Origin of the sequence: Acinetobacter sp. KB005 (assembly GCF_049949095.1) — a bacterium.
GTDB classification, from domain to species: domain Bacteria; phylum Pseudomonadota; class Gammaproteobacteria; order Pseudomonadales; family Moraxellaceae; genus Acinetobacter; species Acinetobacter calcoaceticus.
This window is the reverse complement of the sequence record NZ_CP188191.1, coordinates 3,112,860-3,228,202: the sequence shown is the minus strand read 5'-3', so window position 1 is coordinate 3,228,202 and position 115,343 is coordinate 3,112,860. Positions and strand designations below refer to the sequence as shown.

Annotated in this window: 103 protein-coding genes, 1 other RNA gene and 1 riboswitch (2 of these 105 cut by a window edge); of the genes, 60 read left to right on the top strand and 44 right to left on the bottom strand. The window is 37.8% G+C overall.

Annotation, left to right across the window (positions count from 1 at the left end):
• The 5 genes from amvA to ACPF64_RS15410 all read left to right on the top strand — a co-directional run.
• A protein-coding gene (gene amvA, locus ACPF64_RS15430; RefSeq protein ID WP_426454342.1) for a multidrug efflux MFS transporter AmvA crosses the window boundary here: on the top strand, nucleotides 1-300 show its 3' portion. The gene continues 1,179 nt to the left of window position 1, outside the view; only the last 300 of its 1,479 coding nucleotides appear in the window; the start codon falls outside the window, past its left edge; its stop codon occupies nucleotides 298-300.
• A gap of 269 nt (nucleotides 301-569) precedes the next feature.
• Nucleotides 570-2,351, top strand: a complete 1,782-nt coding sequence (cpaA, locus tag ACPF64_RS15425) for a metalloendopeptidase CpaA (protein ID WP_426454340.1) — start codon at nucleotides 570-572, stop codon at nucleotides 2,349-2,351.
• Nucleotides 2,352-2,373: 22 nt separating this feature from the next.
• The gene (cpaB, locus tag ACPF64_RS15420) at nucleotides 2,374-3,009 is read left to right on the top strand and encodes a metalloprotease secretion chaperone CpaB (RefSeq protein WP_426454338.1); all 636 of its coding nucleotides are present in this window, start codon (nucleotides 2,374-2,376) and stop codon (nucleotides 3,007-3,009) included.
• A gap of 122 nt (nucleotides 3,010-3,131) precedes the next feature.
• Nucleotides 3,132-5,225: a DNA polymerase III subunit gamma/tau gene (locus tag ACPF64_RS15415; protein ID WP_426454336.1), complete on the top strand. Its 2,094-nt coding sequence runs from the start codon at nucleotides 3,132-3,134 to the stop codon at nucleotides 5,223-5,225.
• A 315-nt stretch (nucleotides 5,226-5,540) separates the two neighbouring features.
• Nucleotides 5,541-7,769, top strand: coding sequence for a phosphocholine-specific phospholipase C (locus ACPF64_RS15410; RefSeq protein WP_426454334.1), 2,229 nt, complete (start codon nucleotides 5,541-5,543; stop codon nucleotides 7,767-7,769).
• Nucleotides 7,770-7,818: 49 nt separating this feature from the next.
• Here the strand turns inward: ACPF64_RS15410 and ACPF64_RS15405 are convergent, their stop codons facing one another.
• Together ACPF64_RS15405 and ACPF64_RS15400 are read right to left on the bottom strand one after the other, a co-directional pair.
• Nucleotides 7,819-8,253 (bottom strand): acyl-CoA thioesterase, encoded by a 435-nt coding sequence (locus ACPF64_RS15405; protein ID WP_426454332.1) that lies wholly within the window; start codon nucleotides 8,251-8,253, stop codon nucleotides 7,819-7,821.
• Complete coding sequence (locus tag ACPF64_RS15400; protein WP_426454329.1) at nucleotides 8,253-9,410, bottom strand: iron-containing alcohol dehydrogenase; 1,158 nt, start codon at nucleotides 9,408-9,410, stop codon at nucleotides 8,253-8,255. Before ACPF64_RS15400 ends, ACPF64_RS15405 begins: the two co-directional genes overlap by 1 nt.
• Before the next feature lie 348 nt (nucleotides 9,411-9,758).
• Here ACPF64_RS15400 and ACPF64_RS15395 point away from each other — a divergent pair, with 348 nt between their 5' ends.
• The 5 genes from ACPF64_RS15395 (at nucleotide 9,759) to ACPF64_RS15375 (ending at nucleotide 14,136) form a co-directional block, all read left to right on the top strand.
• Nucleotides 9,759-10,070 carry a YcgJ family protein gene (locus tag ACPF64_RS15395; RefSeq protein ID WP_426456157.1) on the top strand — a complete coding sequence of 104 codons (312 nt, stop codon included), beginning with the start codon at nucleotides 9,759-9,761 and terminating at the stop codon, nucleotides 10,068-10,070.
• A gap of 354 nt (nucleotides 10,071-10,424) precedes the next feature.
• A complete protein-coding gene (locus tag ACPF64_RS15390; RefSeq protein ID WP_426454327.1) occupies nucleotides 10,425-10,928 on the top strand; it encodes a low molecular weight protein-tyrosine-phosphatase in 504 nt (167 codons plus the stop codon).
• Between the two features lie 19 nt (nucleotides 10,929-10,947).
• On the top strand, nucleotides 10,948-11,982 hold the full coding sequence (murB, locus tag ACPF64_RS15385) for a UDP-N-acetylmuramate dehydrogenase (RefSeq protein ID WP_426454325.1): 1,035 nt from the start codon (nucleotides 10,948-10,950) through the stop codon (nucleotides 11,980-11,982).
• 4 nt (nucleotides 11,983-11,986) lie between these two features.
• Nucleotides 11,987-13,108, top strand: coding sequence for a YdcF family protein (locus tag ACPF64_RS15380; protein WP_426454323.1), 1,122 nt, complete (start codon nucleotides 11,987-11,989; stop codon nucleotides 13,106-13,108).
• A complete protein-coding gene (locus ACPF64_RS15375) occupies nucleotides 13,108-14,136 on the top strand; it encodes an alpha/beta hydrolase (RefSeq protein ID WP_005039886.1) in 1,029 nt (342 codons plus the stop codon). The genes ACPF64_RS15380 and ACPF64_RS15375 overlap by 1 nt, the downstream gene beginning before the upstream one ends.
• A 56-nt stretch (nucleotides 14,137-14,192) precedes the next feature.
• On the opposite strand, the gene ACPF64_RS15370 is transcribed toward ACPF64_RS15375, so the two are convergent.
• From ACPF64_RS15370 to ACPF64_RS15360, 3 genes are all read right to left on the bottom strand, one after another.
• Entirely contained in the window at nucleotides 14,193-14,696 is a 504-nt protein-coding gene (locus ACPF64_RS15370; RefSeq protein WP_347019891.1) for a hypothetical protein, read from the bottom strand.
• Between the two features lie 61 nt (nucleotides 14,697-14,757).
• Nucleotides 14,758-15,813, bottom strand: a complete 1,056-nt coding sequence (locus tag ACPF64_RS15365; RefSeq protein WP_426454320.1) for a linear amide C-N hydrolase — start codon at nucleotides 15,811-15,813, stop codon at nucleotides 14,758-14,760.
• A 210-nt stretch (nucleotides 15,814-16,023) separates the two neighbouring features.
• The gene (locus tag ACPF64_RS15360; RefSeq protein ID WP_003652279.1) at nucleotides 16,024-17,697 is read right to left on the bottom strand and encodes an FMN-binding glutamate synthase family protein; all 1,674 of its coding nucleotides are present in this window, start codon (nucleotides 17,695-17,697) and stop codon (nucleotides 16,024-16,026) included.
• Nucleotides 17,698-18,161: 464 nt separating this feature from the next.
• Here ACPF64_RS15360 and ACPF64_RS15355 point away from each other — a divergent pair, with 464 nt between their 5' ends.
• The 7 genes from ACPF64_RS15355 (at nucleotide 18,162) to ACPF64_RS15325 (ending at nucleotide 26,258) form a co-directional block, all read left to right on the top strand.
• The gene (locus ACPF64_RS15355) at nucleotides 18,162-18,593 is read left to right on the top strand and encodes a hypothetical protein (RefSeq protein WP_426454317.1); all 432 of its coding nucleotides are present in this window, start codon (nucleotides 18,162-18,164) and stop codon (nucleotides 18,591-18,593) included.
• A gap of 524 nt (nucleotides 18,594-19,117) precedes the next feature.
• On the top strand, nucleotides 19,118-19,648 hold the full coding sequence (locus ACPF64_RS15350) for a Csu type fimbrial protein (RefSeq protein ID WP_017392181.1): 531 nt from the start codon (nucleotides 19,118-19,120) through the stop codon (nucleotides 19,646-19,648).
• An 83-nt stretch (nucleotides 19,649-19,731) separates the two neighbouring features.
• Nucleotides 19,732-20,439, top strand: a complete 708-nt coding sequence (locus ACPF64_RS15345) for a fimbrial biogenesis chaperone (RefSeq protein WP_127492266.1) — start codon at nucleotides 19,732-19,734, stop codon at nucleotides 20,437-20,439.
• 40 nt (nucleotides 20,440-20,479) lie between these two features.
• Complete coding sequence (locus ACPF64_RS15340) at nucleotides 20,480-22,888, top strand: fimbria/pilus outer membrane usher protein (RefSeq protein WP_426456156.1); 2,409 nt, start codon at nucleotides 20,480-20,482, stop codon at nucleotides 22,886-22,888.
• Nucleotides 22,879-23,907 (top strand): Csu type fimbrial protein, encoded by a 1,029-nt coding sequence (locus ACPF64_RS15335; protein ID WP_426454314.1) that lies wholly within the window; start codon nucleotides 22,879-22,881, stop codon nucleotides 23,905-23,907. Before ACPF64_RS15340 ends, ACPF64_RS15335 begins: the two co-directional genes overlap by 10 nt.
• Before the next feature lie 525 nt (nucleotides 23,908-24,432).
• Nucleotides 24,433-25,599: an MFS transporter gene (locus ACPF64_RS15330; protein WP_426454312.1), complete on the top strand. Its 1,167-nt coding sequence runs from the start codon at nucleotides 24,433-24,435 to the stop codon at nucleotides 25,597-25,599.
• A gap of 155 nt (nucleotides 25,600-25,754) precedes the next feature.
• On the top strand, nucleotides 25,755-26,258 hold the full coding sequence (locus ACPF64_RS15325) for a hypothetical protein (RefSeq protein ID WP_003652266.1): 504 nt from the start codon (nucleotides 25,755-25,757) through the stop codon (nucleotides 26,256-26,258).
• Between the two features lie 47 nt (nucleotides 26,259-26,305).
• Here the strand turns inward: ACPF64_RS15325 and accC are convergent, their stop codons facing one another.
• The 11 genes from accC to sbnA form a co-directional block, all read right to left on the bottom strand.
• The gene (gene accC, locus ACPF64_RS15320) at nucleotides 26,306-27,676 is read right to left on the bottom strand and encodes an acetyl-CoA carboxylase biotin carboxylase subunit (protein ID WP_003652264.1); all 1,371 of its coding nucleotides are present in this window, start codon (nucleotides 27,674-27,676) and stop codon (nucleotides 26,306-26,308) included.
• A 17-nt stretch (nucleotides 27,677-27,693) separates the two neighbouring features.
• Nucleotides 27,694-28,113, bottom strand: coding sequence for an acetyl-CoA carboxylase biotin carboxyl carrier protein (locus ACPF64_RS15315; protein WP_003652263.1), 420 nt, complete (start codon nucleotides 28,111-28,113; stop codon nucleotides 27,694-27,696).
• Nucleotides 28,114-28,130: 17 nt separating this feature from the next.
• A complete protein-coding gene (gene aroQ, locus ACPF64_RS15310) occupies nucleotides 28,131-28,586 on the bottom strand; it encodes a type II 3-dehydroquinate dehydratase (RefSeq protein ID WP_426454309.1) in 456 nt (151 codons plus the stop codon).
• 235 nt (nucleotides 28,587-28,821) lie between these two features.
• Nucleotides 28,822-30,147, bottom strand: a complete 1,326-nt coding sequence (locus ACPF64_RS15305; protein WP_426454307.1) for a Y-family DNA polymerase — start codon at nucleotides 30,145-30,147, stop codon at nucleotides 28,822-28,824.
• 264 nt (nucleotides 30,148-30,411) lie between these two features.
• The gene (locus tag ACPF64_RS15300) at nucleotides 30,412-32,661 is read right to left on the bottom strand and encodes a TonB-dependent receptor (protein ID WP_426454305.1); all 2,250 of its coding nucleotides are present in this window, start codon (nucleotides 32,659-32,661) and stop codon (nucleotides 30,412-30,414) included.
• Between the two features lie 152 nt (nucleotides 32,662-32,813).
• Nucleotides 32,814-33,587: an HpcH/HpaI aldolase family protein gene (locus tag ACPF64_RS15295; RefSeq protein ID WP_426454303.1), complete on the bottom strand. Its 774-nt coding sequence runs from the start codon at nucleotides 33,585-33,587 to the stop codon at nucleotides 32,814-32,816.
• The gene (locus tag ACPF64_RS15290) at nucleotides 33,580-37,107 is read right to left on the bottom strand and encodes an IucA/IucC family protein (RefSeq protein ID WP_426454301.1); all 3,528 of its coding nucleotides are present in this window, start codon (nucleotides 37,105-37,107) and stop codon (nucleotides 33,580-33,582) included. The genes ACPF64_RS15295 and ACPF64_RS15290 overlap by 8 nt, the downstream gene beginning before the upstream one ends.
• On the bottom strand, nucleotides 37,104-38,309 hold the full coding sequence (locus ACPF64_RS15285; protein ID WP_426454299.1) for an MFS transporter: 1,206 nt from the start codon (nucleotides 38,307-38,309) through the stop codon (nucleotides 37,104-37,106). The genes ACPF64_RS15290 and ACPF64_RS15285 overlap by 4 nt, the downstream gene beginning before the upstream one ends.
• A gap of 3 nt (nucleotides 38,310-38,312) precedes the next feature.
• Entirely contained in the window at nucleotides 38,313-39,953 is a 1,641-nt protein-coding gene (locus ACPF64_RS15280; RefSeq protein ID WP_426456155.1) for an IucA/IucC family protein, read from the bottom strand.
• A 71-nt stretch (nucleotides 39,954-40,024) separates the two neighbouring features.
• Complete coding sequence (gene sbnB, locus ACPF64_RS15275; protein ID WP_426454297.1) at nucleotides 40,025-41,038, bottom strand: 2,3-diaminopropionate biosynthesis protein SbnB; 1,014 nt, start codon at nucleotides 41,036-41,038, stop codon at nucleotides 40,025-40,027.
• Between the two features lie 21 nt (nucleotides 41,039-41,059).
• The gene (gene sbnA, locus ACPF64_RS15270; protein ID WP_426454295.1) at nucleotides 41,060-42,064 is read right to left on the bottom strand and encodes a 2,3-diaminopropionate biosynthesis protein SbnA; all 1,005 of its coding nucleotides are present in this window, start codon (nucleotides 42,062-42,064) and stop codon (nucleotides 41,060-41,062) included.
• A 524-nt stretch (nucleotides 42,065-42,588) separates the two neighbouring features.
• Between sbnA and ACPF64_RS15265 the strand changes: the two genes are divergently transcribed.
• Nucleotides 42,589-42,708 (top strand): hypothetical protein, encoded by a 120-nt coding sequence (locus tag ACPF64_RS15265; protein ID WP_080632082.1) that lies wholly within the window; start codon nucleotides 42,589-42,591, stop codon nucleotides 42,706-42,708.
• Here the strand turns inward: ACPF64_RS15265 and ACPF64_RS15260 are convergent.
• Entirely contained in the window at nucleotides 42,705-43,727 is a 1,023-nt protein-coding gene (locus ACPF64_RS15260) for an ABC transporter substrate-binding protein (protein ID WP_426454293.1), read from the bottom strand. The genes ACPF64_RS15265 and ACPF64_RS15260 overlap by 4 nt on opposite strands.
• Nucleotides 43,728-44,318 (bottom strand): ANTAR domain-containing response regulator, encoded by a 591-nt coding sequence (locus ACPF64_RS15255; protein WP_003652246.1) that lies wholly within the window; start codon nucleotides 44,316-44,318, stop codon nucleotides 43,728-43,730. It lies immediately after the preceding gene.
• Nucleotides 44,319-44,704: 386 nt separating this feature from the next.
• Between ACPF64_RS15255 and ACPF64_RS15250 the strand changes: the two genes are divergently transcribed.
• The 12 genes from ACPF64_RS15250 (at nucleotide 44,705) to ACPF64_RS15195 (ending at nucleotide 59,986) form a co-directional block, all read left to right on the top strand.
• Entirely contained in the window at nucleotides 44,705-45,046 is a 342-nt protein-coding gene (locus tag ACPF64_RS15250) for a hypothetical protein (RefSeq protein ID WP_003652244.1), read from the top strand.
• A gap of 11 nt (nucleotides 45,047-45,057) precedes the next feature.
• Nucleotides 45,058-47,604 (top strand): nitrite reductase large subunit NirB, encoded by a 2,547-nt coding sequence (gene nirB / locus ACPF64_RS15245; protein ID WP_426454290.1) that lies wholly within the window; start codon nucleotides 45,058-45,060, stop codon nucleotides 47,602-47,604.
• A gap of 13 nt (nucleotides 47,605-47,617) precedes the next feature.
• Nucleotides 47,618-49,240, top strand: coding sequence for a nitrite reductase small subunit NirD (gene nirD, locus ACPF64_RS15240; protein ID WP_005039944.1), 1,623 nt, complete (start codon nucleotides 47,618-47,620; stop codon nucleotides 49,238-49,240).
• Nucleotides 49,241-49,258: 18 nt separating this feature from the next.
• A complete protein-coding gene (locus ACPF64_RS15235; RefSeq protein WP_426454288.1) occupies nucleotides 49,259-52,039 on the top strand; it encodes a molybdopterin-dependent oxidoreductase in 2,781 nt (926 codons plus the stop codon).
• Entirely contained in the window at nucleotides 52,036-52,665 is a 630-nt protein-coding gene (mobA, locus tag ACPF64_RS15230) for a molybdenum cofactor guanylyltransferase (RefSeq protein ID WP_017392201.1), read from the top strand. The genes ACPF64_RS15235 and mobA overlap by 4 nt, the downstream gene beginning before the upstream one ends.
• Nucleotides 52,666-52,816: 151 nt before the next feature.
• Entirely contained in the window at nucleotides 52,817-55,090 is a 2,274-nt protein-coding gene (locus ACPF64_RS15225; protein WP_426454285.1) for a molybdopterin-dependent oxidoreductase, read from the top strand.
• 226 nt (nucleotides 55,091-55,316) lie between these two features.
• Entirely contained in the window at nucleotides 55,317-56,357 is a 1,041-nt protein-coding gene (moaA, locus tag ACPF64_RS15220) for a GTP 3',8-cyclase MoaA (RefSeq protein ID WP_426454283.1), read from the top strand.
• Nucleotides 56,358-56,612, top strand: a complete 255-nt coding sequence (locus tag ACPF64_RS15215; protein WP_005039954.1) for a hypothetical protein — start codon at nucleotides 56,358-56,360, stop codon at nucleotides 56,610-56,612.
• A gap of 3 nt (nucleotides 56,613-56,615) precedes the next feature.
• Nucleotides 56,616-57,104 carry a molybdenum cofactor biosynthesis protein MoaE gene (locus ACPF64_RS15210; RefSeq protein ID WP_005039956.1) on the top strand — a complete coding sequence of 163 codons (489 nt, stop codon included), beginning with the start codon at nucleotides 56,616-56,618 and terminating at the stop codon, nucleotides 57,102-57,104.
• 23 nt (nucleotides 57,105-57,127) lie between these two features.
• Nucleotides 57,128-58,051: a bifunctional molybdenum cofactor biosynthesis protein MoaC/MoaB gene (moaCB, locus tag ACPF64_RS15205; RefSeq protein ID WP_426454280.1), complete on the top strand. Its 924-nt coding sequence runs from the start codon at nucleotides 57,128-57,130 to the stop codon at nucleotides 58,049-58,051.
• A complete protein-coding gene (locus ACPF64_RS15200; RefSeq protein WP_426454278.1) occupies nucleotides 58,051-59,286 on the top strand; it encodes a molybdopterin molybdotransferase MoeA in 1,236 nt (411 codons plus the stop codon). The genes moaCB and ACPF64_RS15200 overlap by 1 nt, the downstream gene beginning before the upstream one ends.
• A 217-nt stretch (nucleotides 59,287-59,503) precedes the next feature.
• Nucleotides 59,504-59,986 (top strand): winged helix-turn-helix transcriptional regulator, encoded by a 483-nt coding sequence (locus tag ACPF64_RS15195; RefSeq protein ID WP_004643133.1) that lies wholly within the window; start codon nucleotides 59,504-59,506, stop codon nucleotides 59,984-59,986.
• A 16-nt stretch (nucleotides 59,987-60,002) separates the two neighbouring features.
• On the opposite strand, the gene ACPF64_RS15190 is transcribed toward ACPF64_RS15195, so the two are convergent.
• Nucleotides 60,003-61,394, bottom strand: coding sequence for a PLP-dependent aminotransferase family protein (locus ACPF64_RS15190; protein WP_426454275.1), 1,392 nt, complete (start codon nucleotides 61,392-61,394; stop codon nucleotides 60,003-60,005).
• Nucleotides 61,395-61,517: 123 nt separating this feature from the next.
• Here ACPF64_RS15190 and ACPF64_RS15185 point away from each other — a divergent pair, with 123 nt between their 5' ends.
• Nucleotides 61,518-62,381 carry a DMT family transporter gene (locus tag ACPF64_RS15185; protein ID WP_426454273.1) on the top strand — a complete coding sequence of 288 codons (864 nt, stop codon included), beginning with the start codon at nucleotides 61,518-61,520 and terminating at the stop codon, nucleotides 62,379-62,381.
• Nucleotides 62,382-62,383: 2 nt separating this feature from the next.
• On the opposite strand, the gene ACPF64_RS15180 is transcribed toward ACPF64_RS15185, so the two are convergent.
• Genes ACPF64_RS15180 through tusD form a run of 4 tightly spaced genes read right to left on the bottom strand, consistent with a single transcriptional unit; the run spans nucleotide 62,384 to nucleotide 63,779 of the window.
• Nucleotides 62,384-62,695 (bottom strand): TusE/DsrC/DsvC family sulfur relay protein, encoded by a 312-nt coding sequence (locus tag ACPF64_RS15180; protein ID WP_003652222.1) that lies wholly within the window; start codon nucleotides 62,693-62,695, stop codon nucleotides 62,384-62,386.
• Between the two features lie 18 nt (nucleotides 62,696-62,713).
• Entirely contained in the window at nucleotides 62,714-62,998 is a 285-nt protein-coding gene (locus ACPF64_RS15175) for a DsrH like protein (RefSeq protein WP_416658150.1), read from the bottom strand.
• Nucleotides 62,999-63,015: 17 nt separating this feature from the next.
• The gene (locus tag ACPF64_RS15170; RefSeq protein ID WP_416658149.1) at nucleotides 63,016-63,366 is read right to left on the bottom strand and encodes a hypothetical protein; all 351 of its coding nucleotides are present in this window, start codon (nucleotides 63,364-63,366) and stop codon (nucleotides 63,016-63,018) included.
• 44 nt (nucleotides 63,367-63,410) lie between these two features.
• Nucleotides 63,411-63,779 (bottom strand): sulfurtransferase complex subunit TusD, encoded by a 369-nt coding sequence (tusD, locus tag ACPF64_RS15165; protein WP_003652216.1) that lies wholly within the window; start codon nucleotides 63,777-63,779, stop codon nucleotides 63,411-63,413.
• A 65-nt stretch (nucleotides 63,780-63,844) separates the two neighbouring features.
• On the opposite strand from tusD, the gene ACPF64_RS15160 reads away from it, so the two are divergent.
• From ACPF64_RS15160 to ACPF64_RS15130, 7 genes are all read left to right on the top strand, one after another.
• A complete protein-coding gene (locus ACPF64_RS15160; protein ID WP_426454270.1) occupies nucleotides 63,845-64,852 on the top strand; it encodes an NAD-dependent epimerase/dehydratase family protein in 1,008 nt (335 codons plus the stop codon).
• Between the two features lie 116 nt (nucleotides 64,853-64,968).
• A complete protein-coding gene (gene fumC, locus ACPF64_RS15155; RefSeq protein ID WP_426454268.1) occupies nucleotides 64,969-66,363 on the top strand; it encodes a class II fumarate hydratase in 1,395 nt (464 codons plus the stop codon).
• Between the two features lie 203 nt (nucleotides 66,364-66,566).
• Nucleotides 66,567-66,884: a hypothetical protein gene (locus tag ACPF64_RS15150; RefSeq protein WP_281830793.1), complete on the top strand. Its 318-nt coding sequence runs from the start codon at nucleotides 66,567-66,569 to the stop codon at nucleotides 66,882-66,884.
• A 272-nt stretch (nucleotides 66,885-67,156) separates the two neighbouring features.
• Nucleotides 67,157-67,387 (top strand): hypothetical protein, encoded by a 231-nt coding sequence (locus ACPF64_RS15145; RefSeq protein ID WP_004643124.1) that lies wholly within the window; start codon nucleotides 67,157-67,159, stop codon nucleotides 67,385-67,387.
• 304 nt (nucleotides 67,388-67,691) lie between these two features.
• On the top strand, nucleotides 67,692-68,243 hold the full coding sequence (locus ACPF64_RS15140; RefSeq protein ID WP_426454265.1) for a cysteine hydrolase family protein: 552 nt from the start codon (nucleotides 67,692-67,694) through the stop codon (nucleotides 68,241-68,243).
• 327 nt (nucleotides 68,244-68,570) lie between these two features.
• Nucleotides 68,571-69,062 (top strand): hypothetical protein, encoded by a 492-nt coding sequence (locus ACPF64_RS15135; RefSeq protein ID WP_092707038.1) that lies wholly within the window; start codon nucleotides 68,571-68,573, stop codon nucleotides 69,060-69,062.
• A gap of 150 nt (nucleotides 69,063-69,212) precedes the next feature.
• Nucleotides 69,213-69,300: riboswitch (glycine riboswitch) on the top strand.
• Between the two features lie 175 nt (nucleotides 69,301-69,475).
• Nucleotides 69,476-70,720 carry a D-amino acid dehydrogenase gene (locus ACPF64_RS15130; RefSeq protein ID WP_426454263.1) on the top strand — a complete coding sequence of 415 codons (1,245 nt, stop codon included), beginning with the start codon at nucleotides 69,476-69,478 and terminating at the stop codon, nucleotides 70,718-70,720.
• A gap of 44 nt (nucleotides 70,721-70,764) precedes the next feature.
• On the opposite strand, the gene ACPF64_RS15125 is transcribed toward ACPF64_RS15130, so the two are convergent.
• A complete protein-coding gene (locus tag ACPF64_RS15125; RefSeq protein ID WP_270902205.1) occupies nucleotides 70,765-71,409 on the bottom strand; it encodes an A1S_1983 family putative colistin resistance protein in 645 nt (214 codons plus the stop codon).
• A 99-nt stretch (nucleotides 71,410-71,508) separates the two neighbouring features.
• Here ACPF64_RS15125 and ispF point away from each other — a divergent pair, with 99 nt between their 5' ends.
• On the top strand, nucleotides 71,509-72,000 hold the full coding sequence (ispF, locus tag ACPF64_RS15120) for a 2-C-methyl-D-erythritol 2,4-cyclodiphosphate synthase (RefSeq protein WP_004643119.1): 492 nt from the start codon (nucleotides 71,509-71,511) through the stop codon (nucleotides 71,998-72,000).
• On the opposite strand, the gene ACPF64_RS15115 is transcribed toward ispF, so the two are convergent.
• From ACPF64_RS15115 to glnL, 5 genes are all read right to left on the bottom strand, one after another.
• A complete protein-coding gene (locus ACPF64_RS15115) occupies nucleotides 71,988-72,512 on the bottom strand; it encodes a protein tyrosine phosphatase family protein (RefSeq protein ID WP_004643117.1) in 525 nt (174 codons plus the stop codon). The genes ispF and ACPF64_RS15115 overlap by 13 nt on opposite strands.
• A 199-nt stretch (nucleotides 72,513-72,711) precedes the next feature.
• Entirely contained in the window at nucleotides 72,712-73,626 is a 915-nt protein-coding gene (gene argF, locus ACPF64_RS15110) for an ornithine carbamoyltransferase (protein WP_003652194.1), read from the bottom strand.
• A gap of 112 nt (nucleotides 73,627-73,738) precedes the next feature.
• Nucleotides 73,739-74,392 carry a TetR/AcrR family transcriptional regulator gene (locus ACPF64_RS15105; protein WP_426454259.1) on the bottom strand — a complete coding sequence of 218 codons (654 nt, stop codon included), beginning with the start codon at nucleotides 74,390-74,392 and terminating at the stop codon, nucleotides 73,739-73,741.
• Nucleotides 74,393-74,646: 254 nt separating this feature from the next.
• Entirely contained in the window at nucleotides 74,647-76,140 is a 1,494-nt protein-coding gene (gene glnG / locus ACPF64_RS15100) for a nitrogen regulation protein NR(I) (RefSeq protein WP_005039979.1), read from the bottom strand.
• Entirely contained in the window at nucleotides 76,127-77,236 is a 1,110-nt protein-coding gene (gene glnL, locus ACPF64_RS15095; RefSeq protein WP_003652188.1) for a nitrogen regulation protein NR(II), read from the bottom strand. The genes glnG and glnL overlap by 14 nt, the downstream gene beginning before the upstream one ends.
• Before the next feature lie 341 nt (nucleotides 77,237-77,577).
• Between glnL and rimO the strand changes: the two genes are divergently transcribed.
• The 12 genes from rimO (at nucleotide 77,578) to lpxA (ending at nucleotide 89,931) form a co-directional block, all read left to right on the top strand.
• Entirely contained in the window at nucleotides 77,578-78,921 is a 1,344-nt protein-coding gene (gene rimO, locus ACPF64_RS15090) for a 30S ribosomal protein S12 methylthiotransferase RimO (RefSeq protein WP_080027282.1), read from the top strand.
• Between the two features lie 49 nt (nucleotides 78,922-78,970).
• Entirely contained in the window at nucleotides 78,971-79,699 is a 729-nt protein-coding gene (gene pyrH / locus ACPF64_RS15085; protein ID WP_003652185.1) for a UMP kinase, read from the top strand.
• 85 nt (nucleotides 79,700-79,784) lie between these two features.
• Nucleotides 79,785-80,339, top strand: coding sequence for a ribosome recycling factor (gene frr, locus ACPF64_RS15080; protein WP_004791853.1), 555 nt, complete (start codon nucleotides 79,785-79,787; stop codon nucleotides 80,337-80,339).
• 5 nt (nucleotides 80,340-80,344) lie between these two features.
• Nucleotides 80,345-81,097, top strand: coding sequence for a polyprenyl diphosphate synthase (uppS, locus tag ACPF64_RS15075; RefSeq protein WP_416658143.1), 753 nt, complete (start codon nucleotides 80,345-80,347; stop codon nucleotides 81,095-81,097).
• Nucleotides 81,097-81,921: a phosphatidate cytidylyltransferase gene (locus tag ACPF64_RS15070; RefSeq protein WP_005039985.1), complete on the top strand. Its 825-nt coding sequence runs from the start codon at nucleotides 81,097-81,099 to the stop codon at nucleotides 81,919-81,921. The genes uppS and ACPF64_RS15070 overlap by 1 nt, the downstream gene beginning before the upstream one ends.
• Nucleotides 81,922-83,118: a 1-deoxy-D-xylulose-5-phosphate reductoisomerase gene (gene ispC, locus ACPF64_RS15065; protein ID WP_003652181.1), complete on the top strand. Its 1,197-nt coding sequence runs from the start codon at nucleotides 81,922-81,924 to the stop codon at nucleotides 83,116-83,118.
• Between the two features lies 1 nt (nucleotide 83,119).
• The gene (rseP, locus tag ACPF64_RS15060; RefSeq protein WP_426454254.1) at nucleotides 83,120-84,475 is read left to right on the top strand and encodes an RIP metalloprotease RseP; all 1,356 of its coding nucleotides are present in this window, start codon (nucleotides 83,120-83,122) and stop codon (nucleotides 84,473-84,475) included.
• Between the two features lie 37 nt (nucleotides 84,476-84,512).
• Entirely contained in the window at nucleotides 84,513-87,038 is a 2,526-nt protein-coding gene (gene bamA / locus ACPF64_RS15055; RefSeq protein WP_406935589.1) for an outer membrane protein assembly factor BamA, read from the top strand.
• Between the two features lie 40 nt (nucleotides 87,039-87,078).
• Nucleotides 87,079-87,579, top strand: coding sequence for an OmpH family outer membrane protein (locus tag ACPF64_RS15050; protein WP_336170215.1), 501 nt, complete (start codon nucleotides 87,079-87,081; stop codon nucleotides 87,577-87,579).
• A gap of 4 nt (nucleotides 87,580-87,583) precedes the next feature.
• Complete coding sequence (gene lpxD / locus ACPF64_RS15045) at nucleotides 87,584-88,654, top strand: UDP-3-O-(3-hydroxymyristoyl)glucosamine N-acyltransferase (RefSeq protein WP_426454251.1); 1,071 nt, start codon at nucleotides 87,584-87,586, stop codon at nucleotides 88,652-88,654.
• Between the two features lie 6 nt (nucleotides 88,655-88,660).
• A complete protein-coding gene (gene fabZ / locus ACPF64_RS15040) occupies nucleotides 88,661-89,146 on the top strand; it encodes a 3-hydroxyacyl-ACP dehydratase FabZ (RefSeq protein ID WP_003652176.1) in 486 nt (161 codons plus the stop codon).
• On the top strand, nucleotides 89,143-89,931 hold the full coding sequence (lpxA, locus tag ACPF64_RS15035) for an acyl-ACP--UDP-N-acetylglucosamine O-acyltransferase (RefSeq protein WP_003652175.1): 789 nt from the start codon (nucleotides 89,143-89,145) through the stop codon (nucleotides 89,929-89,931). The genes fabZ and lpxA overlap by 4 nt, the downstream gene beginning before the upstream one ends.
• Before the next feature lie 58 nt (nucleotides 89,932-89,989).
• On the opposite strand, the gene ACPF64_RS15030 is transcribed toward lpxA, so the two are convergent.
• Complete coding sequence (locus ACPF64_RS15030) at nucleotides 89,990-90,856, bottom strand: YbgF trimerization domain-containing protein (RefSeq protein WP_426454248.1); 867 nt, start codon at nucleotides 90,854-90,856, stop codon at nucleotides 89,990-89,992.
• A gap of 313 nt (nucleotides 90,857-91,169) precedes the next feature.
• Between ACPF64_RS15030 and ffs the strand changes: the two genes are divergently transcribed.
• Nucleotides 91,170-91,266: signal recognition particle sRNA small type (gene ffs, locus ACPF64_RS15025), an RNA gene on the top strand.
• Nucleotides 91,267-91,281: 15 nt separating this feature from the next.
• Here the strand turns inward: ffs and ACPF64_RS15020 are convergent.
• The 4 genes from ACPF64_RS15020 to ACPF64_RS15005 form a co-directional block, all read right to left on the bottom strand.
• Entirely contained in the window at nucleotides 91,282-91,764 is a 483-nt protein-coding gene (locus ACPF64_RS15020; RefSeq protein ID WP_426454246.1) for a regulatory protein RecX, read from the bottom strand.
• A 56-nt stretch (nucleotides 91,765-91,820) separates the two neighbouring features.
• Nucleotides 91,821-92,867 carry a recombinase RecA gene (recA, locus tag ACPF64_RS15015; RefSeq protein ID WP_005040004.1) on the bottom strand — a complete coding sequence of 349 codons (1,047 nt, stop codon included), beginning with the start codon at nucleotides 92,865-92,867 and terminating at the stop codon, nucleotides 91,821-91,823.
• Between the two features lie 145 nt (nucleotides 92,868-93,012).
• Nucleotides 93,013-93,441 (bottom strand): RNA-binding S4 domain-containing protein, encoded by a 429-nt coding sequence (locus ACPF64_RS15010; protein ID WP_045431059.1) that lies wholly within the window; start codon nucleotides 93,439-93,441, stop codon nucleotides 93,013-93,015.
• Nucleotides 93,425-94,111 carry an HAD-IA family hydrolase gene (locus ACPF64_RS15005; protein WP_426454243.1) on the bottom strand — a complete coding sequence of 229 codons (687 nt, stop codon included), beginning with the start codon at nucleotides 94,109-94,111 and terminating at the stop codon, nucleotides 93,425-93,427. Before ACPF64_RS15005 ends, ACPF64_RS15010 begins: the two co-directional genes overlap by 17 nt.
• A 397-nt stretch (nucleotides 94,112-94,508) precedes the next feature.
• On the opposite strand from ACPF64_RS15005, the gene ACPF64_RS15000 reads away from it, so the two are divergent.
• Nucleotides 94,509-94,802: a hypothetical protein gene (locus ACPF64_RS15000; RefSeq protein WP_023187860.1), complete on the top strand. Its 294-nt coding sequence runs from the start codon at nucleotides 94,509-94,511 to the stop codon at nucleotides 94,800-94,802.
• Between the two features lie 19 nt (nucleotides 94,803-94,821).
• Here the strand turns inward: ACPF64_RS15000 and ACPF64_RS14995 are convergent, their stop codons facing one another.
• Nucleotides 94,822-95,376, bottom strand: coding sequence for a GNAT family N-acetyltransferase (locus ACPF64_RS14995; RefSeq protein WP_426454240.1), 555 nt, complete (start codon nucleotides 95,374-95,376; stop codon nucleotides 94,822-94,824).
• 29 nt (nucleotides 95,377-95,405) lie between these two features.
• On the bottom strand, nucleotides 95,406-95,855 hold the full coding sequence (gene gigD / locus ACPF64_RS14990; RefSeq protein WP_426454238.1) for an Lrp/AsnC family transcriptional regulator GigD: 450 nt from the start codon (nucleotides 95,853-95,855) through the stop codon (nucleotides 95,406-95,408).
• Between the two features lie 147 nt (nucleotides 95,856-96,002).
• On the opposite strand from gigD, the gene kynU reads away from it, so the two are divergent.
• The 6 genes from kynU (at nucleotide 96,003) to ACPF64_RS14960 (ending at nucleotide 101,966) form a co-directional block, all read left to right on the top strand.
• On the top strand, nucleotides 96,003-97,253 hold the full coding sequence (gene kynU / locus ACPF64_RS14985; protein WP_199977696.1) for a kynureninase: 1,251 nt from the start codon (nucleotides 96,003-96,005) through the stop codon (nucleotides 97,251-97,253).
• 40 nt (nucleotides 97,254-97,293) lie between these two features.
• Complete coding sequence (locus ACPF64_RS14980; RefSeq protein WP_426454235.1) at nucleotides 97,294-98,700, top strand: amino acid permease; 1,407 nt, start codon at nucleotides 97,294-97,296, stop codon at nucleotides 98,698-98,700.
• Nucleotides 98,701-98,707: 7 nt separating this feature from the next.
• The gene (locus tag ACPF64_RS14975) at nucleotides 98,708-99,454 is read left to right on the top strand and encodes an alpha/beta hydrolase (RefSeq protein ID WP_426454233.1); all 747 of its coding nucleotides are present in this window, start codon (nucleotides 98,708-98,710) and stop codon (nucleotides 99,452-99,454) included.
• Nucleotides 99,455-99,984: 530 nt separating this feature from the next.
• Nucleotides 99,985-100,263, top strand: a complete 279-nt coding sequence (locus ACPF64_RS14970) for a DUF6527 family protein (RefSeq protein ID WP_416658054.1) — start codon at nucleotides 99,985-99,987, stop codon at nucleotides 100,261-100,263.
• Nucleotides 100,264-100,425: 162 nt separating this feature from the next.
• Entirely contained in the window at nucleotides 100,426-100,539 is a 114-nt protein-coding gene (locus tag ACPF64_RS14965) for a hypothetical protein (RefSeq protein ID WP_227558840.1), read from the top strand.
• Nucleotides 100,540-100,787: 248 nt separating this feature from the next.
• Nucleotides 100,788-101,966, top strand: a complete 1,179-nt coding sequence (locus ACPF64_RS14960; RefSeq protein ID WP_426454230.1) for a S8 family peptidase — start codon at nucleotides 100,788-100,790, stop codon at nucleotides 101,964-101,966.
• Between the two features lie 47 nt (nucleotides 101,967-102,013).
• Here ACPF64_RS14960 and ACPF64_RS14955 read toward each other — a convergent pair whose 3' ends face one another.
• A complete protein-coding gene (locus tag ACPF64_RS14955) occupies nucleotides 102,014-103,468 on the bottom strand; it encodes a SulP family inorganic anion transporter (protein WP_426454228.1) in 1,455 nt (484 codons plus the stop codon).
• Between the two features lie 612 nt (nucleotides 103,469-104,080).
• Here ACPF64_RS14955 and ACPF64_RS14950 point away from each other — a divergent pair.
• The gene (locus ACPF64_RS14950; protein WP_426454226.1) at nucleotides 104,081-105,523 is read left to right on the top strand and encodes a glucose/sorbosone family PQQ-dependent dehydrogenase; all 1,443 of its coding nucleotides are present in this window, start codon (nucleotides 104,081-104,083) and stop codon (nucleotides 105,521-105,523) included.
• 58 nt (nucleotides 105,524-105,581) lie between these two features.
• Here the strand turns inward: ACPF64_RS14950 and ACPF64_RS14945 are convergent, their stop codons facing one another.
• The 7 genes from ACPF64_RS14945 to ptsP form a co-directional block, all read right to left on the bottom strand.
• Nucleotides 105,582-106,025 carry a universal stress protein gene (locus tag ACPF64_RS14945; protein WP_005046644.1) on the bottom strand — a complete coding sequence of 148 codons (444 nt, stop codon included), beginning with the start codon at nucleotides 106,023-106,025 and terminating at the stop codon, nucleotides 105,582-105,584.
• Nucleotides 106,026-106,165: 140 nt separating this feature from the next.
• Complete coding sequence (locus ACPF64_RS14940) at nucleotides 106,166-108,262, bottom strand: sensor domain-containing protein (protein ID WP_426454224.1); 2,097 nt, start codon at nucleotides 108,260-108,262, stop codon at nucleotides 106,166-106,168.
• A 599-nt stretch (nucleotides 108,263-108,861) separates the two neighbouring features.
• Complete coding sequence (locus ACPF64_RS14935; protein ID WP_003652142.1) at nucleotides 108,862-109,077, bottom strand: hypothetical protein; 216 nt, start codon at nucleotides 109,075-109,077, stop codon at nucleotides 108,862-108,864.
• Nucleotides 109,078-109,273: 196 nt separating this feature from the next.
• On the bottom strand, nucleotides 109,274-109,738 hold the full coding sequence (locus ACPF64_RS14930) for a MarR family winged helix-turn-helix transcriptional regulator (RefSeq protein ID WP_002121027.1): 465 nt from the start codon (nucleotides 109,736-109,738) through the stop codon (nucleotides 109,274-109,276).
• A gap of 837 nt (nucleotides 109,739-110,575) precedes the next feature.
• Complete coding sequence (locus tag ACPF64_RS14925) at nucleotides 110,576-112,294, bottom strand: fructose-specific PTS transporter subunit EIIC (protein ID WP_426454221.1); 1,719 nt, start codon at nucleotides 112,292-112,294, stop codon at nucleotides 110,576-110,578.
• Entirely contained in the window at nucleotides 112,281-113,228 is a 948-nt protein-coding gene (gene pfkB, locus ACPF64_RS14920; RefSeq protein WP_416658049.1) for a 1-phosphofructokinase, read from the bottom strand. Before pfkB ends, ACPF64_RS14925 begins: the two co-directional genes overlap by 14 nt.
• Before the next feature lie 15 nt (nucleotides 113,229-113,243).
• Nucleotides 113,244-115,343, bottom strand: the 3' portion of a protein-coding gene (gene ptsP, locus ACPF64_RS14915; protein ID WP_416658048.1) for a phosphoenolpyruvate--protein phosphotransferase. It continues 756 nt past the right edge of the window; the window shows 2,100 of its 2,856 coding nt (coding positions 757-2,856); the start codon falls outside the window, past its right edge; its stop codon occupies nucleotides 113,244-113,246.

Here is a 115,343-nt window from a genome sequence, read left to right as displayed (position 1 = left end):
TATGAGTTGGGTGCTGGTTTAGGTGTCGCTATTTTTGGTCTAATGTTGTCTTGGTTTTATAGTCGCTCAATTATTTTGCCAGAGGAACTCCCGACGAACTTAATTGAAAAAGCGAGTATTTCGATTGGTGAAACCATGCAGTTGGCTTCTAACCTTGAAAGTCCTTTGGGAGGACAATTAATTGCAGTTGCGCAGCAAGCTTTTAGCTATGCACACAGTTGGGTACTTACAATCTCAGCCATTTGTTTCTTCCTTTTAACTGTATTTGTCTGGTTTAGTTTTCCAAAGAAAGTGAATTAGAGGCCTAAAATAAAGGATAAAAAGAGAGATTTTTCTTTCTTTTTATCCTTAAATATCGTTTTAATATTTTTCTCATATTGAAATCTTTTAGTTATTTAATTCTCATAAAAAAATTATTATTTAATAAGTTTCATATTTTTATTTCAAAATGATTCAGTGATCATGTAATTGAAATTTAATAAAAAATTAATTGATCGAAAATTGACTATAAAAAAATGGTTTGTTAATCTGCTATTCGAAAAATCTAAAAACAAATAAAAGAGGCTGCTGTGAATTTAAAATTAAAAACATCATTCATTATCGGAGCAATTGTTGCATCTTCACTTGTATATGCCGCAACTGTACTTTCACCCAATCAGAATAATAATAGTGGATCAATTCCATCTGGTTATTCAGATTTAGAATTTTCTTTAGCAAATGGGAATTGGGTCAAAAATCTCTCTTTACCAGCAAGTGCTAATAATTTAGACAAAATTACAATTCGCTCTAGTGCGGCTTATAGTAGTTATTTAGATACTTCTAATACGAATATTCCGTTAGAAGTGTTGAAGATAAATAGCGGGGATGTTTACCAATTCATCTTTAATACCGCTCAAAATAAATGGATTGCTCAGTTGGCGACAGTGAGTCCTACGAATGGTGCTAACTATGAGGTTGTACCGTTAACAACTGCATCCATACAAAAAGTACTCATTCAAAATGACAAATGGGCACAAACCATTGCATTACCGAGTGATGTACGTGATGGAACAACTGTACAAGTTGTTTCTACAGCAAGTGCAAGCTCGGATATTGATAAAACAAATTTACTATTCCCGAGCAGTTTCTCATTAAAAAATGGATCTGAATATTGGTTTAAATATTATTCTGCTTTAGGAAAATGGGTGCCAGAATATATTAAACCGCAGAAGTTAAATGTTCAGCAAATTGGAACATCTTTAGCAGTTGTAAATAGTCCACTTACAGAAGTTTCATTTGGAGATGGGAACTGGGTATCCAATTTCACTCTACCAGCGACTGCAAATGATCGGGATAGAATTGTTATTAAATCTACGGCGACTTGGTCTGCAAAAATTAATAATACCAATATTAATAGCCAAGCGACTTTAACGCTAAAAACAGGCGATCAATATGAGTTTATGTATGTCAGTGATAAAGGATATTGGCAGCTGATCTCTTCACCAACGAAGGTGATTGATTCATCGGCAACAATTCCTGCAATTTTACCGAATATGACTCAACCCACTTTAAAGGTAAAACTTTCTACCTCAAATTGGCAGCCAACCTTGCAACTACCAGTTAAAGCTCAAGTCGGGGATAAGGTGGTTATTGCGTCAAATGCATCGGCAGACACCTTTATTAATGCGGCTAATGGTTTGTCTACAGCAATTAAAAATGGTGAAAATCGCCGTTTTATTTACACGGCTCAAGGCTGGTCAGTAGATAGCTACACAATTGATATGTTGTTGGTTTCTAGCCCAGAAGTAAATTCAATTTTAGGAGAGAGCGCTGCAAAACTTAGAATGATTGAAGGCGTAAATTTAACGAATTTAACTGCTGAAAATTCAAATGCTCGTTTTTACTTAAGAGATGTGGGCTATTTAACTTATAAAATACCTGCTGCAACTTTAAAAGAAGCGATTTCTACTGGGCGAGATGACACGACCGTACAAAATGAACGTAAACGTGTATTGGCTGATGGTGTTTATTATCAAGGCAATGAACCAGGCGATGGCGGTTGTGGTTGGGCATGGATTAATGCATCTTCATATAACATGATTGGTGCAAATGATATTGCAGGTTGTTCTTTTGCTGCGATGCGTCATGAGGTGGGACATAATCTTGGCCTATACCATAATGGTTCAACTAATATTGGTTCAGGCTTTGCCCATCCTTTAGGAAGTACTGCGATGGGAGGTAATAATATTAATTTTTATTCGAGCCCGTATCTATATAACCCTAAATATGGTGTCCGTTTGGGTGAAGAAGGAAAAATTGATGCGGTGAGTGTTATTAACCTAAATGCACAGAAAATTTCTCTATATAACTAATCTCTATTTTTAGCCGTAAAAAATGAAAAAAAATAAATTGTTAATAGGAACTGCTATTGCTTGTTTAGCGCTAGCAGTTCTCATCTGGCTCGCATTTTCACAGCAAAGTTCTTCTGCTTTAACGTCATCTGCAGATAGCCTGAAAAGTGAAGTTAGCTTAAAGCGAGTTGAAGGTCAGAATGGTCTTGCTCGTCAAAATACAATGAATCTGAGTCCGTCAGAGAAAGAAAGATTATCTAAGCAACAAATTGTTTTTAATGAGATAGAAAAAGATCAGTTGCCTTCTAATGTTAATTTTCCATTGATTAAAAATGGACAAGGCATGGTGATTAAGTATGATCCAAATGTGATTGAACTCAAAAAAGTGGGCGATACGGTCAAGTTTCAAATGTTGGAATACGGCATTAACCGCACAGGAAAAATTGTAGAGATTGAACCTGTTGATCAAGATATTGTTCGGTGGACTGGGAGATTTGATCAAGGAGATCCCAATCAGAATTTCTTTACCATCACCCAAAGTCAAAAAGACCACTATACGATCATGCAAATTTTTACCGAAAAAGGAAATTATTCGGCTGAAATTAAAGATGGTGTAGGGCTGGTACAGACGATGGATGATGGAGTCACTGATCAAGAGCTACATCATGATCACCCTTAGTCAAATAAATGGTTCAGATGAGAAAAGAGTATAGTTCGCAGTTTATCTGTACGGATATGAGCTTTATGCGTTCACTCTCTTTTAAAAACAAAGTATGCTTATGCCTGTAACAAGGAGCATACATGTATCAAGTACTTGCTAGAAAATACCGTCCACGTAATTTCAATGAGTTAGTGGGGCAAAACCATGTTTCTCGTGCATTAAGCAGTGCATTGGAACGCGGTCGTCTACACCATGCTTATTTATTTACAGGAACGCGTGGTGTGGGGAAGACCACAATTGCACGTATTTTAGCCAAGTGTTTAAACTGTGAAACAGGTGTAACCTCTACACCATGTGAGGTCTGTGCAACTTGTAAAGCGGTAAACGAAGGCCGTTTTATTGACCTGATTGAAATTGATGCTGCTTCAAGAACAAAAGTAGAGGATACGCGTGAACTTTTAGACAACGTTCCATATGCGCCAACACAAGGTCGTTTTAAAGTTTACCTGATTGACGAAGTACATATGTTATCTACGCATTCCTTTAATGCGTTATTAAAAACATTAGAAGAACCACCAGAACACGTTAAATTTTTATTTGCAACGACTGATCCACAAAAGCTACCAATTACGGTGATTTCACGTTGTTTGCAATTTACATTGCGCCCTTTAGCTGTTGATGAAATTACAAAGCATCTTGGCGCAATTCTTGAAAAAGAACAGATTGTTTCTGACCAAGATGCAATTTGGCAAATTGCCGAGTCTGCTCAAGGTTCATTGCGTGATGCATTATCTTTAACCGATCAGGCAATTGCCTATGGTCAGGGTGCTGTACAGCATCAAGATGTTAAAGAAATGCTCGGTCTAATTGACCGCACCATTATTTATGATTTGATTTTAGCGATTCATCAGAACCAACGTGAAAAAGTTAGTCAGCTTTTATTACAATTTAGACATCAAGCACTTGATGTTTCACTTGTACTTGATCAGTTGATTTCGACATTGCATGAATTGGCAATTTTGCAATATCTGCCTGATTTAAGTTTGAAATATAGCGATGAAATCAATCGCAAAATCATGCAACTGTCCAAGCTGATTTCTGCTCAAGATTTACAGCTTTATTACCAAATTGCATGTAAAGGACGATCTGACCTACAACTTGCAGTGACGCAAGAACAAGGTTTTGAAATGTGCGTTTTACGCTTATTAGCGTTCCGTCCTCTAACGCCAAATGAAATTGTAGTGTCAGAGCCTGTTCAACAAAATCAGCAAGTTGTAGTGAATCATCAAGTTCAGCAAACAGCTGAAGATATTGCTCCTGTAAGTGCTGTGCAGCCAGTTGAAGTTATTAGCCAACCCGCTATGGTTGAACCTGAACCTGAACCTGAACCTGAACCTGAACCTGAACCTGAACCTGAACCTGAACCTGAACCTGAACCTGAACCTCAGTCTAATCAGGATTTAATGGTATTTGACCCAAATCATCATGAGTTAATCGGATTTGAGTCAGCATCTGTTCAAGAAACAAGTAATGTTTTGGAAGAAGATTTTATTCCGGTACCAGAACAAAAGTCAGTACAAGTTCAGGCTGAAACCATCGCTAAAAATATTGAACCTGAACCAGCTTTTACTGCTGAGCCTATAGGTTTATTTGAAGCGCCTAGCACTGATTTTTCACTTACCCAAGATACGCCTGTTACTAATGATTTAGCTTTAGAACCTGTTGTCGAGCAACCATTACTGGTGGAAACCCCAGAGGCGATTGAGAAGGTTGAAGTTGTAAAAGAAGTTAGTGCAACTGATAACGGGCAGCTTATGCCTCAAGACATTTTGAAGCTAACTACGCAAACCTTAGAAGGCGAGTGGACACTAGCAAAATGGGAATATTGGTTTAGAACTAGTCAACTCTCTCCAGCCGTTCAAGAGCTTGCTCAGCATGGCGTGATGACAGGTCAAATTGGTGGCAATACAGTTTTCCATATTCCTCAAGAATATGAAAATATGTTGACTCAATTACAACAAGGTCTTATTGATGCATTAAATGAGCAATGGCCTGATACCCAATTTACAGTTGAATATGGTGCTGTAAATACGGCTACACCATATATCATTCAAAGTGCGCGTAAAGAAAAAGCCTTTCAAAGAGCAGCTGAGTTATTACAACAACAGCCAGTCATTAAAAGCCTCATAGAGACCTTTGATGGCGAATTACAAAATATTCAATTAAAGCCTTAACTTTTTAGCCCTGTGATGAGCATGGAAATTATACAATTCCATGCTTTTTCACGGGATTGAAACATTCAGGTCACGTCACTGTCATTGTACTTTTCTATGTTAGCCATTTTAGATTTTAAATGGATTGTACATAGACATGAAAAGGCAATACGCAGGAATAACTTCTTTTAAATATTCATATTTTTTATTGATCAGCGCACTTTTGCTGAGTGGTTGTAACGACTCATCAAATGATAATTCAAATGCACCAGACACAGGTAAAAAACCTGTAATGCGCTGTGCTCCTTAAACTTAAATAATAAAAAGAACCTGATCATGATTACACGTCGTAAATTTTTAAATTACTCTTTAAATATGGGCTTTGGTGCTGCGGCATTGGCGGCTTTCCCATCTAGTATTCAAAAAGCTTTGGCAATTCCTGCAAACAATAAAACAGGCACAATTCAAGACGTCGAACACGTTATTATTTTAATGCAGGAAAACCGATCTTTTGACCATTATTTTGGAACATTAAAAGGCGTTCGAGGTTTTGCTGATCGTTTTACGATTCCTTTACCAAGTGGCCGCCGTGTATGGGAGCAACTCAGAAATAACGGGCAAGTTTTAACGCCATTTCATTTAGATGGTACAGCCAATAATGCACAGCGAGCAGATGGTACGCCTCATACATGGAATGACAGTCAGTTAGCATGGGACAATGGACGTATGGCGAATTGGCCAGCCCATAAAACCGATATATCAATGGGCTATTTTAAAGAAAAAGAAATTCCATATCAGTTTGCGCTTGCAAATGCTTTTACGATTTGTGATGCCTACCATTGCTCTATGCACACTGGAACAGATGCGAACCGATCTTTTCATTTAACTGGGACCAATGGGGCAACACCTACCAAGCGTTCATTTGTAAATAATGAATGGGACTGGATTGATGGTAATCCAGCCACGGCAGATCGAGGTTATACATGGAAGACCTATGCCGAGCGTTTGGAAGAAGCTGGTGTTAACTGGATTTGTTATCAAAATATGCCAGATGAATGGGGCGATAATATGCTTGGTGCATTCCGCTCATTTAGAAAGGCAAATATCGCATCTGGCTATCCGGTTGCAAGTGGTGGTGAACCGAACAAACCCTATGCCGACACGGGACAAAAATTACCGTATAAAGCTTATGAAGCTGCGACTGATAATGCAAAAAATCCATTATATAAGGGCATTGCAAATACTTTACCAGGCAATAAACCTGAAGAATATCTTGATGCTTTTAAACGAGACATTCGTGAAGGAAAATTGCCGCAAGTCTCTTGGATTAATGCACCCTCAATTTATTGTGAACATCCAGACCCTTCAAGCCCAGTTCAAGGGGCGTGGTTTATTCAAGAAATTATTGATGCATTAACTGCTGTGCCAGAGGTTTGGAGTAAAACAGCACTGATTATCAATTTTGATGAAAATGATGGCTATTTTGACCACGTACCATCACCATCTGCGCCATCTCGACTTAAAAATGGTCAATACGCAGGTAAATCAACATTAAGTAGTGCCGATATGCAGGATGAATATTTTGATCATGCTGCACCAGAGGGAAGCCATTCTCAGCCTACACCTGATGGGCGCGTTTATGGGCCAGGGCCTCGTGTTCCGTTATATGTGATTTCTCCATGGAGCCGTGGTGGTTGGGTGAATTCACAAGTATTTGACCATACTTCTGTGCTCATGTTTTTAGAAAAACGTTTCGGTGTAAAAGAGCCAAATATCAGTCCATATCGCCGTGCGGTGTGTGGTGATTTAACTAGTGCATTTAACTTTAAAACACCAAATGCAGATGTTTTACCACAGCTCAATGGAAAACAAACACGTTTACAGGCAGATGAGTTAAGAGAAAATCAAGAAGCTTTACCTGCTGTTCCAGTACCAACAGATAGCAAGTTACCGATTCAGCAAAGTGGTATACGTCTGTCACGAGCATTGCCTTATGAGTTGCATACCAGTGCGCGTTGTAAAGCGGATGGAAAGGTGCAATTGATTTTCTCTAATACAGGTCAGCAAGCGGCGGTTTTTCATGTATATGACAAGCTCAATCTCGACCGTATTCCAAAGCGTTATATTGTAGAGCCGAATAAAACCTTAGATGATGAATGGGATGCTTTAAAAGATAACTTAGGTCGCTATGATTTATGGGTGTTAGGCCCAAATGGTTATCATCGTCATTTTAAAGGAGATACTCAACGTATTGTCGATAGTGGAATTAAACCTGAAATTCGAGTGTGTTATGACATTGCTAATGGTGATGTTTATGTAGAGCTTATGAATGACGGGGCTAAGGATGCAATATTGACTGTAAAACCGTGTGCATATCGACAGGATGCTCCATTACAACTCACCGTAAAAGCTGGTCAAGTTGTTAAGCAGCACTGGGCTTTGGCTGACGTAGGGCATTGGTACGATTTTGAAATCACATGCCAAAGTGATGTGTCTTATTACCGACGCTTTGCTGGTCGAGTTGAAACGGGTGAGGACTCTTTTAGTGATCCTGAGATGATCTAAATAATGAAGAGGCAAAAAGAACAACGCATTTTCTTTTTGCCTCATTTTTTTATAATAAAAATTTCTCTAAAACGTCACGAGTAGACTCAGAAATTGGAACAGTCTTACGCGTTTCGCGATCAACAAAGACATGCACAAAATGTCCTTGAGCTGAAGCTTGCTCTTGGCCTTGTTTAAAGATGGCTAGTTCATAGCGCAGTGAAGTGTTACCGATTTTACCAATCGAAACACCTACCTGAATAATTTCGGGAAAAGATAATTCCTGAAAAAAACTACAAGCTGAATCGACCACTAAGCCAATTGATTGTGATTGATGAATATCAAAACCTGTTTTTTGAATGAGTAAAGCATTTGCTGCCGTATCAAAATAGCTATAGTAAGTCACATTATTCACATGACCATAGATATCGTTATCTGCCCAGCGCGTTTGAATATCTAAAAAGAACTTAAATTGATCGCGGTTTTTTAAAACTGGTTTAGTCATTAATGAATCGCCTGATAAATTGCCAAAGCAGCAGCTTCTGTCATGTCACGAGGGTTATTTTGTAGCAAGCGAGTTTGTAGCATGGCATCTTGAGCAAGCTTAGGTAGACTAGACTCTTCAATATTCAAATCTCTAAGCTTTAAGACCAAACCACTACGATCTAAATGGTTTTGCATATGGTCAATAAACAGATCACACAAACCATCTGTGCTGCCATTACTATATGGATCTAGCCATTGCATCAGTTCCGCATAGTATTTTTTTGCATTTGGTGCATTAAATTTTAATACTTCTACCAACACTAAGGCATTAGTATGCCCATGCGATAAATGAAAATGCCCGCCAAGTGGGTAAGCTAAAGCATGCACAGCGGCAACGGGTGAGTTTGCAAATGCTTGACCTGCAAGCATCGAGGCGAACAGCATATTTTGCCTTGCTTCTAGGTCATTACCGTTTTTAAGAACTTTCGGTAAGTTATGGTTCAGTAACTTCAAAGCATTTTTGGCTAAAATATCAGTATAAATATTCTTTTTATGCTTAGAGGTATATGCCTCAATGGCATGCACCATCGCATCAATACCTGTTGCGGCAGTAATATGTGCTGGAAGATTTTGTGTAAACGTGGCATCTAAAATAGCGGTATCTGCATACAGTGCCGGAGAGACAATCCCCATTTTTGTTGTCTCGCCCGTGGTCACAATTGAAATTGGAGTGACTTCCGAGCCTGTACCAGCTGTAGTTGGAATTAAGATAAGCGGAAGGCGAGCTGTGGTTACCTGATTTACGCCATACATATCTTGCAAACTTTGAGTCTGGTCGGGGTGTGCGAGCAAGGCAATTACTTTTGCAACATCTAAAGAACTACCACCACCAAAACCAATAATGGCATCTACATTTTGCTGTTTTGCATAATTAGCTGCATCTAATACCACTTGTTCTGGTGGGTCAGCTTGAACATCTGCATAAATGACATGTTCAATATTAAGCATATCTAAAATTTGAATGATGGGAAGATGTAATTGATTTTTGATCATTCCCGCATCGGTGACGAGTAATAACTTACGGTAAGCTTTTGAAGACAAAACATTCTGTAATTCTTGTATAGAGCCTAAGCCTGAGATGATATTTGGAACGGTTTGAAATTGAAAATGGCTCATATACGTTATTTCCTTATTTTTGAACATTATTGTAGAAGGGTTCTTTAGGATTCAATCTTTAAGTAACTTAGCATAAGACACTTTAAAATAAAGTAGTTCTGAAGTGATTATGTTGAGTGTTGTATGAGATATGCACTACTTTCATATGGTAGGAGGGGGAAGGTAGGCGGAGATCACGCAAGGTATTTAAATGTTTATGGAAAGGTGGGCTTTTTGTTATTTATACTGTTTAATAGATTTTCCTGAAGACTACTAATTCATATAATGCCCTAACAATTTATAATTTTATTCGGTTCAAAAGTGAAAATTTCTAAAACTGTACTTAGTCTTATTGGATGCTCTTGTTTAATGCTTAGCTCAGCAGTAATGGCGAAAACCAGCTCTAGCGTCTATTCACCTAAAAATGGTGTAATTTGTGACAAATATATCTGCGCTGATAAGAAAGGTGTATCTAAAAAACTTACAGCCAAATACTTAGGAACTAACAAAGCAAACAAAGCATTCTCTCAAGGTGATTTTGATACTTCAGCATTCACACTCTCAAATGGTGTGTTCTGTGATACCAAAACAAAACTATGCCATGTTGATCGATACTTTGAGAATGGACATCGTAGTAAAGTTGATAGAAAAATGACGGATAAACTTTTTAAAAATAAATGATTTTTATCCAAGTTTTACTTAAAAGCCCATAATATTGGGCTTTTTTACATCTAAATAAAAAGTGAAATGAACAGAAAAAAATAATATAAAAAAGTTATTCCTTTGTGTAAAAGCACTCTGATGAGGGCTTTATTATTTTCTTGAAAATTAGAAGATCAGATCGTTTGTCGACTGATTTATCAACTTTTAATCTATTGATAAACATTATTTTCCTTTTCAAGCCTTGTGAGTTTTGACAAAATGCAACACGTCACAATGGTCAATTCAATTCTGACAATAATTTATAGTTTTGTCAGGATGTTGCATGCACCATATTTATTTCGATGTAATTCAAATGTTTGGAAGTAATTTCTAATGGAAACACAATATAAGGTGTTATGTGTCTGTTTAGGAAATATTTGCCGTTCTCCCACGGCTGAAGTGGTTTTTAGACATTATTGTGAAGCACATCAACTCAATATACTTGTCGATTCTGCTGGAACGAGTAATTATCATCCAAACAAAGCACCAGATCAGCGAAGTCAGCTGCACGCTAAAAAAAGAGGTTATGACTTATCTTCTTTACGTGCAAGACAGCTTTCAACTCAAGACTTTTTAGAATTTGACTTGATTTTGGCAATGGATCATCAAAACTTTGATGATATTCATGACATGCTACAAAGTGCGGTTTCTCAGTTTGGCACTCATCAAATTCGGGCAAAAGTAGCTTTAATGAGCGAGCATGATCCCCAATATCCACAACAAGCCTTGCCTGACCCTTATTATGGCGGAGCTGAGGGCTTTGAACGTGTACTCAATCAATGCGAGTCCAGTAGTTTGGCGTGGATAAATATTTTAAAAAAACAATTGAATGTTTAAGAATAGGTTTTTCAATACGATGCAAATTCAAAATCATGTACAGCTTAAGCCATTCAATACTTTGAGTTTAGATGCAACAGCGTCTCACTACACCAAAATCCAAACTATTCAGGATATTGAGGAAGCTTTGGGTTTTGCTGAGCAGCATAATTTAAATGTACTTGTACTATCGGGCGGTAGTAATATGCTACTGCCGCAACAGATCAATGCGTTGGTTATTCATCTAGATATTCAAGGTATCGAAGTTTTATCGAACGATGATGATTTTGTTCGAGTTAAGGTCGGTGCAGGCCAAGTCTGGCATGATTTCGTTTTATACAGTACTCAACAAAATTGGTTTGGCTTGCAAAATCTCGCACTTATTCCAGGCTTAGTTGGTGCTTCACCAGTACAAAATATTGGTGCTTATGGAGTAGAAGTAGGTGAGTTTATTGAGTCGGTACAAGTATATGACCGTAAATTAAAAGAAACTCAGACAATTTTAGAAGCAGACTGCCATTTCGCCTATCGTCATAGTATTTTTAAAGATGATCCGAACCGTTACATCATTACGCATGTGACTTTTAAATTGCTTAAACATCCCCATTTAAAGCTTAACTATGGTGATTTGAAGCAAGCAGTTGGAGATAATCAGACTGCCGAGAACTTACAAAATCAAGTCATTCATATTCGTCAAAGTAAACTCCCTGATCCAAAAGAATATCCAAATGTGGGAAGTTTCTTTAAAAATCCGATAGTTAATCCTCAGGAATTTGAGCGTTTAGTCACACAATTCTCAACAATTCCACATTATCCTCAAGCCAGTGGAAACGTTAAAATTGCAGCAGGATGGTTAATTGATCAGGTGGGTTGGAAAGGTAAACAACTTGATATGGTGGGTATGTTTCATAAACAGGCATTGGTTTTGGTCAATTATGCCAATGCATCTCTTACTGATGTAAAGAAAACTTATCAGGCTGTACAACATGATGTTGATCAGCATTTCCATATTATGTTAGAACCAGAGCCTGTGCTTTATAACAGTTTAGGTTTAATTGAAAATCATACGGAATAGTTTTATGCCACAAGTACACTTAATGGTACGTTTAGTACAAGTAGTCACCGTGCTATTTTTACTATTGGGCTGTTTCGTGGTTTTTTTATATTCGCCGTTTTATTCAAAATTAATTGTAGCTGGACTTAATTATTTTGTACCGGTTGATGTTAATCAAGTCGCTGCTGAAAGCCAGAGACAGGCTGCATTAAGCGAGCATGATAATTTAGAACCAGGCTCGAATCTATGGATTGCTCGTCAAGCATATTTAAAGCTGACTGAAAAAGCTTTACGTGAAAAAAAGACAACAGATCTGACCTATCTTCAAGAAAACTATAAGGCTTTGCAGCAAATTATTCTTTTAGAAGAAAAGGAACAAGATTCAGAGGCAGCCGCTTCCGTAACGGTTCCTTTAGTAGTTAAAAACTCAGAAATTGATGCTGCCGATGAAGCAAGTGCTCCTATTGATGAAGCTCTCTTTATTAATAGTTCGGAAAACAAAGCACTTACAGAGCAATATACTGAGTTTTTAGCAAGAAAACCTGTGGTACCAGAGCATCAAAAAGCTGTTAGTGAACCTGAACAGAAAATCGAATATGTGCGTAAAAATCCATTACCAGTGCAACCTAAAAACTTATCAGAACCTTATGCAATTGTTGTGTTGGGTGGAGGATTAACTTTAGATAAAAATGGTAAGGATATTGTTGTTAATGGCTATACGCGTTTGCGATTAGAAAAAACTTTAGAAGTTGAAAAACAAAATCATCTCCCGATTGTGCTTAGCGGTGTAGAAGCACCCTATATGCAAGCTTGGTTAAAAGAGCGCGGTGTTGACGCAAAGCTATTAGAAAAGCGTAGTATGAATACTTGTGAAAATACACGTTTTAGCTCTTTATTGCTTCAGAAAAAGGGTGGAGCACCGACGGTCATGCTGGTTACAGATGAATACCATATGCCGCGTACACGCCGACTATTTGCTTTAAATGGCATAGAAACAATTCCTGTGGTAGCTCAAATGCCGACAACGCTTACCCGTTGGCAGCCTAATCAACAAAATTATGACCATAGTCGTCGTGCGAATTATGAATTACTTGCGACAATTCGCGACATGTTGTTTGGCTCAAGTGATTGTCGAGAGGTACCTTAATGTCAGATATCCCATTTCTCAATCCTGCCGTATTAAAACAATTAGATTTGCCGGTTCCCAACCGTGATCTTACGCCACAGGTTTTAAGTCCACTCAATTTAAATACATTAGAGGAACCATCGCGAGATTTGCTTGCCTACCGCAAATTGTATGGTTTGCATTTACTTGAATGTGACCATTGGCAGGGCTATGTTCAAATGCCTTTATTTCGCTTACATGTGCAGGTTTTCAAACCTAAAATAGACAAAATACAAGGTACCGTCTGTTTGCTACATGGCTATCTTGAGCATAGCGGTATTTATCAGCCTATCATTCGTGAAATTCTTGAACAAGGTTTTAGTGTTATTACCTACGACTTACCAGGGCATGGTTTGAGCAATGGTTCACCAGCAAGTATTCAAAATTTTGATCATTATCAACAAGTTTTGATGGCTGTTTATCAATATGTGAAACATGCAGATCAGTTGCCTAAACCTTGGGTGGGAATTGGACAAAGCACGGGCGGGGCAATTTGGATGCATCATTTATTAGAATATGCTGAAAAACGCCAGGATCCGATTGTAGATAGAGTCTTATTACTTTCTCCTTTGATTCGCCCTGCAAAAACCGCATGGTGGCATAATCCGGTCGGGTTAGGCATTATTCGCCGTATTAAGCGTCAAGTACCAAGACACTTTAGACGTAATAATCATAATCCTGAATTCTTACGGTTTATTCGCTTAAAAGATCCGTTGCAACCTCGGATGATGGGGATGGACTGGATTTTGGCAATGTCAAAATGGATGCAAGAAATGGAAGAGCGGCCCGCTTGCCGTATTCCTGTCTGGCTTGCACAAGGTGCTCTCGATCAAACGGTTGATTGGCGTTACAACATTGAATTTATTCGTCGTAAATTTAGGCTCCAAACGCTATTAATGCTCGAAGAAGGTTCACATCAATTAATTAATGAACGTGCAGATATACGTGCGGCTTTAACAGGATTGATTCCAGCCTTTTTACATGCGAAACCAAAACATTTTTATTATTAAAAAATAATGCATCTATCCAATAATTTTGGATAGATGTATGACTCAATCTATCTGCTTTATTTTGAATTTTGATAAAGCTGCATAAAGTTTTTATAAACTGAAGATTGTTTTTGTGGACTATACATATTGCGTTCAATCGTTCCTTTATCCGTTTTTATCAAAACGTTTACATTTTGAGCATTTTTAAACTCTTTTAAGAATTGGCTTGGAATAATAAAGAAAGTCGTTGAATGTTTAGGTACTAATCGACTTACATTCGTTTTTTCAGTCGCTTGAGCGGGCTGATAAGTAAATCGCTTCCCATCAATATCAAATGTTAACTCGTTAATATCATAAAAGTTATAACTACTACTTAAATGAACATCTACGCGGAGCTGATCTTTTTGATTCTCGTTCCATTTAACGAGCAAACTAGGACATAATTCAGTTGGTAAACAGTTGAGCTGACCAGCTGTCTTTACAACTGTAGGAGCTGTTGCTTTATCTGTACCAAATTGTGTGGTGCTGCAAGCCGTTGTAAGTAGACAAGAACCCAATAAGAGTAGAGATTTCTTCATCATATAAATTCCAAGATAGTATGTTTAATATTATTTATGTTAAGGCCAATAATTTTGACATAAATTAACGTGTAGTTGGGCTTAAAAATACAAATGGTTTTGCAATTTTAAATGAAGAAGTAGCATCACCTGCATAGATATGGCTTTGATCGGGCCCTAAATCAAGTCTACGCGTTTTACCATCTTTAAAATTAATCTTTTTTAAGTCAACCCAAAACACATTTGGTGATAGGGCAGACTCGAAAAAATAGAGCAGCTGTTTATGATCGGCTACAGTTCGCCAACGAGTTGAAGAGATATTAGGTTCTTCTTGAGTATTTAGTCCATAGGGAACAGACGCATTTCGAATCACACTAAATACAGAGGCTTGAGCCTGTTTACTATCATCATTTTTAGGAATTGCATTAATATAAAATGATGCACGTGCAAAGCGATCAGATGCTCGGTTTGTACCAGGGAGCATGATCGTTCCACCAATTTGTTTCCAATATTCGGCAAGTGCAAGTTGTTTATCGAAAGTAGGCGAGTTAGTCATGACCTGATAGCTGCGACTATGGTGAATAATCTGCTTTCCGTCAATATATTCAATAATTGCGCTATCACCTGTTTTGTCAGAAATAGATAAATGCAGGGTGGTAAGCCTTGATTCACCTGGAACATTGTCGGTAACAATGGTGTAAGGTTCTTTTTCTAAGGCTTTAACAGCCTCATCTACAGTTGCGAAATTATCGAGTACATATTGTGCCCAAGCAGCAATGCTTAGTAATGGTTTATTAGATTTTTTTATATCCGGATATTGAGATTCTACTAACCATAAAATATTGGCAACCAATCCAGCTTCATTCATGCCGTCTGTTGTGGAAACTTCATAACCTGTAGCAATCACACTTCCATATTTAGATGTCCATTTTATTGAATTGGAGCCTGCACTACCATCACGAGCAATGCCACTTGGCATAATCCATAAATTTGTACCCGTATCAACTTTCCAGTCCATCGAGCGAGCAGTAATAATATGTTGGTTATTACCTAAATATACGGCACGTGTACAAGCAACAGCATAGCTACTTAAACCTATTGCTAGTGCGACAAAAGAAGAGATGAATGTTTTTTTCAACATGATGAGATACCTTCTTGTTATAAGCATTAAAAAATTTTTATTAAATAAAATTAAAGTGTGTACGTTATTTATACTTTTATATTAGGTGAAAAATCGATTAAATACAAATTAAAAAGAGAGTGGAATTTAATCAAAAATCACATATTATTTTTAAATATGGAAGAGCATCACACTATGAATGTAATGCTCAAATTATAGGCTTGATATAAATTAGAAATGATTGGCATCAGCCATATTCCACATCCGATAATAAAAATTATCATCGTCGTTATTAAGTTCAGATTGTAAAAGTTCACCTTCTTTTAAGAAAAAATGCAATTGAGCATAGTTCTTAATTTCACGGTCGTTTACTCGCTGAGCCAAATGATGGGCTTTAATATCAGAAGGGTGACGTAAACCAGCCGCAGCAATCATTTCTGATAATGCATGCAAGGTATTTTTATGAAAGTTAAATACTCGTTCTGATTTGGTCGGTACATCAATTGCTTTTTGGCGGTCTTTATCTTGGGTTGCAACACCTACAGGGCATTGGTTAGTGTGACAGCTTTGTGCCTGAATACACCCAACAGCAAACATGAAACCACGTGCTGAGTTAACCCAATCTGCACCTAGTGCAAAAGTACTGGCAATATCGAATGCACTAATGATTTTACCACTCGCACCAATCTTAACTTGATCTCTTAGCCCTGCACCGACAAGTGTGTTATGGACAAAGCGCAAGCCTTCACGTAATGGCGTACCAATATTATCGCTAAACTCAATTGGTGCTGCACCTGTACCGCCTTCAGAACCATCAACCACAATAAAGTCAGGAACAATTTTTGTTTCAAGCATTGCTTTAACAATACTCATAAATTGCCAAGGCTGACCAATACACAGTTTAAAACCAACTGGTTTCCCGCCAGATAATGTGCGCAACTTCTGTAAGAAATGCATCATTTCAATTGGGGTAGAAAAACTAGAATGCTTTGCAGGAGAAATACAGTCATGATCGCGAGAAACGCCGCGGATTTCGGCAATTTCTGCGGTAATTTTATGTTTAGGTAAAATACCACCATGGCCCGGTTTGGCACCTTGGGAAAGCTTCAGTTCAATCATCTTGATCTGTGGTAATTGGGATTGTTTGGCAAACTTTTGCTCGTCAAATTTCCCATCTACGGTACGACACCCAAAATAACCACTGGCAATTTGCCAAACAATATCTCCGCCATTTTCCAGATGATAAGGGCTTAAACTACCTTCGCCAGTATCATGATAAAACCCACCTAACTGTGCACCTTTATTTAACGCACGAATTGCGTTGGCACTTAAACTACCAAAGCTCATGGCAGAAATGTTCATGATTGATGCGCTATAAGGTTGAAGGCATTGAGCATTACCAACCTGAATACGGAAACTCTTTGGATCTGCTGGTGGGCAAGGGCTTATTGAGTGGACAATAAAGCGATAGTTTTCTTGATAAACGTCAATGATTGAACCAAAAGGTTTATCTGCATTTTCATTTTTAGCGCGTTGATAAACTAGACTTCTTTGCATACGAGAAAAGGGCAGAGCATCTTGATCCGCTTCAATAAAGTATTGACGAATTTCTGGGCGTATATCTTCAAACAAAAAACGGAAATGCCCCATAATTGGGTAGTTTCTTAAAATTGAATGTTTATTCTGCAAAACATCATAAAGGCCTAACAAGCTTAGTGCACCCGTGAGCACCCATAAACCGTTAAGTAGAGTATCTGAAATAAAATAATAGATACTATGAGGGGTATATACGGTGCGAAACCATGTAATGCTGAGCGCAGTAAAAATACATAAGAACCAGAGAGAATGGCGTGAAAAAAATGTATTGAGAAATTTATGTCGAATGATTTGTGCTGGACTCGCCATATTGGAACAAATTCCTAATGTTTTACTGGCACATACCTTGCCAAGAAGCAAGTGAAACTACAAGTATGGAATTGTTAGTTTTAGGGGACAAGAAAGAGTACATTCAAAGGTTCGCTTGATTTAGGAATATATTTTTAAATAGAAATTATTTTGACTATAAATAATATTTAATCTGAAGCTTTTGCATTAAGATAAATTATAAAATTAATGGATTTTATAAATGTTTAGTTGTGCTGAAAAATATATTTTGTTAAATCATTTTTCAAAACCTATATATAAACTAGAATTAAATTTAGATTTATTTAAAAATGAAAAAATTGTTTGAATGCTATTTGTACATTTTTGGGTTTAATTGAGAGTGTGCTATTTAATTATTCTTTGCTAATATAAATAAATTGAAATAATATTTTTTAATAGACATTACTACAACTATATAAGATTCTAAAAATTATTTAAGGACTGAAATGAATTGGAAATTATTAATATGCTCTATTCTTCTAACTGGAGTCTTTTTCTTAACTTTAATGTTCTATTTAGGTTTTGATCTGGATACTTTCAAAAAGGTAACTCTAATACAAAGTTTGTTAGTAGCTGCGGCTATCATCTTTGACTCTATGGAACGAAAGAATAATCCTATCTTTCCGGGATATATCTTTTATCCCTTACTGGGGATTTTATTTGTTTTAGGGTTTACGCCTATTCTAGATTTTTTTGCTGAAAGACCTAAAGGATTTCATAGTTGGGATATGAGGAATATGTTTGTCATCAACTCTAGCAGTGCAGACTATCAATTTAGGAAACTGGCTTGGTATGGCAAAGCCTATATACAGTTAGGTTTTGCTATGGTTGGTGGATTTCTGGGCTTATTTTTTCATCTAATTTTTAGAAATAGTTAAGCTAACGCTAACTTCTTTTGATAGGTGAAAAGTGGTTTTAATTACTAAAAATCCTAGAACTGTTATAAGTTACTTAGATTTCTTATTCATAAAATATTATTTTCTTATTCATTTAAAATATATAGAATAATCAGTAGCTTAATTTTTGCACTTGTTTTTTTGACCAATGGTTAAAAAATTATAAAAGGCTAAAAGTGATGGTAAATTTTAACTAATGAAAAACTATCATTTTTTTAGTAAAACTAATAAAAGTTCAATAAGAAGTATCGAAAATTGATATAAAAAGTGTGATAAATCATAAAAATTTTTCTAATTGAGAAATTCATCAGAAGTTGAATTGTTAATTGATATTTAAAATGAAACTTATGTTAGTCTTTTTGTTGTTTTTTTGTATTATGCGCGGTCAGTAGAGTAAAAAAATAACGCTTTGAAAAAACAATCAGAAAAGCTAGTGATTGTGATGGGGAAGGCTAGTTTTTACATCTATTAATTTTATTGGCGTAATGTAAAAAAGGTTTTTTACCATGAAAAAGTCTCTCATTTGTTTACCAGCAATTGCTATGGGTTTAATGTCTATCACTGCCGCAAATGCTGCAACAGCAACAGGCACCTTAACTGTTAAAGCAACAATTACAAATAGCTGTGTATTGAATACTTCAGCTACAGGTACAACAGCTAACGCAGTTTTAGATTTTGGTACTTTAAGTTCTCTTGCTAGCAACGTCGATGCAGACACTACAACGACAGGTGGTACTGCCATCAAAGTTTTATGTAATAACACTGTGCCATGGACTTTGGCTTTTGATGCCGGCAAAAATGCTCAAACTACCCAACGTCGTATGATTGGTGGCGCAACAAGCAACGAATTTATTCCTTACAACCTCTTCTCTGATACTAACCGTGCAACAGCGATTGGTATTTCAACTACTGCATATAGTGGTACTGGTACTGGTGCGCCACAAGCAGTTAACGTCTATGGTCGTATCCCAGCTGGCTCAACTTTGCCAAGTGCAGGTAGCTATGTTGACACTGTAACTGTAACAGTGACTTATTAATTTTTAATAAGTTTTATTGTGTCATTGCTAGCTCTTGATTGAGAGAGCTAGCCTAATTTGAGAAGAGTAGTTCTGGGCAAATCATGAGAAAAAATATCTTTGTTATTACAAGTTTATTGTTATTTTTGCCTAGTATGCTGAACGCTGCATCAATTCGTCTTTCGCCTGTAAGTATTGAAATATTAAATGATCAATCGGCGTCCTCAATCAGTTTATATAACCAGTCAAATGAAAGTACTGATTTGCAGGTACGTGTATTTGAATGGCGCCAAAATGCTGGGCAAGATCAATTAATACCTACAGATGAGATCGCGGTTAGCCCACCGTTTTTAAAATTACAACCTAATGATTCCTATAACTTACGTGTGGTTAGAATTAATCCAGCGCCAGTTTCTGGTGAACAAACATACCGTATTATTATTGATGAACTACCAAAACCGATTGATAACCGTAAAGCGGATCAAGGGATTAACGTACTACTACGTTCGTCATTGCCTCTATTTGTCGTAAATAAAGATGCAATTACTAAACTTACTTGGTCGATACAACAAGAACAAAATAATTCTTCTCTTATGATTAGCAATGTTGGCAATCGACATGCACTTTTAAATAATTTAACACTTGTTGATGTAACAGAAAATAAAAGCTATGCCATTAAAGTAAATACGGTGAATGGTTATATTCTTGCTGGCAAAGCAAGAAATTTTAATATTAGCCCTGATTTTAAATTTCAAGCGGATCATAAATATAATATTTCATTGAATATTAACGGTAAGCAAACATCTCTTTAAAGAGGCACACATGAAATATCTCGTAAGTGCCTTATGTGTTATGTACTTGCCGATTCATGCTTTTGCTGAATCATTGCAAGATAACACCAATATTGCTTTACCAAGTATTCCGGAAGTTACCAGCTCTTCTCATCAGCTATTCAGTTCTGATAAGGCGTACACACAGCTTTTCTTAAAAATTTCTATTAACTCGAATATTTCAACAGATTTAATATCGGTTCGCCAAGATCAAGATGGAAAGCTGTATATTCGTGTTCGTGACTTAAAAGTTTTAAGGGTAAAAATGGATGAACACACTCCAGATAGCCAATGGATGTGTATTAACGAACTAAAAGGAATCCAGTTTAAATATCTAGAGAATGAACAGGTTCTAAACTTACAAGTTCCATCGAACATGTTGACGGATTATTCTGTTGACTTAAATGGTCAACAGCTCACGAGTCCTCATTTACTGAAAATGAAGCCTTTAAACGCAGCCATTTTGAACTATAGCCTGTATCACACCGTGACCAATGACGAGAATGTTTTCTCCGGTTCGGCAGAAGGTATTTTTAATAGTGCTATTGGTAACTTTTCATCAGGCATTTTATATAACGGAAGTAATGAAACTAGTTATAGCCATGAAAAGTGGGTACGTCTGGAAAGTAAGTGGCAGTATGTAGACCCTGAAAAGATCAGGATATATACCTTAGGAGACTTTATTTCCAATAGTTCTGACTGGGGGAGTAGTGTACGTCTAGCTGGTTTTCAGTGGTCGAGTGCCTATACCCAAAGAGGAGATATTGTCACTTCGGCATTACCACAATTTTCCGGCTCGGCTGCACTGCCTTCGACACTGGATTTATATGTCAACCAACAAAAGATTTATTCTGGGCTTGTGCCTTCAGGCCCGTTTGACATTAAGCAGCTCCCGTTTATTTCGGGTAATGAAGTCACGCTTGTGACCACCGATGCAACAGGTCAGCAGAGCATTACTAAACAGGCTTACTATTTTTCATCTAAAATTTTAGCAAAAGGCATTAATGAATTTTCAGTAGATGTCGGGGTTCCACGCTATAACTATGGGCTGTATTCGAACGATTATGATGATGCCACCTTTGCTTCGGGTGCGATCCGATACGGCTATAGCAACTCACTAACCTTAAGTGGTGGTGCAGAGGCTTCTACAGATGGGCTATCAAATCTGGGCGCAGGCTTTGCCAAGAACCTGTTTGGTTTTGGGGTAATTAATGCTGACATTGCAGCGAGCCAGTATAAAGATGAAAACGGTTATTCTGCCTTGGTTGGTTTAGAAGGACGGATTAGTAAGAATATTTCGTTTAATACTAGTTACCGCAAAGTATTCGATAACTACTTTGACCTTGCCCGTGTGTCTCAAGTTCGATATTTAAAAGATAATCAGACCGATGCTGAATCCAAAAATTATTTGAGCTACAGCGCACTGGCAGATGAGATTTTTAGGGCAGGAATTAACTATAATTTTTATGAGGGGTATGGCGCTTATCTGGGTTATAACCAGATCAAATTTAGCGACAATTCTTATAAGTTAGTGTCTGCCAATTTAAGCGGAAGCCTGAACAAGAACTGGGGATTTTATACCTCAGCGTATAAAGATTATGAAAATCATAAAGACTATGGCATTTACTTTGCACTGCGTTATACACCATCTACTAGAGTTAATACGATTACAAGTATTTCTAATGAAAGTGGTAAAACAACATATAGACAAGAAATAAATGGATTTAGTGACCCACAAATCGGTGCATTTGGATGGGGAGGCTATGTTGAGCGTGATCAGGATGCCAATCAAAACAATGCATCTATCTATGCATCTTACCGTGCTCGGGCGGCTTACCTGACGGGTCGATATAACCGAATTGGGGATAATGACCAAGTTGCACTTTCAGCGACAGGATCATTCGTTGCGGCAGCAGGGCGGATTTTTGCGGCCAATGAAATTGGAGACGGCTATGCAGTTGTGACCAATGCTGGACCGCAAAGCCAAATTCTAAATGGTGGAGTCAATTTAGGAGCGACTGATCGAACCGGTCGATTCTTAATTTCAAATTTAAGACCTTATCAGCTTCATCATATCTATCTCGACCCATCATATTTACCTTTAGAATGGGATGTCACATCAACTAACCAAACAGCATTTGTAGGTTATCGCCAAGGTGGCCTTATTGATTTTGGCGCTCATCAGGTCATTTCAGGGTTAGTAAAACTTGTTGATTCGAACAACTCAGCGTTATTACCAGGTTATAGCGTTCGAATTAATGGACAGCAAGATGGGGTGGTTGGCTACGATGGTGAAGTATTTATTCCAAACCTATTAAAACAAAACAAACTTGAAGTAGATCTTCTGGATCATGGTTCATGCCAAGTTAATTTTGCGTATGAAAATAAGCAATACAGTGCTAAAAAGTTGGGGCCTTATGTATGTCGATAACTACTGTCAGTCATAGTTTTTGGATGAAGGGTAAAAATCCTTCATTGGCCATAAAGTATATTTTAGCGATTGTTTTGTTTTTTATATTATATGCATTTTTTAGCTCTGCACATGCGGCTTGTACGGTAACTGGAACCACTAATAGTACGTATACTTATACGGCTGCCACAATTAATAGTGATGCAAGCATCAACTTTTCTGGCACGATTAGCTGTCTTGGTGGGCGTACTACTCCTGAAATTTCAGCTTATATGTGTATGAAAACCGTATTTACGGGAACCACAAACACCAATAACAGTGTTTCATTACCTTATACAGTCACTGCAACTGTAGGGGGGGCAGGTTCTTCCACAACAAATCAAACTTCAAATGTTTGGTATGGACCAGTTAGAACGATCGCTTCAAATAATATTATTAGTTACTCTGTAAATGTAAAAGTCCCAGCCCGTACTGGTTCGCTCATTGCATATCCTAAAGGGACATATACTGGTACGGTTCAGCTTTTTTGGGACATGCAGGCAAGCTCTAGCAGTGTGTGTGAAGGTAATAGCGGAGGCGGGTGGGATTCAGGTAATGCCACTATAACTGCTAATTATGTTGTACCTAGCTTGTGTCAATTAGATTCAACATCAAATGTTGATTTTGGCAATATTAATGATATTGGCTCGGCTAGTCGTGATTACACTGCGCAAGGTGCGGTGAATACGACTTGTAACAATGGAACGCCATACAGTATTTACTTGGGGGATGGAAATAATCGTATTGCTGGAGGTTTTAGACGTATGACAAATGGTAGTAGTCAATATATTCCCTATCAGCTATATCAGAACTCGACTTATAGTACGGTATGGGATACTGCAGGTGGTGTAACCGCGGTTGGAGGTTCTGGAGGTGTTTCCAAGACGGGATCGGGGAGTGCTCAAAGCACAAATGTGTATGGGAAAATTCCACAAGGTACTACTATTTCAACGACTCCAGGTAATTACTCAGATACGATAGTTGTTACAGTAACTTATTGATTAAATTCATTAATTTAATGCTAAATATGTTTTTGGGTTGGTAATGTGAATATCCGTGATTTTTTAATGTGATGCTTTAAGCCAAGTTTGATTCGCACATTTAACTCTACCTAAAGGAGCTATCTATAAATTTGATTTTTTAATTGTTCTAATTTAAAGGAGGTGGAAAAGCTTTTAAAGAAAAGATAGTTGAAAAAAAGACGGTTAACGGTAATGTTGTTTTAGAATAAGTAAAAACAGAAAAAGACAAATTAAAAAAATAAGAAAAAACATCTGATGAATAAATACCTTATGAATATTAAATGTATTTTTACACAAGTTAACACATTGTACAAATTAAATTACAGTTTGCTTATCTTTATTTAATCTTTCTTACCAATAAAAAAGCTTTTAGGGGCAAAGCTGGTTATTAATAAATTAGTTATTTGTATTGCAAAACAAAGTGTTAGAATTGTATGGTTGGGATGTTTTGATATATACAATTATCTCGAATTTTAACCTATTGAAAATACAAAGGTTTACCACTTGTTCCAACTACTTACAATCCAAACTAGACTCGGCGGATTCTACTTTTTCTATTATTCCATTGTTGGCACATTTATGCCTTACTGGAATTTATATCTTCAAGATCAAGGGTTTAATTATCAAGAAATTGGTGTTTTATCGTCAATTGCTATTGTAACGCGTTTCTTTGCACCATTGGTATGGGGATGGATTGCTGACAAATCTGGTAAGCGAATGCTATTAGTACGGTTGGCGACTTGGATGGAATCATGTATATGGTTGGCTATTTTTATAGTTCCCAATACGTTTCAATCCATTGCTTTACTCATGCTTATTTTTAGCTTCTTTCAAAATGCTATTTTAGCTCAATTTGAAGGGGTTACTTTATTTTGGTTGGGCGATCAAAAAGCTAAACTTTACGGCAAAATCCGTAAGTGGGGATCTGTTGGATTCATTGTAGGTGTTTTCGTTATTGGTGCACTTCTAGAAATAGTACCTATTTCGATGCTTCCGATTTTATTATTAATTATTGCTTCATTGGCATTTATTTGGTCTTTCACAATTCGAGAACCGGATGGTGCGCCTACCTCACAAAAGCAGTTAGAGCCTTTACTTCCCGTGCTTAAACGCCCGACAGTAGCTGCATTTTTTACAATTGAATTTATTTTACTTTTTTCACATGCGCCTTTTTATAGTTTTTATAGTAATTTTCTGAAATCTTTGAATTTTAGTACGACTGAAATTGGATTTTTATGGGCTATGGGTGTTTGTGCAGAAATTTTTATGTTTTCAATTGCTCCAAAGATTTTTCAACGTTTTTCATGGCGTAGTTTGGTGATTGTGTGTTTGCTAGTGACGAGCATACGTTGGATGTTGGTTGCACTATTTTCGCATTACTTTGTTGGTCAACTTTTTGCACAGTGTTTGCATGCTTTTAGTTTTGGTCTATTTCACTTAATTGCGATGCGAGTTATTTTTCAAAATTTCTCGGCTGGACAGCAAGGGCGTGGACAAGCTCTTTACAGTACCATGTGGGGGCTGGGTGTAGCTTTTGGTAGTGTTCTGGCTGGGCATTTCTGGAAAATTCTTTCTGGTGAACTCATCTTTATGTGTGCCAGCGTGGTTGTACTCTTAGGTTTGTGCTTTGTAATGTGGCTTCCGAAACAAGTCGATTCTTCAGCTACCTAAGCTTGAGATAATCTAAAACAAAGAATTTATATTGAAAAAAGCAAGTAAATATAAAATTGTTTCATGACTTGTTGTAGCACGTTACAGTTGAAAAATATTGTTTTTATATGGTTATGGAACAGTGATTTTGTCAAAAAATATGCTAACTTAACTTCATGCGTTTAATGATTAATAAATCTATGAAAAATATTTATATTATTGGATTATTGTGGGCTTGTTCTGGTTTAGCTGTGGCAGAAACGGCGACTCAGCAGCCAGCCGAACAACCCGTTCGGACTGCAAGTAATCCTAATGCTATACGTATTGTTACGCGTCCTGAAATTATGGGATTATGGGGAATGGAAATTCCAAATAATAAGAAATGTGTGGAATATTATAATTTCCGTAGTAGTAATGATGTAGTGATCAAAAGTGGTCAAGAATGGTCATATGGCTTATATGAATATCAACCGTCAGATGATCCTAAAGAGCAATTAGCTGCTTTAGTCATGCAAATTAAATTTGATAATAATAAAATGGATTGCTCTGGACAGAAACAAGATCAAACAGGTGATGTTTCTCAATATTTTGTACAGTGGAAAAATGATCATACTATTAACTTCTGTTCAACCGCTAAGGGTGAGCAGTGTTTTGCGACTTTGCGTAGAGTACTACCATAAAGTAATAGATATAAAAAAAGCCTCTTATTTATAAGAGGCTTTTTTTATTATGCAGTTTCAGCTTTCTTCTTTTCTTCCAATTGCTTTAGCAAGTGTTTTTCAAGGTAATGGATGTCCATTGCTTGAGAGCAGAAGCTCTTATCTTGCAAAATAAGATCTTTATGCAGAGGAATATTGGTTTTAATTCCTGTAAGGATCATTTCATCTAACGCTTGACGCATACGTGCAATTGAAGTTTCACGGTCTTTACCATGAGAAATCAGTTTGGCAATCATAGAGTCATAGTAAGGTGGAATGCTATATTCTGGATAGATATGAGAGTCTAAACGAATACCAGCACCGCCTGGCGCATAGAAACTTTCAATTTTACCCGGTGAAGGTAAGAAAGTTGTTGGATCTTCTGCATTGATACGACATTCGATTGCATGTCCTTGAACTTTGATATCTTCTTGTTGAAGTTCTAGTCCTAGGCCGCCTGCAATACGTAGCTGTTGTTCAATAATGTCAACACCAGTCACCATTTCAGTAACAGGATGCTCTACCTGAACACGAGTGTTCATTTCAATAAAGAAGAATTCACCGTCTTCAAATAAAAATTCAAACGTACCAGCACCGCGATATTGCATTAGCTGACATGCATGAACACACGCTTCTAAAATATCAGCTCGAGCTTGTTCTGGTAGATTTGGTGCAGGCGCTTCTTCTAGCACTTTTTGGTGACGACGTTGTAATGAACAGTCGCGGTCATATAAATGAATCGCATGACCATTACCGTCACCAAGAATTTGAACTTCGACATGACGAGGTTTTTGTAAAAAACGCTCCATGTAAACAGTATCATCACCAAACCACATTTCTGCATCGCGTTGTGCTGCTTGAACTGATTCAAGTAGTGTATCTACACGCTCAACAATACGCATACCACGTCCACCACCACCAGATGCCGCTTTAACAATAAGCGGGAAGCCGATTTCTTTCGCTTCTGCTAAGGCATTGTGGATGGTCACGGCATGGTCGCAACCCGGTACAGTAGGTACGCCTGCTTTTTTCATGGCAACAATCGCAGAAACTTTATTCCCCATGAGGCGAATATGTTCTGGACGAGGACCAATAAAAGTAAAGCCTGAACTTTCTACAATTTCAGCAAACTCAGCATTTTCTGAAAGGAAACCATAACCAGGGTGAATGGCATCAGCACCAGTAATTTCTGCAGCAGTAATAATTGCCGGGATATTTAAATAGCTATCACTACTTGCGCCCGGACCAATACATACTGCTTCATCAACAAAACGTAAATGCATCAAATCCTTATCAGCATCTGAATAGATACCAACAGTCTTGATTCCTAATGTTTTGCAAGCCCGGGTAATTCGTAAAGCGATTTCACCACGGTTTGCAATTAAAACTTTTTGCAACATAGACGTCCCCGAGGTAATTACGCGCGATAACGGAATAAAGGTTGACCGAATTGGATAACATCACCATTTTTCACTAAAATTTCTTCAACCACGCCACTTTGAGTTGCTTCAATTGGGTTCATGATTTTCATTGCTTCAATAATACCCAAAGTTTCACCAGCAGATACAGTTTGACCTACTTTAACAAATGGTGCTTCACCTGGGCTTGGAGCAGCGTAGAACACGCCAACCATTGGAGAAGGTTCAACTGCTCCACGTGGTGTTTTTGCAACTGGTGCTTCTGCAACAGGAGCTGCCGGAAGTGCTACACCAGCCGCAGCAACGACTGGACTACGACGAGTTAAAGCGATTGATTGATCACCTTCTTTAACTTCAATCGCTTGCAAGTCAGACTCAATCATTAAATCGATGAGTTTCTTAATTTTGCGGATATCCATGGGCGACTATTCCTAAACTAGTTTGGGTTAGATGGTTGAATTTTTTCAATGGCGTAATCGAGTGCAAAACTATAGCCTTTTGCACCTAGACCACAAATCACGCCAATTGCTTTATCAGATAAATAAGAATGGTGTCTGAATGCTTCTCGTGCATGAACATTCGACAAATGTACTTCAATAAATGGAATGGCAACGCCAAGTAGAGCATCGCGTAGAGCAACAGAAGTATGAGTGAGGGCGGCAGGGTTAATAATAATAAGTTTTACGCCTTCAGTTTTTGCCTGATGAATACGGTCAACAATGGCACCTTCCCAGTTGCTCTGGAAAGTATCTAATGTAATTGATGCGCGTTGAGCTTGGGTAATAAGTTGTTGGTTAATATCACCTAAGGTAAGATGACCATATACTTCTGGTTCGCGTTTTCCCAGCAAATTCAAATTCGGTCCATGAATCACCAAAATGGTCGAACTCATTCAGATTGCTCCAGCTCTAAAGTTGCAAATATTCTTTGCAAGATGTCTGCAAAGTTTGCTTATTATGGCATATGTTTCTACAATTTTTTTATAATTTGTTTTAATTGTCGCAGAAATGGTACGCCAAATTCGGCTTATATATTGTAAATTTTGCGATGATTTAGCAATGTTAAAAAATGACAAAATTTCAAGTAATTTAATGAAGCTTATTTTAAACTGAATTGACAAAAACAGTTCATGTATTTTGTGTAACGGCTGTAGAGTTCTCTTCAATTAAGAGTAGCTCATTCCATCGAGTTAGATAGTTTTTTGAACGGTGACATTGTTTCATATGCCAAGATGGGCTACGCGAATGATAGCCCACTTGTAAATAGTGACTACCGAATCGATTACGCACTGTACTTAGTGTTTTCATGAGTTGTTGTCTTTGCTGGATCAACTCAAGGGGTTGCCATAAATCATCAATGTGATGTTGACGGGCGTGCAAACCACAAAATAAAACTCCAATCTTAATGTATCTTTTATTTTCTTTATATAAAACATCAATTTGTTGCATTGCTGCTTTGGTTAATATGCATAGATCATCTGTTGCATAAGTTAAGCCAATTGCTTGAGATGACGCTTTTTTATAAGGTGGTTTATCTGTTTTTTCATAAAGTATGACTTGAATGCAGGCACAGAGTTGTTCTTGTTTCATTAAACGCCGATGAGCACGATTGAGATGAAAGATAAGCGCTTGTTTAATAATCTCAATGCTGGATAAAGCTTGAGCGAAACTTCGTGATGCTAAAATTCGTTTTGTTAAGATGGCAGGATCATCAAGTTGGATACAGGATTGGCCTTTTAGCTCACGAATGGTACGTGCCATCACCACAGAAAAAGCTTTGGCTAGATGGTATTCATTGGCAAAAGTTAAGTCTAGGCATGAATAAATTTCATAGCTTCGTAGTTGTTTGACCAATTGGTAGCCAATTCCCCAAACCTCTTTAACAGAAGTTTGTTGCATGAGGTCTTCAAGAAGTAGAGGATCTAAAGTAGTGAAATTACAAATCCCATTAAAGCTTTTAATTTTTTTGGCATAGTGGTTGGCTAACTTGGCCTGAGTTTTTGAATATCCGATGCCAATACAACAAGGTAAGCTTAACCATTCCTCTAGCGTTTCTACGACTTTGCCACAATAAGAATGGATATCTAGAGATTGGAGATAAGGGGTAAGGTGGATAAAGCATTCATCAATAGAGTAAGCCTCTAAATCATCGGATGAGAAAAACTCCCCAAGAACAGAAAAAAAGCGACGAGACATCTCGGCATATAAAGTGTAGTTGCTTGAATAGACGTGTACGCCTGCTTTGAGAGCTTCTTCTTCAATTTGATACCATGGGATTCCCATCTTTATACCCAAGTCTTTTGCTTCTTCGCTGCGTGATACAACACATCCATCGTTGTTAGAAAGTACTACAACAGGCAAACCAATAAGTTTGGGATTGAATAGTCGCTCACAACTGACATAACAATTATTAATGTCTACAAGCGCATAAATTTCTCGATGTGAGATTTCCATTATGATTTCCCCTTAAAAATATTGGTAAAGTCACATGCATGAATTGAGTTTCATAAACACGATGTTGAAAAGTGTTGGGAGAAAATCACATCTTGAATATGTAACAAAATCAAGTTAACAAAATTTATGGTAGAAAGCTAGGGTAATCCCGACAGTTGGTTTCAAGTCGACAAAGAAAAGAAAATGGGGCTTAAATAATTTTTAAATAAAAAAAGGAGACCGTAATAGATCTCCTTTTTTGTGACACATGCTATCTAATTTTAATTACCACTTATGGCTATAAGAAACTTTAAGCGTTGCCCCATTTGCGACTAAGTGGCTGGTGTTATTACCAGATCTTAATAATTGACTATAGAGAGGGTAGTATTTGCGGTTAAACATGTTTTCTAAACCAATCGTCACAGTGTCTTTTTTGTTAAGCGCAAAGCTACTGATTAAATCGGCTGTTGTATAAGTTTTTACATCATAGCGACCAAAACTATTTACACCATTCAAGCGGTAATCTTCTGAACCGAAGTAAGTTGCTTGTAGGCGGTTCGTCCAAGTTTCAGTTGGGCTATAAGAAACGTAAGCTGTCAGTTTTAATGGTGGAATACGGAAGCCTGTCATGTCTTGTTCAGCACCGTTTTGAGGTTTTTCACGACCTTTCATCCAAGTAACGCTACCACCAGTTCCCCAAACATTAGCATCGTCAAGGTAGTCAAAAGTTGCTTCAACACCAGTGACTTTCTCTTTGGTTCTAAGCATAACCAAACTATTACTCACTGGTTGCACAGCACCAAGGTCAGAAGTAGAGTGGAATACCGCTAAACTTGAAGAGAAGTTATTGAAATTTCCTTTCCAGCCCAACTCATAGTTATCAACTTTTACAGGCTCTAAGAATGATGAGCCAAGGTTAAAACCTGTGTCGGCATTTCGGATGATCACACCGACATCAGGTAACTGAAAGCCTTGGTTAAACGATGCATAGATCGAGTGTTGATCATTTGGAGAGAAAGTCACATTAGCATTGTATAACCATGCATCAGCTTTCACTTTTCCGCCCGGAACAGTGTAAGGGTTGGTTTTGCCTAATTGTGATAATGGAATAAAGCTATCAATTTGTGCATAGCTGTCTTCATAACGCGTACCAGCTTCAGCTGACCATTGATCATTAAAGCGGTGTTTTAACTGTAGAAAACCACCCACACTTTGCGTGGTGAGTTCGGGTAAATAAATGAGCTTGCCAATTTTTACAAACTCTAAACCACCTGATTGATCATAAATTTGAGGGTCAAAAATATCCAAAGGCATTTCGCTTTTTTCACGGCTAAAGTCGCCACCCCAAACCAATGAGGTATCACCTAAAAACTCAAGTGGTGTGGTAATAGTTAAACGGCTACCGAGTACGTTATTTTCTTGATAGACCTGATCCACTTGTCCACCGCGTGGGCTGACTTTATCTGGGGCAACACGTGCGTCAAATGGTGAAAAACGAGTAAAGAAGTCACGGTAATAAATTTGAGCATCAACCTTATTACCAAACAGGTCTTTATGGTTATAGGTTAGATTGTATATCTGGTTTTCGTTTTTAGTCTGGTCTTTGAGTTTTAAGCCTTTAATGGCTTTCGCTGGTACAGTTCCAGCAGGGGTATTTTTAACACTTGTGTCAGATGCATAATCTGAGTCTTGTTCGGCATTATAATAATTAGCGGCAAATTGTAGGTATTGATTGTCATCAATATGGTAACCAAGCTTACCGCCTACGCTGTAGGTATCGGCATCATAAAGGTCGCCCTGACTTGGTTCCGGTGCAACACGGTCACCACTTGCATCGTACGGACTACCAATACGTTGATAGCCAAAGTCGAGTGCATAGTCAAAAGCGTTAAAGCTACCTGTGAAATATTGATGAATATCGCCACTTAAAGCATTAGAACGGAAATTTGTTAGAGGGGTTTGAAGTCCAACGACTGTTTTTGCTGTAGGTTCGCCACCAGCAGCTTTCGTGGTAATTGAAATAATACCACCCGCAGCGCCACCGCCATAAATTGCGTTACTGCCGCGAATGACTTCAATGTTCGCAATACTTTCAGGGTCAATTGAGGAAAGTCCTCTTGATGTGTCCCGTGTAAGGTTCATTGGAATGCCATCGACCAAGATGAGGGCATTACGACCACGTAAAGTTTGACCGTAATCTGTAATAGTGCGGCTTGAGTCAGACAGGCCCGGTACAGCTTTTGCTAATACAGTCGCGATACTTCCAGATGAACCATTTCTTAAAAGTTCAATTTGTTTTTCATCTAGCTTGGTGACTTGCTTAGCAGAAGTAGAAAGTTCATCTGCGCGTGAAGCGGTAATTGTAATTGTAGGGAGTGCTTCAGGCTTTTTTTCAGCATCTGTTGTCTCAGGAGACGAGGCTGCAAAAGCTGAATTTGAGAGAAAGATGGCTCCACCAAGTGAAAGAAGTGGAATAATATTTTTAACTTCAGACTTTCTTGTAAAAAGTTTATTACTTTTTATCCTATTTCCCATTGTCTCGCCCTGAGAGTGATTTTAAATTGACCGAATTATAAGTGAGAATGATTGTATTTAACAACATCGTTCATTGCTAAAAAATAATATATTTGAACTTTATTCAATAGATTAGGGGAATAGATATTTATCCCCCCACAATATTTGAGCAGTTATAAGATTTCCTTATAGGCGTTCAAATGATTTTGATGAGCACGGCGAATAATACTTCGGTCATCACCGAGTACAAAAAGCTGAACAGATTGTTGTTTCCAAGCCGCAATATCTTCAGGTTGTCGGGGAATAGCACAGAAATGCTTTTGACTATTTTTTGTCTTTGCATACATCTCTTGGACTTTTTCTTTGACCTTCGGATGGCTGGTTTGCCACGGCATTCCCATAGACTGAGAAAGGTCAGCTGCACCTTCAAGAATAATATCGATGCCTTCAATTTTTAAAATTTCATCTAGCTGTTCTAATCCCTCTAAACTTTCAATCATGGCAACCACAATGGTGTCATTTGTTGCCTGTTGAACAAAACTGGCTAAATCATCAATGCCATATCTATTTAATCTTGTTGAGTTAAGACCTCTTTGCCCAAGCGGCATATAGTGACAATAGTTCACAGCTTCTTGTGCTTGCTGGGCATTTTCAATACGCGGGAAAACAATACCCGTTACCCCTGCATCGAGCAGAGGTAGTACTAGATGGTTAGCGCTTAGAGGAACTCTGACAAAAACATCAAGATTCATGGCTCTAGCGGCTAAAATCATGGTCTCGACTTGAGACGTACTAAATAAAGTATGTTCCAAGTCGATAATAATAAAGTCATAGCCCGCAAGTGCCAGTTGTTCGACATTAATCGGAGAAGCTACGGAACAAAATATTCCGTAGAGCGTCTCACCATTTGCTATTCGTTTCTTAAAAGAAATCGAATGCTTATTCATATTCAATTTCCTTAATGAGGCTGAGCGGGTTCGGCGTGGTTTGTACTCTTAGACGAATCTCAGGAAGGAAACGGCGGCTTGCGAGCTGTTCAATATCGATGGTGTCATCTGTAAAGTTAAACAATTCATATCGCTCGGCAAACTCTGGATGAGCTTCCTTGTACTGATTGATGATGGTTCTTAACATGGTCCAGAATTTGATTTCATCGAAGTCATAATGCTCATTTAAGAAAATCGCTAACTCAGCCAAATTTACAAACCAAAGCGCATCTTGAGTAAAGTCTCTTAACTCATTTGGAGCGTGGGTTTCCAAGAACGAGTTCGGGTTAATCTTGGCGTGTTCTTTTGGTGCATCTTGCAAGTTAGGTAAAAGGTTCGGCTCACGTAAAAGATGACGGCTAAAACGGATTCCATCGTGGAAATCTTTCAAGGCTGCCTTAACTGGCAGGCCATTTTTATGAATCAGAACCATGTTTTGTGCATGTGACTCTAAAGCGAGGCCATGGCACCACAAAATATGCATGATTGGTAAATAGGCATTGGTGAGTAATTTTTCTAACCAGAACTCGATACCGTACTCTTGAATCCACTCATCAATTAGAGGCTTTTGGTCAATGTCGACTTGCATGAGGCCAGTTACCGGAGTTGCCGATTCACCTTCTTTTAAGTAGCTGTAAATACTTTCACGCCAAATGCAGGCAAGTGCGCCGTATTGAACAGGCAAAGCAATTTGCTGGTTAACCGAAAGACCGCCAATCTCTCTTAGAATGACAGGCTTGCGATGCTTTTCTAAAATATGGTCTTGCTCGACAATTTTATAAAGCCAGTCACTCATTTTTGCAGCATTTTGAACGGTATGTGGTGCTAATACGCGAGATGTAGAGGTATTAACCAAATTCATTGCCAATTTAAGAGAAAGCGCCGAGATATCACTAATGTTCGATAAAGTTCGAATCGACTGCTGAGGTAAATAAGTTGGCCCTTCAATATCTAGCGGGATAATAAGTTGGCTGCTAATCGCATCTTGATAATATAATTCAATAATTTTATCCCACTGCCACGGATGAATCGGAGTGAGGATATATTCCTGAAAATCTACATTGTTATCTTTTAATTGATCACTAATGGCCTGTAGATCTTTTTCTGAAAAATGCTGTTTATAAAGCTGCTCTAAGTTAATCGTTTCACTTAAAACCAGTTTGCATAAACTGTTATGAGTCGCAGCCCATTTAACCGTAAAACCTTCAGAAAGCTCAGGTGCATATTTTTGATTTTCTTTTAAATCGAAGCCAATACGAGACTTAAAGCTTGGATGGTATAAATGCGCATTGGTAATCCTTGCTTCTTGTTCTAAATAAGGCAAAGTTCTTAAAGGTTGGGCAGGTGCTTGGCTCAAAGTCTGCGTATGTTTAACGTAAGTTAAATTGAGTTCATCATTAAAGTTTTGCCATTTAACTGGGTCAGCTTCAATAATATTTTTTAGATCGGCAAGTAGCATTTTTAAGTTAGGACGAGTTTCAGCGCCTAAAGTAATATCAGAACGGACTAAGCTTGAAGGATCTAGCTTAATTCGTTTAAAACTAAAGTGTCGTTTGGCCGCGCATGTATAGAAAACTGTATCGGAAATATAAAACTTAATCTGACCTTTAGAAGGTTCATATTTAAAGGTATTTTCAAAAATAAGCGCTTCTAATAATTGGCCCATCACTCGATTTTCTGCAAGAGTCTTATAGTTGGCTTGCTGTGTCGGTTGAAGAGGGCAAAGAGCTTCTGCGCCGCGATATTTATAAATAGGATTTTCAACTTCAATCCAGATTGGATTGCCACCACTGTGGTAGAGCGTATTTAACATATTTGCCTTAATTGGTAATGTGAGTGAATTAATTAATAAATCGCGGTACTGCTGGCCTTTGGCGCTAAAGCTTTCTTGTGTGAGCGTAAGTCGTGTGGCTTGCCAAAGTTCAGATTCTTCAATTACGGTAACTCGTGCAATCGCGCTGATGAGATGCGCAATGTGGTTGATCACGAGGTAATATTTTAAAAAGGTCCATGCATCTTTTTGAGAGAACCAAACGGTACTATCTTCAGAAATAGATGAGTCGTCTTCTATCATTTCTGGAACAATACTAATGCCTTCCATATCTCGAAGAATGAGGCGATGTGGATAGCCGTTTTTAAATTCCATTAAACTGTTTTGCATATGCGCTTCTACGCTAATGCCTTTATTTGCAAACAACTCAACTAATGGAATGAGTGAAACTTTAACGTACTGTTTCCACCAAAAAGTAATGAAGTCTTTCGCGTCATTGGTTTGTAGATTTTGGTTAGGTGCAGCTTGTTGAATAAAGCTTAATAGAGGAATTTCATGGTTCTCATTTTCTTCGACCAAGCCACCGAGCATTCTTGTATTTTCTAATACCTCTGGCGTGAGTCCAGCTCTATAAATAATGCCAAATGAACTTTCAAGCTCTGGAATTTTGACTGTTTTCGCCTCTAACTCCGGTAGAATCACAAGGTCAGGATATTGTTCATTAATCTTGTGATTGATAATAATTTTGCTTGCATCAATAGCTCTTTCCATTTCATCCATTGGGTTATTACGAATAAAACTGGTAATACGCACGTCAATTGAGAGCTTTAAGAATAAGTTCGATTGAGGTAACCACACCGTACGAACGGATGAGGTTGGCCATACGGTTTGGCCTAATGCACCCAGATGTATGATCTCTTGACTGTCTAAATATTTCTTTAAAGATGGGTGTTGAAGTAAGAAGTTGGCTTGCCACGGGTGGGTCGGCATAAGCTCATAGTTGGCTAGGTTCTCTTGCAAATGATCTTTTGCAACTTCTAAAACTTCATCTTCAATACGGTGAGATGACTGTTCTTGACTTACAAGCTTTTCGATTAAAGACGAATGAATTGCGAAGTAGTGGAGTTGGAAACTTGCACCTAACTCAGGGCTATACTTTTTCATGTCTTCTTTAGAAAAGCCTAAGTTTGCTTTAGAGGTCACATGAAAAGGATGCCCATATAACATGCCTTGCTCTGTTGCCTGAAAACCGCTCAACTCTTTAGTTGCTGTTTGAGATGGTCTATTTTCTAAAAAGAATTTTGTATTCTCGATACTATTGGCAATATCAGAATAAAGGTTCTTGTTCTGGTTTTTGTCTTTAAATAAGCTATTTAACTCATCGGTAATGAGCTTAACTAACTGTTTAGGATCAGTTAGAGAATCAAAAGTATTGTCGCTTAAGTTTTGCAGAACAAAACCACGCTGATATCTGTGATAACCCGTAGTTGATAGGTGTTGAACTACACCATGAACAACCGTATTAGATGCATTAAACGTATAAGTAAAATACAGTATGTCTGGTTGCTCCGCATATATTGTGAATAAAGGAGAGTCTTGAGCTGGGATAATGTGCCCTTCAAGATTTACTTTGAGTTCACGAAAGAAAGTATTCAGGTACTGTTCGAAAAGTTTATAAGACCATGCATCGGTTGTAATAATTGAGTTCATTCTTGTGCCTCTTCTAAAATTGTATCCATTAAGAATCTGTTCAAAATCACCACTAATCCCGCACCGATAAAAAATAAAGAGGTGCAGATTAATGCGGCTGTAATATTGAAAAATGAGTAGGTAAGCGTGATGGTGATCGGACCAAAAAGTTGGCCTAAGACAAAAGCACTGTTAGAAATGCCGATCACTTTTCCTTGGCTTTGAGTGCCAGCTTTTAGAGAAATCGTGTGTAAGATCGAAGGAATAAGCGCTGCGAAGCAAAAACCTTGTATGAGTCGTAATACGAGAATGAGCCAGAGATTGGAAACCCAGATCAATGCGAAAATCGTGATGCCACAAATTAAAGAGGCATAAACGAAGTTATTAAAAGAATCTCCTTTATCATCATTTCTTTTTCCCCAATAGGTTGCCGCAATAAAAGCAGCTCCCCATGAAAGCGCATGGATTGTGCCCGTTAAGCTTGCAGCAGATAACGACGAGTGAATGTTTTGGCTTATTTCACTAATATATAAAACGAAGCAAGACACTAAACCAAAACCACCGGCTTGCACCAAGATGCCAGCACTCAACCAAGAAAAAATTGTTCTATCAAAAAAGTCTGGAATTTTAGATTTTTCTTTGGTTTTTACAGCCTCAGTTTTAACTGGATTGGCTAATAAAAAGGACGCGATCACAATTAATGTAACTACAATAAATGCAGTTGCATTAAGTAATATTTCAACCCGCCAGTGGTCCATAAAGATACCGCCGAGTACTGGACCACACAGGCAAGCTAGCGCAACACTACTTTGGAGCTGCCCAAAAGCAGCACCTCGTTGTTGTTCATTAGAAAGATATGAAACATAAGCATTTAAAATCACGGAAAGACCGCAAAAACCTAGTAAAATCCGCGCAAAAATAAATAGGTATAAATGCTGGGCGCTAGCCATGAGCAGTATGGAAATACAAAAACCAACCAATGAAAGTAGCAGTGCTTTTTTATGGCCAAAAGTGTCTGATAGGTGGCCAACAATCGGTGCGGTAAATAAACTGCCAATTGCGGGTGCAGCGAGTGCCAAACCTGCCCAGATAGTGGGAGCACTCATATGCGCCGTCAGTTTTTCCATATAAAGCGGCATGATCGGAATAAGTACCATGAGCCCGAAAGTGGAAAAAAACTGACAGAGCAAAATAATGAAATGATCTAGGCGAGATGAGCGCATGATTTAGATATCCATGGTCTCATAGCTAGAAACAGATAAGCTGTGATAAGGGTTCGGGGTCGTTCCGATTTTGCTTGGCATTCCCGTCGAATCACTTTCTTGGGCTAACAGCGGAGAAAGTAGCTGTTTGAACGGCCAAGTCTTATTGTCAAAAAGATAGGTTTGAATCTGAGACTTTGTCTGTTCTGAAATCGGTTGGGTTTCTACAAAATCATGAATAATGTCTTGAATCATTTCCCAGAAATCGCTTTCTGAACGATCTGTATATTTCAAGGTAGCTAAAGCAATTGGGTAGAGATTAATTTGAATCCCTAGGGTAATGAAGTAATTAAATAAGTCTTCATTTTTAGTAAAGATAAGATTGTTTGGCGTACTCGTGTCAATAGTATAGATCGGAGGTGTGAAGCCACTTTCTTCAATGGCTGGTGTACATATTCTTAAGGTATCGTGGTCACGCAAAATAAAGCATTTGAACTTATTATTTTCATAACACACCATGGTGTTTTGCCCGTGGCATTCAGGCATGATTCCTTTTGCCCAAAGTGTTAAGAATGTTTGGATAAAATGAACACTTAAGTCTTTTAATAATGACCATTTGTCACCTTCAACGCCTAAAGTTTCCCAAGGGTCAACATAGGTGCAGCTTAAAGCTGACATGGTAATCGGAGTGACATTTTTATCTTGGCAAAAATCGGGTAAATGTCTGACTTGGCAACCAATTACACCTAAATTTTTTACAATCGGTTCTTGTTTACCCAGCACCCACCAGTGCGTTTCATTACTTAAAAAGAGGCGATTTTTTATTAAAGAAGTTTTGTTAATGACTTCATTTAAAAAATCATATGCTCTATGCCCATTCATTAAATAACGTCCAGGCATAGAACGGATCGCACCTAATGTTTTGGCATTTGTTGATAGTTTTAAATGCAGATTAGAATTTGAGTTGTGAATAAGGGTTCTTAAAGATGAAGTCGGTAAACCAATTGTCGTGACATGGTTCAGGTCAATACCGTCATACTTATTTTCTTCAAACTTTAAATAGCGATGTTGAGTCTCTAATAAAGGAAGTGCTAAGTAGTCATCTGAAAGCTCAGCCATTTTTTCAGTAATATGATTGTCCTCAGATTCTGATAACAGAAGCTCTTTATGAGGAATCGAATCCATATTGTTGATCACGTCATCTTTCTTAAAAGCCCACCAATACACTTCAATTTCTTTTTGAATCGTAAGTGGTGCAAGTTCACCTTTTGAGTGGGCGAACGGATGAAATGGACGGTCAGCAACAAGGGAAAGCAATTCACTTGTAATTAAAGGTGAAGAAAATGAAAGTGCTGACTGTAAAATTTGAGGGATTTTTTCAGCCGTTACTAAATTTTCGAGCCAATAATCAATCGCTTTCTGATGATGCTTTGAAGGCCACCAAGAGGCTTTTGTTAAATAGGTAAAAACTTCAGAAATAGAAATTTTAGAAGTCGTATTACTCAAGACGTTATGAAGTAAAACTTCTGGTTGAGTAACATAGAAAGGATTTACACCATCTACTTTTAAACAGCTGAAATAGAGTTCCAACTCATCATTTAGAGTGATTGCCAGATAAGGCTTTTTATAGGAAATATGATCTCTAAAATCTCCATAATTCTCCATGTAGAGGGCATCTATTGTTTTTTGTAGTTGTGCTGTGTAAATCCGATCTAGCATTTTAGTTATTCCTATTCTTATAAAAGTGGTAGAACCGTTCCAACGTTTTGTTCTTGTGCAGCATTGAAGAACCATTTAGCGCAAACAATGTCATCAATCGCCATGCCCATTGGATTGAGCAAAATGATTTCATCTTCATGTTCGCGGCCGTTTTTATGACCAATAATGATGTCGCCAAGTTCAGCATGCAGTTTTTCACGACTGAATAAGCCATCTTCAACCAGTACGTTGATGACTTTCTTTTCTCGATTTGATTGGTCCCAGTCGTCCACAATAACTTTGTCCACTTTTAAGAACACTTCAGGCTCAATATCCATAATTGAAATATTTGAAACAAAGCAGCCCTTTTTAAGCCACTCAAATGGGATGTAAGGCTTATCTGAAACCGTACAAGTAATGAGTACATCTGCTTGTTGAATCGCAGATTTGGCACTGTCATGAATTTCAATTTCTAGATGTGAATATTCTGAAAGGAACAATGTTTTGAGTTTTTCAGCGGCTTCAGGGTTCACATCAAATAAATGTATTTTTTTCACTTGAGCGTATTGTTCAAGCACAGTCTTAATCTGCATTTGAGCAATTGGTCCGCAGCCAATCACAGTAATGTCTGAAAAGTCTTTTTTGGCTAGATACTTAATCGAAACACCCGTAATTGCAGCAGTTCGCATTGCGCTAATTAAGCTGCCTTCCATCACGGCGACTGGGTAATTTGTTTCTGAGTCATTCAGAACAATCAGTGCGCTGGCACGCGGAATATTGAATTTTTTAGGGTTATGTTGTCTTGAACCAATCCATTTGATTCCGGCAATCGGGTCATTGCCACCTAAATAACAAGGCATTGCAATAATACGGTCAGCAATGTGGTCTGCACCTTGCCAGCGGAGGTAGGGTTTTAAGGGTTGTACAAACTGTTTATTTGCATGCAGGGTTAAACCTTCAGTAATCGCTTCAATAAATGAATTGCTATGATTTGCGCCAAGATTTAATAAATCTGATTGACTAAGATAACGAAGGGTAGCCAAATTGCTCATGAATATGTCCTAAGGAAAAGGTTAAACAACATTTTGTAAAGTAAGGTTTTCTTGGCGTCGTACGTTTCGATTGAAGTGACGCTTCTTGATCATTTCGAACCATTCATCTTCATAAACGAGATCGAGATAACGGTCGCCGCGATCGGGCAGCAACGTTAAGACACATGAACCTTCGGGAATGGTTGGAATCAGTTTTTTGATGGCTGATATAGATGAGCCGCTCGAACCGCCTGCAAAGATTCCTTCATGTTCAAGAAGTTCTCTGCAACCGACTGCCGATTCATAGTCATCCACATAAATGACATCATCAATTTCATCGGGAGAGAGCAGAGGTGGAACAGTACTTGCACCGATGCCAGGAATTTCACGTGGACCAGATGTGCCGCCAAACAAGACAGAGCCGACAATATCGACTGCAATCACTTTTAATTCTGGGAACTTTTCTTTGAGGCGACGGGACACGCCCATAATCGTGCCGGAGGTGCTTGCCCCGATCACGAGGTAATCAATCTTGCGATCAATTTGATTTAAGATTTCTTCAGCTTCACCAAAATAGTGGCTTTTCCAGTTGTTTGGATTTGCATATTGATTAATCCAGACAGCATTCGGCAGTTGTTGGCATAGCCGCTTTACAGTGTCAATTCTGGTTTTTAAATAACCACCGTTTTGGTCTTTTTCAGAGACCATTTCGATATTGGCTTTGTAAAGCTTCAACATTTGTAAGTTTGCTGAAGCAATTTTCGGGTCAATAACGGCAGTAAATTTTAATCCATATATTTTACATGCCATTGCAAGAGCAATAGCCAAGTTTCCTGAAGAACTTTCAACAATATGACTATCTTTATTAATTACTCCAGATTTCAGGCCTTCCTGTAGCATGAATAATGCTGGACGGTCTTTAATACTTCCTCCTGGATTTAACAATTCCATTTTCGCAATCACTGAGATCGATTGATGCGTGAATAGCCTTGATAATTGTAATAGTGGCGTTTTACCTATGCAGTCGAGAATATTTTCATGGATCATGGTAGATCTTCTCAGGTTTTTATGTGATGTGAATGATAATGATTATTAATTTAATTATTATTACCAATTGTGACATGATTGTTGCGGTTTGTAACGCAAAATAGGGGTGACTTATAGGAATTTTCACTAAATTTTTTTGTGTAATTATTTGAATGTTAATATTTATATTTTATAAAGTGACTAATTAATAAATGTTTTAAATATAACTAGATAGGCAATAAATTACTTTTCACCTATAAAAAATAATTTAATGAGCATAGGGTTTTTGAAATAAAAACTCGTGACTGAAATTGCTTTAAAATTAAATCGGAATATTTGTGCTGATTAATATATTTTATGCAGCCTACATTTTGTAGAGTTTATGACCACATTTAATGCTTATAAAAAGAGCAATATTTAAGGGACTTATTAAAATGTTAAGGCTGATTAAGTGAAATTGATGATGTGTCAGTTATTGATATGAAAATGTCTGAAAATGATACGTTTAGATGGATATGATCATGTCCATAAGCGCTATATTTTAAATGGATCAATTGAGTCCAAAAAGTATAGTAATGCGTGTTTCGCATTTTGTCTTATGGGTCTTTCAAGCTGTCTTTTATATAAAAGACAGCTTTTTTTTGTTGATTGATAGGGCGTGTTAGACGAAATTAAGCTGTTTCGCTTGATCATAAGCTATAAGATTGATGCATTTATGACCCAGTGCGTTGATTTGCGTTTGGTCTAGTTGAAGGTCATCCCACTTCTGCATTTGCTGAAAGAGCCAATAAAAGTCTTCTACTTTCGGAAGAGCGCTTTCTTTTACCAAATGACGGACAATATCCTGAATCATATAGTATTTGTCGACATGCACTTCTTCTGAGCAATGAAAACGAACAATTCCAAATTCGACCAATAATTTTAAAATTGGAGCAAAGTCTTCTAGTTCGCTAAGTTCTTGCTGAGCTTTCATAATTGCAGCGGTGAGTGCAACTAGCGTTTGTGGATGCTGTTCAGCCCATTCCTGCGTTACGGCTAAAACCTTGTCAGCCACAGGTGGAATAATGTTCTGGCTTGAGCAAATCATTTTACTTAAACCAAGAAGCTCGCCCTGAGTATTCCAAGGTTCTCCGACACAGAAACCATCAATCACATGCTTATCTAGTGCTTCGACCATATAAGGTGGTGGTAAGGTTTTGAGCTGAATCGATTGAGCGAGTTCAGGGTTTGCTAGAGCTAACCATTCTCTTAAACAATAATGATGAATGGAGTGCTTAAACACATGTGCTAAAGAAAGGGAATGACCTTGTTCAATGTAATGCACCACTTTTTGTGCCGTTACTTGAGCTATATCATTTTCTTGAAGTTTAAGTTGATGCGTTAATTTTTGGCTTAAGCTGATAAATGCACGATTTTCACTCAAAACTAGTGAGGTTTGCAGTGGCGTACCAATTTGATCTGATCCTACTGCGGCAGCAGGTAACATTGCAGATAAGCAGTGAGCTGCATCTAATAAACCAAAAGCAAGGCGGTCGCGAAGACTTGCCCATGAAGCTTCTTTAACTAAAGTAACGTCGAGCCCTACTTCTTCAAAGAAACCTCTTTGTTTCGCCCAAAGCAGTGCAAGACAATCAAGCAAAGGAATATAGCCAAGTTGTAATTGAGTCTTTTCTAATGTGCTCATTTATTCATCCTTTAGTTGATTGCCAAGTAATTTTTGGGCGTCAAGTAAACGCCGAGCCATTTCTCCAATCGTAATACGGTGGCTCATGGCATTTTTTCTGAGCAACTGGAATGCTGTATCTTCAGGAAGGCCATGGAGTTGCATAAGTAAAACTTTGGCTTTTTCAACATCTTTACGATCAGCGAGTTTAGTTTGAGCATCTTTTAAATCTCCTTCGAGCTTTTTGTGTTTTTTATATTGCTCAATAGAAATTTCTAAAATGGTATGTAAGCGGGCAGGGTCTATGCCATCAACAATATAAGCAGTCACCCCCGCATCTATGGCTTGTTTGATTGTGTCTTTATCTGAATTTTTGGTGAACAGAACGGTAGGAAGGTCATAGCTACTGACACAGCTTTCAATAATGTCACGGTGAGGATGGTCCATATCAAGCAAGATCACATCAGCTTGTAAATGTTCGAGGCGAAAGATATTCAAGTGGTCCAAAGTAAGGCAAGCGACCACTTCAAAATCATTTTCAAGCAGACTTTTTCTTATATAGTCGGCTCGCGCATGATCATCATCAATAAGGGCTATTTTGAGTTTTGGCATAAGTTCAGAAAATCAGGCTAAGAAAATGCGCCAATTCGACGCGTTTTTTGTTATCAGTTTTTTAAGCAAGATTAGTGCCATCGAAAACTAAAGAAAAAATCAAGCTTTAATGGCACTTTAGCATGCCAAAGCATGGGTCTGATCAATCTTGGTGCAAAAATACGATTCATTTTGTAGCAAGACGTATTTTTATTTAAACCATATAAGTGTGCAGTGATAGAGCAGGAAAAATAAGACTCAATTCTTTATGTACACATTGAAAATCATTATCTATATGAAATTAAAGATAAAAAATATTATCTTATTAAGTTTTTAAAATATTGGCATGCAAAGTGCTTACTTAATTACAGGTCGAAGACGACCATGAGTTTTAAAGACGGCCAACGATGTCCGTTCTGATCGAGTTTGTGAGTGCAACCGTACACACAAAGAAGTTACGTTCAGTCGGAGTGAAGGTCATGTCTTTATTTTTATTGCATAAAAAAGTTACATCTGAATTATTTAAATTTTCAGTTCCAGCGATGCGAGCCTTCTCTATGAGGGGGCTCGCTTTTTTTATTTCTTTTTATGACTTTGCTGTGCATTGGGCGTCGTCAACGAGTGAAAAAAATTGGTTTCAAGCAGCTACATGCTTCGTGATGTTGATTCGCTTCTCGGTAGAGCACAAAGCAAAAGAACAACGTCTATTTGAGAACGCAATAACGCAGCTTAAAAGCAACGTGATTTGAGGAGAAACACTATGAAATTGGTAATGATTGGTCATGGTATGGTGGGCCACAAATTCATCGAAGCCATTTTAGAAAAAGCAGATGATGAACTGGAAATCACTATCCTCGCGGAAGAACCTCGTATCGCGTATGACCGCGTACATTTGACTGAATATTTTTCGGGGAAATCGGCAAAAGATTTATCTTTAGCTCGTTTTGACTTTGCTGATGCTCATGGCATAGACCTGCGTTTAAATACCAAAGCAACTGCAATTGATACTGCCGCACAAACAGTAACCACCAACCATGGCGATGTGATTAGCTATGACAAATTGGTGTTGGCAACAGGTTCGTATGCATTCGTTCCTCCAATTTCGGGTAATGATCGTGAAAACTGCTTTGTTTACCGTACCATTGAAGACCTAGATGCGATTCGTGCAGCGAGCTTGAACGCTAAAACTGGTGTAGTCATTGGTGGTGGTTTGCTTGGTCTTGAAGCAGCTAAAGCATTACGTGACCTAGATTTAGAAACACACGTTGTTGAGTTTGCTCCACGTTTGATGGCAGTTCAAATTGATGACTTGGGTGGTAAAGTTCTACGCCGTAAAATTGAAGATTTGGGTGTAAAAGTTCATACACAAAAAGCGACTCAATGCATTGAATGCGGTGATAGCACAACGCATGTTATGAAGTTTGCTGATGGTAGTGAACTTGAAGCAGATATCATTTTATTCTCAGCAGGCATTCGTCCACGTGATGAGTTAGCACGTAACAGTGGTCTGGCGATTGGTGAACGTGGCGGTATCGTGATTAATGATTACTGTCAAACCTCAGATAGCAACATTTACGCAATTGGTGAATGTGCGCTTTGGCAAAACAAAATCTACGGTTTGGTTGCACCGGGCTATGACATGGCACGTATTGCAGCAAAACATGTGCTAGATGAAGAGTGTAATTCTTTTGCTGGTGCGGACATGAGCACCAAATTGAAATTGATGGGTGTTGATGTTGCATCTGTAGGTGACGCGCATGCAATGACTCCAGGTGCATTAAGCTACTTCTATACAGATGAGCATGCACTAGTTTATAAAAAGATTGTTGTAAATGCGGACAAAACCAAATTGCTTGGCGCAGTTTTGGTGGGTGATGCCAAAGAATATAACGACCTTTTACAAATGATGTTAAACGGTCTGGATTTACCGGAAGTGCCTGAAAGTTTAATCATGCCGGGCTTTGAGCAATCAGTAGGTAAATCTGGTGGTAGCGGTGTAGATTTACTTCCAGATAGCGCAACGATCTGTTCATGTAACAACGTATCAAAAGCGGACATTTGCCAAGCGATTAGCGATGGCTCGACTTCTTTAGGTGCATTGAAGAAATGCACCAAAGCAGCAACGGCATGTGGTGGTTGTGCACCATTAGTGACTCAAGTATTGAAATCTGAGTTACAACGTCAAGGTGTAACCGTTAACAACCACATTTGCGAACACTTCCCGTACTCTCGTCAAGAGTTGTATCACTTGGTTCGTGTTAATGAAATCAAAACATTCGATGATTTGATTGATCAACATGGTCATGGTTTAGGGTGTGATATCTGTAAACCTGCTGCAGCAAATATTTTGGCATCTTGCTGGAATGACTTCGTACTTGAACCAAGTCATGCCGGTCTGCAAGACAGTAACGACTACTACTTGGGTAACATCCAAAAAGATGGTTCTTACTCGGTCGTACCACGTATGGCTGGCGGTGAAGTGACTCCGGATGGTTTAATTGCCATTGGTCAAATTGCCAAGAAATATAACCTTTATACCAAAATCACTGGTGGTCAACGTGTCGATATGTTCGGTGCACAAGTTCATGAGCTTCCATTCATTTGGGAAGAATTGAATGCTGCTGGTTTTGAATCGGGTCATGCATACGGTAAGTCATTACGTACCGTGAAATCTTGTGTCGGTAGCACTTGGTGTCGTTATGGTGTAGACAACTCGGTTGGTTTGGCTATTGAGCTTGAAAACCGCTACAAAGGTTTACGTTCACCACATAAATTAAAAATGGCGGTGTCTGGCTGTACACGTGAGTGCGCGGAAGCGCAAAGTAAAGACGTGGGTATTATCGCGACTGAAAAAGGTTGGAACCTTTATGTGTGTGGTAACGGTGGTATGAAGCCGCGTCATGCAGAATTGCTTGCATCTGACCTCGATAAAGCAACATTGATTCGTTATATCGACCGTTTCTATATGTTCTACATCCAAACCGCAGACCGTTTACAACGTACTAGCGTATGGCGCGACAACATGGAAGGTGGTTTGGACTACCTTAAATCTGTGGTGGTTGATGATTCTCTTGGGTTGGCTGCTGAGCTTGAGCGCCGTATGGAACATGTCATTGGCACATATCAAGATGAATGGCGTACTGCGGTAGAAAATCCTGAAGTTCGTAAACGCTTCCAAACTTATATCAATGCAAGTGCCAATGAACAGGCCGATCCACACATTCAATTTACGACTGAACGCGGTCAAATCCGCCCCTTAACAGATGTTGAACGTTCAGAAGACCGTATTCCAATGGTTGAAGCATAAGCAGGAGAATTCTATGAATATTGTACAAGACAAAAATATGCTTCCTGATGATCAATGGATTGATGTGTGTGCACTAGATGATTTAACCCCAAACACTGGCGCGGGTGCGCTAGTGGGTGATCAAGCAGTTGCAATCTTCCGAGTTGGACATGAAAAACGCGTTTATGTGTTAAGCAATAAAGATCCGTTTAGCCAAGCAAATGTCATGAGCCGCGGCATTATTGGTGATTTACAAGGCGAGCGTGTGATCGCATCACCGATTTATAAACAACACTTTAGTTTGGCTACTGGTCGCTGTTTAGAAGATAAAGACCAGAAACTTTCAGTTTATCCAAGCAAAATTGTTGATGGTCGTGTTTTGATCAACCCCGTGCCACAAAAAACTTATATTACCAATACAGGTGTCTCTCAAGACAAACTTAAACTAGTACTGATTGGTAATGGCTTAGCAGGTATGCGTTGCCTAGAAGATTTACTCGACATGGCGCCAGATCGTTATGAAGTAACGGTGATTGGTGAAGAACCTTGGGGTAACTACAACCGTATTATGTTATCTCCGGTTTTATCGGGTGAAAAAACCATTGAAGACATTATGCTGCACCCACCGAAATGGTATAGCGACAAAGGCATCAAATTTATTGCAGGCGACAAAGCTGTAAAAATTGATCGCCCACGTAAAGTTGTTTACACCGAAAAGGAACAAACAGTCGATTATGACCGTTTGATCTTGGCAACCGGTTCTGCGCCATTTATTCCTCCAGTTCAAGGTGTCGATTTAAAAGGTGTTTTAACCTTCCGTGATATTTATGACGTTAACACCATGATTGAGTACTGCGGTTCAAAAACCAATGCAGTAGTGATTGGTGGTGGCTTACTTGGTTTGGAAGCAGCTTACGGTTTAAAGCAACGTGGTATGAACGTGACCGTATTGCATTTAATGGACCGCATTATGGAGCGTCAACTCGACGGCCGTGCTAGCCAGTTACTTCGTCATAGCATTGAGCAAAAGGGCATTAATATTATTACCGAAGCCAATACAGAAGCATTGGTAGGTGATGAAAATGGTCATGTAAAACAGATTCGACTAAAAGACGGTACTGTTTTAGATGCTGACCTTGTGGTTTTTGCAGTTGGTATTCGACCAAATATTAGCTTGGCACAAAGTGCAGGTTTACGCTGTAACCGCGGCGTATTGGTGAATGACACTATGCAAACCTTTGACCCAAGTATTTACGCGGTGGGTGAGTGTATTGAACACCGTGGGCAAACATTTGGTCTGGTTGAGCCATTATGGGGTCAAGCCTTTATCTGTGCGACGCACTTGGCTGAGCATGGTAGTTTGACCTTTAAGGCACCGACTGTACCAACCCAGTTAAAAGTCAGTGGTGTCGATGTATTCTCTGCGGGTAATTTTGAACCGAAAGATGATTATGAAGACATTATCCTGAACGATGAAAAACGCCAGATTTACAAACGCATTATCATTCAAAGCGATCGGGTAATTGGTGCAGTATTGTTTGGTGATACTGAAGATGGCATGTGGTATGCAGAGTTAATCGCAGATCAAACCCCTGTTTCTTCATTCAGAAATAAACTGTTATTTGGTCGAGATTTTGCATTAAAAAATGCAGGCTAAATAGGGAAAGGAGCAGTTATGAACAGTATTCCAAGCGTTGAAATCGATAGCTCCGATCATGTGGCAAAAACAACTAAAACAACATGTCCATATTGTGGTGTTGGTTGCGGTGTCAGTGTACACGTTCAACAAAAACCTCAAGGGCCTGTGGTTCAAGTTGAGGGGGATGCAGAGCATCCTTCCAACTTTGGACGCCTATGCATTAAAGGTAGCCGTCTTGCGGATACTTTGGGGTTAGAAACACGTGTTTTACAGCCAATGATGGGACGTAAGTCTCATCGGACTGTAACTACATGGGACGATGCAATCGATAAGATTGCCGATAAATTTCAGTCGTGTATCGACAAATATGGTCGTGATAGCATCGCCTTTTATGTTTCAGGACAATTGCTTACTGAAGACTATTATGTCGTTAACAAATTTGTAAAAGGCTATTTAGGTACAGCCAACATCGACACTAACTCAAGATTATGTATGTCATCAGCGGTGGCTGGACACAAACGTAGCTTTGGTGAAGATCTTGTACCAGCAAGCTATGAAGATTTTGAACACACCGACATGGTGGTATTGGTAGGTTCCAATACTGCATGGTGTCATCCGGTACTTTATCAACGGATTATGCAGGCAAAGAGCCAAAACCCAGATATGTTTGTGGTAGTGATTGACCCACGCTTTACCAGTACCTGTGAACAAGCCGATTTACATTTGCCGATTTTACCGGGTCAAGATGTCGCCTTGTTTAATGGCTTATTTCAATACTTATATCAAAATGGTCATGCCGATCAGGCGTTTGTCGATACATATACCGAAGGCCTACAAGAAGTTTTGGCGAGCAGTCAGCCAGAAACTGATATGGAGTATGTGGCAAAGCGTACAGGAATTGCACTAGATAAGTTACAGCAGTTCTTTGAGAAATTCGCTCAGACAGAAAAAGTGGTAACCCTATTTTCAATGGGTGTGAATCAATCCACTCAGGGTGTAAATAAAGCCAATAGTATTATTAACTGTCATTTACTCACTGGAAAAATTGGCAAACTGGGCGCAGCACCGTTTTCAATGACAGGCCAACCCAATGCGATGGGTGGCCGAGAAGTGGGTGGCTTGGCAAATATGCTAGCAGCTCACATGGACTTAGATAACTCACTGCATCAAAAAGTCGTGCAAACCTTTTGGGATAGCCCATTTATTGCTAATCAAGCAGGTTTAAAAGCAGTTGATTTGTTCCGTGCTGTTGAATCAGGAAAAATTAAAGCCATCTGGATTATGGCAACTAATCCAGTTGTGAGTTTGCCAGATGCAGACCAAGTCAAACGTGCATTAGAAAAATGCGAGCTGGTCGTGGTGTCAGATATTTGTGCAGATACAGATACGACAGCATATGCTGATATTTTACTTCCTGCTTTAGGTTGGGGAGAAAAAGACGGTACTGTAACTAACTCTGAACGCCGTATCTCTCGTCAGCGTGCTTTCCTACCTGCTCCAGGTGAAGCAAAAGCAGACTGGTGGTCAGTGAGCCAAGTTGCGAAAAAATTAGGCTTTAATGGTTTTGACTTTGCGGGCCCTAGTGACATCTTTAATGAGCATGCGGCACTATCTGCACAAGATAATGTAGATATAGATGCGCGTGAAGAAAGTAGTATTTTTCGTTATTTTAACCTTAAAGGTTTGATGAACTTAAATGCTGCTGAGTACGATGCTCTGCAACCTCTACAATGGCCAGTGTGGGATAAAACCCAAGATGCTAAAGCCGTTCAGCAACTGTTTGGGAAGGGCCAATTTAGCTATAAAAATGCGAAGGCAAAACTGATTCCAACGGTCGCAATTGATCCGGTTCATGCAGTTTCAGAAGACTATCCACTCATTTTGAATACTGGCCGTATTCGTGATCAGTGGCATACCATGACCCGTACTGGCTTGTCAGCAAACTTAACCAGTCACCGCGCAGAACCATTCTGTGAGATTCACCCGAGCGATGCGCTAAAGTTTGGTGTGCGTGATCAAGGTTTGGTTGAAGTTCGTTCAAAGTGGGGAAGTTGTGTATTGCGTGTGACATTCTCATCAGGTGTACGTCGTGGGCAAATTTTTGCACCCATTCACTGGACTGAACAAGTTGCTTCCGATGCCCGCATTGGTAAAGTCGTTAACCCAGAAGTGGATGCAATTTCAGGCGAGCCTGAGTTTAAACACACACCTGTCACCATTCAGCCGTTCTATACCACTTGGCAAGGCGTGCTCTATGTTCGGGAAGGATATGATTCGCATATCCAACAATCGCTACATCACTGTGCATGGTGGACTAAGGTCAAAATGGTTAAAACCAACCGTTATGAGCTTGCAGACCGCCAAACTTTTCATGATACTCAAAAGAACCTGAAAAATTTCTTACCATTTGCCGATGAAACTTTTGAATGGTTAAGTATTGAAGATATCTCTTCACAACTGAGCCATAGCGTTATTTTGAAAGATGGCATTGTAATTGCAAGTTTATATATTGCACCGCCAGATTTATTGCCAGACCGTGATTGGGTGGCTAGTCTGTTTAAACGTGAACGTTTAAGTGCCTTGCACCGCAAAGCTTTGCTAGCAGGTATGCCAATGTCGGCTACTAATAATGATGGGCCTTTAGTGTGTAGTTGTTTTAAAGTAGGTAAGAATAAAATTATTGAAGCGATAAAAACACAAAACATTACCCATGAAAAACAGGTCACTGTTTGTTTAAAAGCAGGTGGAAACTGTGGTTCATGTTTACCCGAAATCCGTGGCCTGATTAAAGCTTGCCAACAGGAGGTGGAAGTGTGAATAAGGGATATCCCGTAACTGATCTGGTCATTCTGGCGGGGGGGCAAGCCCGCCGTATGAACGGTTTAAATAAGTTGTTGCAGCAATTTGATGGTGAACCCCAACTTCTTAAAATTCATCAGAAATTAAAATCATCGGTATCTGAACTTTGGGTCAATAGTCATCGCGACTACTCCATCTATCAAAGTATTGTGCCAGATATTAAATGTTTTCAAGACGATGCTTCTGGATTTTTCGGCCCACTGATGGGTATGAAAAGTGCGTGGTCTCATGTAGAAGCAGATTATGTTTTGTTTATTCCCTGTGATGTGACCTATGTACCAACACAAGTCGTTGCGAAATTGCATAGTGCACTTAGGAAAAATAAACAAGCTCAAGCGGCTTATGTGTCAATTAATGGAGATGCCTTGTACCCATTTTGTTTGTTAAAGCGTGAAAGCCTAATCACGATAACAGAGCAAATTGAAAAACAACGCTTAAGTTTGAAAGAATGCTTTAAGCTTTTACATGCACAAGTCGCCATATTTCAAAAACAAAATTTATTTTTTCATAGCATCAATTCTCTAGATGAGCTTCAGCAATACAAACAAATCACAGCATTTAAAGAAATTTTTACAGCAAATTAACGATGTATTTGAATAGCTTTTAACCTTACATTGGTCGTGCGAAAAACGTTTTTAATATTTGTGCCGTTGACTATTTATTATATAAGTTCTATTTTGGAACTTGTTGTTTTAGTTCCATCTATATGCATAAAAATAAAGGGAGTCAATCGAAATGGTAGAAGCGCTAAAGGAAAACAAAACGGATGTTACCGCATGTATTTTGTGTTCAAGAAATTGCGGTTTAAGTGTCGAAATTAAAGATAATCAATTTGTCAAAATTAAAGGTAATCCTGAACATCCATTTTCACAAGGTTACATTTGTCAAAAAGCCGCAAGATTACAGCATTATCAGCAGCATGCAGACCGTTTGACTACGCCATTAAAACGTCAACCAGATGGTTCATTTCAAGAAATTAGTTGGGACAATGCTATACAGGAAATTGCCGAACGTTTAGTCCAGATTAGAGATAATTTTGGCGGTACCGCTTTTGCTTCTGTTGGGGGCGGTGGTCAAGGTAATCATCTGGGTGCAGCTTATGGTCGACAACTTTTGCTAGCCATGAAAAGTTATTATGCTTACAACTCTCTTGCCCAAGAAAAAACGGGTGATTTTTGGCTGAATGGACGTTTATTTGGAAATCAGGCCTGCCATACGACAGAAGATGTTGAATACGCTGATTATGTTCTTTTCATTGGCACAAATCCGTTTCAGGCACATGGGATTCCAAATGCACGAGACACGCTAAAGCATATTAAAAAAGACCCCAACCGCACCATGGTGGTATTTGATCCGCGCGTTACCGAAACGGCCAAACAAGCAGATATTCATGTGCAGTTAAAACCCGGGACAGATGCTTTTTTAATGTCGGCCATGATTGCCATTATTATTAAAGAACAACTTTATGATTTGAAGTTCATTGAACAGCATACACAAGGGTTTGAAGAGGTAAAAACAACTTTTAGCCGTGTCCCAATTGAAGAATATATTGCAAAAGCTGATGTTCCAGTCGATTTAATTTATCAAGTTGTTCGAGATTTTGCCAAAGCTAAAAGAGGCTGTGTGCGCATCGATTTAGGTATTCAGCATACTTTAAATACGACATTAAACGGATATTTAGAAAAACTACTGTATTTATTGACTGGAAACTTTGGAAAACAAGGCACAAATAATTTACACACCATGTTTATTCCAATTTTAAGTGATACCGATGAAAGAAAATCGAAATATCGACGTAGTGTTTACCATAAAATGTTTCCGATCTCAGGTTTTTTCCCACCCAATATTTTGCCCGATGAAATATTAAAAGCAGGCGAAAAACGAATTCGCGCAGTTTTTGTTGATAGCTGTAATCCTTTATTAACCTATCCTGATACACCTGCATACGAAAAAGCATTTAAAGCATTAGATTTGTTGGTTGTGGTCGATGTTGCCATGACGGAAACAGCTAGGTTTGCAGATTATATTTTGCCGGCACATACTCAGTTTGAAAAATGGGAATTTACTGGGTTTAATCTTGAGTTTCCTAAAAACGGTTTTCACCTGAGACATCCGGTATTCACTGCCCAGGGCAATACGTTACCCGAAGCAGAAATTTATACACGATTACTTGAAGCCATGAAGGTCATTCCTAAAAGCTTTCCAGTGTTAGAAAAAATAGCCGCGGTCGACTCGAAAAAAACAGCCTATTTACCTTATCTGTCAGCTTTGGGTTTAACTTTTGCTCGACATAAAAAATACATTCCTTTTGCAGCTTCAATTCTCTATCGCACTTTAGGTAAACATCTAAAGAACTCAGCAGCTTCAACGGCATTCTTATTACCACTGTCTATTCAATATTCGGTTTTACATACTAAAGCTGTGCGCCGTGCAGGTTACAAAGGTAATCCTTTAACATTAGGTGTTCGGTTGTTTGAGCAAATTTTAAATCAGCGTTCAGGTGTGGTGTTATCGCAACATGAATATGACGAAGTTTGGAAGCTTGTTGCATACAAAGACAAAAAAATACGTCTGGCTATTCCCGAAATGTTGAGTGAGTTGGCAAATTTAAAAAATCATCAATTTAGTATTGAAGAGTTTCCTTTCGTACTTTTGTCGGGGGAGCGCCGTAGTTATAACGCTAATCAGATTTACCGTGACCCTGCATGGCGAAAAGTAGATGCAGAAGGAGCTTTGCGAATTCATCCTGAAGACGCAACAAACTTGAATGTAGCAGTAGGAGATCAACTCAAATGTATCTCACAACACGGAGAAATTCAGGTAACCGTAGATTTTGATGAGGGTATGCGAAAAGGTGTTGTGTCACTTCCACATGGCTATGGCATGCGCTTTCAAGGTGGAGAGCCAATAGGGCCACAATTAAATCTTCTGGTGTCTGGTGAACATTGTGATCCTTTATCGAAAACGCCGTACCATAAATATGTACCCATCCGTCTAGAAAAATGCTAGAAATAATGTAGGGCATATAAGAGATTGACGTCGCACTAAATTTATACAGTTATAAAATTACAGTTGAAGTGGTGCGGCAAAAGTTCTATTAAAAAGCTAAGAAGTTATGGATGATAAATAGAATTGGAACAAATTTTGCATAAACAGCAGAGCACTATTGAAGAGCAAATTTCTATTTTAATTGCTCTGAAAAAGTGCCGCAATATTTGAACTGTTCTCGATATGAGTGCAAATGATGAAACAATATCACTCTGAACATACGCCTTTGGTTCTTCGAGACCAATATGGCCGTATAAAGCGAAAGCTACGTATTTCCGTAACTGATCGCTGTAACTTTAAGTGTATATATTGCATGCCTGAACATCCTGAATGGTTAAATAAGCAAGATCTGCTTGGTTTTGAGGCACTCTTTCAATTTTGTCATTTTATGGTGCAACATGGTGTTGAAAGTATTCGCATTACAGGTGGCGAACCATTAATGCGTCAAGGCATTGTGCATTTTGTTCGTGAGTTACAGGCCTTGAAAGCGCTGGGCTTAAAACGTATTTCAATGACTACAAATGGGCATTACCTTGCAAAATACGCTAGGCAGTTAAAAGATGCCGGATTAGATGACCTAAATATTAGTTTAGACAGTCTTGATGCTATTCAGTTTAAAGAGCTAACCAAGAAAAAATTAGAACCCGTTCTCGAGGGTATTCAGGCTGCTAAGGATGTAGGATTACCATTCAAAATTAACTGCGTACTAATGAAAAATAAAAACGACGATCAGATCTTACCGATGGTTCAATGGTCAATCGCCAATCATATTCCTTTACGTTTTATTGAGTTTATGCCGCTTGATGGCGATGCGCTTTGGTCAAGTAAAGATGTGGTGAGTGAGGCTGAAATTTTACAAGCTTTGCAACCACATTATTCAGTAGAGGTTGTCGAACAACAGCATGAGCCAGCACGCCAATATCTAATCAATAATAGTTACTCTCTTGGAATTATTTCCACAATCACTCATTCATTTTGCCATCAATGCGACCGTATACGGTTAACTGCACAAGGCGAACTCTACAACTGTTTATTTGCACCGCAAGGTCTCAATATTAAACCGCAGCTTCAATCATTATTACGTGCACGTACGACAGCTGATCATGCAATGTATATTCAACAGTTAACAGATATGGTTATGCCATATATTTGGCACAAAGCTAAAGGCTTTCATGCCTTACAACATCAACAAACCCGTAAAATCAGTATGCATATGCTTGGGGGATAAATGCAGCAATCTATCCAAATTAAAATAGAAGCGTTTGGTGCAATTGAAAAATTGCTTCCTCAAAACCTTTCGTTGGTTTGTCCCAATCATATTTTGGTTAAAAATGTATTAGATGAAATTGTTTCATTACATCCAGAATGTACACAAGCCATGGAAAAATGTGCATGTGCGATTGGCGATAATGTCATAACGAGACAATCTACTTTAAGTGAGCCATGTACTTTGGTTTTATTGTCACCAGTTGCAGGAGGATGAATCATGCGAGATTTTGCACGTATACAAGAGCAGGCTTTAAGTTTAGATACTTTTGATCCTATCCAATCATTTCCTGAATGTGGTGGAATCGATATTTTTATAGGTACGGTTCGTAATCATCATGAGGGTAAAGCTGTTAAATCGTTGAAATATACGTCCTATAAGCCACTTTCTGAAAAAATGATACGTGAAATTGAACTGGAAATTGAGAAAAAGTATCAGGTATCTTATGTGCGGGTCGTTCATCGGATTGGTCATCTGGATGTAGGTGAGACAGCCATTATTGCGATTGCTTATGCAGCCCATCGCCGTGAAGCTTTTCAAGCATGTGAAGAAGCGGTTGAGCGGGTGAAACATGAAGTACCAGTTTTTAAAGAAGAGTTCTTTACAGATGGTACAAGTCATTATGTAGAAGGTTGTTGTATTCGCAAAGATGCACCTCAAGAACACAAGCATCACCACCATCATGCCGGCCATGAACACTCACACTGAAATATGCACCACTAGGATAAATAATGAAAAACGTAGGAATGAAGCCGGAAAGTTATCGTGTTGCTGAAGCACAAGCGATTTTATATGCACCTCCACATTGTATTGAGCTATTAAAACAAGGGAACACCGAAAAAGGCGATGCATTAAAAACCGCACGTGTGGCAGGAATCTTGGCAGCCAAACGAACCGATGAGCTGATTCCTTTGTGTCATCCACTGCCGATTTATCGTGCAGATGTTGAATATGAACTAGAACATGATTTTGTAAAGATTATTACCGTGGTCGAAACTATTGGCCCTACTGGGGTAGAAATGGAAGCCCTCACGGCTGCAAGCCTTGCAGGTTTAACCATTTACGACATGTTGAAACCGCATTGTGAGCCAGAAGAACTCTGGATGGATCAATGTAAACTGCTTAAGAAAAAGGGCGGAAAATCGCACTTTAAACGTGTTCTTCGTCAACCCGTTTCAGCTGCTGTTATCGTGTTATCCGACACTGTTGCAGCCGGTAGAAAACCCGATACAGCTGGAAAATCTGTGGTTGAAACTTTAACTGAAGCAGGGTTTGATCCGATTCATTATCAAATTTTGCCTGATGAGGCGGATACTTTAAAAAACTTAGTGCTTGAGTTGAGTAAGTCATACGCATGCATTATGACGGTGGGTGGAACCGGAATTGGTAAGCGTGACATTACGGTCGATACATTAGAGCCACTTCTTGAGCGTAAGCTAGACGGTTTAATGGAAGCTGCACGATCTTTTGGACAAAAACGCACACCTTATGCGGCAATGTCACGTGGGGTAGCTGGTTTTATTGATCGCTCATTGGTGGTGACTTTACCGGGAAGCCGTGGTGGAGCAAGCGAATCAATGGCTGCCATTTTACCAGCATTGGTCCATATTTTTGATGTGTGCCGTGATTTACCGCATCCAGGAGGATATGAGTAATGTCAGGTTGTGGTACAGAGCGTGGATTAATTAGTGTAGATGAAGCACTTGAGTTGATTGTTAAGCAGCCAAAAAAGTTGGGTTCGGTTAACCAAGTTCTTCAAAACAGTCTAAGTAGATATCTCGCTAAAGAAATTTATTCAGAAATTAATCTGCCAAGCTTTTCTCAAAGTGCTGTGGATGGTTACGCACTTTGTAGCCATGCGGAAGATTTAAATAATCAAAAATTTCAGGTTACAGGCGAGATCCGTGCGGGAAGTGAGAGTCATGACGTACTTAATGAAGGTCAGGCTATCCGCATATTTACAGGTGGTAAAATTCCAGAAGGAACAACACATGTTGCTCGGCAGGAAATCGTATCAGTTCTTTCGACCCAAGAAATTTGCTTAACTGAGCATATACGTCCCCAAGCTGATATTCGATTTACAGGTGAAGAAGTCCAGAAAGAACAATTGCTGGCACAAACAGGCCAATTTCTTAATATTGGAAGCTTGGCTGCCTTAAGTATGGCAGGTGTGCAAACGGTTGAAGTTTATCGTGCACCGAAAGTCGCTGTTTTGGTGACTGGTGATGAAGTTGCAGAAACGGCAGAAGATCTTGTCGACGGCAAAATCTTTGATGCAAATGGGCCATTATTAAAAGCTTGGTTTGAAGATTATGGCTTGGATGTTGAACTGATTCATGTGGCAGATGAGGCAGAGCAAGTCACACATTACTTTAATCAGTTAAAAGACAGCCATGATGTCATTATAACGACAGGTGGTGTATCTGTAGGTGATTATGACTTTGTACGACCATGTGCTTTTGAGGTTGGTTTTGAACAAATCTTTTGGAAAGTAAAACAGAAACCTGGGAAACCGCTATTCTTTGCTGAATATTCAAACCCAGAAACATATCATTGTTGTTATTTGCTCGGTTTGCCGGGTAATCCCGCTGCGGTCTATGTGTCTATGCAGGTGTATGGTAAGGCATTACTAGATACTTTACAGGGAAATCAAGCAGGGCCAGAGTGGTTTAGTGCGATTTTAGATCATGATTTAAAAGAAGATGCGCGTGAACGTTTTTTACGAATGTATGCTTATTTTGAAAATGGACAGCTTAAAATAAAAAGTCTGGCAAAACAGCAATCACATATGCTGAGTAATTTAATGCAGGCCAATTGTCTGGTTCGAATTCCGGCAGGCGTAAAACTGGAAGCAGGCAATATATTGAAGGGTGTATTTATTTCAAATTAATTATAAAGGATGATAAATATGACTCATTATGAAAATGAGTGGGTTATATTTATTTAGCAATTTTTAATAATAACTTTCTCTTTTTTCATAATGAAAATTTTTTTATAAAGTTGATAAGAAGTTATTTTTATAATGAATCTTGCATAAATCGTAGTAAGTGGTTTAGGGTATAAACAATAGGGCCGTTGGGCTAGGAAATATCGAGGAACGCATAAAGATGAAATGGGATGACATCGGTGATCAACCTTGTTCGGTTGCTCGTATGCTATCAGTGATTGGCGATCGATGGACGATGCTAATATTACGTAATGCTTTTATGGGAATACGACGTTTTGACGATTTTCAAAAATCATTAGGCGTAACTCGTCATGTCCTTTCAGATCGTTTAAAACGTTTGGTTGAATATGAAATATTAGCCAAAGCTCCTTATTTTGATCGTCAAGAACGCTTTGAATACAAACTCACTGATAAGGGCTTTGAACTTTATCCAATTATTTTGTCTATGGCGAATTGGGCAGATAAATGGATGGATCAAGGCTTAGGCAAGCCACTAGAATATCGTCATAAAACTTGTGGACATAAGTTTGAACCAGTCATGGTATGTTCGGTTTGCCATGAACCTTTACATGCAAAACAAGTGCAAGTTTCAGCTGGGCCAGGTTATTTTGCATATATTGAACAAAAACAGAAACAAGCTTAATTTTTCTCTCTATAAATTATGAAGACTCTTGTTGAATAGCATCAGCTAGAGTCTTATAAATGTGGTCATGATTTGACTGTGTTACATTAAAACGTATGAATTGACCAGCATTAGGAGCTTGGCTAAAAGCATTGCCTGGCGCAAGAATAACATTATGATTAATACAATATTTCGCAATTTTTGAAGCTTCAATACCCTGTGGCAAATGGCACCAAACAAAAATTCCCGCTTGAGGCTTAATCCATGGCTTTATACCCAGAGGTTCAAGTTTTGTAATGGTATCGTGCATTGCTTTTGCTAAACGAACTTTTAGTAATTCTATATGTTTACGGTAAGAGCCATCTGTTAAAGCGGTAAGCAAAACTTCAGCAGAAACACCATTGTGAGAAAAACTTGTGGCAATTTTTAGGTCGGTGAGCTGATCCACCCATTCAGGTTTGGCAATAATATAGCCACAACGAATAGAAGCAGATAATGTTTTAGAAAAGCTTCCAATAAAGATGACGCGTGAAAGATTATCTAAAGCCGCGAGCCTAGGAGCTGGTGTATATTCAAAATCTGAGAAAATATCGTCTTCAACTACTATTAAGTTAGATTGCTCAATCAATTTTAAGAGTTGGTGCGCCGTAGAAAGAGAAAGCGTTGCTCCAGTTGGATTGTGAATTCCTGAGTTGGTGATATAAAGACGTGGGTTATAAGTATCAATTGCTTCTTTAAATGCTTCTAGGTCGGGACCTGTTGGTGTGTAGGGAATACCAATGACCTTGACTTGATGAACTTTAAGCAATGCATGAAAATTAAAATAACAAGGATCATCAATCAGAACGACGTCATCGGGCTTTAGTAAAAACCGGAAAACTAAATCGATCGATTGAGTACCAGAATCTGTCAAAAGTACTTGATTCAGATTTGCATCTATTCCTTTTGATTGAGCACGCCTTGCTAATAAATCCCGCAAAGGTGGTAAACCTAACGGGGTTGAATAACCCATTAAACAAGCGTCTGCACTCCTTGCAGCCATCCTTAAAGCTTTACGAATACTGTCTAGTGGCATCCAGTCATCAGGTAGCCAACCGCAGCCGGGCTTAAAAACATCTGCTTTCGCTTCTAAAGACTGACGCGAAATCCATAGAGGGTCTACTGAACGATCTAATTTAGGGCCTAACTCACTTAAAGCTAAGGGTGCGAGCGGACCGACAATATAAAAACCAGATCCAGTTCTTGATTCGATTTTGCCTAAAGCAATTAATCTTTCATACGCTTCTACAACAGTTGATACTGAAAAACCCAAATCATTTGCTAACTTGCGAACAGAGGGTAAGCGTGCTCCGGGCATTAAAGATCGATTTTTTATTTGTTGCTCAATCTCTGAAATGACAATTTCAATTTTTGTTTTGCTCTGGTTCACGGGCTTACAATCTCAACTGTACTGGTTGTGAGTACATAACAGTTCTTTTAAATTGTACTGCTTTGTATCTGGTTTAATCACCTTAGCACAGCTTAAATTCTTCGTATAGTGACGGAGAAAATTATGAATAGGTTTATGAATGGCTGGGTAAATGGTTTTATTGGCGTGGCTATTTTTGCAGGGTCACTACCCGCAACACGTGTAGCTGTAATGGGGTTTGAACCGGGCTTTCTAACCGCAGCACGTGCGGCAATTGCTGGTATTTTAGGACTTATTCTTATATTGGTTTTAAAACAAAAGAAACCAGCCAAACAAGATTGGTGGCCTCTTGCCATTGTTGCTATAGGGGTGGTGATTGGTTTTCCGTTATTTACCGCCCTCGCTTTGCAATATATGAATGCAGCTCATTCAATTGTCTTTGTTAGTCTTTTGCCGCTTGCAACTGCAATATTTGCTGTACTGAGAGGTGGAGAAAAGCCGAATCAATTTTTCTGGATATTTGCTGTCTTGGGGAGTGTGGTTGTTTTCGCATATATGTTTTTTATTTCTGGTGATACATCACTTGGAATAGGGGACTTTTATATGTTGATGGCGATTATTTTCTGTGGCTTTGGCTACGCAGAAGGCGGTGTACTTTCAAGAAAAATAGGCGGGTGGCAGGTCATTTGTTGGGCGCTCATTTTATCATTACCCTTCATGCTGTTTCTTACTATTTTTTATATGCCTACTTCTTTCCAGAATATATCGGCATCAGCTGTAGTTGGCCTCATTTATGTGTCTTTGTTTAGCATGCTTATTGGTTTCTTTTTTTGGTATAAAGGACTTGCCCAAGGTGGTATTGCTACGATTAGTCAACTACAACTCTTACAGCCTTTAATAGGTCTAGCCATTGCGGCAGCCTTATTGCATGAACATGTGAGCTGGTCGATGTTGGTGGTTACAGCAGCAACCCTTTTATGCGTCGCTGCTGCTAAAAAGTTTGCTTAGCTTTATAAACAATTTGCTGGTTTAGGAACACCTGCCAAACGACTTAAATGGCGGGCAACTAAACCAGTATTAAATTGTTGCTGCAACACGGCATTGTTAATATCTGGACTTACTGTTTTCATTAAAAATTTAATCAGTGGGCGAGTTGCTGGAGAGTGCCCAAACTGTTGATAAAACTGACGCACAGCAGCTAAAACTTCGAAATGCCAATCGGTTAGTTCAAGATCAAGTGACTTGGCAAGCTCTTGTGCAACTTCAGGATTCCAAATTGTATAATCAACCAAATGACCATCTTGGTCTAATTCTAAATTCATGAAACTAGCCTAAATCTATTATTTAAGAGAAATACAGCGATTAAACGTTAAAACCAGATCTGCAAATTGATCATAGTCGAGTACATTCATCTGAGCTAAAGTATCGGCATCGAGTAAATCTTTTTCGATACTTAAGCATGAAACAGATTTAAACTCTTGAATAATTTGAGCTGAAAGCCGCGCAACAGAATCACCCATAAAAATAATTTGGTCACCTACCTGATAAAGATGACCTAATTCATCAATAATATTTGGTGTATTGTGATAAGTAGATTGCACGAGATAAAGTGTTGATGGATTCATTAAATTTACACCTTCATCTACCAATATAAGACATGGTCAAAAGACTGAATGAACTCATTATTTAACTGAATGAATTCGAGCTCTTGTTCTGTTTGTCGAACAAAAGGATTTTGTTGATTTTTGCTTTCGATAAGAATGGGGCTTAAATCATAAAATTCAAAGCTTTCGACCATATTTGATGCTACTTTGAAGGTATGATGAAATTGGTTAAAGCTCAGATCATTTTGCAAGAGACTAAGAGCAGCATCTTTCAATAATACTTTGACTGGCGAGCCAAAGGTTGCTAAAACCATAGTAGCGGAAAGGCTTTCATTGATTTGAAGACTAGTTAAGTTGGCTTGGCTTAAAATGACGAGTACAGATTTCACACAATATACCTTTTAAAAGCAACAATCTAAGCAAACAAAGTAACTTAAAATTGAATAAGACGAGATGCTGACTGTACCGCATCAGCAAGTTCACCTAACCCGACGAGTTGAAAGTCTTTGGCAAGGTTGTAATGAGTAAGGTGATGGCGACTGGCATTTTCTGCATCGGTAATACCACGAGCGAGGGCAGCACTCACACATACAGGAAGTCGAATCGAAAGCTTTTGCCATTCATGCGTTAAATTACGCTGGTCGTCAGGAACCCATTGAAAATCATTAGCAACCTGCACGCCATCTTGGTAAAAGAATACACGAAAGTCTTCATTTTTACTTTTGAGTGCCTGGGCAAGTCCTAACGCATGCCAAGCATGAATGGAAGTAGGAGCAGAGGTAATTAGTAGTAATGTACTCATTAAGAATTCACTATGGTCATACGTCTAAATGGGCGTAGATGCATTAAGAGAAAGGTAAGTATACAATGATTTTAGTGACAGGTGGTTTAGGCTTTATCGGTTCACACATTGCTTTGAGTCTAATGGCCCAAGGGCAAGAAGTGGTAATTGTCGATAATTTGGCTAATTCGACCTTGCAAACGCTGGAACGTCTAGAGTTTATTTCTGGTATGTACGTTCCATTTGTTAAACTTGATGTACGTAATACACCTGCATTGAATAAGGTCTTCGAGCAATATTCAATTGATGCAGTTATTCATACTGCTGGGTTTAAATCAATTGAAGAATCTAATCTTAAACCTCTTGAATATTATAATGATAATGTAAGTTGCATCATGAGTTTACTGCGTGCCATGCAACGCACAGGTGTTCGTCACTTTATTCAGCTGTCAAGCCTTGCAGCTTATGGAAAATCTGGTTTGCAATTAAGCGAAACAGAAGAATTTAATTACACTTATCCTAATCCTTATATTAAGTCTCAACAGATGATTGAAGAAATTATCCGTGATACTTATAAAATTGATCATGAGTGGAAAATTGCGATTTTGCGCTTATCTAATGTTGTAGGTGCATTTGAACATGGGGTACTCGGAGAGTATGTCGCACAGCTACCTAAAAATATTGTACCGCTTGCGATGCAAGTTGCAGCAATGCAACGCGATTTGATTGAATTACAAGATCAAGCTGAAACATCAGACCATACGACTGAGCGCAGTTTTCTACACGTTTTAGATGTGTGTGAAGCTGTAACTGCAAGCTTACATTGGCTACGTGATCAAACACATTGTTGTGAGGCATTCAATATTGCCCATGACCAAGTTCACTCTATTCGTCAATTACTAGATGAAATTTCACAGGTAACTCAAGCTGAAATTGCGACTCAACCTGCGATTTATAAACATGTTGAGTTAGGGCAGGTTGGGGCAGACATAACGAAAGCAAAAACATTATTGCAATGGACACCTAAACGCTCGTTAAAACAAATGATTGAAGATGAATGGCGTTTTTATCAAAATACATTAAATGGAAGATAAGATAATGATTCTTATTTACAATAATGGAATGCTTGAGTACGATATTAAAAATTAATTAGCCAGAGCAAATACTTGCTTCAGCCCGTAAGTTCTTTAACCAGACAACTGAGGTTTCTATGCAAACACGAATTGAACATGACACTATGGGTGAGATTGAAGTTCCAAATGAAGCATTGTGGGGAGCACAGACTCAACGCAGCTTACAGAACTTTAAAATCGGGCAAGAACGATTACCACGTGCCATGATTCGAGCAATGGGGCTAGTAAAAAAGGCTGCTGCGATAACCAATGCTGAACTTGAACAGTTACCGCAAGATTTGAGCCAATATATTGTGGGCGCGGCTGAAGAAGTAATTGATGGTAAATGGGATTCCCAGTTTCCTTTAGTTGTATGGCAGACTGGTTCTGGTACGCAAAGTAACATGAACTGCAATGAAGTGATTGCAAATATTGCAAACCAAAAATTAGGTCAAGTGTTAGGTGCCCAAAAACCTGTACATCCAAATGACCATGTCAATCGTGCTCAATCAACGAACGACTCATTTCCAACGGCAATCCATGTTGCTGCAAGTTTGCAAATTAATGAATTACTCATTCCAGCTGTAGAGCAGCTTAAAGCGACTTTGCAAAAGAAATCTGATGAGTTTCAATCTATTGTTAAAATTGGTCGTACCCATTTACAAGACGCAACGCCATTAACATTAGGTCAAGAATTCAGTGGCTATGTCTCTCAGCTTGAGCATGGATTAGTTCGTTTGCAACAGGCATTAACAGGCTTATATGAATTACCATTAGGTGGTACTGCGGTAGGTACAGGGCTAAATGCACATCCTGAATATGCAGTGAAAGCAGCGGATCAGCTTGCTTTACTTACGGGCTTACCATTTGTGACTGCTCCAAACAAATTTGAAGCACTTGCAGGACGTGATGCTGCTGTTTTTGCTTCTGGTGCATTAAAAACGCTTGCAGTCAGTTTAAATAAAATTGCGAACGATATTCGCTGGTTGGCCAGTGGTCCACGTTGTGGTTTCGGTGAAATCCGTATTCCTGAAAATGAACCTGGTTCAAGTATTATGCCAGGCAAAGTAAACCCAACACAAAGTGAAGCAATGACCATGGTTGTTGCTCAAGTGCTTGGAAATGATACGACCATTAATGTGGCTGGTGCTTCAGGTAACTTTGAATTAAACGTATTTATGCCAGTGATTGCTTACAACTTATTGCAGTCTATTCAGTTGCTTGGCGATGCTTGTAATAGTTTTAATGATCACTGTGCGGTGGGAATTGAGCCTAATCAGGATAAAATTGATCACTTCTTACATAACTCTCTCATGTTGGTCACTGCTTTAAATCCAGTGATTGGTTATGAAAATTCTGCAAAAGTTGCCAAGACTGCCTATAAAGAAAATAAAACTTTAAAGCAGGTCGCTGTTGAGCTTGGTTTGGTTACGGCAGAGCAATTTGATGAAGTGGTTAAACCTGAAAAAATGGTTTCACCAAATAGTAAATAATCTCTTCTAATGGGCTTTTTTATTGTCAAATACTTCTGTAATATCCGCGAGTTGCTAAGTACAACAAAAGTCCTGAATGATCAGCGCAAAAAATCATAAGGGGAAGGCCTGCTTGAAAAAGTGGGCTTTTTTTATACCTTGAAATACTAATGTCATATCTAGACTTTAATTTTGCTACGTTATTTTATTCTAAGTTCAAATAAATGAAAAAGACTAAATCAATAGTTGTTTTAGCAATAGCCGCTTGTACCTTGTCCGGTTGTCTACAAATGTTTCCACCTTCTGTAGCTGAGGTGAATCCTGGTGTTTACCAACTTCATGCTCAAAGTAATGCATTTGGTTCAAGAGAAGCTTTGAGGTCAAAGTTAATCGGTAAAGCAGAAGAAATATGTAAAGATAAGGGTTTTGATGAGTTGGATAGTAATAACAAAATCGTAAATCATCATACTGTCTATAATTCAGGACTGCTTATTCCAGTGAATACCAAAGCAGCCGTTTTGAAAGTTAAGTGTAAAGATTAATTTAAATAGCAGTAAGCCCATATGAGAGTTAGTTCTCTCAGACATATGACGGTACAAGAAACCCGACTCAGTATCGACTAATGGCGGGGTTTTTTATTGTTAAGTATTTCTGTAATATTTATATATTAGTTTGGCGCTGAACGATTAGTGCTAGAAATCAAAAGAAGGGCGGATCTTTTTTTTCGCTAGCTTCATTTCTGCTTGAGAAGATGAAGTGAGCTTTTTTATTATTTAAGAAAAAACATAATTTTTTAGATGGAATTTAAATAGTGATGTACACAATTAGATATGTTCATCGGAACAATACTTACTATATTGCTTCGAATATCGAAGGGAATTTTATTATTCTTGAGTCAATTGATTCAGAATTCCGTATGGGCCATCAAATTTCTTATGATGGTGAGAAGGTATTTAACCTTACTTTGAATGATGAAACTGATGCAGTCATTAAACTACAGAGTGATGAAAAAACAGCATATGAATACTTACTTTCGGTTAAATAAATTAGCTTTTTAGTGTGAGATATTTCTGTAAGAACTAATTAAGAGTAAAAGGCACTTCACAAAATAAAAAATTTAAAAAGCTTTGTTTCTTTTCAAAAAGCTATGGTATGGTTAATCACGCTTTAATTATGGGCAGTTAAAATACATGAACTGTTTTTTGAATAAAATCACTACCACCACCACGACCTTTAAGGAAGGCTGCGTGTGATTTTTTATTAAAGTGAATTAATAAGATAACCAAACCCAGCCAATAATGGCTGGGTTAATTTTTCTCTGTTCATTATTGGTTTTATAGAGAAAGATTATGAAAAAACTCAGTAGTAACTCAAAATCGGCTTTACTCGTTATTGATATGCAAAATGGCTTATTTAACGGGGACCCTAAGCCACATAATGTCAAACTTGTACTTTCAAATATTCTTAGCCTTATTGAATATTGCCGGTTGAATGATAGACCAATTATCTTTATTCGGCATGTCGGTGAGAAAGGCACACTATTAGATCCAAACAGCCCGAACACTCAACTAATTACAGACTTATCTTTTAATCCACATAAAGATACAGTCATTGAAAAAATGTACCCGAGCAGCTTTAAAAATACTGTTTTAAAAGAAGTATTAGAGAAAATTGATATTGATGAAATCATAATGACTGGAATGAAAACTGAATATTGTATTGATACTACTGTTAGGGCTGCTTCAGAGTATGGATATAAAGTGACACTAATTTCAGATGCACATACAACAACTGATTCAGCAGTTTTAAATGCTCCGCAAGTCATTGATCATCATAACCAAGTTTTAAGCAATGCTTTTGCTCAGTTAAAAACTACAGCAGAGTTTATTTCTTCAGTTTAGTTTAGAACTAGGGCGAACAACTTTATTAAAAAGTCTTATTAGCTGTGTATCTATTACGGCATAAGAAGCCCTGCTAAAGACAAGTTATTGGTGGGGTTTATAGCGATGGCAAGAATTGAGCCTGCATTAACAAAGAGCTCTTTTCGGAGGGCTTTTTATCAAGAGGGGGGAAGTTTCACTAATTAATGGCGAATTAGCGTTGAATAAGCTGTCATAATTGTTAAAATGCGCACCTTGTCCTGTTTTTATATTGTTTTTGTTTTGCATCTAATTTGCAGAATTGAGGATAAAGTGATTGAAAACAGAAGCTTAGCTAAGGATTTTTGAATGCTCTCTATTTATTTGACAGATACCCAACAACATGTGCAATTTAATGATTATCCCGGTGATCAGCCTGTTAAGTTTCTGTTAAATCTTAAAAAGATTTTCCCAAGTACAGGTGATCTGTTATTGCCAGTTTTACCTGATGATAATGATCTAGAAAATGTAACATGGGAATCAACTTCAGAAGATTTTGATGTGTTTAAAAAGCTATTAGCTGGATGGGGTGTTATTGAACTACGTTTAAATGCAATTACGGCTTATAAAGATAAAAATTTTGCGAATGAGTTAGTGAAACAAGCTCAAGCGAAACGTAAGAAAACAGCCCAAAAAAATCATGAACTTTCTTTGGTTGCACTTGATTATATTTTTATGCACGAAGTTCACGCATTGATTGATGCAGAATTGGTCACTATTGGTGAGAAATTTTATTTACCAACCTTGCGTGAGCAATGGAAGGGTACAGTTTCAGACCCAGTGCTCAATGGAAAACTCTAATTAAACACAAAAGGTGAATTCATAAAGATTCACCTTTTTTATTTTTATAATTAAATTAATGATTTATAAATTGCTAATTGCTGGTACAAAAGTTTACAAGAAAAGAATGCGTTTTTTTTAAAGTGGCAGATACATTGCTTATATAAATACAAAATTATTGCGGGAGAGAGGTTCGAAAGAACCCGCCGAAGGAGCAACAAGCCCGGAAACTCTCAGGCAGAAGGACTGTAATAATTAAAAAATCTGGAGAGAAGCTTAGATTTATAAGAAGTGAAAATAATAACTTATAAATTATAAACTCACCGAAGGGGAAGATCTAAACGTTAAAAGGTAACGTTGGGGTCGAAACTCTCAGGTACCAATGACAGATGGGCTGTACTGATGAAATGTTTTGCATTTCTGAGGAGTCTGTTATGCCACATGTTATTGTGATAGGTGCGGGAATCACAGGGGTTACCTCTGCCTATGAATTATCGCAACTGGGTTATCAAGTCACAGTGATTGATCGACATCTATATCCTGCAATGGAAACATCATTTGCCAATGGAGGGCAATTATCGGCTTGCAATGCCGAAGTATGGAACCAAAAAGCCACTGTAGTTAAAGGCTTTAAGTGGATGAGGCAAAAAGATGCGCCGCTACTACTGAATCCTTCATTTAGTTTGCATAAGTATAGTTGGCTGGTTGAGTTCTTATCCCATATTAAACACTATGAAGCTAATACGATCGAGACGGTCCGATTGGCATTACTCGCCCGTAAGCGCTTGTTTGAAGTTGCAGAAAAAGAGCAACTTCAGTTTGATTTGGAGAAACGTGGCATTCTTCATATGTATCATAGTAAGGCCGATTATGAGATCGCTAAACAAGTCAATGATGTCTTGAATAAAGGTAAATTGGAACGCTATTCAGTTTCACCTGATGAGATGAAAACGATAGAGCCATCATTAACGGGTGAATATTTTGGTGGTTATTACACACCAAGTGATGCAACGGGGGATATTCATAAATATTCAACCTCTTTGGCTGAAAAGACTAAACAATACGGTGTTGAGTATAAGTTTGGTTTGGACGTCACAGATATTAAGTGTCATCCAGACAAAGTGATCGTAAGTTGTCAGCCAAGCGCAGAGCATCCTTATCTTGTTGAATCCGATAGCATCCAGATCGAAGGTGATGTGCTTGTAGTTTGTGGTGGTGTAGGGAGTTATCAACTCGCCGATATGATTGGAGAGCGAGTAAATGTCTACCCGGTAAAAGGTTATTCAATTACCGTGCAATTAAAAGATGAGCAAAGTGTAAAGAATGCACCGTGGGTAAGTTTACTAGATGAAAGTGCTAAAATCGTGACTTCTCGTTTAGGTAAAGATCGGTTACGCGTGGCAGGGACTGCTGAATTTAACGGTTACAACCGCGACATACGGGCTGATCGTATTCAACCATTGGTGAATTGGGTAAACCGTAATTTCGATATTTCCACTGAGCATGTGGTGCCTTGGGCGGGTTTAAGGCCTATGATGCCTAATATGCTGCCTGTGGTGAAGCAGTCTAAACAACCGCGTATTTTCTATAATACCGGACATGGGCACTTAGGTTGGACTTTGTCTGCGGCGACAGCAGTTTTAGTGGGTCAGGATATTGCTCAAAAATATCCGGTCTAGAAAGTAAAAAGCCAGTGTTTAAACACTGGCTTTTATTTTACGTATTAATCATATAGTCGGTAGATTCCGCTAAAGCGTTCACAGCCTTTTTGTTGGGTTTTCACATTAAGTAAAGCTTTTTGAAAATTAAACTGATATTTACAGTTGTGCTCATTGTCTAAAATTTCACTTTTTTGTTCAGGCGAACTATAGGCCATTAAGGAAATCGTTTGAGTTTCTTTACGGTTATTTGGATTGCGGTATGCTATTCCTTCAATCTTGATTTTATCCTTTGCAAGCTGATGGACTTGAATGTGAACAGGTTGTGCAGCTATACGTCCATTTTCAAACTTAAGATAATGTTGGGTAAGCGTTTGCTTAAGTGATGCATAAAAATTTAAGTCATCAGTACGTAAATCAAACTGTTGCTGAATGCATGTATTACTCTTGCATTGCTGAGTATGTTTAGACCATAACTTTTGTGTATCCTGTAAAAGCTGTAAGGGGGCATCAGTAACTAAATATGCGGAAAGATATTTATTATCGAGTTGTTTCTTCGATTCACTAAATGTTTTTGAGCAGATTTTAAGCTCAGTTCCAGAGTTGGAGCAGTCTATTGATTCTGCAAAGACAAGAGATGAACATAAACAACTCAGTGTCACGGCAAAACTTAATCTTTTCAATTGATTCATATCAGTATTAGACAGCATGATCGCTTATACTTTCAGTCTACTTTGCTAGGTGTACTATAGCGAAACAGAAAGGCTGAATACAAGATTTCTTAAGTTTTTATGGAAGGTAATAGTTATATGGTTGCTCAAATTCGAATTGGACAAGGAATGGATGTACATGCCTTTGAAGCGGGGGACTTCGTTACATTGGCTGGCATTCAAATTCCACATACGCATGGCTTGAAAGCACACTCTGATGGTGATGTGGTTCTTCATGCTCTGTGTGATGCTTTGTTAGGTGCTCTGGCACTCGGAGATATTGGACAACACTTTCCTGACACTGACCCAGAATACAAAGGCGCAGATAGTCGAGTATTGTTAAAGCATGTTTACCAACTCATATTGGATCGCGGTTATCAGTTAAATAATGCTGACATTACGGTGGCTTGTGAGCGTCCCAAATTAGCTAAGCATAATTTGGAAATGCGTCAAAGTATTGCTAATGTTTTAAATGTAGATGTTAATCAAATTAGTATTAAAGCGACGACAACCGAAAAACTTGGGTTTACCGGTCGTCAAGAAGGTATTTTAGCTACAGCAACTGTTCTGGTCTCTCATCACACTAAGTGATCAACCTGTTGCAAAGACTGTTGAAGCTCTAGAGTTGCCTTACGGCCTTGTAGCTGTAAGGTAATGCTATGAATAAGACCTGTCCAAGTTTCATTAGGTTCCCAAATTTCATGGAGTAAATCTTGAGAAGTAGGCATGTCCATATTCATATAAAACTGTCTATAGACATACATGAGGCAACTAGAGCGATCGTTTTTAGTACAGTGAATCCAGACAATTTCATTCTGGACTAAATGATCAATGAGATCGAGTACTAATAAACATTGCTCGGCAGATGGAGTCTCCCAGTCAATTGGAATATGGATATAATTTAAACCGAGGTCTAAACAAATACGATCTTCATTTTCAATATGATTTGGTGCGTTACTTAAAGCGAGATTAATGACTGTACTGCAACCATATTCTTTAATCAGTTTCAGTTGTTCGATTGAGGGTTGAGCTGAACTAAATAAGTGCTCATGAATAACAGAAAAAGTAGGGATTTGAGCTAATGATTGTTCAAGAGTGGTCATGATCGTACTCAGCAAGAGTGAGTTTGGCTTATTGTGTTCAATGTTATACACGATTATATATGAGAGATAAAATACGGCTTGCTTATATATTCGTCAGCCTAAACAAGAATATTAAAAAAATTATACTAAACAAAAGAAGTAATTTAGAAAATAAAAAAACAGCACGATAGAAGTGCTGTTTTAAAGAAAGAAATTAAGCTTATTTCAGATGTTCATTTAGTAAAAATTCCATCAAGGCTTTTTGTGCATGTAGGCGGTTTTCAGCTTCATCCCAGACCACTGCATTTTTATGGTCTAGCATTGTTTCAGAAATTTCTTCACCACGATGGGCAGGTAAACAGTGCATGAACAAACAGTCAGGATGAGCAAGTCCCATTAATTTTTCATTGACCTGAAAAGCAGCAAAGGCTCTTTCACGAAGCTTCTGTTCTTCTTCTTGTCCCATGCTTGCCCATACATCTGTCACGATGAGGTCAGCATTTACAGCAGCGTCTTCTGCATTGTCAAAAACTTCAACACAATGACCAAACTCTGCCAGAAATTCAGGTTTAGGCTCATATCCTTTCGGCGATGCAATTTTGAGTTTAAAGCCCATCATGTGTGCAGCTTCAATATATGAGTTACACATATTATTGCCATCACCAATCCAAGCAACAGTTTTGCCTTTAATGCTACCGCGGTGTTCATTATAAGTCTGTAAATCTGCAAGTAACTGGCAAGGATGATGGTCATCTGTCAAACCGTTAATAACAGGAACTTTTGAATACGATGCAAAACGTTCAACAATGTCATGACCGAAAGTACGAATCATCACAATATCAAGCATACTTGAAATTACACGTGCTGAGTCTTCAATCGGTTCACCACGACCTAATTGTGTGTCGCGAGGCGATAGAAAAATCGCACTACCACCAAATTGATTAATGCCTGCTTCAAAAGAGATACGTGTACGCGTGCTTGATTTCTCAAAAATCATTCCCAATACTTTACCAACAAAAGGTTGGAATACCTTATTGTCATGCTGCATTTTTTTAAGCTCGCTTGCGCGTTCTAAAATGCGATTAAGTTCTAGAGTGGATAGATCACGTAAAGTCAGGAAATGTCTTAGAGCCATGTAGCTACTCCATAATAATTGTTAGGAAATACAACAATTATCTGTTGTTGGCTGGGTGGATGTGGAAAAAAAGAAGTCTACTATACTATAAGCATTTTAAAATGCAAAAGAATTAGACTTTATGGTGGCCCTTGAGGAAAATATCTACGCAATATTCAATATAATCAATAGCTTCTTTCTCATCTGGTAGAGCAGGCATACCCATAATCATACGCCATTCAATATCGCGTAAAATCCCAAAATACATGAGTGAAGAATAATAGGGAGAATTGCATGTAATTTCCCCTGATTTATCTGCAGACTCTAATGCTTGGGTAAGCGTGTTTTGTAAATTGTGTACCCATTTGTCATATAGGTATTGTATGAGCGCAGTATTACACTCGGTCTGTTCGATAATAAGTCGTAAAAAAGCAACATGTTCGGGTTGAATAATGTGAACATAAACACGATTGAGTGTTTGAATAAGATATTCTCTTAAAGTACTTTTTTCTGGTTGGAATGGAATACATACATCTTTAAAAAACATTTCACGTTTATGATCACAAATAGCGGCAAAAAGCCCCTCTTTATTGCCAAAATATTTATAAATAGAAGCCTTAGAGCCACCGGCATGATTAACAATGTCATCAAGTGAAACGGCATCATATCCTTTTTCCAGAAACAGCTCGGTCGCGCTTAACAGAAGAGCTAAACGACGTTCAATACCGCGGCGTGTTTGAGGTTTTTCACATACTGAATGATGTGACTCAAGGACTGAATCATGCATAAAATTTAATAACAACGACTAACTTTGCTTATTTAGTATAGCAAAACTATCTTTAAGGATGGTCATCACTATTTTTTTAGATCAACTGCTGAACACTAAATAAAATAACTTAAAAATTAACTTATATAAAATAGTTGGTTAGATCTATTTTTAGGGTGCTCTAATGATGTAACCTGATGTTCATTTTTAAATTTAATAAAAAAATAAAGCGGCTAAGACATCCTTAGCCGCTTTTCATTTAGGTAATAAGCTTTTTAGGCTTCAGTTTGGGTAACCTTATGTTCATCCTCTTCATCATCGTCTGCAGAATCCATTCCAAGTTCTTTTAACTTGCGAGTTAGAGTGTTGCGGCCCCAACCCAGTAATTCTGCTGCATGGCGTTTGCGTCCACGCGTTTGTTGTAAGGCAGCGTTAATTAACGTGCGCTCAAACATTGGTGTAGCGATATCCAAAATCTTCATTTCACCATTCTTAAGTTTTTGAATTGCCCATTGGTTTAACAGTTCATCCCAATGGTGTAAAGAAATGCGTTCAAATGAAGGGGCAGGTTGTCCAGCATCAGTATTCTTTTGCAATGGAACCTGTTTGAGTTCAGAAGGTAAATCTTCTGGATACACTTCACGCCCGGTGATCATTACAGTTAACCAGCGGCACGTGTTTTCAAGTTGTCGAACATTGCCGGGCCATGGCAACTGTTGCATATAGTCTGTTGTCTCGGTACGTAAGATTTTTGGACTTACGCCAAGCTCTTTACCTGCACGCGCAAGAAAGTGCTGAGCAAGCATTGGGATATCTTCGCTACGGTGAGCAAGTTTAGGAATGTGAATGCGGATCACATTTAAGCGGTGATATAAGTCTTCACGGAAGCGACCTTCGTTTACCAGCTTTTCTAAATCCTGATGCGTTGCTGCAACGATTCGAACATCAACTTTAACTGGGATATGTCCACCTACACGATAAAATTCACCGTCGGCAAGGACACGAAGTAGTCGAGTCTGTGTTTCAAATGGCATGTCACCAATTTCATCAAGGAATAGTGTTCCGCCATTTGCTTGTTCAAAGCGGCCTTGATGCTGAGTGTTTGCTCCTGTAAAAGCGCCTTTTTCATGACCAAACAACTCGGTTTCAATCAAGTCTTTTGGAATTGCAGCCATATTTAAAGCAATAAAAGGCTTAGCACGGCGTGGGGAGTGCTTGTGTAAAGCATGCGCAACTAGTTCTTTACCTGTCCCTGATTCACCATTAATTAAAACGGTAATATGAGATTGAGATAAACGGCCGATGGCGCGGAAAACCTCCTGCATTGCTGGAGATTCACCAATAATTTCTGTTGATTGAAGAGGTAAAGCTGTTTTTGTAGCTTCTTGCTGTTGTAGCTTGTTGATATGCAGGATTGCACGATTTACTAAAGCTAAAGCTTCATCAATATCAAATGGCTTTGGTAAATATTCAAATGCACCTGTTTGATAGCTTGAAACAGCAGATTCTAAATCGGAGTGTGCAGTCATAATAATGACAGGTAAATCTGGATGAGTGTTTTTGACTTTAGATAAGAAAGTTAACCCATCAATCCCAGGCATGCGTATGTCAGTTAAAATGACATCGGGAGCGTCATGATGCAAACGTTCAAGCGCAGTTTGAGCTTCTTCAAAATTGGTAACATCAAAACCCTCTTCTTTAAAGGTCTTTTCCAATACCCATCGCATGGCGCGATCATCATCAATAACCCATATTTTATTTCGCGACACGGTCTGACTCCCAAGGTAAATATAAGCTAAAAATAGTTTTTCCAGGAACAGATTGGCATTCAATCATTCCGTTATGTTGATGCATAATATTCTGTGCAATACTCAGGCCAAGCCCAGTACCTTTTGCTCGTCCAGTAACCAATGGATAGAACACTGACTCCAAAATACTTTCAGGAATGCCTGGTCCATTATCTTCAATGTCGACCCGAACGGTGGATCGATTCAGTACACCATTAATCGTGACAAGACGCTGTATTCGCGTACGTAGAATTAATTCCGGTTCCTGATCTATAAAAAATGCTTTGTTTTCTGTAATGGCTTGAATTGCATTTACACTAATATTGAGCATGACCTGTATTAACTGATCTCGATCGGCATTAACATCGGGTAATGACAAATCATAGTCACGTATAATTTTAATTTTCTTCTTTGTCTGGTTTGCAATAAGAGAGCGTACTCGTTCTAAGGGTTCGTGTACGTTAACATTTTCATAGCTTGGTAGTTGTCTAGAACCTAACATGGTATCAGCCAAGTTAGTTAAACGATCTACTTCATTAATGATGACATCTGTGAATTCTGCATAAGTCTTATCATTTAAACTACGAGCGAGTAACTGGGTTGCTCCCCGAATACCTGCAAGTGGGTTTTTAATTTCATGTGCAACACCACGCACGAGCTGTCTAGCGACCTGATGCTGTTGAACCAGATTTTCTTCTTTTGAAATCTTTAACATGCGATCAATTGGGTTAAGTTCGATCAATAGTAATGGATGGTAGCTTTTACCTGCATTTAATTGAGAAACTGTGTAATCCACATGTAGATCTTTAAAGTTGACATTAATGACAGCTTCTCGACGTGTATAGGGTTGTCCGGTTTTTATGGTGTTCAATAAAGCTTCATGCGTATTAAAAGTATCGTCAGGGGCATGAAGCAAGTTTAAAACGGGCTGTCCTGAAGCACGGAGCAAACTAATGTCAAATAGTGCTTCACAGGCTGAATTTAAATAAAAAATGTTCAAGTTACTATCGATTAATAAAATCGCAGTAGTTAAATTGTCTACCAATAGGCGATAGTCGATAGGGTTGTGTTGATCCATTAGCGAATCGTTCCTGTCTTAAAATAGCGCAATGGCATCTTCTTGGTTTTCGGATTTTCACCGTTATAGAACATGAACGATGCAAAATATACGCCAACTTTGTTTATGGGTTATTTTAAAGTTTTAAGGTACTTAAAAACGCGCTTAAATCGTTCTTTATATCTTTTGATCAAAGCGGATGGCTCAAGTTTAGATAATAACATGATCTAAATTGGTGCAAAGGTGAGTTTTGGTGCAAATGTTGGTTGTATTTTGGTGCATTACACAAAGAGTAGGCTTTCCACCTATGCTTGAGACAAGAAAAGACATACAATACGCGCATTCAAGTGGAGCGCAGATTCATGAAGACCCCCAAAGTCGGTTTTGTTTCTTTAGGTTGTCCTAAGGCATTGGTAGATTCTGAACGAATTTTAACTCAGTTAAAGACTGAAGGTTATCAAGTTGCATCAGATTATGATGGTGCTGATTTAGTAGTTGTTAATACCTGTGGTTTTATTGAATCTGCGGTACAAGAGTCGCTAGATGCAATTGGCGAGGCCATGAGTGAAAATGGTCGAGTGATCGTTACTGGATGCTTAGGTAAAGACGAAGATAAAATTCGTCAAATGCATCCAAACGTTTTAAAGGTTACTGGTGCAGCAGCTTATCAAGATGTGATGGAAGCTGTGCATGAATATGTACCAGCACCACCTAAACATAACCCGTTTGTTGACTTAGTTCCTGAACAAGGAATTCGATTAACACCAAAGCATTATGCTTACTTAAAAATATCTGAAGGATGTAACCATCGTTGTACCTTCTGTATTATCCCAAGTATGCGTGGTGACTTGGTTTCTCGTCCAGTCGGTAGTGTATTAGAAGAAGCTGCTGCGCTTAAAAGAGCGGGTGTTAAAGAAATCTTGGTTATTTCTCAAGATACATCAGCTTATGGTGTAGACACCAAGTACAAGCTTGACTTCTGGAATGGTCAGCCTGTTAAGACAAAATTCTTCGACATGTGTGAAGCACTAGGTCAACTCGGGATCTGGGTGCGTTTACACTATGTTTATCCATATCCACATGTGGATGCGGTAATTGATTTAATGGCACAAGGTAAAATCCTGCCATATCTAGATATTCCATTCCAACACGCAAGCCCACGTATTCTTAAGTTAATGAAGCGTCCGGCTCACAGTGAAAATACACTAGAAAAAATTAAGTTGTGGCGTGAGAAATGTCCTGATCTTGTGATCCGTTCTACTTTTGTGGTGGGTTTCCCAGGTGAAACTGAAGAAGACTTCCAGCTGTTGCTTGATTGGTTGGTTGAAGCTCAACTTGATCGTGTGGGTTGTTTTACCTATTCACCAGTAGAAGGTGCAACGGCAAATGATTTGCCAGATCATGTGCCAGAAGAAATTAAACAAGAGCGTTACGAGCGCTTTATGCAAGTCCAGCAAGAAATTTCTGCTGCCAGATTGCAAAAACGTATTGGTCAAACGATGACTGTTTTGGTCGATAGTTTAGAAGATGAATATCCTGTTGCCGTTGCACGTTCTTATGCTGATGCTCCGGAAATTGACGGTAATGTGTTTGTAGAAGATATCGATAAGAACACTATTCAACCGGGCGATATGTTGGAAGTCGAAATTACCGATGCGGATGAATACGATTTATTTGCAAAGTTAATTAAAATTAAATCGGTTTAATCGAAATATATTAAAGAGCATTCAGTTTAAGAGGTTTTGGAGCAAAGTCATGGCGGAAACAATTAGCCCTCGTTATTCACGTATTCTATTAAAATTATCTGGTGAGGCATTGTCAGGTAATAAAGACATGGGTATTGATGCCCAAGTTTTAGATCATATGTCCCTTTCAATTGCACACTTGGTTGGCTTGGGTGTACAAGTGGGTATCGTTGTGGGTGGCGGTAATTTGTACCGTGGTAGTCAGTTGCAAAAAGATGGCTTGGTTGGTCGTGTAACAGGCGATCAAATGGGTATGCTCGCAACTGTAATGAATGGCTTAGCTATGCGTGATGCTCTAGTCCGTCGTAATATCAGAACTCGTCTTATGTCTGCATTGCCAATTGGTACAGTGGTAGAGTCTTATTCAAGTCGTGATGCTATCCGTCATTTGAGCCAAGGTGAAGTTTGTGTTTTCGTTGCGGGTACAGGAAATCCATTTTTCACAACGGATACAGCGGCATGTTTACGTGGAATTGAAATTGAAGCGAATTTGATTTTAAAAGCGACTAAAGTAGATGGCGTTTATAATAAAGATCCAAGTAAATTTGAAGATGCTGTTAAATACGATCATTTAACCTTTGATCAGGTGTTAGATGAAAAACTTGGTGTTATGGATTTGACCGCTATTTGTTTATGTCGAGACCATAATGTGCCATTGCAAGTTTTTGATATGAATAAATCAGGTGCGTTATTGTCAGTAGTAATGGGTGAAAAAGAAGGGACGCGCGTTACTAAATAATGTACGTGTTACCTAAAGCTCTTTATACTAGCGCTAAATTAAATTTGTTAAATATATCTTTGAATAAATAAGTAAGGTAGATCATATGATTAACGATCTGAAAAAAGACAGCGAACAGCGTATGTTAAAAACTCTAGAGTCTTTGGAACTAGGGTTTGCTAAAGTTCGTACCGGCCGTGCACACCCATCAATCTTAAATGGTGTAATGGTTCCTTACTACGGTTCTGATGTGCCTTTAAATCAAGTAGCAAACGTGGGTATTGAAGACTCTCGTACGCTTATTGTTCAGCCATTTGAGCGTACAATGGTTTCAGCTATTGATAAGGCAATCCGTGAAAGTGATCTTGGTTTAAACCCGATTACAGCAGATGCAATTCGTGTACCTTTACCAGCATTAACTGAAGAAACGCGTCGTGATATGCAAAAAGTTGCGCGTAATGAAGCTGAAAATGCAAAAGTTGCGATTCGTAATATTCGCCGTGATGTATTGGGTGATATCAAAGCATTGCTAAAAGAAAAAGAAATTTCTGAAGATGATGAACGCCGTGCAGGTGATGATATCCAGAAAATTACTGACAAATATGTTGCAGAAGTAGACAAGCGTCTTGCAGCGAAAGAAGCAGAATTGATGAAGGTCTAATTTTTATGACCGATTCTGAAGAGTATCATCTTCCCAAGCATGTTGCCATCATTATGGATGGCAACAACCGCTTTGCAAAAAAAAATCAAATGCAAAAAGGTGATGGGCATCGGGAGGGTAAAAATGTTCTTGATCCTATCGTTGAACATTGTAAAAAAACTGGTATTCGTGCTTTAACTGTTTTTGCATTTTCAAGTGAAAATTGGAATCGACCGCAGTATGAAGTCGATCTGCTTATGAAGCTTCTTGAAGAAACTATTCATGAGCAAATACCTCGCATGAAGAAATTTAATATTGCTTTGCGTTTTATCGGTGATCGTTCTCGATTATCCTCACACTTAGTTGCCTTAATGGAAGATGCAGAGCAACAGACAGCACACCATGACACTATGACTCTAACTATTGCAATTAGTTATGGTGGGATGTGGGACATTGCAAATGCAGCAAAACAGGTTGCTCAAGCAGTTTCCCGTGGTGAATTTGGTGCTGATCAAATAAATGTTGATTTGTTCGAAAAATATGTCAGTCTAAACGATCTGCCAGCTGTGGACCTATTAATCCGTACAGGCGGAGATTATCGCATATCTAATTTCTTGTTATGGCAAGCAGCTTATGCGGAACTGTATTTTACGGATACTTTATGGCCAGAATTTACAGTAAAAGAGTTCGATCATGCATTGAATGTTTTTTCAGGGCGTGAACGTCGTTTTGGCAAAACATCTGAACAAATTCAGCAAGAGAAAATAGAGAATTTATAATGTTAGAGCGGATTGTTACCGCATTGGTACTTGTTGCAGTTGTTTTAGGCTGTATGTTTGCTACGCAATCACATTATCCAATGTTGGTTCTTATGATTGTTGCAGCAGGGGTTGCGGGATATGAATGGTATAAATTAATGCCTCGCGAAACTGCAAATGCTGTTAAACCCAAAGCTTGGTGTTACGGTCTGCTCGTTGCATTTGTTTCAGGTGTTGCCCTATTTTTCCATGATATTGCATTACTTTTGTGGTCTGCTTCAATTTTGACTTGGATTGTAAGTGTATATTGGGTTAAGTCATTTCCTGAATTTGATGGCTGGTATAACGCGACCTTGTATGTGATTGGCATAATTTTAGTCTGTGCTGCGGTAACGTCAATTTTTGTAGTATGGCAGAGTTCACCATGGTGGTTAATGTATCTGTTCTTGCTCGTATGGGGCGCAGATAGTGGTGCTTACTTTGTTGGTCGCAAATTTGGGAAAAGAAAGCTAGCTCCGACTGTAAGCCCTAACAAATCAGTGGAAGGTTTGTATGGTGGTGTCATTACGACCGTAGTAATAATGTTGGTTGTGCAATATCATTATCTAAATTTAACTTTAATTCAGCAAATTCTGTTTCTTATATTGTCATTAATTACAGTATTTGGTTCAGTCTTGGGTGACTTATTTGAATCAATGATTAAACGTCGTGCCGGTATTAAAGATTCTGGCCGTGTTCTACCTGGTCATGGTGGTGTTTTAGATCGTATTGATTCTTTACTTGCTGCAGCCCCGATCTTTGCAACGGGAATGTATATATTAAAACTTATTGGTGTAGATTTATAGATGACACAATCTGTTTGCATATTAGGTGTAACCGGTTCCATTGGTCAAAGTACCTTAAAAATTTTAAATCAACATCCTGATAAGTATTCAGTGTTTGCAGTTTCAGCTCATAGCCGAATTTCTGAGTTGGTTGAAATTTGTAAACAGTTCCAACCAAAAGTTGTGGTTGTTCCAGAGCAAAAAGTTGTCGAATTAACAGCATTATTTGCAGATAATAAATTACAAAATATTGAAATTCTGGTTGGCCAGCAAGGTCTGGTAAGCATTGCTTCTCATCCAGATGTTGATGTGGTTATGGCTGCAATTGTTGGTGCCGCAGGTTTGTTGCCCACTTTGGCTGCTGTAAAAGCTGGCAAGCGGGTATTATTAGCGAATAAAGAAGCTTTGGTTATGTCTGGTGAAATCATGATGCAAGCAGCACGTGATCATCAGGCGTTGTTATTGCCAGTGGATTCCGAACACAACGCTATTTTTCAGTCATTACCTCATAATTATTTAGAAGCCGAAAGAAATGGGCAACCGCAGCAGGGCGTATCTAGAATATTATTAACAGCCTCTGGTGGACCTTTTTTAAACCATTCTTTAGAGCAATTAAAAGAAGTTACTCCTCAACAAGCCTGTAAGCATCCTAATTGGTCTATGGGACAGAAAATCTCAGTTGACTCGGCTACTCTTATGAATAAAGGGTTGGAGTTGATTGAGGCGTGCCATTTGTTTTCAATATCTGAACATTTTGTTACAGTTGTTGTTCACCCACAAAGTATTATTCATTCTATGGTGCAATATGTTGATGGCTCAACATTGGCACAAATGGGTAATCCAGATATGTGTACGCCAATTGCGCATGCTTTAGCATGGCCTGAGCGTTTACAGACTAATGTTCCTGCTTTAAATTTATTTGAGTATTCTCAGCTTAATTTTCAAGCGCCAGATATCCAAAAATTCCCAGCACTTGATTTGGCACGTCAAGCAATGCGTGAGGGAGGTTTGGCACCTACTATTTTAAATGCCGCAAATGAAGTTGCTGTTGCTGCATTTTTAAAGGAACAAATTGGATTTACAAATATTCCACAAGTGGTAGAGCATACTTTGCAAAAATTGGAAAATTCAGTTGCTGAAAATATTGAGTGCATTTTAGATAAAGATGAAATAGCACGACACGTAGCACAGCAATATATATCAAGTATAGGAGGCTGAAATGAGCGCATTATTTATGATTGCAGCAGCAGCTCTTTTACTTGGTCCTTTAATTGCAATCCATGAGTTCGGCCATTACTGGGTGGCACGAAAACTAGGTGTTAAGGTTTTAGTATATTCGATTGGTTTTGGACCTACCTTACTCAAATGGACATCAAAAAAATCTGGCATCAAATATCAGCTTTCAGCTTTACCATTGGGCGGCTATGTAAAAATGCTTGATGAGCGTGAAGGTAATGTTGCAGAGCAGGATTTACCTTATGCATTTAACCGTCAAAAACCATGGAAACGTATAGCAATTGTTGCAGCTGGTCCATTAATTAATCTGATTTTTGCTGTCTTACTTTTCTGGATCTTATTTTTACCTGCACAAGAGCAACTGAACACTAGAGTCGGTAAAGTTATACCAAACTCACCAGCAGCAACTGCACAAATGCAAGTCGGCGACAAGATTATTGCGGTTGATGGAAAAGAAACGCAAACTTGGGAAAAACTTAACTTTGCTTTGATTGATCGTGTAGGTGAAACGGGTAGTGTAAATATTGATGTAGACCGTGCCGGTACTGAGAAAAATATTGTTTTACCGATTAAAGACTTCTTGAAAAATCAGAATGAATCAGCTTTAGATGTGTTAGGTTTTTTACCATATCGTCCTGTTATTCCAGCTGTTATCACTGAATTGACTCAAGATGGAGCTGCAATTCGTCAAGGAATGAAAGTAGGTGACCGTATTGCTTCAATTAATGGTCAAGCAATGAAAGACTGGTTTGATGTTGTCGAAGTAGTACAACATTCTCCAGAAAAATTACTCAATATTGATGTTTTACGTAATGGTCAATTAGTTCATTTGCAAGTCATGCCTCAAGGGAAAAAGGATAACATGGGGCAAGTGAGCGGTGTTTTGGGCGTGAAAAGTGATGCAGGAAAAATTACAATTCCTGACGAATATAAGCAAACAATTCAATATACTCCAATACAAGCTTTCGAGATGTCACTAGATAAAACTGGTCAGATCTCTAGCATGATATTGAGTTCAATAGTAAAAATGGTTAAGGGTTTAATTGGTTTAGAGAATCTTTCTGGACCAATTACAATCGCGAAAGTAGCGGGACAAAGTGCAGAAATGGGATGGCAGACTTTTATCTCATTTATGGCTTTAATGAGCGTAAGTCTTGGAATTTTAAATTTATTACCAATTCCAATGCTAGATGGTGGACATCTGGTTTATTACATTATTGAAGCTATTCGAGGGAAGCCTGTTTCTGAACAAATACAAATGTTTGGTCTAAAAATTGGTATGGTACTGCTCGGTAGTATGATGCTTTTGGCTTTATTTAATGATTTTATGCGTTTGTAAACGTATATGGACTTATAACTTACTGGAAAAAACTGGCATGCGGCACACACATTTTTTAATGCCTTTGGCACTTGTTAGCGCTATGGCGGCGGTACAACAAGCATATGCAGCTGATGATTTCGTTGTTCGAGATATTCGCGTAGATGGGTTGGTCCGTCTTACTCCTGCAAATGTTTATACTATGTTGCCAATCAACAGTGGCGATCGCGTTAATGAACCGATGATCGCAGAAGCAATTCGAACATTGTATGCCACTGGACTTTTTGACGATATTAAAGCATCAAGAGATAACGATACTTTAGTTTTTAATGTCGTAGAGCGCCCAATTATTTCAAAGCTTGAATTTAAGGGTAATAAACTTATTCCTAAAGAGGCATTGGAACAAGGCCTCAAAAAAATGGGAATTGCTGAAGGCGAAGTTTTCAAGAAATCGGCTTTACAAACAATTGAAACTGAATTAGAGCAGCAATATACCCAGCAAGGTCGTTACGATGCTGATGTAACCGTTGATACGATCGCTCGTCCAAATAACCGTGTTGAACTTAAATTAAATTTTAATGAAGGTACAGCCGCTAAAGTTTTTAATATCAATATTATTGGTAATACTGTCTTTAAAGACAGCGAAATTAAACAAGCCTTTGCAGTTAAAGAAAGTGGTTGGGCTTCTGTTGTAACGCGTAATGATCGTTATGCTAGAGAGAAAATGGCAGCGAGCCTTGAAGCTTTGCGTGCGATGTATCTCAATAAAGGTTATATCAATTTCCATATCAATAACTCACAGCTTAATATTAGTGAAGATAAAAAGAACATCTTTATTGAAGTTGCTGTAGAGGAAGGCAGTCAGTTTAAATTTGGTCAAACTAAGTTTTTAGGTGATGCACTTTATAAACCTGAAGAATTACAAGCTTTAAAAATCTATAAAGATGGCGATACTTATTCACAAGAAAAAGTGAATGCTGTTAAGCAATTATTATTGCGTAAATACGGTAATGCTGGTTATTACTTTGCAGATGTGAACGTTGTTCCGCAAATTAATAATGACACAGGTGTTGTTGACTTAAATTACTATGTAAATCCAGGTCAGCAAGTTACTGTGCGTCGTATTAATTTTACAGGTAACAGTAAAACTGCCGATGAAGTATTACGTCGTGAAATGCGTCAAATGGAAGGCGCTTTAGCGAGTAATGAAAAAATTGATTTGTCTAAGGTTCGTTTAGAGCGTACAGGATTTTTCAAAACTGTTGATATTAAACCAGCTCGTATTCCAAACTCACCAGATCAGGTGGATTTAAACGTAAATGTTGAAGAACAACACTCGGGAACCACAACATTAGCGGTAGGTTACTCACAAAGTGGCGGTATCACATTTCAGGCAGGTTTGAGTCAAACTAACTTTATGGGAACGGGTAACCGTGTTGCGATCGATTTATCTCGTTCTGAAACTCAAGATTACTATAACTTAAGTGTTACCGACCCTTACTTTACAATTGATGGGGTAAGCCGAGGTTATAACGTTTACTATCGTAAAACGAAACTAAATGATGACTATAACGTTAATAACTACGTTACCGATAGTTTCGGTGGTAGTTTAAGTTTTGGTTATCCAATTGATGAAAATCAAAGTTTAAGTGCTTCGGTTGGTATTGATAATACTAAAGTAACGACAGGTGCATACGTATCTACTTATGTGCGTGACTACTTATTAGCAAATGGCGGTAAAGCAACAAGTAAGGGTTCATATTGCCCATTAGATCCTGAAGGTAAATCTCAAATCGATAGTAAAACTGGGGAATGTTCGGTCACCCCAGAAACATATGATAATGCGTTTGAAGGTGAATTCTTTACCTATAATCTGAATTTAGGTTGGTCATATAACACATTAAATAGACCAATTTTTCCAACTTCAGGTATGTCACATCGTGTAGGTCTAGAAATTGGTTTGCCAGGTAGTGATGTTGATTATCAAAAAGTAACCTATGATGCTCAAGCATTCTTCCCTATCGGAAGTACAGGTTTTGTACTTCGTGGCTATGGTAAGTTGGGTTACGGTAATGATTTACCATTCTATAAAAACTTCTATGCGGGTGGTTATGGTTCAGTTCGAGGATATGATAACAGTACTTTGGGACCTAAATATGCAAGCGTAAATTTACAAGAAACTAAGTCTAATGACCCTTCACCAGAAGAAGTGGGTGGTAATGCTTTAGTTCAGTTTGGTACAGAGCTCGCTTTACCATTGCCATTCAAAGGAGATTGGACTCGTCAAGTACGTCCAGTTTTATTTGCTGAGGGTGGTCAAGTTTTTGATACTAAATGTGACATTAATAATACTGCCTATGGAACTAAAGGTATGATGATTAATGGTCAGCAAATTGATGATGTTAGAAAATACTGTGAAGATAACTATGGTTTCGATTTAGGTAATATGCGTTATAGCGTAGGTGTTGGCTTCACATGGATCACCATGATCGGACCATTATCTCTTAGCTATGCATTCCCTCTAAATGATAAGCCTGGTGATGAAACTAAAGAGATCCAGTTTGAAATCGGTCGTACTTTTTAAGTACGACTTGACTAAACATGAAATAAGGACACAAATTTAAATGAAAAAATTAAATATATTAATGTTAGGACTAGGTCTGACAGTTTCTGCTATGACTAACGCTGCGGGTTATGGTGTTATTGATCTTGCAAAAGTTGTTGAAAACAGTGCTTATTTGAAACAACAAAACGCAAGTTTAAATCAATCAGTTAAACCTACAACAACTCGTCTTGAGCAGTTGGGTAAAGAGTTGGAAGGCCTTCAGCGTCAAGCCCAAACACAAGGGCAAAAAATGAAAGAAGATGATATTAAAAAGCTTCAAGCGCAATATCAGACAAAACTCAATGAATTTAATTCGACTCAACAAGGTTTGCAGTCTAAAGTTCAAACTAGTTTGCAAGGAATGAATTCAACTTTTGAGAATCGTGTGAAGCAAGCAGCTGAACAATTACGAAAAGAAAATAATCTTGACTTCATTTTGAATAAAAATTCAACTGTTGCCTATGACGCTAAATATGATTTAACTGATAAAATGATACAAAAGGTTAATTCAATGAAATAAATTAATGAAAGTGCAACATTATCGTTTAGATGAACTAGCTCACCTCGTAAATGGTGAGCTAGTAGGTACGGGTAGTCTTCAATTTATAAACTTAGCAAGTTTAGAAAATGCTGAAACTCATCAAATTGCTTTCGTGAATGGCGAAAAGTATATTGATCAAGCAAAGGCTAGCCGTGCGGGTGCGTATATTGTTACGAGCCTTATTAAAGAACAGCTTCCTGATAAACAAAATTTTATTATTGTTGATAATCCGTATTTAGCTTTTGCCATACTTACTCATGTTTTTGAGAAAAAAATCACATCGGTAGGTATAGAAAGTACAGCTCAAATTCATCCTTCTGCGATCATTTCCGAAACAGCATATATTGGCCATTACGTCGTCATTGGCGAAAATTGTGTGGTAGGTGATAATACGATTATTCAGTCTCATACTCGACTGGATGATAATGTGGAAATTGGAAAAGATTGTTTTATTGATGCTCATGTCACCATTACTGGTGAATCTAAATTATCTGATCGTGTGCGAGTTCACGCAAGTACTGTAATTGGTAGTGAAGGCTTTGGCTTTGCGCCATATCAAGGAAAGTGGCATCGCATTGCTCAATTGGGCTCAGTTATTATTGGTAATGATGTTCGTATTGGTTCAAATTGTAGTATTGATCGAGGTGCACTCGACGACACGATTTTGGAAGATGGGGTAATTATTGATAACCTTGTGCAAATCGCGCATAACGTTCATATTGGTTCAAATACAGCTATCGCTGCTAAATGCGGAATTGCTGGTAGTGTTAAAATTGGCAAAAACTGTATTCTAGCAGGGGCTTGCGGTGTATCAGGGCACCTTTCTATTACCGATAATGTGACTTTGACAGGAATGTCAATGGTCACAAAAAATATTTCTGAAGCTGGAACTTACTCTTCAGGAATTGGATTGTTTGAAAATAGTCATTGGAAAAAGACAATTGTACGCTTGCGACAATTAGCAGATGTGCCATTGACCCAAATCACTAAACGACTTGATCATATACAAGCTCAAATAGAGTCTCTTGAATCAACCTTTAATTTGCGTAAATAGAATATTATGACCGAGTCAACTACACCTAAATTTGCCATCCCTGAATTACCAATGCAGATTCAAACGATTCGTCAATATTTGCCGCATCGTTACCCATTCTTATTGGTTGATCGTGTGACTGAAGTTACTGACAATAGTATTGTTGGCTATAAAAATGTGTCTATCAATGAAGAGTTCCTACAGGGACATTTCCCAGAATATCCAATTATGCCTGGTGTTCTAATTGTAGAAGCATTAGCTCAAGTTTCAGGCGTTCTAGGGTTTATTATGAACAATGAAACGCCAAAACCTGGTTCTTTATTCCTCTTTGCTGGTGCGGAAAGAGTTAGATTTAAAAAACAAGTAGTTGCCGGTGACCAACTTGTATTAAAATCTGAATTAGTAATGCAAAAACGCGGTATCTACAAATATAACTGTACGGCTACCGTTGACGGTATTGTAGCAACAACCGCTGAAATTATGATTTCACACCAAAAAACAGAGCAGGCATGAGCAATCACGACTTAATTCATTCTACGGCCATTATTGATCCATCTGCAGTGATTGCTCCAGATGTCCAGATAGGACCTTATTGCGTTATCGGTCCAAATGTGACGATTGGTGCGGGTACTAAGCTACATTCACATGTAGTAGTGGGTGGTTTTACCAAAATTGGTCAAAATAATGAGATTTTCCAGTTCGCAAGTGTTGGTGAAGTTTGCCAAGACTTGAAATATCAAGGTGAAGAAACTTGGTTAGAGATTGGTGATCATAATTTAATTCGTGAGCATTGCAGTTTACATAGAGGAACTGTGCAAGATAATGCTTTAACTAAAATAGGAAGTCATAACCTATTGATGGTTAATACACATATTGCACATGATTGTATTGTTGGTGATCATAATATTTTCGCGAATAATGTGGGTGTTGCCGGACACGTACATATAGGTGATCACATCATTATTGGTGGTAATTCTGGCATTCATCAATTCTGTAAAATCGATTCTTACAGTATGGTGGGTGGAGCATCACTAATTTTAAAGGATGTACCAGCTTACGTTATGGCTTCTGGTAACCCAGCCCATGCATTTGGTATTAATATCGAAGGAATGCGTAGAAAGGGTTGGTCTAAAAATACAATTCAAGGTCTCAGAGAGGCTTATAAGTTAATTTTTAAATCAGGGCTTACCTCTGTTCAAGCTGTTGAGCAGATTAAAAATGATATTCTTCCGAATGTTCCTGAAGCTCAATTATTAATTGACTCTGTTGAACAGTCAGAACGTGGCATTGTGCGCTAAGACAATATATTAAAAAAAGACACTGCAATATGCAGTGTCTTTTTTTTGCTTAAAATTATTATTTATTAAAAAATTTGGCTTCTTCAGATTTTGGATACTGATTTAGGATTTTAGTTTTATATTGGTTTGCTGAGGCTGGATTTTTATCGACATCTTTAACAATGCTATAGAGTTGATACAGGGCACGAGGAGCTTTACTCGAATTTGGATATTGAGTTGCTACTACATTGTAGTTCTTTTTTGCCTCATTGTAGTTTACTGGATCAGTTGCTAAATTAAATTCAGCTAACCAAAAGTAAGCATTTCCAGTATAAACACTATTTGGATGATTTTTAATAAAGTTTTGCATTGGAGCGATGGCTTTTTTTGCGCCACCCTGCTTATAGGCGTCTAAAGCTACAGTGTAAGCAGCCTTTTCAAGCTCTACTGGGTTTGATTGATTTTGTGCTGGTGGTTGAGACGCTTCTGGTTGTGGTGGAGGAGTGGGAGATGGGCTGCTTGTTGGTGGGGTAGCATTTACTACTTTATTATCTACTGTGGAGGTTCCTGTGCTTGCCGTAGCTGGAGTATCACTGTTCCCAGAATTATCTGGTTGTGCACTTTCAGGATCAACTTTTTGATTAAGGAGTTCTAAGCGCTGATCTAGGTCAGTATAACGATTAGATAAATCTTTTTTCAATTGTTCAATATCGTTTGATTGCTCTTCTAATTGCCCACGTAAGGTACGTATATCATTTTCTAATTGTTGGTTTTTTTGCATTAATTCCCAGTTTAGGTTACTAGGTACCGAAACATTATTAGAAGAAGTGTTAGTTGGACTACCACCGCTTTGGCTTAAACCGCGAGACTCAATTGGAATGTTGGCATAGAGAGAGGTAGTGCTCATTAAGGCAATAAATAATAAAGAATGCTTCATCAATCGCATGAGTATAGGTCCATAATTTTATGTAAAAGCCAACTTGGGAAAGGAATATATAAACTATTCTCTTAACTATCTAAGGTTTTAATTGGTTAATGCAATTAAAACAGCTAACAATATAAATGCAAGAATAGTTTACAATCTTCAAGCATATTTTATCCAAAATAAGATACAAAAAAGAATAAGGGAGATGGAAGTATAAAAAGTTATGTATTTTTGCTGATGAATTAATCAATCGAAACATAAACTTGCTTAAAACTAGGAAGAAGGCTTGCAACTCTTTTAAAAATCTCTATACTTTGTCTGGCAATGGTAGCCCTGCTGGTGGCTTCGCAATTGTACTCTGTGAACCCCGCCAGGACCGGAAGGTAGCAACGGTAGCAGATCTATGATGTGCCGAAGTTTTGCTAGTGGGGCTGCCACCATTTCTATTAGTCCATTCTCCGTTGGACTGCTTTAATAATTACATCTAAATCAAATCCTCTATATTGTAAAAATCTAATTTGTTTTGCTTTAAGCTTTGGATCTTTTTCTACTTCTTCACCAAATTTTTTCACTTTGAGCTCATATGCTTGCTCTACCCAATCAATATCATGAATTTCATCTGCAATTAAATCATTTTCAAGCTGTTTGGTTTTTAAAGCTTGTTGAATGCGTTTTGGTCCTCTACCTTTACGAATTTGGCTAGCAAGCATTTGTTCAGCAACACGTTGATCACTTTGATAATTTTGTTCAGATAGCTCTTCAACGAGTTGCTTAACCTCTTCTGGGTTCTGAGCATAACGAGTCAATTTTTCAGTAAGTTCTGCTTTTGAATAGTCTCGGCGAGTTAGTAAAGCAAATGCATACGAGCGTAAACGCTGGCCAGTAAGCGGAGTTCGTTGTTGAGACTGTTCTTCAGTTCTTTTGAACATATTAGGATTCCCTTGTAAAAAAACGCCCCGAAGGGCGTTTTATGAAGAATGAGCAATTAAGATTCTAATAAAAGATCAGCTTCTTCCTCATCTTCAACTTGAGCAGTATTAGTACCTGTTGTTAACAGCTGTTCACGGATATTACGTTCAATCTCTCCAGCCATTTGAGGGTTCTCTTCAAAGTGGCGAATAACATTGTTCTTACCTTGACCAATTTTATTACCTTGATATGAATACCAAGCACCTGCTTTTTGTACGATATCTTGCTGTACAGCTAAATCTACAAGTTCACCTAGCTGGTTTGTGCCTTTACCATAGAGAATTTGGAAAAGAGCCTCTCTGAAAGGAGGAGCCATTTTGTTTTTAACAACTTTAACTCGAGTTTCAGAGCCGACGATTTCATCGCCTTCTTTTACTTGACCAATACGGCGAATATCTAAACGTACAGAAGCGTAGAACTTCAATGCGTTACCACCAGTCGTGGTTTCAGGGCTACCAAACATTACCCCAATCTTCATACGAATCTGGTTAATGAAAATAACCATACAGTTTGAGCGTTTAGCATTACCAGTAATTTTACGAAGTGCCTGACTCATTAAGCGAGCTTGTAAGCCCATATGAGAGTCACCCATCTCACCTTCAATTTCTGCTTTAGGGGTAAGAGCAGCGACTGAGTCGACAACAATCATATCAATTGCGCCAGAACGAACTAGCATATCCGCAATTTCAAGAGCTTGTTCACCGTTATCAGGCTGTGATACAAGCAGGTTATCAATGTCTACACCGAGTTTACGTGCATATTGTGGATCTAATGCATGCTCTGCATCGATAAATGCACAAGTACCGCCAGCTTTTTGACATTGTGCAATCGCTTGTAAAGTCATTGTGGTTTTACCAGAAGATTCTGGACCATAAATCTCAACAATACGACCTTTTGGTAAACCGCCAATCCCCAATGCAATATCTAAAGTCAAAGAGCCTGTAGATACAGCTTCAACAGCTTGAACAGTGTTGTCACCGAGACGCATCACCGTATTTTTGCCAAATTGTTTCTCAATTTGACTTAGCGCGGCTTGTAATGCTTTGCTTTTATTCTCATCCATCTCAAAAACCTCAATACTCTATGTTCATCACGTTTAACCCAAGTGGATGCATTGAATCTCAACTTGTTTCACTAGGTTAATAGTGACAGATTTTTTCTATAGCTTCTATGTGTTGTATGTGTGTGTGCGACACAACTCGACGTTTTTATTCATCATCGTATGACCAATTTTGATCATTCTCCTGTTTAAACCGAATAATTTGTCGACGATCCTTTTTACCCGGTCTATGGTCAGGTCGAGCTAGATTATGCAATTTTCGTTGGGATGCAATCAACTCCCGTCTAGCAATACTCACTTCGGTTTCTTCATAAAGTTGCTGTGCAACTGGCGCTGGTCCACGTGTATTAGAAAGCGCTTTTATCACAACAGTTTTTTTATCAAAGCCTTGCTGAATAATAAGCTCCATTCCCACTCGAATTTCTTTGGAAACTTTTACACGTTCATTGTTGTGATGTACTTTACCTCCTTCGATTGCTGCTTTAGCAATTGAACGAGTTTTAAAAAAACGAGCAACCCATAGCCATTTGTCAACACGCATGGTTTCTACAGCATCGTCTTCACGCAATTTTGACATCGTTATCCTTTCTATCAATTTGATTCAATATAGACAGCAACTCTGTAAGTCGATCTAGTGCTTTATATTCTAGTTCCTGATGCTGTCTTATAACATTTAGACTTGAGGGCTGTGAGATAGTAAACAAGTGTTTAATACCAATTTTTTCTGCTGTTTTTAACACGGGAGTCGTATCGTCAATAAAAATTGTTTCATCTGGATTGAAGGAGTGTAATCGTTGGAGTTCTTTCCAAAAATTAATATCTTCTTTTGCATAACCAACTTGTTCACTTGATATGATTACGTCAAAAAAATGTTCGATTGCAATATTATCGAGTTTTAAGCGTAAGCTAGGGCGGTCAGCATTAGTCACTAGCCAACAGGTGTATCCTAGTTCTTTAAGTTGCTGTAGAAGCTCAAGACAGCCCGAGCGTGCTTGGATTTTAGATTGAAATTCTTGTTGTAATTTGAGTACATCAACGCCTACTGTTTTAGTCCAATAGGTTGATGAATACCAAACAAGAGTGTGCCGATGTGATTGATAAAACTGATATAGCTTTTTTTTACTCTCGGCGAGGGGAATTTGATGTATTTGCGCATGTCTCATCGGGAGACATTCATTCCAAATGAAGTCATCAAAAGCTAAGTCTAATAGCGTACCATCCATGTCAAACATTATGATTTTAGACATATTTTTAAATATCTCCAAAATCATTCAAAGCAAACTTTCTAAGACACATCTACCATATATCCTTTTAAAATCATAAATTAATTCAAAGCTCCATCCATTAATTTTTCTAAAAATTGTATAGATTAATGGTATGGATAGGGAAGATAAATGGTTTGAAATTATAACGCGGAAGTTTGCAAAACAAAAAATAATAATGAAACAGTTTAGTAGAAAATTCTTCCTTTATTTTGAGTAAAACAATAGTCAGCATCTTCTAAATTAGAAATCCAAATGATTATCTAATAGTTTTCTCTAATTATAGTTACATACGATACTTTTTGATAAACAATATATAAATTGAAGAGTACTCAATTAGCGCTATATTGAAAATTATCCTAATAAGAATTTAGAGAAAGCAATGAAAATTGGATTTATTGGCGGAGCCAATGACGGTATTGTAATCAATGCTGCTGATGGCCTTGATACTTATAAGCTTGAATGGCATTACAAAGCAGAAAAGCACTGTGAAGCACAGCCAACATTAGGTCTTAATGGGCCTGAGTATGATTACTACAACCTCTTAATACTAAGAAAAAATAAAGAGGCTAAACTCTTTTATGTACTCACTACAATGGGAAAAGATGATATCGCGAGTAAAATCCATGAGTATTGGGAGTGCTCTACATCTGTTGGCTATGATTTCGATGATTAAGAAAATTTTTATTAATAATTTAAAATTTTGACTTTAATCCAAAATTAAATGAAGAGCTCGTAATTTCATATAACACATGTGCTTTTAGGTGGTGATGGAGAGGAACCTTGGGATGATCAAAGTTTTTAACTTTGTGCATTCCAAGTCTTTCCATGACAGCTTGAGAGGGTGTATTTATATTAGCGGTAAATGAAAAGATCTTATCTAAATTTAGTATATTAAAACCATAGTCTAAAGCCGCTTTTGCTCCTTCAGTTGCATAACCTTGTTTCCAGAATTCTTTTGCAAGTCGCCACCCAATTTCCACACATGGAGAGAAGTCAAATTGTTCAGGTTGGCTATGTAAACCAATAAATCCGATAAATTGATGGGTTTCTTTTAATTCTACTGCCCAGAAGCCCCAACCATTTTCATTAATGAGAGATGAAATTTTTTGAATTAAATTATGGCTTTCTTGGGGTGTTAATAGATTTGGGAAAAATTGCATAACATCTTGATCTAAGCCCATTGTTATAAAAGGCTCAACATCACTTTCTTTCCACTGTCTTAAAATTAAACGCTTTGTTTCGATCATGAGATGTCTCTTTAATTAAAAATAAGGGATCAAAGTGGTTTTTGCACAATCTTTTGTAAAATGATCTTGGAATTGATGCTTACTACACCTTTTATTTTATTTAAGGTATTAATGACGAAATGAGAAAAAGAACTCAAATCTTTGGTCGCAACGTGTAAAACATAATTAGATTCACCAGTAATAATATATGCATTAATGACTTCATCAAAATTTTTGATCTGGCTTAAAAAGAAGTTGTGATCATTTTCTGTGAGTTGGGCAAGCTTTATTTCGACAATTGCCTCAATTTTTATACCTAGTTTTTCATAGTTAACTTTCGCTTGATATTTTTCAATTATATCATTGCTTTCTAAAATTTTAACTCGCCGATGACAAGCTGAAGCCGAAAGGTTAACGAGATCGGCCAGTTCTTGGTTACTTAACCTCGCATTATCTTGTAAATACTTCAAAATTTTAAGATCAATTGCATCTACATTCATTTTCGAATTTCATCCATGTTTTTTAATTTTAATTCGAATTTTATACGAAAATAGCAAATTTTAATCAAATATTATCGAATAAATCAAAAGAATTGGCATGATAAAATTCAAATACAAAGGAAATGTTGAAAATAGGTGAAATAACAAATGATTACTCACGAACAATGCCTCTATTGGGATCAGGAAGATGAACTCAAAAAGTTTAAAGATGAATTTGTACTACCAGAAAATGTCATTTATTTAGATGGTAATTCTTTGGGTGCAAGACCAAAAAAATCATTAGAGGTTGCTCAGCATATTATTGCCAAAGAGTGGGGTGAGGACCTTATTAATAGTTGGAATAAAGCAGATTGGTGGGGCTTACCGACTAGACTCGGAGATAAAGTCGCGCAGCTTATCGGTGCTGAAAAAGGGGAAGTCGTTATTTCAGATTCCACAACATTAAATTTATTCAAAGTTTTATCAGCAGCGGTAAAACTTCAAGCTGAAAAACTTCCAGACCGTAAAATTATTGTTGCAGAAAAAGATGCTTTCCCAACCGATATTTATATTATTGAAGGCTTTATCGATTTGATTCATCAGGGCTATCAAGTTGAGTTAATTGATGGTGCAGATGATTTATCTCGTGTTTTAGAAAAAGATGTAGCAGTAGTTGTTCTTTCTCATGTGAATTATCGGACTGGATATTTCTATGATATGGAATCTATGAATCAACAAATACACGCTAAAGATGCTTTGATTATTTGGGATTTATGTCACTCAGTTGGTGCGGTGTCTATGGATCTTAATCAGAGCAATAGTGATTTTGCGATTGGTTGTACTTATAAATATTTAAATGGTGGCCCAGGTTCTCCAGCGTTGTTATGGGTAAATCGAAAGCATCGTGATCAGTTCTGGCAACCTCTCTCAGGCTGGTGGAGCCACAAAAAACCATTTGATATGGCTCAGCACTATGAACCAGCTAACAGTATTCGCCGTTACTTGTGCGGAACTCAACCCATCATTTCTATGAGCCTAATTGAATGTGGTGTCGATATTTTCTTACAAGCTGATATGCAACAAATACGCGAGAAATCACTCAAATTAACTGATTTGTTTATTCAACTTGTTCAACAAGAGTGTGCCCAATTTGGTTTTGAACTGATTACACCTTTAAATCATAAATATCGTGGTAGTCATGTCAGTTATAGACATGAGTTCGGTTATGAAATTATTCAAGCGCTGATTGCTCGTGGTGTGATTGGGGACTATCGAGAGCCGGAAGTATTACGTTTTGGAATTACACCTTTATATTTAGGATTTGAAGATATTTGGAATGCCGTACAACAACTTAAGCAAATCATGCTGAATAGTGAATGGAAAAATGAGCGTTATCTGGTGCGTAGTGAAGTGACCTGATTGTTAAAGATCAACATCAGAAAAATGGCTAGGAGGGCCTATGAGCAGTTTTGATGAAATACAAAATCGAGAAGCGGGTTTACATAAAAAATTATCCTCAAAACAGATGGGAATGATTGCAATTGGTGGAGCGATTGGTACAGGGCTGTTCATGGGAAGTAAGTTCGCAATTAGCTTTGCTGGCCCAGCTGTCATTGTGAGTTATGCCATTGGTGGTTTAATCGCATTTGCTATTATGGCTTGTTTGGCTGAGATGACGGTTCAGCATCCTACATCAGGCTCATTTGGAGCATATGCTGAGCATTATGTAAGTCCTCTTGCGGGTTTTTTAGTCCGTTATTGTTATTGGGCGTGTATTGTATTAGCGGTCGGTACAGAAATTACAGCAGTTGCTGACTATATGAAATTATGGTTTCCACATGTAGGTTCTTGGGTCTGGATTGCCTTTTTCTCGCTAACTTTACTTGTTGTTAATGCTTATAGCGTTAAAGCATTTGGGTTGGTTGAATATTGGTTTTCGACAATAAAAGTCTTTGCAATTATTGTATTTATTCTTTTAGCAATTGGTATTTTGACCCAAAGTCATGGAGGAACGGAACAGATTCTCTCTAATTTAACCGAGCATGGAGGATTTTTCCCTCATGGTTTTAGTGGAGTCTGGATTGGAGTAATAATTTCAATATTTAGTTATTTAAGTATTGAAATGATCGCTGTTGCAGCAGGTGAGGCTAAAGATCCAGAAAGAGCTGTTAAAAAAGCTTTTAAAAGTACTGCGATTCGCTTAATTCTATTTTATCTACTGTCTTTATTTCTCATTGTGGCACTTGTTCCTTGGACAACTTTAATTGGAGCCGACGCAACCAGCCCTTTTGTGATGGTGATGAAAATTGTAGGGATTCCATATGCAGACAGTATTTTAAATTTTATTGTAATTGTCGCGGCCTTGTCAGCTATGAATAGTATGCTATATATCTCAACACGTATGCTATTTAGCTTGTCACGAGCAGGGGATGCGCCAAAACTATTTGGTCGTATTAGTCACAATGGGGTACCAATTAATGCGTTGTTATTGTCAGCTGTTGGTATTGGTATTGCTAGTATTGTTTATACCATTAATCCGAGCTCGGCATTCCCGATCATGATTGCTTTATCTATGTTTGGTGCATTGTTCACTTGGGGTAGTATTTTCATTACTCATATGTTTTTTAGACGGAAAATGGCACAACAAGGCCAGCAATTAAAGTTTAAGGTTCCAGCAAGCCAGTTAATTTCTCTGTTGGGATTAATTGCAATTTTAAGTATCACGGTTACGACTTGGTTTACTAACGAATTTAAGTCAACTTTACAATTTGGTGTTCCTCTAATTATCGTTCTTACCTTTTTCTACTATTTAAAACGCTCATCAGCCAAGCTCTCTTTAAGTGCTCATGAAGAATCATTAAAGTGAGAAAAGCATGAGAGAATATGATAATGCGACGACAGTGCCTAATGAGGATGAGATACTGACTGACTTTCGGATAAGAAGCTTGGTGAGCTATCAAAAATATAGACATATCCGAAATATTCAATATGGTGTTCATCCCAGATCAACGTTGGATTTATTTCCTTTAGAACAGGCGAATAAAACCATTATTTTTATCCATGGTGGATATTGGCAGTGGTGTGAGAAATCAGATTTTGCATTTGTCGCTCCCCATGTTTTAGCGCAAGGTATTCAATGTATTCTGTTGGAATATGATTTAGCACCCCAGAGTAAAATTGCAGATATTGTGACTCAAGTTCATGAAGCGCTCGATTTTATTGCAAAGCAAGAGTGGAGAACCAATGAAGTTATGTTGGTTGGTCACTCAGCTGGAGCACATCTCGGTGCATTAGTTGTAGGCCATCCGCTCATATCTGAGATGGTCTTATTAAGTGGAATTTATGATTTAGAGCCAATACAAAAGACTCATTTAAATCATGCACTGAATTTGACAAAAGAAGATATTTTGAAATATAGCCCTATTCATCATAAAGAGCGGATTGATATCCCGTGCAAAATTTTATGTGGAGAACTTGAACTCGAAGAATTGAAATGGCAAAGCCAAAACTATTTTGAAAGTAAAAAAGATCAAGAACAGGGATTAGTATCTTTTACACTTATTCCTCACATTAATCATTATACGATTTTAGAGTATTATTTTAGGCATATATTAAGTTAAGTATTTGAAAAATAATATATGCAATATTGTTTTATAAAATTCTTAACCTAAGCCGATCATAAGATAAATGTGAGATAAATCACAACTTACCCTGATTTTTACAGAAAGTGCGAGTTGTTCTTGACCTTAATATAGAACTTAATTAGATTAAAAAGATAGTGCTTTCTCACTAAGCGACAAAATGTTTAGCTGTTGTTTAGATGAGTTTTTAAGTCCGTAGCTTCCCAAGATACGGACTTTTTTATTTTTTAATTAAAAGTAAAATATAATAGTTGTTTATTCTAATTTTAGAACTTATTTAGAATTTATGGATTTTAAATGTGTGCTTATAAAATCATTTCATAATAAAATTTATGTAAAACATAATTAAAAAAATCTTCATCAATCTGTAATATCTCTTGGTTAAAGTAAAAGCAGAAAAACAAAAAAGAGAAAACTATAACGAATAATTAAATAATAGGTAGTGTTCTTACGTGGATAGATTTAGTCGGCTCATATGGGTTGGCTTTTTTATTTAAAAAGGAGCCTTTATGAAAGTACAATATTTTGAAGGTGGGATGTATGTACATATGTGTCCGGCTTGTGGGCATTTCCACTATATTCCGGTAGAGCACCCCTTTTCTAATGGGAATCAGTGGTTCTTTAACGGTAGCCTTGAAAAACCAACATTTAATCCGAGCATAAGTATCATTGGGCGTTGTCATTATTTTATAGAAGAAGGTTTTATTGAATATTCTCTTAATTGTAAACATCATTTAGCGGGACAAAAATTGGAATTGCCTGAACTAAAAATCACGAATAATTTATAATTGTATAATATATTTATTTTATTATTTTTATTTTTTAAGTAATATTTTTTTACGTATTTGATACTGAACGTTTATAGTTAAAAAATTTGTAAATCTCTTCTGGTTGCTGCTTTATTTAAATTCTGAAATAATTTTTATAAATGATTGTTTTATTATATTTTTATGGATATCTGGAAATTTTTGCGAAGTTTTAATACAGTTGGTACCTATCTTGCACTTTCTACTTTTATATTATTGGTAATGATTATATATTTTTATATTGTAGATCCTTCTTGAAATTTTATAGGCAAGAATAATAATTAATCTTTAAACGCAAACCTATAATTCTCTAATTTTTAGAATTAGTTCACATTTTTGATTGAAAAAAGATACTAGCGTTGTACAAAACAAAGTTTTATGAAAATATGATTTAGTTTTGATGCAGGGGGGGAAGCAAAATTTCTTTCCAAAAAAAATAATTCTTAAATATAACGACAGTACAGATCATAACAACGATGTATGAATAAAAGATATGGAGATTTTTCATGAAGTTTTGCCAAGTATCGGCTGCTTTCTTAACAATGGCCGCCGTCAATCTAGTCCATGCAGTACCAAACACAACCAGTTCTTTACTAGATTCTTCTCAAGCAAAGGGAATTATTAAAAACCAATACATTGTTATTCTTAATAAAGATGCTGGACCATCTATAGATTTTGCCCAAAATATTGCTAAGCAACATGGTGCTAAGGTCTTACAGTCATATGACACTGTACTTAAGGGTTTCGCAATTTATTTACCCGATACAGCGGCTACTGCTTTTGTCGAAGCAATGAAAAAAAATCCGAAAGTACTATCTGTAGAAAACGATATAGTCATGAAAATTGATGCCACTACTCAGAGTAATCCGGATTGGGGACTAGATCGTATTGACCAAAAAGCTTTACCTTTAAATTCTGCTTATTCATATTTACAGACGGGTTCTGGCACAACAGCTTATATTGTTGATACAGGTATATTGTCTAGCCATCAACAATTTTCTGGGCGGGTATTAAGCGGGTATACCGCAATATCGGATGGGAATGGTACAACTGACTGTAATGGGCATGGTACACATGTCGCAGGAACGGTTGGCGGAAGTACTTATGGTGTTGCTAAGAATGTAAATTTGGTTCCAATCCGGATTTTAGGATGTGATGGCTCCGGTGCATCTAGTAGTGTGATTGCTGGTTTAGATTGGATATTAAAAAATGGTAAAAAACCAGCAGTTGTGAATATGTCATTAGGTGGAGATGCGAGTACTTCTTTAGATAGTGCAGTTGAAAATTTATTTGATAATGGTTATGTCATGGTCGTGGCTGCTGGAAACTCAGATACTGATGCTTGCAGTGCCTCACCAGCAAGAGTAAGTAAAGCACTTACAGTTGCTGCTACAGATAATACTGATACGCGAGCCAGCTATTCTAATTATGGAAGCTGTGTTGACATCTTTGCACCCGGAAGCCAAATTAATTCTTCTTGGATAGGCAGTAATACGGCTACTAAAGTTCTAAATGGAACATCGATGGCTACGCCACATGTTGCAGGTGTCGTTGCTGAAATGCTGCAAAGCACACCCACTGCGACACCACAAACCATCTCTACTAATCTTTTAAATCAAGCAAGTAGTAATGTGGTAAAAAATCCATCTGGTAGTCCAAATCGTTTGTTGTATAAATCTCCTTAATAAAACATGTAATCTGTAGATCGTAAAAAGGTCCCGAAGGACCTTTTTTAAATTTTAGCGTGAGTACCATATTTATCAATCATGATTGAACTGGCTTCATTTAAGCCGCGTACAGTAACTTTTATGCCATTTTTATGAAATTTATTGATAGCCGAATCAAGCATTGCTACTGAAGTTACATCCCAAATATGTGAGTGTGCAAGATCTATAATGACTTCTTTTATATCTTCTTTAAAGTTAAACCCTTGCATGAACTTTTCAGAAGAACTAAAAAATATTTGTCCTCTTAAATCATACACACGCGTTTCACCTTCAAAGGATGTATTTACATGAATATCATTTTCAAGTTTATTGGCTAAGAACAACGCGGAAAGTAAAACACCGGTTAATACGCCTAGTGCTAGGTTATGGGTAGCTACAACAACAATGACAGTTGCAATCATAACAACATTGCTACTTTTAGGATTCGATTTAAAGTGAATCAGCGACTTCCATTCAAAAGTACTGATTGACACCATAATCATGACAGCAACAAGAGCTGCCATAGGAATTACTTTTAGCCAATCACTTAAGAATACAACTAAAATCAGTAAAAATATTCCTGCACAAAAAGTAGATAGGCGTGTGCGACCACCAGATTTTACATTAATCATGGATTGACCAATCATGGCACAACCAGCCATTCCTCCCATAAAGCCTGAGGCAATATTGGCAATCCCTTGGCCTTTACACTCTTGAAACTTATCGCTCGGTGTATCTGTCATTTCATCAATAATTGTTGCTGTCATCATTGACTCAAGTAAACCAACAGCAGCAAGGGCTAATGAATAGGGAAGAATAATAAGCAGTGTTTCTAAATTAAAAGGAATATCTGGAATTAAAAATATAGGTAAGGTATCTGGTAGTGAACCCATATCACCCACTGTTCGAACATCAATACCTAAAAAAATGGCGAGCAGTGTAACGACGACAATACAAATAAGAGGGGAGGGAAAAAACTTTCCAATTTTGGGTACATAAGGGAATAGGTAAATAATTGCTAAACCAATTGCTACCAATAAATAGACATGCCACGTCACGTTTACCAATTCTGGTAGTTGAGCCATAAAAATGAGTATGGCGAGGGCATTAACAAACCCAATAACGACTGATTTGGAAACAAAACGCATGAGTTTGGCGAGTTTGAAATATCCAGCTAAGATCTGTATGGCGCCAGTTAAAACAGTTGCTGCAAATAGGTATTGAAGCCCATGGTCTTTTACAAGTGTTGTCATGACTAGAGCCATGGCACCTGTAGCTGCCGAAATCATAGCGGGACGACCGCCTACAAATGAAATAATGACTGCAATACAAAAAGACGCATATAACCCAACTTTCGGGTCTACACCCGCAATAATTGAAAATGCAATTGCTTCTGGAATTAAAGCAAGACCAACAACAAGACCGGAAAGAATATCTGCACGGACATTAGAGAACCATTGTTCTCGGACATTCGTTAACATGAGGGGGATAGCCTATAGTTCTAAATTTTGAAAAGGCTAGTGAAGTGATATATCAACACAAGCGACTACACCACATCACTAAACAATGATGAGTTATTTACAATGGGTAAGGGTAAATAAACTTAAGGTGGCGTAAGTGTCATGGGGATAGCGAATTTGAGGCTTTAAAAAGTGGCCGAAGAATAGCATAAGTTTTTCAGGTTGACTAACCTGAGCTTAGGAAATTTGCATAGCAAAAACTTTATAATTGAATGCTTTTCATCATTGGGTTTATGAAATTTTTTTATGAAAGGATACTGATCTGCACTCATGGTTAATAGTGATATTGTGCTAACTTTAGAAGACCATTTCAAAAAACATTAAGATATAAAATTAATTGAGCACGTATAAAAATAGATCAAAATTAGCTTTAAGTTACTCATCTTAAAAAGGCTTTGGGAGAGTGTTTATCTCTTTTTAATAGCTACTTTTATGCAACAGAGCCTTTCAGAAATTTAGATTTTAATAGATTCGTTATTCATCATAATACAAATCATATAGAGAACTCCTACAAACCCTTTATTAACGGTTTAAAAATTCTCGGAAAATTTTGACAATTTATAAGGTGGACATATGAATAAACATTTATTGGCTAAAATTACTTTATTAGGTGCTGCTCAGCTACTTACGCTCAATTCAGCATTTGCTGATGTTCCTCTTACACCATCTCAATTTGCTAAAGCGAAAACAGAAAGCTTTGACAAGAAAGTTCTTCTATCTAATTTAAATAAGCCACATGCTTTGTTGTGGGGGCCTGATAATCAAATTTGGTTAACGGAGCGGGCAACAGGTAAGATTCTAAGAGTGAATCCAGAGTCGGGCAGTGTAAAAACAGTTTTTCAGGTTCCTGAGACTGTAAATGATGCTGATGGACAAAACGGTTTATTGGGTTTTGCCTTTCATCCTGACTTTAAAAATAATCCTTATATCTATGTTTCAGGTACTTTTAAAAATCCGAAATCTACAGATAAAGAATTACCCAATCAAACTATTATTCGTCGATATACCTATAACAAAGCAAAAGATACTCTTGATAAACCAGTAGATTTATTAGCAGGATTACCTTCATCGAAAGACCATCAGTCGGGTCGCCTTGTCATTGGTCCAGACCAAAAGATTTACTATACGATTGGTGATCAGGGACGTAACCAGCTGGCTTATTTATTCTTGCCAAATCAAGCACAGCATACGCCGACTCAACAGGAACTGAGCGGCAAAGACTATCATACCTATATGGGTAAAGTATTACGCTTAAATCTGGATGGAAGTATTCCAAAAGATAATCCAAGCTTTAACGGTGTAATTAGTCATATTTATACGCTCGGTCATCGTAATCCACAGGGCTTGGCATTTACTCCAAATGGTAAACTGTTGCAATCTGAACAAGGTCCAAACTCTGACGATGAAATTAACCTCATTGTCAAAGGTGGTAACTATGGCTGGCCAAATGTAGCGGGTTATAAAGATGACAGCGGTTATGCTTATGCAAATTATTCAGCAGCAAGCAATAAAGCACAAATTAAAGATTTAGGACAAAATGGTTTAAAAGTGGCAGCTGGCGTTCCAGTGACTAAAGAGTCTGAATGGACTGGTAAAAACTTTGTACCGCCGTTAAAAACTTTATATACCGTCCAAGATACCTATAACTATAATGACCCAACCTGTGGGGATATGACCTACATTTGCTGGCCAACAGTTGCGCCGTCATCTGCTTATGTCTATAAGGGAGGCAAAAAAGCAATTTCTGATTGGGAAAATACCTTATTGGTTCCATCTTTAAAGCGCGGTGTTATTTTCCGTATTAAGCTAGATCCAACTTACAGTGCTACTTATGATGATGCTGTGCCGATGTTTAAGAGCAATAACCGTTATCGTGACGTGATTGCAAGTCCAGATGGGAATGTTTTATATGTATTGACTGATACTTCCGGAAATGTCCAAAAAGATGATGGCTCTGTAACGAATACATTAGAAAACCTAGGATCTCTGATTAGATTTACATATAAAGCTCAGTAAAACAGGCTATTAAAAAAACCGATCTACATAAGATCGGTTTTTTTGAGCTTCAGAAAAACTATTCAGTTACGACTAATACCGGTAAATGAATTTCTCCTAAAAGAGCTTGAGTCACACTTCCTAAGAAGAACTTTTTAAACCCTTTTCGACCATGAGAGCCAATGACTAATAAGTCTGCTTTGAGCTCCGTCGCTGCTTTAATAATTTCCGTGTGAATTGTTTGACCTTCAACAATTTTTGTTTCAACAGAAATTCCATGCTGGCTAAATTGTTCTTTCGCTTGGTCTAAAATACCCTGAATTGATGCTCTAGCTTTATTAAAATAATCCTGTGCTAATTCTGTACTATCAATGAATTCTACAGAAATAAAAGGATCTATAGTAAGCGCATATACTAGAGTCACTTTACTACCAAAGGCCTTAGCAAGTGCTGCTGCATGATTAACAGCAATGAGTGAAGTAGGAGAACCATCGACTGGAACTAAGATATGGTGATAACTCATATATTGCTCCTTATTGTCCTATGACAATGTATGGTGCCAAAACACCGATTTATTATCTTTATGCTTATATTATGAACAATTTTTAAAAACTTATTGTTTATTTTTAGTATGAATAGAGGCGAGAAAGTTTATTAAAGATTTTATCTTAAAGCATTGTAATGACTTTCTAGGTAGGGTTGATTCTGTTTGAGAATTGAAATGACTTGATTGGCATCTATAGCGGACTCAAACAAGAATCCTTGACCTATACTATATCCAAATTGTCGAAGTAGTTCTTCTTGTTCTGGAGTTTCAATTCCTTCTGCAATGAGCCCCAGTGATAAATTTGGAGCGAGTAAACCAATTGCTTGGACAATCGCATAAATTGATGGGTCATGTTGCATCTTTTGTATAAAACTACAATCTACTTTTAAGCTGTCAATTGGATAATCGCGAATATGGGTTAGCGATGAAAAACCAGTACCAAAGTCGTCTAATGCAATACGTACGCCATGCTGTTTTAATTTATTAAGTGCTCGGATCACATATTCTGAACCTCGGTCGCCCAGCATATGTTCGGTGACTTCTACTTCAATATAATGTGTCGGTATTTGAAATTGATGGATCTTTTTCAAAAGCTTTTCAGCATAGTTGTCTCTTAAGAACTCAACTGGTGCAGCATTGAGCGAAACAGGAAGAGGTTTAATACCAAGATCTATCCATTTGGCGATGTCTCGTAAAACTTGATGTTGCATAGTTTCACCGATCTTACTCGCTAAATTATAATCTTTAAAAGCCTCTGCAATTTGTGCAGGGTAACCTCTTTGAGCTGAAGTAGTATGCCATCGTAATAGAGCTTCAAAACCTACAACACGATGAGTTCTTAAATCTACTTTGGGTTGGTAGTAGGGCTGGATGGTATGATGGCGAATAAGCTGGCGTGCTAAATTAAGTTGAGAAGCAACTGTTTCGGTCATTTGCATCATGCATGGATCATACATGCGAATACCACCACGGCCACGTGCTTTTAAGTCATGCAATGCCATATCAGCACAACTTAATAAACCTGACTGGTCTACGGCATCTTGAGGATAAATCGCACAACCAATACTCATACCGCCATTTAGAACATTGCCTAAATAGGTAATAGGTTGATTTAACTGCTGAAGTAAAATGGCTGCTAGGTCACGTACATCATTTTCAGATTTGAGGTTATTAATAATAACTGCAAACTCATCTCCACCTAGTCTTGCAACAAAGCATCTTTCATCATCAACACAATGACTAAAGCGTTTGGATAAAACTTTTAAAAGATGATCGCCTGCGCTATGTCCTAAAGTGTCATTAATATGCTTAAAATGATCAAGATCAATTAATAGTAAACCCACACTTGTTTGACTATCTTTTGAATATGCAAGGGTCCGTTTAAGTTGAAATTTAAATGAGCGCCGATTACATAATCCGGTCAGGTCATCTCTTTCACTCATATTTCTAAGCTGATTTTCTGTCAGATGCTGTTGAGTAACGTTACGAGATACACAAAGTATTTGTCCGATTTCACCATTTTCACGATGAATCGGGGTCAGCATATTATCCCAATATTCTGGGTCTTGATCTGGTAAGCAGCTCATTCCAGCAAATCTGGCAACTTTGCCTTGAAGGGCTTTTTTTAAAGCGACGCGTCCACGTTTACGAATATGAGGTGGTAAAAGCTCAAGCCATTTCATTCCAAATTCTGTTTCATCAACAGGAACGCCTAAAGCGAGGCATCCTGATTTATTCATATGAGAAACTGTGCCGTCAACATTTAATACTTTAATGCAATCAACACTGATGTCTAACATTTGATTTTGTATTTCAATATTCTTTTGCAAGTTTTGTTGTTCTTGAATATCGTGATCAATATCTAAAAAGCTGACATACCATTCACTGGCTAGAGAAGAGCCGCGATATTTGGAGGCTTGAATAGAAAGTTTGCACCATCTATATTGATTGCCACTTTGTAAAAGTCGGCATTTTAATTCTATTCTTTTTTGCAGGCGAATTGCTTCGAGCCATCTATTTTTGACTTCATCTAAATCGACAGGAGATATAAAATCTAACCATTGCTGAGGTAATGGAGAAAAAGTATCCTGCCAATATTCTGTACACTCTACATTGCAATATAATATCAAGCCATTTTCATCACTTACCCATGTTGGTAGTGGAATTTGCTCAACAATAAAATGCTTTTGGGTGTTGTTCGACATTGAAGTCATAACATGCCTAGAAAGATTGTATGAGGGTTAATTTATTTATAAGTCATTATTGTAATCTTTCTGTAGTAATCAAAACAGCAATAAATAAATTTAAACTGTCTTTTTTTTGAACTAAAATTGAGGTGTTAAATATATTATATACTTAATATTTAATTTATGTTTTTGTTATTTATTGATTTTTATCTGTGTTAAGTTAAAAAAAGATTTATGCTTATTTTTGTAAAAAACTTATTAAAACAGAAACTTATAATTGTCTTTAGAAACCTATCTTAATAAAACTAATGAAAATAAATTATAAAATGATGAGAAGTAAATTGTGATGATTAAAATTTTAATAACTCAAATTTTAACCATAATATATCAAGAGGGGTAGGTTTAAAAAATTCTAGATAAATACAATAACCACCATTAAGTTTACAAAAGTAATATAAAATAAAGGCTTATATTATCGTAAAATTCTTTTTATCAAGAAGGATATATATTTCCTTTTTGTGCATTTTATAGCCTACATTTTCCCCAAGATGTAGGTTTTTTTTATTCCTAATTTTTGATTTTATAATTTCAAACTATTAAAAATAAAAAAAAGCCAAATGGCTTTTTTATACAGTTTCAGGTTTTTTCAACTCTTGTTGAATGTAAAGATTCATATAGTATTGTTCAATATAATCATCTGCATAGTTGTTTGCTAAGGTTTTGGTTGCCACTTGTTCATGTTTTAAATAGCAGTTTGATTCGAGGTCTTTTTCAAGTACCCACCATTGACGGTTAATACGGCGCACTTGAAACTTGTCACTTTTGTATTTTCTTTTAGCCATTTTCAAAAATTTGCTATTCAGTTATTGAAAGAGAATTTCTACTGGAGTTAAGAGCTCAAGTCAACACATGAGAAGTTAATTGATTATTTTATGTGGGGTATTGTTTCTATCAATGCTTAAACGAGGCATTAAAATAGAAAAAGCTCTCTTGAAGAGAGCTTAGTTATTGCTGACGAGTAAAACATCTATTCCATTTTTAACGAGAAAGATTTTTTAAAAGCAATTTTAAACTTTCCATCATTTTTTCTAATTGTAATGGAGTGATACCTTCGAATGATTGCTCGAGTACTACGCTGGTTAGATCATTAATCTTATTGATCATTTCAGTACCTTTTTCTGTAAGTACCACGCGGGTGATTCGACCATCAGTCTGACAAGAATAAGTTTCAACCAAACCTTCATCTTTTAAGCGATAGACAATTTTAGTCGTCGTCGACATTTTTGAAATAATCATGTCTGAAAGTTCAGAAACACTCGCATGAGGCTTACTGCTTAAAGCCAACATAATGCGTCTACGTGAGTTATCTAAACCATATTTTTTTAAAGCATTATCAATATTTTGTACATACTGAGCATGTACTTGAGTAATCCAATAATATGGAAAATCTTCAAGAGTAAAAGATTCTGTTGTAGGTAAAAAACGCGCATACTTCTTTGTCATTGACTTTTCCCCATACCTTGGTGGATCGCATTTCTGGTGAACTATCTTTAATAGTTGAAAAATATAGTTTCATTAAGCAAGTTATATCAGGACTTTACTTGCTGAGCAAAATTTATATAGCTAAATTTAACAATGACATGGTTTAGTTACTCTTGTCTTGATAAACATCCCTATACTTTGCACAAACTACAAATACTTTTCTTCTATAGTCAAAGTTTGTTGAAAATTAATGTGACTTGATAAGTCATAGCCATTAATTCCTTAAAATCTTTGAACAGATATACAAGATTGCATCTAGGCTTGCTTGATCGTTAATTAAACGATATTGGCTTGCAAACGCATCGTAGAAAAAAAATTATGATTTGACCGTGGCATTGAACGAGATAGTTTTTGTCTCTAAAGTCATAACTATGAAAAATCAAGATATTTAAATAAAAAATATTTATAAATATCAGTGGCTTAATTTATTTTATTGTTAGTGAAATTTACCATACATTTAACATGAATCATCTATTATTTAGCAAAATAAAATGGGTTTATTTAACAACTTATTGATTATTTTATATAAAATTAAAAAACTAGTTGAATGATTAGCGTTATAAATTTAGCTTTTTTGTCTATAAATTATATTTTTAACAATTTTTACTCAGGCAGTACGTCGCTCATCTACTAAATCCCCAAAAAAGAACTAACTTTAACAGTTATGTTAGCAGAAGAAGTACCTGCACAGATTATGGCAAGAGCTACTCAGATTAAGTGATATAAGCACTATTAAAACAGATTGTTGAATAGTATTTATTTAAAAAAAGGGGAGAATTAATATTCTCCCCTTTTTTATTATGAAATGGTTACAATTTTTTCTTCTACTTTTTTCTTAACAATTGCATAGCTTATTCCTGTAACGATACTACCTGCAGCAATTGCAGCAAGGTAGAGCCAAGCATGATTAATTGCATTAGGAATTAAAAGAACAAATACACCGCCGTGAGGAGTAACTAACTCGCAGTGGAATAGTGCAACAAGTGCGCCAGTCACCGCACCACCTAAAATGCAAGTTGGAATAACGCGCATTGGGTCTTTAGCTGCAAAGGGAATAGCACCCTCGGAAATAAAACATAACCCTAATACGAAAGCAGCTTTTCCGGCATCTTTCTCTCCTGTGCTAAATTTATTTTTAGCCACGAAAGTTGCAATGGCCATACCAATAGCAGGGACCATACCGCCCGCCATTGTTGCTGCCATAGGCATATAGGTATTTGTTGTAAGCAATCCGACAGTAAAAGCGTAGGCTGCCTTATTGATTGGGCCACCTAAATCGATACACATCATGCTTGCTAATATAATTCCCATTAACACAGCATTTGTTGTACCCATATTATTTAGGAAGTCTTTCATGAGCTCGAAAATATGTGCTACAGGCTGTCCAACCACATAGAACATAATAAGGCCAACAAATAATGTACCTAATAAAGGAATAATTAAAATCGGTTTAAGTGCTTCTAGACTAGTAGGAAGTTTGAGTTTTTTTGCAATAAAAAGTGCGATATAGCCCGCAAGGAAACCTGAAACGATGCCGCCTAAAAAGCCTGCTTGTAATTGAGAGGCGAGTAAGCCGCCAATTAAGCCAGGTGCGAGGCCAGGGCGATCAGCAATGGAGTAGGCAATATAACCCGATAACATCGGGACCATGAGCATAAATGCAGCGGCCCCAATTTGTTTTAATATGGCTGGTAAACTGCCTGCTTGTTCAGCAGCATTTAAGCCGAAGCATAGGGATAGGGCAATTAGAAGACCACCAGCCACTACCATAGGTAACATATAAGACACACCTGTTAAGAGATGTTTATATACGCCAACTTTTTCGGTTTTATCCTTGTTCTCTGCTGATGTTTGTTGCTTACCTTGATCTAAAACTTGTGCATTACTAATCGCTTCAGCAAAGGCTTTATCTGTTTGCTTTAATGCAAAACCAGTACCGCATCGGTAAACACGCTTGCCCACAAAACGGTCTGTGTTAACTTCAATATCAGTAGCAAGAATCACGATGTCCGCTTCAGCAATAGCTTGGGCTGATAAAATATTTTTTGCACCAACGGAACCTTGTGTTTCTACTTCAATATCATAACCAAGTTTTTCTGCACCTTGTTGTAATGCTTCAGCAGCCATAAAGGTATGGGCAACACCTGTAGGGCACGCAGTGATTGCAACAAATTTAGTCGCTTTATTTGGCGATGGCGTATTATCACTCTGCCAATCTTGAGCTGGCTTTAAATGATCTAAGCCAGCTTGGAAAGCTGAATGAGCATCATTTTTGATTTCTTCAATGCTAATTAAAGATAAAGGGTGTGTACCAAAAATATTAAGATTTTTAGGACGTTGTCCAATAACAACCACTTGATCAAAGTTTTGATTTTCTTCGAATTCATCGAGCGAAATTATGTTATTTTCGTAACCCTTTTGGGATGCTACCTGTGCAAGCTTTCGAGCTAAAATCAAAGCATTGACTTGCTGTTGCGGACTATTAATGACAAATAATAAATGTTTAGCAGTTGGCATCAGATTCGCTCAATGAATTGATTGTAGTTTGGGCTTTTAATTGGTTTAGCATTTCAGCATTTGGAATATGAAAGCCAATTTGTGTTACAGCGTGGCTCGCAATTGCTGTAGCCGTTTTCAATGTTTCTTCGGCAGAGAAGTTATTTATTAGGCCGTGAATCATGCCAGCTAAAAGAGAGTCGCCCGCACCAACGGTACTTTTAACGATCACTTTAGGGGCTTGGGCATGTAGTGGATGTGTTTCATGTAGCCAGTTTACACCGTCTTCACCCATCGAAATAAGGACATGCTCAATTTTAGCTAAGTTTTTAAAAAGCTTTTTTTGCTCGGCATAGGTTGTGGCAGGAAGCTGATAGCTTTCTACTAACTCATCGGTGTTTGGTTTAATCATCCATGGTTGGCATTCAATTGCAGCGACTAACGCTTTACCACTTGTATCAAGGGCAACTTTTTTACCATGTTTTTGAATGAGCCTAATAAGCTTTTGAAACTCATCAATACCAAAACCTTGCGGAAGGCTACCAGCAATAGCAACGACTTCTACTTGCGGTAAAATCATTTCGATTTTTTGGAATAGGTTCTTTTTATCCAGTTCAGATACTAAAAATCCTTTTCCATTTAAATCAGTCATACGGCCGGAATGTTCAGCAATTTTTATATTTTGGCGCGTTTCACCCTCAATATAAATAAATTCAGATTGAAATTGAACTTGCTCAAAATGTGTATCAAAAATCTGTCGATTACTAGTTCCTAGAAAACCGGAAACAATAACATCATGTCCTAAATCTTTTAAAACTTGTGCAACATTAAGCCCTTTTCCAGCAGCATGAATCTCTACAGATTCTTGGCGATTTACTTCACCTACCTGCAACTCATTGAGTTGAATGGTCACATCAATTGCAGGATTTAAAGTAATTGTTAAAATTTTAGCCATTACCATTCCTAATCTTTACAGTTCTTGTTCGGATAACTGACGTACAGCAGGGGCGCTATCACATTCAAGTGCACGCTGTGCAAGTATTTGAGCTTTGCTGTAGTTTAGTGTACGAATCTGTGCTTTTACCAAGGCAATACTATTCGGTGACATACTGAGTTCATCTACACCTAATCCCATAAGAATAGGTACAGCTTTTGGATCAGCTGCTAGTTCACCACATATACCTACCCATTTGCCATGTTTGTGTGCAGCTTTTACTGTTTGATCAATCAATTGCAAAATACTTGGATGCAGACCATCTGCTTCAGCTGAGAGGATAGGATGACCACGATCAATGGCTAAGGTATATTGAGTTAAGTCATTTGTTCCAATACTGAAGAAGTCTACTTCTTGCGCAAGAATAGGGGCGAGTAATGCGGCAGAAGGAACTTCTATCATAATGCCAACTTGTAAGTTCGCACATGTATAGGCAGCTTTTACTTCATCAAGAATTGCTTTAGCAGCACGCCATTCCTCTACACGGCCAATCATTGGGAACATGATTCTTAAAGGGCGATCATCTGCGGCTTTAAGCAAAGCAGTAAGCTGTTGACGTAATAGCTCAGGTCGTCTTAAGGTTAAGCGAATGCCTCTTAGTCCTAAAAACGGATTTTCTTCTTCTGCAATTGGTAGGTAAGGCAGAGGTTTATCGCCTCCTACATCTAAAGTGCGTACTACGAGAGGGCGACCAGCAAGTGCATCTAAGACAACCCGATAATCTGCTTCTTGGGCTGCCTCATTTGGGGCGCTGCTATGAGCCATAAAAACAAGCTCTGTTCTAAGTAGGCCAATTGCTTCCGCGCCACATTCTACTGCGTGGGCTGTGGCTTGAACTTTTCCTAAATTGGCTGCAATTTCGATTTGGTGTTGATCTAGAGTAATCGCAGGTTCTTGGCAGTGGCGTTCAGCTTCTTCCCGAATTTTTTGTTGAAGCTCACGTTCCTGTTTTGCATTTTCGATTTGTTGAGCAGTTGGATCTAAAACGAAAGCTCCCGTGTCTCCATTAATTAGAAGAGAGCTTTTCTGCTCAATGTCCAATACTTGATCCCCAGCACCAACAATGGCAGGAATACCTAAAGCACGCGCAACAATAGCACTATGGGCACTAGCACCGCCAACAGCTGTTAAAATACCAGCAACACGATCTTTATTGAGGCGAGCCACATCACTAGGGCCAACATCATACATGATCAGGATATAAGGCTCTTTAGGTTCTTCGATGATAACTTCGCCACAGAGTTGAGCCAAAACTCGATCACCAATATCACGTAAGTCTGTAGCACGTTCAGCCAGTAAACGGTCTGGTAAAGCCGCTTGCTCTTTAGCTGCTGCTTCAATATGTTCATGCCAAGCAGCAGGGGCAGAAAGATTTAAGTTAATCTTTTGATAAACACCATTAATGAGATCGGGGTCATCAAGCATTTCCAAATGTGCTTGGAATATTTGCTTAATTTCAGAAGCTTCAGATTTCGCAATAACTTGGTGAATATTGTTTTTAACTGCATGAAGAGCAATATCAAGTTTCTCTTTCTCAGCTTTAACACTTAAACCCATACGTTCATATTGATAAACTTTAGGTTTAATGACATGTACTGGGCCAAAAGCTAAACCACTAGAAGCTGGAATACCTGTATTTGTACTCAATGTTTTTGGTAATGATGTTACTGTTTGAGGTGTTTGGTCTTCTTTGGTATCTGAAGAGAGTAGCGGTTCAATTTCTTCCCCTAAGCCTTGTTGTACTGCCAAAATCACTTTATCTAAAGCTTCTACTGCATCTGTTTCTGGTTCGGCAATGAAACGTAAAGTTTGACCTCGTTTACATCCTAAAGCCAATAAGCGAGTCAAACTCTTAGCTGAAACAAAACTACCTTCATCTACTGCAACTTGAATATCGCCTTGAAAAGTTTTTGTTAAGTTAACTAAATGAGTCGCGGGTCTGGCATGTAATCCATGTGTATTGGCCAATACAACTGAACGGTTTGGCCAATCGGGAATCACTTCCGCACCAATAATTTTAGCAATTTCATTTGGTGCTTGGGTTTGATCTAGTTGTGCAACTTGTTCTGGATTAAA

What these genes read in the sequence shown, in the direction of transcription:
- ACPF64_RS14930 (WP_002121027.1), bottom strand. Translation starts at nt 109,738, where the DNA reads ATGACAAAGAAGTATGCGCGTTTTTTACCTACAACAGAATCTTTTACT.
- tusD (WP_003652216.1), bottom strand. Translation starts at nt 63,779, where the DNA reads ATGAGTACATTACTACTAATTACCTCTGCTCCTACTTCCATTCATGCT.
- murB (WP_426454325.1), top strand. Translation starts at nt 10,948, where the DNA reads ATGCAAATTCAAAATCATGTACAGCTTAAGCCATTCAATACTTTGAGT.
- ACPF64_RS15355 (WP_426454317.1), top strand. Translation starts at nt 18,162, where the DNA reads ATGAATTGGAAATTATTAATATGCTCTATTCTTCTAACTGGAGTCTTT.
- kynU (WP_199977696.1), top strand. Translation starts at nt 96,003, where the DNA reads ATGATTACTCACGAACAATGCCTCTATTGGGATCAGGAAGATGAACTC.
- ACPF64_RS15010 (WP_045431059.1), bottom strand. Translation starts at nt 93,441, where the DNA reads ATGTCAAAATTGCGTGAAGACGATGCTGTAGAAACCATGCGTGTTGAC.
- ACPF64_RS14995 (WP_426454240.1), bottom strand. Translation starts at nt 95,376, where the DNA reads ATGATCGAAACAAAGCGTTTAATTTTAAGACAGTGGAAAGAAAGTGAT.
- lpxD (WP_426454251.1), top strand. Translation starts at nt 87,584, where the DNA reads ATGAAAGTGCAACATTATCGTTTAGATGAACTAGCTCACCTCGTAAAT.
- ACPF64_RS15150 (WP_281830793.1), top strand. Translation starts at nt 66,567, where the DNA reads ATGAAAAAGACTAAATCAATAGTTGTTTTAGCAATAGCCGCTTGTACC.
- cpaB (WP_426454338.1), top strand. Translation starts at nt 2,374, where the DNA reads ATGAAAAAAAATAAATTGTTAATAGGAACTGCTATTGCTTGTTTAGCG.
- ACPF64_RS15115 (WP_004643117.1), bottom strand. Translation starts at nt 72,512, where the DNA reads ATGACCACTCTTGAACAATCATTAGCTCAAATCCCTACTTTTTCTGTT.
- ACPF64_RS15400 (WP_426454329.1), bottom strand. Translation starts at nt 9,410, where the DNA reads ATGAGCCATTTTCAATTTCAAACCGTTCCAAATATCATCTCAGGCTTA.
- ACPF64_RS15070 (WP_005039985.1), top strand. Translation starts at nt 81,097, where the DNA reads ATGTTAGAGCGGATTGTTACCGCATTGGTACTTGTTGCAGTTGTTTTA.
- ACPF64_RS15140 (WP_426454265.1), top strand. Translation starts at nt 67,692, where the DNA reads ATGAAAAAACTCAGTAGTAACTCAAAATCGGCTTTACTCGTTATTGAT.
- ACPF64_RS15295 (WP_426454303.1), bottom strand. Translation starts at nt 33,587, where the DNA reads ATGAATAAGCATTCGATTTCTTTTAAGAAACGAATAGCAAATGGTGAG.
- ACPF64_RS15210 (WP_005039956.1), top strand. Translation starts at nt 56,616, where the DNA reads ATGCGAGATTTTGCACGTATACAAGAGCAGGCTTTAAGTTTAGATACT.
- ACPF64_RS15000 (WP_023187860.1), top strand. Translation starts at nt 94,509, where the DNA reads ATGAAAATTGGATTTATTGGCGGAGCCAATGACGGTATTGTAATCAAT.
- fabZ (WP_003652176.1), top strand. Translation starts at nt 88,661, where the DNA reads ATGACCGAGTCAACTACACCTAAATTTGCCATCCCTGAATTACCAATG.
- ACPF64_RS15410 (WP_426454334.1), top strand. Translation starts at nt 5,541, where the DNA reads ATGATTACACGTCGTAAATTTTTAAATTACTCTTTAAATATGGGCTTT.
- frr (WP_004791853.1), top strand. Translation starts at nt 79,785, where the DNA reads ATGATTAACGATCTGAAAAAAGACAGCGAACAGCGTATGTTAAAAACT.
- nirD (WP_005039944.1), top strand. Translation starts at nt 47,618, where the DNA reads ATGAATATTGTACAAGACAAAAATATGCTTCCTGATGATCAATGGATT.
- ACPF64_RS14965 (WP_227558840.1), top strand. Translation starts at nt 100,426, where the DNA reads ATGGATATCTGGAAATTTTTGCGAAGTTTTAATACAGTTGGTACCTAT.
- argF (WP_003652194.1), bottom strand. Translation starts at nt 73,626, where the DNA reads ATGGCTCTAAGACATTTCCTGACTTTACGTGATCTATCCACTCTAGAA.
- fumC (WP_426454268.1), top strand. Translation starts at nt 64,969, where the DNA reads ATGCAAACACGAATTGAACATGACACTATGGGTGAGATTGAAGTTCCA.
- ACPF64_RS15415 (WP_426454336.1), top strand. Translation starts at nt 3,132, where the DNA reads ATGTATCAAGTACTTGCTAGAAAATACCGTCCACGTAATTTCAATGAG.
- ACPF64_RS15370 (WP_347019891.1), bottom strand. Translation starts at nt 14,696, where the DNA reads ATGATGAAGAAATCTCTACTCTTATTGGGTTCTTGTCTACTTACAACG.
- pyrH (WP_003652185.1), top strand. Translation starts at nt 78,971, where the DNA reads ATGGCGGAAACAATTAGCCCTCGTTATTCACGTATTCTATTAAAATTA.
- uppS (WP_416658143.1), top strand. Translation starts at nt 80,345, where the DNA reads ATGACCGATTCTGAAGAGTATCATCTTCCCAAGCATGTTGCCATCATT.
- sbnA (WP_426454295.1), bottom strand. Translation starts at nt 42,064, where the DNA reads ATGATCCATGAAAATATTCTCGACTGCATAGGTAAAACGCCACTATTA.
- ACPF64_RS15180 (WP_003652222.1), bottom strand. Translation starts at nt 62,695, where the DNA reads ATGAATTTAGAATTAGACCAAGATGGTCATTTGGTTGATTATACAATT.
- ACPF64_RS15350 (WP_017392181.1), top strand. Translation starts at nt 19,118, where the DNA reads ATGAAAAAGTCTCTCATTTGTTTACCAGCAATTGCTATGGGTTTAATG.
- ACPF64_RS15265 (WP_080632082.1), top strand. Translation starts at nt 42,589, where the DNA reads ATGGATCAATTGAGTCCAAAAAGTATAGTAATGCGTGTTTCGCATTTT.
- sbnB (WP_426454297.1), bottom strand. Translation starts at nt 41,038, where the DNA reads ATGAGCAATTTGGCTACCCTTCGTTATCTTAGTCAATCAGATTTATTA.
- nirB (WP_426454290.1), top strand. Translation starts at nt 45,058, where the DNA reads ATGAAATTGGTAATGATTGGTCATGGTATGGTGGGCCACAAATTCATC.
- ACPF64_RS15050 (WP_336170215.1), top strand. Translation starts at nt 87,079, where the DNA reads ATGAAAAAATTAAATATATTAATGTTAGGACTAGGTCTGACAGTTTCT.
- ACPF64_RS14970 (WP_416658054.1), top strand. Translation starts at nt 99,985, where the DNA reads ATGAAAGTACAATATTTTGAAGGTGGGATGTATGTACATATGTGTCCG.
- ACPF64_RS15145 (WP_004643124.1), top strand. Translation starts at nt 67,157, where the DNA reads ATGTACACAATTAGATATGTTCATCGGAACAATACTTACTATATTGCT.
- ACPF64_RS15300 (WP_426454305.1), bottom strand. Translation starts at nt 32,661, where the DNA reads ATGGGAAATAGGATAAAAAGTAATAAACTTTTTACAAGAAAGTCTGAA.
- rseP (WP_426454254.1), top strand. Translation starts at nt 83,120, where the DNA reads ATGAGCGCATTATTTATGATTGCAGCAGCAGCTCTTTTACTTGGTCCT.
- ACPF64_RS15135 (WP_092707038.1), top strand. Translation starts at nt 68,571, where the DNA reads ATGCTCTCTATTTATTTGACAGATACCCAACAACATGTGCAATTTAAT.
- ACPF64_RS15315 (WP_003652263.1), bottom strand. Translation starts at nt 28,113, where the DNA reads ATGGATATCCGCAAAATTAAGAAACTCATCGATTTAATGATTGAGTCT.
- ACPF64_RS15250 (WP_003652244.1), top strand. Translation starts at nt 44,705, where the DNA reads ATGTCCGTTCTGATCGAGTTTGTGAGTGCAACCGTACACACAAAGAAG.
- ACPF64_RS15200 (WP_426454278.1), top strand. Translation starts at nt 58,051, where the DNA reads ATGTCAGGTTGTGGTACAGAGCGTGGATTAATTAGTGTAGATGAAGCA.
- ACPF64_RS15130 (WP_426454263.1), top strand. Translation starts at nt 69,476, where the DNA reads ATGCCACATGTTATTGTGATAGGTGCGGGAATCACAGGGGTTACCTCT.
- ACPF64_RS15125 (WP_270902205.1), bottom strand. Translation starts at nt 71,409, where the DNA reads ATGCTGTCTAATACTGATATGAATCAATTGAAAAGATTAAGTTTTGCC.
- ACPF64_RS15305 (WP_426454307.1), bottom strand. Translation starts at nt 30,147, where the DNA reads ATGGAAATCTCACATCGAGAAATTTATGCGCTTGTAGACATTAATAAT.
- ACPF64_RS14940 (WP_426454224.1), bottom strand. Translation starts at nt 108,262, where the DNA reads ATGACTTCAATGTCGAACAACACCCAAAAGCATTTTATTGTTGAGCAA.
- ACPF64_RS15020 (WP_426454246.1), bottom strand. Translation starts at nt 91,764, where the DNA reads ATGTTCAAAAGAACTGAAGAACAGTCTCAACAACGAACTCCGCTTACT.
- ACPF64_RS15195 (WP_004643133.1), top strand. Translation starts at nt 59,504, where the DNA reads ATGAAATGGGATGACATCGGTGATCAACCTTGTTCGGTTGCTCGTATG.
- ACPF64_RS15375 (WP_005039886.1), top strand. Translation starts at nt 13,108, where the DNA reads ATGTCAGATATCCCATTTCTCAATCCTGCCGTATTAAAACAATTAGAT.
- ACPF64_RS14935 (WP_003652142.1), bottom strand. Translation starts at nt 109,077, where the DNA reads ATGGCTAAAAGAAAATACAAAAGTGACAAGTTTCAAGTGCGCCGTATT.
- bamA (WP_406935589.1), top strand. Translation starts at nt 84,513, where the DNA reads ATGCGGCACACACATTTTTTAATGCCTTTGGCACTTGTTAGCGCTATG.
- recA (WP_005040004.1), bottom strand. Translation starts at nt 92,867, where the DNA reads ATGGATGAGAATAAAAGCAAAGCATTACAAGCCGCGCTAAGTCAAATT.
- ACPF64_RS15160 (WP_426454270.1), top strand. Translation starts at nt 63,845, where the DNA reads ATGATTTTAGTGACAGGTGGTTTAGGCTTTATCGGTTCACACATTGCT.
- glnL (WP_003652188.1), bottom strand. Translation starts at nt 77,236, where the DNA reads ATGGATCAACACAACCCTATCGACTATCGCCTATTGGTAGACAATTTA.
- ACPF64_RS14955 (WP_426454228.1), bottom strand. Translation starts at nt 103,468, where the DNA reads ATGTTAACGAATGTCCGAGAACAATGGTTCTCTAATGTCCGTGCAGAT.
- ispC (WP_003652181.1), top strand. Translation starts at nt 81,922, where the DNA reads ATGACACAATCTGTTTGCATATTAGGTGTAACCGGTTCCATTGGTCAA.
- accC (WP_003652264.1), bottom strand. Translation starts at nt 27,676, where the DNA reads ATGTTGCAAAAAGTTTTAATTGCAAACCGTGGTGAAATCGCTTTACGA.
- rimO (WP_080027282.1), top strand. Translation starts at nt 77,578, where the DNA reads ATGAAGACCCCCAAAGTCGGTTTTGTTTCTTTAGGTTGTCCTAAGGCA.
- ACPF64_RS15340 (WP_426456156.1), top strand. Translation starts at nt 20,480, where the DNA reads ATGTACTTGCCGATTCATGCTTTTGCTGAATCATTGCAAGATAACACC.
- ACPF64_RS14980 (WP_426454235.1), top strand. Translation starts at nt 97,294, where the DNA reads ATGAGCAGTTTTGATGAAATACAAAATCGAGAAGCGGGTTTACATAAA.
- ACPF64_RS14950 (WP_426454226.1), top strand. Translation starts at nt 104,081, where the DNA reads ATGAATAAACATTTATTGGCTAAAATTACTTTATTAGGTGCTGCTCAG.
- ispF (WP_004643119.1), top strand. Translation starts at nt 71,509, where the DNA reads ATGGTTGCTCAAATTCGAATTGGACAAGGAATGGATGTACATGCCTTT.
- moaCB (WP_426454280.1), top strand. Translation starts at nt 57,128, where the DNA reads ATGAAAAACGTAGGAATGAAGCCGGAAAGTTATCGTGTTGCTGAAGCA.
- ACPF64_RS14975 (WP_426454233.1), top strand. Translation starts at nt 98,708, where the DNA reads ATGAGAGAATATGATAATGCGACGACAGTGCCTAATGAGGATGAGATA.
- aroQ (WP_426454309.1), bottom strand. Translation starts at nt 28,586, where the DNA reads ATGAGTTCGACCATTTTGGTGATTCATGGACCGAATTTGAATTTGCTG.
- ACPF64_RS15325 (WP_003652266.1), top strand. Translation starts at nt 25,755, where the DNA reads ATGCGTTTAATGATTAATAAATCTATGAAAAATATTTATATTATTGGA.
- ACPF64_RS14945 (WP_005046644.1), bottom strand. Translation starts at nt 106,025, where the DNA reads ATGAGTTATCACCATATCTTAGTTCCAGTCGATGGTTCTCCTACTTCA.
- ACPF64_RS15260 (WP_426454293.1), bottom strand. Translation starts at nt 43,727, where the DNA reads ATGAGCACATTAGAAAAGACTCAATTACAACTTGGCTATATTCCTTTG.
- ACPF64_RS15105 (WP_426454259.1), bottom strand. Translation starts at nt 74,392, where the DNA reads ATGCATGATTCAGTCCTTGAGTCACATCATTCAGTATGTGAAAAACCT.
- ACPF64_RS15380 (WP_426454323.1), top strand. Translation starts at nt 11,987, where the DNA reads ATGCCACAAGTACACTTAATGGTACGTTTAGTACAAGTAGTCACCGTG.
- ACPF64_RS15365 (WP_426454320.1), bottom strand. Translation starts at nt 15,813, where the DNA reads ATGTTGAAAAAAACATTCATCTCTTCTTTTGTCGCACTAGCAATAGGT.
- ACPF64_RS15030 (WP_426454248.1), bottom strand. Translation starts at nt 90,856, where the DNA reads ATGCGATTGATGAAGCATTCTTTATTATTTATTGCCTTAATGAGCACT.
- ACPF64_RS14925 (WP_426454221.1), bottom strand. Translation starts at nt 112,294, where the DNA reads ATGCCAACTGCTAAACATTTATTATTTGTCATTAATAGTCCGCAACAG.
- ACPF64_RS15360 (WP_003652279.1), bottom strand. Translation starts at nt 17,697, where the DNA reads ATGGCGAGTCCAGCACAAATCATTCGACATAAATTTCTCAATACATTT.
- ACPF64_RS15215 (WP_005039954.1), top strand. Translation starts at nt 56,358, where the DNA reads ATGCAGCAATCTATCCAAATTAAAATAGAAGCGTTTGGTGCAATTGAA.
- gigD (WP_426454238.1), bottom strand. Translation starts at nt 95,855, where the DNA reads ATGAATGTAGATGCAATTGATCTTAAAATTTTGAAGTATTTACAAGAT.
- ACPF64_RS14960 (WP_426454230.1), top strand. Translation starts at nt 100,788, where the DNA reads ATGAAGTTTTGCCAAGTATCGGCTGCTTTCTTAACAATGGCCGCCGTC.
- ACPF64_RS15280 (WP_426456155.1), bottom strand. Translation starts at nt 39,953, where the DNA reads ATGGAGAATTATGGAGATTTTAGAGATCATATTTCCTATAAAAAGCCT.
- ACPF64_RS15285 (WP_426454299.1), bottom strand. Translation starts at nt 38,309, where the DNA reads ATGCGCTCATCTCGCCTAGATCATTTCATTATTTTGCTCTGTCAGTTT.
- ACPF64_RS15345 (WP_127492266.1), top strand. Translation starts at nt 19,732, where the DNA reads ATGAGAAAAAATATCTTTGTTATTACAAGTTTATTGTTATTTTTGCCT.
- pfkB (WP_416658049.1), bottom strand. Translation starts at nt 113,228, where the DNA reads ATGGCTAAAATTTTAACAATTACTTTAAATCCTGCAATTGATGTGACC.
- ACPF64_RS15395 (WP_426456157.1), top strand. Translation starts at nt 9,759, where the DNA reads ATGCTTAGCTCAGCAGTAATGGCGAAAACCAGCTCTAGCGTCTATTCA.
- ACPF64_RS15255 (WP_003652246.1), bottom strand. Translation starts at nt 44,318, where the DNA reads ATGCCAAAACTCAAAATAGCCCTTATTGATGATGATCATGCGCGAGCC.
- lpxA (WP_003652175.1), top strand. Translation starts at nt 89,143, where the DNA reads ATGAGCAATCACGACTTAATTCATTCTACGGCCATTATTGATCCATCT.
- ACPF64_RS15335 (WP_426454314.1), top strand. Translation starts at nt 22,879, where the DNA reads ATGTCGATAACTACTGTCAGTCATAGTTTTTGGATGAAGGGTAAAAAT.
- ACPF64_RS15405 (WP_426454332.1), bottom strand. Translation starts at nt 8,253, where the DNA reads ATGACTAAACCAGTTTTAAAAAACCGCGATCAATTTAAGTTCTTTTTA.
- ACPF64_RS15175 (WP_416658150.1), bottom strand. Translation starts at nt 62,998, where the DNA reads ATGAATCCATCAACACTTTATCTCGTGCAATCTACTTATCACAATACA.
- ACPF64_RS15290 (WP_426454301.1), bottom strand. Translation starts at nt 37,107, where the DNA reads ATGAACTCAATTATTACAACCGATGCATGGTCTTATAAACTTTTCGAA.
- ACPF64_RS15185 (WP_426454273.1), top strand. Translation starts at nt 61,518, where the DNA reads ATGAATAGGTTTATGAATGGCTGGGTAAATGGTTTTATTGGCGTGGCT.
- ACPF64_RS15235 (WP_426454288.1), top strand. Translation starts at nt 49,259, where the DNA reads ATGAACAGTATTCCAAGCGTTGAAATCGATAGCTCCGATCATGTGGCA.
- ACPF64_RS15390 (WP_426454327.1), top strand. Translation starts at nt 10,425, where the DNA reads ATGGAAACACAATATAAGGTGTTATGTGTCTGTTTAGGAAATATTTGC.
- ACPF64_RS15225 (WP_426454285.1), top strand. Translation starts at nt 52,817, where the DNA reads ATGGTAGAAGCGCTAAAGGAAAACAAAACGGATGTTACCGCATGTATT.
- ACPF64_RS15005 (WP_426454243.1), bottom strand. Translation starts at nt 94,111, where the DNA reads ATGTCTAAAATCATAATGTTTGACATGGATGGTACGCTATTAGACTTA.